At 61.7% G+C, this 112,740-nt stretch carries 117 protein-coding genes and 7 tRNA genes (2 of these 124 cut by a window edge); 59 read left to right on the forward strand and 65 right to left on the reverse strand.

Annotated elements, in window-relative coordinates:
- Positions 1-1,513 carry the 3' portion of a patatin-like phospholipase family protein gene (locus VJR90_04860; protein ID HKV96808.1) on the forward strand. It extends 683 nt beyond the left edge of the window, so the window shows 1,513 of its 2,196 coding nt (coding positions 684-2,196); its start codon lies off the left edge, out of view; it ends in the stop codon at positions 1,511-1,513.
- Between the two features lie 11 nt (positions 1,514-1,524).
- Positions 1,525-2,013, forward strand: coding sequence for an asparaginase domain-containing protein (locus VJR90_04865; protein HKV96809.1), 489 nt, complete (start codon positions 1,525-1,527; stop codon positions 2,011-2,013).
- Between the two features lie 23 nt (positions 2,014-2,036).
- On the opposite strand, the gene VJR90_04870 is transcribed toward VJR90_04865, so the two are convergent.
- Both VJR90_04870 and VJR90_04875 read right to left on the reverse strand, forming a co-directional pair.
- Positions 2,037-3,806, reverse strand: a complete 1,770-nt coding sequence (locus VJR90_04870; GenBank protein ID HKV96810.1) for a tetratricopeptide repeat protein — start codon at positions 3,804-3,806, stop codon at positions 2,037-2,039.
- A 111-nt stretch (positions 3,807-3,917) separates the two neighbouring features.
- Positions 3,918-4,751 (reverse strand): undecaprenyl-diphosphate phosphatase, encoded by an 834-nt coding sequence (locus tag VJR90_04875; GenBank protein HKV96811.1) that lies wholly within the window; start codon positions 4,749-4,751, stop codon positions 3,918-3,920.
- Between VJR90_04875 and VJR90_04880 the strand changes: the two genes are divergently transcribed.
- On the forward strand, positions 4,740-4,889 hold the full coding sequence (locus VJR90_04880) for a hypothetical protein (GenBank protein HKV96812.1): 150 nt from the start codon (positions 4,740-4,742) through the stop codon (positions 4,887-4,889). The genes VJR90_04875 and VJR90_04880 overlap by 12 nt on opposite strands.
- Positions 4,890-4,904: 15 nt before the next feature.
- Here VJR90_04880 and VJR90_04885 read toward each other — a convergent pair whose 3' ends face one another.
- Complete coding sequence (locus VJR90_04885) at positions 4,905-6,437, reverse strand: aldehyde dehydrogenase family protein (GenBank protein HKV96813.1); 1,533 nt, start codon at positions 6,435-6,437, stop codon at positions 4,905-4,907.
- A gap of 9 nt (positions 6,438-6,446) precedes the next feature.
- Positions 6,447-7,604: a saccharopine dehydrogenase NADP-binding domain-containing protein gene (locus VJR90_04890; GenBank protein ID HKV96814.1), complete on the reverse strand. Its 1,158-nt coding sequence runs from the start codon at positions 7,602-7,604 to the stop codon at positions 6,447-6,449.
- A gap of 207 nt (positions 7,605-7,811) precedes the next feature.
- On the opposite strand from VJR90_04890, the gene VJR90_04895 reads away from it, so the two are divergent.
- The 8 genes from VJR90_04895 (at position 7,812) to VJR90_04930 (ending at position 14,162) form a co-directional block, all read left to right on the forward strand.
- Positions 7,812-9,149: a 3-deoxy-7-phosphoheptulonate synthase class II gene (locus VJR90_04895; protein HKV96815.1), complete on the forward strand. Its 1,338-nt coding sequence runs from the start codon at positions 7,812-7,814 to the stop codon at positions 9,147-9,149.
- Positions 9,150-9,217: 68 nt separating this feature from the next.
- Positions 9,218-10,549, forward strand: coding sequence for an NADP-dependent isocitrate dehydrogenase (icd, locus tag VJR90_04900; GenBank protein HKV96816.1), 1,332 nt, complete (start codon positions 9,218-9,220; stop codon positions 10,547-10,549).
- A gap of 78 nt (positions 10,550-10,627) precedes the next feature.
- Entirely contained in the window at positions 10,628-11,290 is a 663-nt protein-coding gene (gene uvrY, locus VJR90_04905; protein ID HKV96817.1) for a UvrY/SirA/GacA family response regulator transcription factor, read from the forward strand.
- Positions 11,291-11,343: 53 nt separating this feature from the next.
- Positions 11,344-13,170 carry an excinuclease ABC subunit UvrC gene (gene uvrC / locus VJR90_04910; protein HKV96818.1) on the forward strand — a complete coding sequence of 609 codons (1,827 nt, stop codon included), beginning with the start codon at positions 11,344-11,346 and terminating at the stop codon, positions 13,168-13,170.
- A gap of 9 nt (positions 13,171-13,179) precedes the next feature.
- Complete coding sequence (gene pgsA, locus VJR90_04915; GenBank protein ID HKV96819.1) at positions 13,180-13,749, forward strand: CDP-diacylglycerol--glycerol-3-phosphate 3-phosphatidyltransferase; 570 nt, start codon at positions 13,180-13,182, stop codon at positions 13,747-13,749.
- 37 nt (positions 13,750-13,786) lie between these two features.
- Positions 13,787-13,862 (forward strand) — tRNA-Gly (locus VJR90_04920).
- Positions 13,863-13,980: 118 nt separating this feature from the next.
- A tRNA-Cys gene (locus tag VJR90_04925) sits at positions 13,981-14,051 on the forward strand.
- 22 nt (positions 14,052-14,073) lie between these two features.
- Positions 14,074-14,162: transfer RNA gene (locus VJR90_04930), tRNA-Leu, on the forward strand.
- A 372-nt stretch (positions 14,163-14,534) separates the two neighbouring features.
- Here the strand turns inward: VJR90_04930 and VJR90_04935 are convergent.
- Positions 14,535-16,559 carry a multicopper oxidase domain-containing protein gene (locus tag VJR90_04935; GenBank protein ID HKV96820.1) on the reverse strand — a complete coding sequence of 675 codons (2,025 nt, stop codon included), beginning with the start codon at positions 16,557-16,559 and terminating at the stop codon, positions 14,535-14,537.
- Between the two features lie 469 nt (positions 16,560-17,028).
- Here VJR90_04935 and VJR90_04940 point away from each other — a divergent pair, with 469 nt between their 5' ends.
- Positions 17,029-17,493, forward strand: coding sequence for a hypothetical protein (locus tag VJR90_04940; protein ID HKV96821.1), 465 nt, complete (start codon positions 17,029-17,031; stop codon positions 17,491-17,493).
- A gap of 5 nt (positions 17,494-17,498) precedes the next feature.
- The gene (locus VJR90_04945) at positions 17,499-17,993 is read left to right on the forward strand and encodes a hemerythrin domain-containing protein (GenBank protein HKV96822.1); all 495 of its coding nucleotides are present in this window, start codon (positions 17,499-17,501) and stop codon (positions 17,991-17,993) included.
- Here VJR90_04945 and VJR90_04950 read toward each other — a convergent pair.
- Positions 17,990-18,757, reverse strand: a complete 768-nt coding sequence (locus VJR90_04950) for a Crp/Fnr family transcriptional regulator (GenBank protein ID HKV96823.1) — start codon at positions 18,755-18,757, stop codon at positions 17,990-17,992. The two genes, VJR90_04945 and VJR90_04950, sit on opposite strands and share 4 nt — an antisense overlap.
- Before the next feature lie 40 nt (positions 18,758-18,797).
- Between VJR90_04950 and fdxA the strand changes: the two genes are divergently transcribed.
- From fdxA to VJR90_04985, 7 genes are all read left to right on the forward strand, one after another.
- On the forward strand, positions 18,798-19,121 hold the full coding sequence (fdxA, locus tag VJR90_04955; GenBank protein ID HKV96824.1) for a ferredoxin FdxA: 324 nt from the start codon (positions 18,798-18,800) through the stop codon (positions 19,119-19,121).
- 15 nt (positions 19,122-19,136) lie between these two features.
- Positions 19,137-19,415, forward strand: coding sequence for a hypothetical protein (locus VJR90_04960; GenBank protein ID HKV96825.1), 279 nt, complete (start codon positions 19,137-19,139; stop codon positions 19,413-19,415).
- Between the two features lie 171 nt (positions 19,416-19,586).
- Positions 19,587-20,030: a pseudoazurin gene (locus VJR90_04965; protein ID HKV96826.1), complete on the forward strand. Its 444-nt coding sequence runs from the start codon at positions 19,587-19,589 to the stop codon at positions 20,028-20,030.
- Positions 20,031-20,065: 35 nt separating this feature from the next.
- Positions 20,066-21,475, forward strand: coding sequence for a cbb3-type cytochrome c oxidase subunit I (locus VJR90_04970; protein ID HKV96827.1), 1,410 nt, complete (start codon positions 20,066-20,068; stop codon positions 21,473-21,475).
- Positions 21,472-22,422, forward strand: a complete 951-nt coding sequence (locus tag VJR90_04975) for a cbb3-type cytochrome c oxidase subunit II (protein ID HKV96828.1) — start codon at positions 21,472-21,474, stop codon at positions 22,420-22,422. The genes VJR90_04970 and VJR90_04975 overlap by 4 nt, the downstream gene beginning before the upstream one ends.
- Positions 22,423-22,431: 9 nt before the next feature.
- Positions 22,432-22,593 (forward strand): hypothetical protein, encoded by a 162-nt coding sequence (locus VJR90_04980; protein HKV96829.1) that lies wholly within the window; start codon positions 22,432-22,434, stop codon positions 22,591-22,593.
- The gene (locus VJR90_04985; protein HKV96830.1) at positions 22,586-23,077 is read left to right on the forward strand and encodes a cytochrome C; all 492 of its coding nucleotides are present in this window, start codon (positions 22,586-22,588) and stop codon (positions 23,075-23,077) included. The genes VJR90_04980 and VJR90_04985 overlap by 8 nt, the downstream gene beginning before the upstream one ends.
- A 49-nt stretch (positions 23,078-23,126) precedes the next feature.
- Here the strand turns inward: VJR90_04985 and VJR90_04990 are convergent, their stop codons facing one another.
- From VJR90_04990 to pncB, 3 genes are all read right to left on the reverse strand, one after another.
- Entirely contained in the window at positions 23,127-23,798 is a 672-nt protein-coding gene (locus VJR90_04990; protein HKV96831.1) for a hypothetical protein, read from the reverse strand.
- Between the two features lie 97 nt (positions 23,799-23,895).
- Positions 23,896-25,056 (reverse strand): NnrS family protein, encoded by a 1,161-nt coding sequence (locus VJR90_04995; protein ID HKV96832.1) that lies wholly within the window; start codon positions 25,054-25,056, stop codon positions 23,896-23,898.
- Positions 25,053-26,213 (reverse strand): nicotinate phosphoribosyltransferase, encoded by a 1,161-nt coding sequence (pncB, locus tag VJR90_05000; GenBank protein HKV96833.1) that lies wholly within the window; start codon positions 26,211-26,213, stop codon positions 25,053-25,055. The genes VJR90_04995 and pncB overlap by 4 nt, the downstream gene beginning before the upstream one ends.
- 119 nt (positions 26,214-26,332) lie before the next feature.
- Between pncB and VJR90_05005 the strand changes: the two genes are divergently transcribed.
- The 6 genes from VJR90_05005 to VJR90_05030 all read left to right on the forward strand — a co-directional run bounded on the left by VJR90_05005 (position 26,333) and on the right by VJR90_05030 (position 30,312).
- Entirely contained in the window at positions 26,333-26,941 is a 609-nt protein-coding gene (locus VJR90_05005; GenBank protein HKV96834.1) for a hypothetical protein, read from the forward strand.
- Between the two features lie 282 nt (positions 26,942-27,223).
- Positions 27,224-27,541, forward strand: a complete 318-nt coding sequence (locus VJR90_05010) for a non-heme iron oxygenase ferredoxin subunit (protein ID HKV96835.1) — start codon at positions 27,224-27,226, stop codon at positions 27,539-27,541.
- Positions 27,542-27,562: 21 nt separating this feature from the next.
- Complete coding sequence (locus VJR90_05015; GenBank protein HKV96836.1) at positions 27,563-28,993, forward strand: hypothetical protein; 1,431 nt, start codon at positions 27,563-27,565, stop codon at positions 28,991-28,993.
- Positions 28,980-29,501, forward strand: coding sequence for a DUF2249 domain-containing protein (locus VJR90_05020; GenBank protein ID HKV96837.1), 522 nt, complete (start codon positions 28,980-28,982; stop codon positions 29,499-29,501). Before VJR90_05015 ends, VJR90_05020 begins: the two co-directional genes overlap by 14 nt.
- 3 nt (positions 29,502-29,504) lie before the next feature.
- On the forward strand, positions 29,505-29,843 hold the full coding sequence (locus tag VJR90_05025) for a metal-sulfur cluster assembly factor (protein HKV96838.1): 339 nt from the start codon (positions 29,505-29,507) through the stop codon (positions 29,841-29,843).
- Entirely contained in the window at positions 29,836-30,312 is a 477-nt protein-coding gene (locus tag VJR90_05030; protein ID HKV96839.1) for a DUF2249 domain-containing protein, read from the forward strand. The genes VJR90_05025 and VJR90_05030 overlap by 8 nt, the downstream gene beginning before the upstream one ends.
- Positions 30,313-30,326: 14 nt before the next feature.
- Here the strand turns inward: VJR90_05030 and VJR90_05035 are convergent, their stop codons facing one another.
- The 5 genes from VJR90_05035 to VJR90_05055 are packed head-to-tail and all read right to left on the reverse strand — an operon-like array spanning position 30,327 to position 33,254.
- Positions 30,327-30,668: a carboxymuconolactone decarboxylase family protein gene (locus tag VJR90_05035; protein ID HKV96840.1), complete on the reverse strand. Its 342-nt coding sequence runs from the start codon at positions 30,666-30,668 to the stop codon at positions 30,327-30,329.
- A gap of 29 nt (positions 30,669-30,697) precedes the next feature.
- A complete protein-coding gene (locus tag VJR90_05040) occupies positions 30,698-31,051 on the reverse strand; it encodes a DUF488 family protein (GenBank protein HKV96841.1) in 354 nt (117 codons plus the stop codon).
- A gap of 42 nt (positions 31,052-31,093) precedes the next feature.
- A complete protein-coding gene (locus VJR90_05045; GenBank protein ID HKV96842.1) occupies positions 31,094-31,858 on the reverse strand; it encodes a succinate dehydrogenase iron-sulfur subunit in 765 nt (254 codons plus the stop codon).
- 48 nt (positions 31,859-31,906) lie between these two features.
- On the reverse strand, positions 31,907-32,857 hold the full coding sequence (locus VJR90_05050; GenBank protein HKV96843.1) for a cysteine synthase family protein: 951 nt from the start codon (positions 32,855-32,857) through the stop codon (positions 31,907-31,909).
- A 10-nt stretch (positions 32,858-32,867) separates the two neighbouring features.
- The gene (locus VJR90_05055; protein ID HKV96844.1) at positions 32,868-33,254 is read right to left on the reverse strand and encodes a hypothetical protein; all 387 of its coding nucleotides are present in this window, start codon (positions 33,252-33,254) and stop codon (positions 32,868-32,870) included.
- A gap of 509 nt (positions 33,255-33,763) precedes the next feature.
- On the opposite strand from VJR90_05055, the gene ccmA reads away from it, so the two are divergent.
- From ccmA to ccmI, 9 genes are read left to right on the forward strand one after another with little or no spacing between them, the layout of a single operon-like run.
- Entirely contained in the window at positions 33,764-34,411 is a 648-nt protein-coding gene (ccmA, locus tag VJR90_05060; GenBank protein HKV96845.1) for a cytochrome c biogenesis heme-transporting ATPase CcmA, read from the forward strand.
- Complete coding sequence (gene ccmB, locus VJR90_05065; protein HKV96846.1) at positions 34,408-35,073, forward strand: heme exporter protein CcmB; 666 nt, start codon at positions 34,408-34,410, stop codon at positions 35,071-35,073. The genes ccmA and ccmB overlap by 4 nt, the downstream gene beginning before the upstream one ends.
- 13 nt (positions 35,074-35,086) lie before the next feature.
- Positions 35,087-35,824, forward strand: a complete 738-nt coding sequence (locus VJR90_05070) for a heme ABC transporter permease (protein ID HKV96847.1) — start codon at positions 35,087-35,089, stop codon at positions 35,822-35,824.
- Positions 35,821-35,994, forward strand: coding sequence for a heme exporter protein CcmD (gene ccmD, locus VJR90_05075; GenBank protein HKV96848.1), 174 nt, complete (start codon positions 35,821-35,823; stop codon positions 35,992-35,994). The genes VJR90_05070 and ccmD overlap by 4 nt, the downstream gene beginning before the upstream one ends.
- Positions 35,991-36,458: a cytochrome c maturation protein CcmE gene (gene ccmE / locus VJR90_05080; GenBank protein ID HKV96849.1), complete on the forward strand. Its 468-nt coding sequence runs from the start codon at positions 35,991-35,993 to the stop codon at positions 36,456-36,458. Before ccmD ends, ccmE begins: the two co-directional genes overlap by 4 nt.
- The gene (locus VJR90_05085) at positions 36,455-38,470 is read left to right on the forward strand and encodes a heme lyase CcmF/NrfE family subunit (GenBank protein ID HKV96850.1); all 2,016 of its coding nucleotides are present in this window, start codon (positions 36,455-36,457) and stop codon (positions 38,468-38,470) included. The genes ccmE and VJR90_05085 overlap by 4 nt, the downstream gene beginning before the upstream one ends.
- The gene (locus VJR90_05090) at positions 38,467-39,009 is read left to right on the forward strand and encodes a DsbE family thiol:disulfide interchange protein (protein ID HKV96851.1); all 543 of its coding nucleotides are present in this window, start codon (positions 38,467-38,469) and stop codon (positions 39,007-39,009) included. Before VJR90_05085 ends, VJR90_05090 begins: the two co-directional genes overlap by 4 nt.
- A complete protein-coding gene (locus VJR90_05095) occupies positions 39,006-39,440 on the forward strand; it encodes a cytochrome c-type biogenesis protein (protein HKV96852.1) in 435 nt (144 codons plus the stop codon). The genes VJR90_05090 and VJR90_05095 overlap by 4 nt, the downstream gene beginning before the upstream one ends.
- On the forward strand, positions 39,437-40,642 hold the full coding sequence (gene ccmI / locus VJR90_05100) for a c-type cytochrome biogenesis protein CcmI (GenBank protein HKV96853.1): 1,206 nt from the start codon (positions 39,437-39,439) through the stop codon (positions 40,640-40,642). Before VJR90_05095 ends, ccmI begins: the two co-directional genes overlap by 4 nt.
- Before the next feature lie 44 nt (positions 40,643-40,686).
- Here the strand turns inward: ccmI and VJR90_05105 are convergent, their stop codons facing one another.
- From VJR90_05105 to VJR90_05130, 6 genes are all read right to left on the reverse strand, one after another.
- Complete coding sequence (locus VJR90_05105; protein ID HKV96854.1) at positions 40,687-41,061, reverse strand: PilZ domain-containing protein; 375 nt, start codon at positions 41,059-41,061, stop codon at positions 40,687-40,689.
- Positions 41,062-41,392: 331 nt separating this feature from the next.
- Positions 41,393-42,280 carry an aldo/keto reductase gene (locus VJR90_05110; protein ID HKV96855.1) on the reverse strand — a complete coding sequence of 296 codons (888 nt, stop codon included), beginning with the start codon at positions 42,278-42,280 and terminating at the stop codon, positions 41,393-41,395.
- 145 nt (positions 42,281-42,425) lie between these two features.
- Positions 42,426-42,818 (reverse strand): acyl-CoA thioesterase, encoded by a 393-nt coding sequence (locus tag VJR90_05115; GenBank protein HKV96856.1) that lies wholly within the window; start codon positions 42,816-42,818, stop codon positions 42,426-42,428.
- Positions 42,815-44,860 carry a 3-hydroxyacyl-CoA dehydrogenase NAD-binding domain-containing protein gene (locus tag VJR90_05120; GenBank protein HKV96857.1) on the reverse strand — a complete coding sequence of 682 codons (2,046 nt, stop codon included), beginning with the start codon at positions 44,858-44,860 and terminating at the stop codon, positions 42,815-42,817. Before VJR90_05120 ends, VJR90_05115 begins: the two co-directional genes overlap by 4 nt.
- A 99-nt stretch (positions 44,861-44,959) precedes the next feature.
- Positions 44,960-45,565 (reverse strand): hypothetical protein, encoded by a 606-nt coding sequence (locus tag VJR90_05125; protein HKV96858.1) that lies wholly within the window; start codon positions 45,563-45,565, stop codon positions 44,960-44,962.
- Positions 45,565-46,311, reverse strand: coding sequence for an endonuclease/exonuclease/phosphatase family protein (locus VJR90_05130; GenBank protein ID HKV96859.1), 747 nt, complete (start codon positions 46,309-46,311; stop codon positions 45,565-45,567). Before VJR90_05130 ends, VJR90_05125 begins: the two co-directional genes overlap by 1 nt.
- An 86-nt stretch (positions 46,312-46,397) precedes the next feature.
- Between VJR90_05130 and VJR90_05135 the strand changes: the two genes are divergently transcribed.
- The 4 genes from VJR90_05135 to VJR90_05150 all read left to right on the forward strand — a co-directional run bounded on the left by VJR90_05135 (position 46,398) and on the right by VJR90_05150 (position 52,878).
- Positions 46,398-47,504, forward strand: coding sequence for a phospholipase D-like domain-containing protein (locus VJR90_05135; protein ID HKV96860.1), 1,107 nt, complete (start codon positions 46,398-46,400; stop codon positions 47,502-47,504).
- Positions 47,505-47,815: 311 nt separating this feature from the next.
- Positions 47,816-49,351, forward strand: a complete 1,536-nt coding sequence (locus tag VJR90_05140) for an FAD-dependent oxidoreductase (protein ID HKV96861.1) — start codon at positions 47,816-47,818, stop codon at positions 49,349-49,351.
- Between the two features lie 96 nt (positions 49,352-49,447).
- Positions 49,448-51,607: an LpqB family beta-propeller domain-containing protein gene (locus tag VJR90_05145; protein HKV96862.1), complete on the forward strand. Its 2,160-nt coding sequence runs from the start codon at positions 49,448-49,450 to the stop codon at positions 51,605-51,607.
- Positions 51,607-52,878 carry a D-amino acid dehydrogenase gene (locus tag VJR90_05150; GenBank protein ID HKV96863.1) on the forward strand — a complete coding sequence of 424 codons (1,272 nt, stop codon included), beginning with the start codon at positions 51,607-51,609 and terminating at the stop codon, positions 52,876-52,878. Before VJR90_05145 ends, VJR90_05150 begins: the two co-directional genes overlap by 1 nt.
- A 363-nt stretch (positions 52,879-53,241) precedes the next feature.
- Here the strand turns inward: VJR90_05150 and VJR90_05155 are convergent, their stop codons facing one another.
- The gene (locus VJR90_05155) at positions 53,242-53,589 is read right to left on the reverse strand and encodes a DUF3653 domain-containing protein (protein ID HKV96864.1); all 348 of its coding nucleotides are present in this window, start codon (positions 53,587-53,589) and stop codon (positions 53,242-53,244) included.
- Positions 53,590-53,624: 35 nt separating this feature from the next.
- Positions 53,625-54,269 carry a hypothetical protein gene (locus VJR90_05160; GenBank protein HKV96865.1) on the reverse strand — a complete coding sequence of 215 codons (645 nt, stop codon included), beginning with the start codon at positions 54,267-54,269 and terminating at the stop codon, positions 53,625-53,627.
- A 628-nt stretch (positions 54,270-54,897) separates the two neighbouring features.
- On the opposite strand from VJR90_05160, the gene VJR90_05165 reads away from it, so the two are divergent.
- Positions 54,898-55,224, forward strand: a complete 327-nt coding sequence (locus tag VJR90_05165; GenBank protein ID HKV96866.1) for a hypothetical protein — start codon at positions 54,898-54,900, stop codon at positions 55,222-55,224.
- Between the two features lies 1 nt (position 55,225).
- Here the strand turns inward: VJR90_05165 and VJR90_05170 are convergent, their stop codons facing one another.
- The 18 genes from VJR90_05170 to rrtA all read right to left on the reverse strand — a co-directional run bounded on the left by VJR90_05170 (position 55,226) and on the right by rrtA (position 71,075).
- The gene (locus tag VJR90_05170; protein ID HKV96867.1) at positions 55,226-56,356 is read right to left on the reverse strand and encodes a zonular occludens toxin domain-containing protein; all 1,131 of its coding nucleotides are present in this window, start codon (positions 56,354-56,356) and stop codon (positions 55,226-55,228) included.
- Entirely contained in the window at positions 56,356-56,625 is a 270-nt protein-coding gene (locus VJR90_05175; GenBank protein ID HKV96868.1) for a hypothetical protein, read from the reverse strand. The genes VJR90_05170 and VJR90_05175 overlap by 1 nt, the downstream gene beginning before the upstream one ends.
- A gap of 1,987 nt (positions 56,626-58,612) precedes the next feature.
- Positions 58,613-58,690, reverse strand: a tRNA-Thr gene (locus VJR90_05180).
- A 6-nt stretch (positions 58,691-58,696) separates the two neighbouring features.
- Positions 58,697-58,927 carry a hypothetical protein gene (locus VJR90_05185; GenBank protein HKV96869.1) on the reverse strand — a complete coding sequence of 77 codons (231 nt, stop codon included), beginning with the start codon at positions 58,925-58,927 and terminating at the stop codon, positions 58,697-58,699.
- A 105-nt stretch (positions 58,928-59,032) separates the two neighbouring features.
- Complete coding sequence (locus tag VJR90_05190; GenBank protein HKV96870.1) at positions 59,033-59,308, reverse strand: single-stranded DNA-binding protein; 276 nt, start codon at positions 59,306-59,308, stop codon at positions 59,033-59,035.
- 182 nt (positions 59,309-59,490) lie between these two features.
- Positions 59,491-59,763 (reverse strand): hypothetical protein, encoded by a 273-nt coding sequence (locus VJR90_05195; GenBank protein ID HKV96871.1) that lies wholly within the window; start codon positions 59,761-59,763, stop codon positions 59,491-59,493.
- A 636-nt stretch (positions 59,764-60,399) separates the two neighbouring features.
- Entirely contained in the window at positions 60,400-61,743 is a 1,344-nt protein-coding gene (locus tag VJR90_05200; GenBank protein HKV96872.1) for an aspartyl/asparaginyl beta-hydroxylase domain-containing protein, read from the reverse strand.
- A complete protein-coding gene (locus VJR90_05205; protein ID HKV96873.1) occupies positions 61,740-62,087 on the reverse strand; it encodes a PilZ domain-containing protein in 348 nt (115 codons plus the stop codon). Before VJR90_05205 ends, VJR90_05200 begins: the two co-directional genes overlap by 4 nt.
- A gap of 4 nt (positions 62,088-62,091) precedes the next feature.
- Positions 62,092-63,144 carry a DNA polymerase III subunit delta' gene (holB, locus tag VJR90_05210; GenBank protein HKV96874.1) on the reverse strand — a complete coding sequence of 351 codons (1,053 nt, stop codon included), beginning with the start codon at positions 63,142-63,144 and terminating at the stop codon, positions 62,092-62,094.
- Positions 63,135-63,785, reverse strand: a complete 651-nt coding sequence (gene tmk, locus VJR90_05215) for a dTMP kinase (GenBank protein ID HKV96875.1) — start codon at positions 63,783-63,785, stop codon at positions 63,135-63,137. The genes holB and tmk overlap by 10 nt, the downstream gene beginning before the upstream one ends.
- On the reverse strand, positions 63,782-64,783 hold the full coding sequence (gene mltG, locus VJR90_05220; GenBank protein ID HKV96876.1) for an endolytic transglycosylase MltG: 1,002 nt from the start codon (positions 64,781-64,783) through the stop codon (positions 63,782-63,784). Before mltG ends, tmk begins: the two co-directional genes overlap by 4 nt.
- An 8-nt stretch (positions 64,784-64,791) precedes the next feature.
- Positions 64,792-65,628, reverse strand: coding sequence for an aminodeoxychorismate lyase (pabC, locus tag VJR90_05225; GenBank protein HKV96877.1), 837 nt, complete (start codon positions 65,626-65,628; stop codon positions 64,792-64,794).
- The gene (locus VJR90_05230; GenBank protein ID HKV96878.1) at positions 65,625-67,013 is read right to left on the reverse strand and encodes an aminodeoxychorismate synthase component I; all 1,389 of its coding nucleotides are present in this window, start codon (positions 67,011-67,013) and stop codon (positions 65,625-65,627) included. Before VJR90_05230 ends, pabC begins: the two co-directional genes overlap by 4 nt.
- A 23-nt stretch (positions 67,014-67,036) precedes the next feature.
- Positions 67,037-68,281 (reverse strand): beta-ketoacyl-ACP synthase II, encoded by a 1,245-nt coding sequence (fabF, locus tag VJR90_05235; GenBank protein HKV96879.1) that lies wholly within the window; start codon positions 68,279-68,281, stop codon positions 67,037-67,039.
- A gap of 101 nt (positions 68,282-68,382) precedes the next feature.
- On the reverse strand, positions 68,383-68,625 hold the full coding sequence (gene acpP, locus VJR90_05240; protein HKV96880.1) for an acyl carrier protein: 243 nt from the start codon (positions 68,623-68,625) through the stop codon (positions 68,383-68,385).
- 111 nt (positions 68,626-68,736) lie between these two features.
- A complete protein-coding gene (gene fabG / locus VJR90_05245; GenBank protein HKV96881.1) occupies positions 68,737-69,483 on the reverse strand; it encodes a 3-oxoacyl-ACP reductase FabG in 747 nt (248 codons plus the stop codon).
- On the reverse strand, positions 69,480-70,418 hold the full coding sequence (gene fabD, locus VJR90_05250; GenBank protein ID HKV96882.1) for an ACP S-malonyltransferase: 939 nt from the start codon (positions 70,416-70,418) through the stop codon (positions 69,480-69,482). Before fabD ends, fabG begins: the two co-directional genes overlap by 4 nt.
- Positions 70,419-70,445: 27 nt before the next feature.
- Entirely contained in the window at positions 70,446-71,075 is a 630-nt protein-coding gene (gene rrtA / locus VJR90_05255; GenBank protein ID HKV96883.1) for a rhombosortase, read from the reverse strand.
- An 82-nt stretch (positions 71,076-71,157) separates the two neighbouring features.
- On the opposite strand from rrtA, the gene gspG reads away from it, so the two are divergent.
- The 9 genes from gspG to VJR90_05300 all read left to right on the forward strand — a co-directional run bounded on the left by gspG (position 71,158) and on the right by VJR90_05300 (position 80,187).
- Positions 71,158-71,625, forward strand: a complete 468-nt coding sequence (gspG, locus tag VJR90_05260) for a type II secretion system major pseudopilin GspG (protein ID HKV96884.1) — start codon at positions 71,158-71,160, stop codon at positions 71,623-71,625.
- Positions 71,626-71,647: 22 nt separating this feature from the next.
- Complete coding sequence (gspH, locus tag VJR90_05265; protein HKV96885.1) at positions 71,648-72,211, forward strand: type II secretion system minor pseudopilin GspH; 564 nt, start codon at positions 71,648-71,650, stop codon at positions 72,209-72,211.
- Positions 72,198-72,656, forward strand: a complete 459-nt coding sequence (gene gspI / locus VJR90_05270) for a type II secretion system minor pseudopilin GspI (protein ID HKV96886.1) — start codon at positions 72,198-72,200, stop codon at positions 72,654-72,656. Before gspH ends, gspI begins: the two co-directional genes overlap by 14 nt.
- On the forward strand, positions 72,653-73,267 hold the full coding sequence (gene gspJ / locus VJR90_05275; GenBank protein HKV96887.1) for a type II secretion system minor pseudopilin GspJ: 615 nt from the start codon (positions 72,653-72,655) through the stop codon (positions 73,265-73,267). The genes gspI and gspJ overlap by 4 nt, the downstream gene beginning before the upstream one ends.
- Positions 73,264-74,247 carry a type II secretion system minor pseudopilin GspK gene (gspK, locus tag VJR90_05280; GenBank protein ID HKV96888.1) on the forward strand — a complete coding sequence of 328 codons (984 nt, stop codon included), beginning with the start codon at positions 73,264-73,266 and terminating at the stop codon, positions 74,245-74,247. The genes gspJ and gspK overlap by 4 nt, the downstream gene beginning before the upstream one ends.
- Positions 74,244-75,476: a type II secretion system protein GspL gene (gspL, locus tag VJR90_05285; GenBank protein ID HKV96889.1), complete on the forward strand. Its 1,233-nt coding sequence runs from the start codon at positions 74,244-74,246 to the stop codon at positions 75,474-75,476. Before gspK ends, gspL begins: the two co-directional genes overlap by 4 nt.
- Positions 75,473-75,973 (forward strand): type II secretion system protein M, encoded by a 501-nt coding sequence (locus VJR90_05290; protein HKV96890.1) that lies wholly within the window; start codon positions 75,473-75,475, stop codon positions 75,971-75,973. Before gspL ends, VJR90_05290 begins: the two co-directional genes overlap by 4 nt.
- Complete coding sequence (locus VJR90_05295) at positions 75,970-76,716, forward strand: type II secretion system protein N (protein ID HKV96891.1); 747 nt, start codon at positions 75,970-75,972, stop codon at positions 76,714-76,716. The genes VJR90_05290 and VJR90_05295 overlap by 4 nt, the downstream gene beginning before the upstream one ends.
- 150 nt (positions 76,717-76,866) lie before the next feature.
- A complete protein-coding gene (locus tag VJR90_05300; GenBank protein ID HKV96892.1) occupies positions 76,867-80,187 on the forward strand; it encodes an EAL domain-containing protein in 3,321 nt (1,106 codons plus the stop codon).
- Positions 80,188-80,604: 417 nt separating this feature from the next.
- Here VJR90_05300 and VJR90_05305 read toward each other — a convergent pair.
- The 11 genes from VJR90_05305 to uvrB form a co-directional block, all read right to left on the reverse strand.
- A tRNA-Pro gene (locus VJR90_05305) sits at positions 80,605-80,681 on the reverse strand.
- Positions 80,682-80,765: 84 nt separating this feature from the next.
- Positions 80,766-81,122 (reverse strand): MerR family transcriptional regulator, encoded by a 357-nt coding sequence (locus VJR90_05310; GenBank protein ID HKV96893.1) that lies wholly within the window; start codon positions 81,120-81,122, stop codon positions 80,766-80,768.
- Complete coding sequence (gene ihfA / locus VJR90_05315) at positions 81,100-81,402, reverse strand: integration host factor subunit alpha (protein ID HKV96894.1); 303 nt, start codon at positions 81,400-81,402, stop codon at positions 81,100-81,102. Before ihfA ends, VJR90_05310 begins: the two co-directional genes overlap by 23 nt.
- A 2-nt stretch (positions 81,403-81,404) precedes the next feature.
- Positions 81,405-83,774, reverse strand: a complete 2,370-nt coding sequence (gene pheT / locus VJR90_05320) for a phenylalanine--tRNA ligase subunit beta (protein HKV96895.1) — start codon at positions 83,772-83,774, stop codon at positions 81,405-81,407.
- 9 nt (positions 83,775-83,783) lie between these two features.
- Positions 83,784-84,788 (reverse strand): phenylalanine--tRNA ligase subunit alpha, encoded by a 1,005-nt coding sequence (gene pheS, locus VJR90_05325; protein ID HKV96896.1) that lies wholly within the window; start codon positions 84,786-84,788, stop codon positions 83,784-83,786.
- 115 nt (positions 84,789-84,903) lie between these two features.
- On the reverse strand, positions 84,904-85,260 hold the full coding sequence (gene rplT, locus VJR90_05330; protein HKV96897.1) for a 50S ribosomal protein L20: 357 nt from the start codon (positions 85,258-85,260) through the stop codon (positions 84,904-84,906).
- A gap of 15 nt (positions 85,261-85,275) precedes the next feature.
- Positions 85,276-85,473 carry a 50S ribosomal protein L35 gene (rpmI, locus tag VJR90_05335; GenBank protein ID HKV96898.1) on the reverse strand — a complete coding sequence of 66 codons (198 nt, stop codon included), beginning with the start codon at positions 85,471-85,473 and terminating at the stop codon, positions 85,276-85,278.
- Positions 85,474-85,587: 114 nt separating this feature from the next.
- Entirely contained in the window at positions 85,588-86,121 is a 534-nt protein-coding gene (gene infC / locus VJR90_05340; GenBank protein ID HKV96899.1) for a translation initiation factor IF-3, read from the reverse strand.
- A 42-nt stretch (positions 86,122-86,163) separates the two neighbouring features.
- Positions 86,164-88,086, reverse strand: coding sequence for a threonine--tRNA ligase (gene thrS / locus VJR90_05345; protein HKV96900.1), 1,923 nt, complete (start codon positions 88,084-88,086; stop codon positions 86,164-86,166).
- Between the two features lie 76 nt (positions 88,087-88,162).
- A tRNA-Val gene (locus tag VJR90_05350) sits at positions 88,163-88,239 on the reverse strand.
- A 44-nt stretch (positions 88,240-88,283) separates the two neighbouring features.
- Positions 88,284-90,317, reverse strand: coding sequence for an excinuclease ABC subunit UvrB (gene uvrB, locus VJR90_05355; protein ID HKV96901.1), 2,034 nt, complete (start codon positions 90,315-90,317; stop codon positions 88,284-88,286).
- A 50-nt stretch (positions 90,318-90,367) separates the two neighbouring features.
- On the opposite strand from uvrB, the gene VJR90_05360 reads away from it, so the two are divergent.
- The 3 genes from VJR90_05360 to VJR90_05370 all read left to right on the forward strand — a co-directional run bounded on the left by VJR90_05360 (position 90,368) and on the right by VJR90_05370 (position 92,698).
- A complete protein-coding gene (locus VJR90_05360) occupies positions 90,368-91,576 on the forward strand; it encodes a pyridoxal phosphate-dependent aminotransferase (GenBank protein ID HKV96902.1) in 1,209 nt (402 codons plus the stop codon).
- A 61-nt stretch (positions 91,577-91,637) separates the two neighbouring features.
- A tRNA-Asn gene (locus tag VJR90_05365) sits at positions 91,638-91,713 on the forward strand.
- Between the two features lie 64 nt (positions 91,714-91,777).
- Positions 91,778-92,698: a glycosyltransferase family 2 protein gene (locus VJR90_05370; GenBank protein ID HKV96903.1), complete on the forward strand. Its 921-nt coding sequence runs from the start codon at positions 91,778-91,780 to the stop codon at positions 92,696-92,698.
- Between the two features lie 3 nt (positions 92,699-92,701).
- On the opposite strand, the gene sugE is transcribed toward VJR90_05370, so the two are convergent.
- From sugE to gyrA, 11 genes are all read right to left on the reverse strand, one after another.
- On the reverse strand, positions 92,702-93,019 hold the full coding sequence (sugE, locus tag VJR90_05375; protein ID HKV96904.1) for a quaternary ammonium compound efflux SMR transporter SugE: 318 nt from the start codon (positions 93,017-93,019) through the stop codon (positions 92,702-92,704).
- A gap of 38 nt (positions 93,020-93,057) precedes the next feature.
- Positions 93,058-93,957, reverse strand: a complete 900-nt coding sequence (gene galU, locus VJR90_05380; protein ID HKV96905.1) for a UTP--glucose-1-phosphate uridylyltransferase GalU — start codon at positions 93,955-93,957, stop codon at positions 93,058-93,060.
- 49 nt (positions 93,958-94,006) lie between these two features.
- Positions 94,007-95,209 (reverse strand): lipopolysaccharide assembly protein LapB, encoded by a 1,203-nt coding sequence (gene lapB, locus VJR90_05385; protein ID HKV96906.1) that lies wholly within the window; start codon positions 95,207-95,209, stop codon positions 94,007-94,009.
- Positions 95,199-95,492 carry a LapA family protein gene (locus tag VJR90_05390; protein ID HKV96907.1) on the reverse strand — a complete coding sequence of 98 codons (294 nt, stop codon included), beginning with the start codon at positions 95,490-95,492 and terminating at the stop codon, positions 95,199-95,201. Before VJR90_05390 ends, lapB begins: the two co-directional genes overlap by 11 nt.
- A gap of 50 nt (positions 95,493-95,542) precedes the next feature.
- The gene (locus tag VJR90_05395; protein HKV96908.1) at positions 95,543-95,833 is read right to left on the reverse strand and encodes an integration host factor subunit beta; all 291 of its coding nucleotides are present in this window, start codon (positions 95,831-95,833) and stop codon (positions 95,543-95,545) included.
- A 116-nt stretch (positions 95,834-95,949) separates the two neighbouring features.
- The gene (rpsA, locus tag VJR90_05400) at positions 95,950-97,629 is read right to left on the reverse strand and encodes a 30S ribosomal protein S1 (GenBank protein HKV96909.1); all 1,680 of its coding nucleotides are present in this window, start codon (positions 97,627-97,629) and stop codon (positions 95,950-95,952) included.
- A gap of 99 nt (positions 97,630-97,728) precedes the next feature.
- A complete protein-coding gene (cmk, locus tag VJR90_05405; protein ID HKV96910.1) occupies positions 97,729-98,442 on the reverse strand; it encodes a (d)CMP kinase in 714 nt (237 codons plus the stop codon).
- Complete coding sequence (gene aroA, locus VJR90_05410; protein HKV96911.1) at positions 98,439-99,782, reverse strand: 3-phosphoshikimate 1-carboxyvinyltransferase; 1,344 nt, start codon at positions 99,780-99,782, stop codon at positions 98,439-98,441. The genes cmk and aroA overlap by 4 nt, the downstream gene beginning before the upstream one ends.
- Entirely contained in the window at positions 99,779-100,912 is a 1,134-nt protein-coding gene (gene hisC, locus VJR90_05415; GenBank protein ID HKV96912.1) for a histidinol-phosphate transaminase, read from the reverse strand. The genes aroA and hisC overlap by 4 nt, the downstream gene beginning before the upstream one ends.
- A gap of 15 nt (positions 100,913-100,927) precedes the next feature.
- Complete coding sequence (gene serC / locus VJR90_05420; GenBank protein ID HKV96913.1) at positions 100,928-102,031, reverse strand: 3-phosphoserine/phosphohydroxythreonine transaminase; 1,104 nt, start codon at positions 102,029-102,031, stop codon at positions 100,928-100,930.
- Positions 102,021-104,564, reverse strand: a complete 2,544-nt coding sequence (gene gyrA / locus VJR90_05425; GenBank protein HKV96914.1) for a DNA gyrase subunit A — start codon at positions 104,562-104,564, stop codon at positions 102,021-102,023. The genes serC and gyrA overlap by 11 nt, the downstream gene beginning before the upstream one ends.
- A gap of 375 nt (positions 104,565-104,939) precedes the next feature.
- On the opposite strand from gyrA, the gene VJR90_05430 reads away from it, so the two are divergent.
- From VJR90_05430 to VJR90_05460, 7 genes are all read left to right on the forward strand, one after another.
- On the forward strand, positions 104,940-106,268 hold the full coding sequence (locus tag VJR90_05430; protein ID HKV96915.1) for a TRZ/ATZ family hydrolase: 1,329 nt from the start codon (positions 104,940-104,942) through the stop codon (positions 106,266-106,268).
- The gene (gene ubiG, locus VJR90_05435; protein ID HKV96916.1) at positions 106,265-106,975 is read left to right on the forward strand and encodes a bifunctional 2-polyprenyl-6-hydroxyphenol methylase/3-demethylubiquinol 3-O-methyltransferase UbiG; all 711 of its coding nucleotides are present in this window, start codon (positions 106,265-106,267) and stop codon (positions 106,973-106,975) included. Before VJR90_05430 ends, ubiG begins: the two co-directional genes overlap by 4 nt.
- A 2-nt stretch (positions 106,976-106,977) precedes the next feature.
- A complete protein-coding gene (locus VJR90_05440; protein HKV96917.1) occupies positions 106,978-107,670 on the forward strand; it encodes an HAD-IA family hydrolase in 693 nt (230 codons plus the stop codon).
- Positions 107,664-108,875, forward strand: coding sequence for a DNA recombination protein RmuC (locus VJR90_05445; GenBank protein HKV96918.1), 1,212 nt, complete (start codon positions 107,664-107,666; stop codon positions 108,873-108,875). Before VJR90_05440 ends, VJR90_05445 begins: the two co-directional genes overlap by 7 nt.
- A complete protein-coding gene (locus tag VJR90_05450) occupies positions 108,872-109,705 on the forward strand; it encodes a squalene/phytoene synthase family protein (protein ID HKV96919.1) in 834 nt (277 codons plus the stop codon). The genes VJR90_05445 and VJR90_05450 overlap by 4 nt, the downstream gene beginning before the upstream one ends.
- Before the next feature lie 21 nt (positions 109,706-109,726).
- Entirely contained in the window at positions 109,727-110,485 is a 759-nt protein-coding gene (locus VJR90_05455) for a YciK family oxidoreductase (protein HKV96920.1), read from the forward strand.
- Between the two features lie 107 nt (positions 110,486-110,592).
- Positions 110,593-111,141 carry a DUF996 domain-containing protein gene (locus VJR90_05460; protein ID HKV96921.1) on the forward strand — a complete coding sequence of 183 codons (549 nt, stop codon included), beginning with the start codon at positions 110,593-110,595 and terminating at the stop codon, positions 111,139-111,141.
- 160 nt (positions 111,142-111,301) lie between these two features.
- On the opposite strand, the gene VJR90_05465 is transcribed toward VJR90_05460, so the two are convergent.
- The 3 genes in view from VJR90_05465 to scpB are tightly spaced (at most 6 nt apart) and all read right to left on the reverse strand, a layout consistent with a single transcriptional unit that may run on beyond the window.
- The gene (locus tag VJR90_05465) at positions 111,302-111,775 is read right to left on the reverse strand and encodes a cupin domain-containing protein (GenBank protein HKV96922.1); all 474 of its coding nucleotides are present in this window, start codon (positions 111,773-111,775) and stop codon (positions 111,302-111,304) included.
- On the reverse strand, positions 111,756-112,619 hold the full coding sequence (gene rluB, locus VJR90_05470) for a 23S rRNA pseudouridine(2605) synthase RluB (GenBank protein ID HKV96923.1): 864 nt from the start codon (positions 112,617-112,619) through the stop codon (positions 111,756-111,758). Before rluB ends, VJR90_05465 begins: the two co-directional genes overlap by 20 nt.
- Positions 112,620-112,625: 6 nt before the next feature.
- Positions 112,626-112,740, reverse strand: the final stretch of a protein-coding gene (scpB, locus tag VJR90_05475) for an SMC-Scp complex subunit ScpB (protein ID HKV96924.1). Its footprint extends 521 nt past the window's final position; 115 of the gene's 636 nt are visible here — the last part of the coding sequence; the start codon falls outside the window, past its right edge; the stop codon is at positions 112,626-112,628.

Genomic DNA, 112,740 nt, shown 5'->3' on the forward strand with positions numbered 1-112,740 from the left:
GGTCAACGTGAGCACGCCGCTCGCCAAGCCCGACAGCTTGAACAACGTCGTCGGGGTTTCCCTGCAGGTCATCATTCTGATGGGGAACCAAAACGTCACCCGTTCGATCGCCAGTCTGAAAGAAGGAGATGTCCTGATTCAGCCGGACCTGGGTGACATCAGCGCGGTGGATTTCAAGCGTGCCGCCGATGCCATCCGCATCGGGCGCGAAGCCGCGCTCAAGGCGCTTGCACCGCTGCACGACCTGCAGCTGTCTCCCCAGGCCTATGCGCAGTATCAGACGCAGCACCACCATGTACCGGAGGCGCTCGGCAACGTGGATTTTATCGAGATCCGCGGCAATCATTACATACCCACAGACATGATCCGCGCACGCATGGTGACGCAGGTGGGTGAACGCTGGGACTTCAAGCGCATTAACCGTGATCTGGAGCACGTATATCGCCTGAATTATTTCACCAAGGTGACGGCTTCCATCGGTCACCAGGGCGGCCGCACCGGTCTGGTCATCACGGTGGAAGAGAAGCCGTGGCAGCCAAACTACCTGTATTTCGGCCTGCGGATCGCGGATGATTTTGAAGGCGGTAGCGAGTACGGGTTGTTGTTTGGCTGGACGCGCACCGAGCTCAACGAGTTTGGCGGCGAATGGCGCAACCAGTTCCAGATTGGCACCGCGCGGCGCGTGTACACCGAACTTTACCAGCCGCTGGATTATTCGGGCGAGGTATTCGCCGCCCCACATGCCGAGTATCTGAATACGCTTTCTTACCTATACAGCGGTGAGGACTTGGTGGCGCAATACGGTACGCGTGTGATTCGCGGCGGATTCGATTTTGGCGGTGAATTCGGCAATCTTGCGGAACTGCGGTTCGGGCCATCCTATGGCCACGTGATATCCCAACCGCACGTGGGTGCATCCACGCTGCCGAATTACCACGACACCCTGGGAGGGCTGCGGCTGCGCTTCGGTTTGGACAGCCTGCAAGGCGACACCGGATTTCCGATGTCGGGTTCTTACCTGACGCTCAACGGGTTTTGGGCACGCGATTGGCTGGGAAGCGATGTCAACTACGACAAGCTGGAATTGACCGGCGTCCAGGCCTTCGGCGATGGCACCCACAGCCTGGTGCTGACCACCGACATCGGCACCTCCATGCATACCCAGATGCCGTTCTACGATGAATTCACTTTGGGCGGATTCCTGTCGCTCTCGGGTTTGCGCAACCAGCAACTGCGTGGCCAGCAGGTTTTTTCCATGCACATGATTTATCTGCAGCGCGTCGGCAACCTGCCGAGCGTGCTGGGCAACGGCTGGTATGTGGGCGTGAGCCTCGAAGGCGGCAACGTCTGGGACAGTACCCAGAACATCAGTGCCCACGGCCTGCAATACGGTTCCGCACTGTTCGTGGGCGCCGATACCGCGCTCGGCCCGGTGTATCTGGGCACCGGCTTTTCGCAATCCGGTCATCAGACCTTTTACCTGTACATCGGCTTGCCGTTCAACCTGAATTGAGGACCGTGAGCATGCAGGCGTTGCGCATCTTTACCACCGGGGGAACCATAGACAAGATTTACTTCGATGCCCAAAGCGAATACGAAGTGGGTGAGCCGCAGATCGGCGAAATCCTGCGCGAGATGAATGTGCTGTTGCGCTTCGAGATCACGCCGCTGATGCGCAAGGACAGCCTGGATATGAACGACGCGGATCGCGCGCGCATACGCAGTGCGGTGGCGACTGCCGGCGAGCAGCGCATCGTCATTACCCACGGCACCGACACCATGACCCAAACTGCCGCAGCGCTGGCCGGCATTCCCGACAAGACCATCGTACTGACCGGCGCGCTCAATCCGGCGCGCTTCCGCAGCAGCGACGCGATGTTCAACATCGGCGGTGCGCTCGCGGCGGCGCAAATTGCGCCGCCCGGCGTGTACATCTACATGAACGGGCGGGTGTTTGACGCGCGCAAGGTCAGGAAGAACCGTGACCGGAATCGGTTTGAAGACACGGCTTGATGCTGATCAACGAGGATCCGCGGCTAGCGGTGCTTGAGGCCGTAGCGGGACACCAGTGCCTGAAATTGCAGATCGGCGTGCAGTGTCGTGTAGTGATTGTCCACCGCGATGTCGTTGCAGGAATCGGGAGTGCTGCTGCAAAACTGTGCGATCTGCTCGATGGCGAGCTGGTTTTCCCCTAACACAATGTATGCGGTGGCTACATAATAGTGAAAGAACGCACTGTTCTTTTCACTGCCAAGCTTCTTCAACGTGGTGAGCGCCTGTTTCCTCAAGGCGGGATCCTGCAAAGTTTCGTAGGCCAGCAGTGACGCATCCACGATGCGCGCGTCACCTTTGTTACTTGGCTTTACCGCGCGCAGTGTATTCACCGCATCGGCATGTTTGGCTTGGGTGTGATACAGGAAGGCGATTTCCAAGGGCGATTCGATATTATCGGGCGATAGACTCTGGGCGGCCTGGAAGGCCTGTAAGGCTTGTTGGGGTTTACCGAGTTCTGCGTAGGTTGTGCCCAGATTCTGCTGGGCCGCCCAACTATCCGGATCCAGCAGCGCGGCCTGCTGATACTGATAGAGCGCCTCGGACAGCGGCAGCATGACTCCATAGCTGTAGTGGGCGGAGGCATTGTTGGGGTCCAGTGCCAAGGTTCGTAACAATTCCGCTTTGGCTTGGTCCAGTTTCTGCTCCGACGTGTAAATGTTGGCCAATACCGCATGCGCGGCCGCCAGGTTCGGGTTGATGGCCAGCGCTTGCTTCACGGCCTGCATGGCCTTGTCATTGGCTTCTTGCAGCGGAATGTAAGTCACCTCGGGCAGCGTGTTGTACACACCTGCGAGCTGTGCGTAAGCTTCGGCAAATTGCGGATCCAGTTTGATGGCACGCTGAAATTGTTTGATGGCTTCGCGCAGACCTGCGGCCGTGCGTAGTCCGAAAGCGGCTTTACCTCTCAAATACGCGTCGTGTGCCCTGGGATTTTGAGTGGCGGGGGCGACCAGTTGACTGCTGCCCGCGATTTTCAGTTGCATGACGCTAGCGATGGCCTTGGAGATGCTGTCCTGCATGGCAAACACGTCTTTGAAGTCCTGGTCATAACGCGACGACCACACCTGGTTTCCGCTGGTGGTGCTGGCGAGCGCAGCAGACGCGCGTAGCTGGTCACCATTGCGCATCACGCTGCCGCTAAGGATGTAGGCGACGTTGAGGCGCTTGCCGATTTCCTCCACCGACAAATTGCTGTCGCGGTAGCCGTTCATGGTCTGCCAGGCAATGACCTGCATGCCGGGGAACTGGCTGAAGTCGTCGGTAAGCTCCTGCGTCAGCCCGTCGCTCACATACTGCTGCTTGGGATCACTACTCAGGTTGCGGAACGGGAGAATCGCGATGGTGTTCGGCGGCGGTGAAAATGTCGGTACGGAAGCAATCGTCGGGGCTTGCGCGGCTTGAAATGCATTCTGCGAAGTGACCTGCCAGATGTATGCGCCGGAGACGCCGACAAACGCAACGACGATTGCTGTCAACAGCAGACCGAGTCGCCAGCGGCGTTTCTGCCAACGCATCAGTTTCTCGGGATCCACCGGCTTGATCAGCAGCCAGGCGAACATCAACACTACCGGGAGACCGAGCAGCAGCACCACGATCACCAGGCGCACACTGGTGCGCGGTACTCCAAAGTCGGGGAACACGCTATTAGCGAGCTGGATGATGATCCAGGCAGCGACCGCGTAAATCGTCGCCACCCGGTAGATGTGATGCCGTTTGAAGCGCGCCAGCAGACTCAGGGACTCTTCAGCCATTGCCACACCGTGAGGGTGAAATCCCTCCTGGATTTGGCCTCATCATACTGGCGTTATACGCCATGGCAACGACAGTTGAAGGTGCCGAGCCCGGGCGGCCTGGGAGCGTAGTCAGGCAAAGTGCAGGAGCAAAGCCACCGCGCCGGCCGCAAGACAATAAATGCCGAAGGGCCGCAAGGCCGTGACTTCGGTTTTGCCGAGGTATTTCATCAGTACCCAGGTGCTGAGCCAAGCGAACACGCCGGCCAGGATGCCGCCCGCGACGATAGTCAGCATCAGGCCTTCCGGCAGCCGCGCGCGGTGCATCACCAGTCTTGGTACTTCCAGCAGCCCGGCTGCACCGATGACGGGCGTGGCGAGGAGAAACGAAAAGCGCGCGGACGAGGCGTAATCCAGTCCCGACCACGCGCCGGCGACCAGGGTGACGCCGGAGCGTGAAATGCCGGGAATCAGGGCCAGCGCCTGTGCGATGCCGATGCCGAACGCACGCGCCCAGCCCATGGTGGTGAGTTCATGGCGCGCGGCGCGCTTTTTGAGTGCGTCGCCGATGAACAGGATCACGCCGTTGACCATGAGAAACACCGCGGCGACGGTGAATTCGCTAAACAGCAGGCGGATCTTGTGTTCCAGCGCCAAACCGATGAAGCCGGCGGGAATCGTGCCCACGACCAGCAGCCAGAATAGCCGGGCATTCGGATCACTCGGCCGGCCGCGGGCCTTCCATGCGCCGCCCAGCAGCGCAAACCAGTCGCGCCAGAAATAGATGAACAGCGCCGCCGCCGTTCCCAGATGCAGCACCACTATATAAGGTAGAAACCAGGGCGCCTGCCGGTCGATGGGCCAGTGCAACACCGCCGGCACCAGGATGCTGTGACCCAGGCTGCTGATCGGGAACAGCTCGGTGACGCCCTGGATAATGGCGAGGATCAGTAGATGCAGCGCCAGCACGAATTGCTCCTTTGTCCCGTCACTGCCGTGCGCGCGGGGCGCCAGGAATTAACGTACCCGGATGCCCGCATGCACGGAAACGACGATGCAACAAAATACAACGCCGCGCTGGACGCGGCGGCGTATTTGTACTGATTACCTGCAAATTTCTCAACCCAGGTCGAACTTGATGCCCTGGGCCAGCGGCAACTGATCCGACCAGTTGACGGTGTTGGTCTGGCGCCGCATGTAAGTTTTCCAGGCGTCGGAACCGGCTTCGCGCCCGCCGCCGGTTTCCTTTTCGCCGCCGAAGGCACCGCCGATTTCCGCACCCGAGGTACCGATGTTGACGTTTGCGATGCCGCAGTCGCTGCCCAGGTGCGAGACGAAGTACTCGGCGTTCTTGAGGCTGGTTGTGAAGATCGCGGATGCCAGGCCCTGCGGCACGTCGTTGTGCAGGCGCACGGCCTCATCCAGCGTCTGGTAGCTGATCAGGTACAGAATCGGCGCAAAGGTTTCGGACTTGACGATGGGCCAGTCGTTGTGGGCGCGCACGATGGTAGGCTCTACGAAAAATCCCGCGCGCTCCAATACCTTGCCACCGCACAGGATCTTGCCGCCGGCCTTCTGCACTTCGGTCAGCGCGGACTTGTAACCTTTGACCGCGTCGGCGCTGCACAGCGGTCCCATCAGCGTGCCGGGGGCGAGCGGGTCGCCAATCCTGACTTGCGCGTAGGCATTGACGAGCCGCTTGCTGAGCTCTTCAGCGATGCTCTCGTGCACTATCAGGCGGCGGGTGGTGGTGCAGCGCTGACCGGCCGTGCCCACCGAGCCGAACACGATGGCCGGCACCGCGAGTTTCAGGTCGGCGGTTTTGTCCACGATGATGGCATTGTTGCCGCCCAGTTCCAGCAGCGACTTGCCGAGGCGTGCGGCAACCGCTTCACCCACTTTGCGACCCACAACTGTTGAGCCGGTAAAGGAAACCAGCGCGACGCGTTCATCCCGAACGAAGCGTTCCGCCAATGCGTGGCCAGTGTCCACGAACATGGAAAAGATCGCCGGATAGCTGTGCTCGGTGAGCACGCGGTTAAGTATGCGCTGCACGGCAATGGCGCACAGCGGCGTGCGCGGCGAAGGCTTCCACACCGTGATGTTGCCGCACACCGCCGAGATGAACGCGTTCCACGACCACACCGCGACCGGAAAATTGAAGGCGGAAATCACGCCCACGATTCCGAGCGGATGCCATTGTTCGTACATGCGGTGCTGCGGGCGCTCGGATTGCATGCTGCGGCCGTAGAGCATGCGCGCCTGGCCGACCGCAAAGTCGGCGACGTCGATCATTTCCTGTACTTCACCATCGCCTTCGGCCTTGATCTTGCCCATCTCGAGCGACACCAGACTGCCGAGTGCATCTTTGTGTGCGCGCAGCGCCATGCCGATCAGACGTACGGCCTCGCCACGTTTCGGCGCCGGCACGTCGCGCCACTGTTTGAAGGCCGCTTGGGCGTCGCTGATGACCTGCTCGTAATCGGCGGGTGTGGCGCAGCGTACTTTGGCCAGAACCTTGCCGGTGGCTGGATTGATGGATTCCAGCACTGGAGCCGCGTCACTCTTGCGCCAACCGCCGGTCGGCGTCCACACGCCGGCATTGTCCGGTTCCAGTCCCAGCGCTTTCAGAATCTGGTTCAAGTCCGCCATGAATGTGTCTCAGGCCACGAATTGTTTGCCGGCGGCGCCAGTGCGTACCCAGCGGGCCGAGAGTTCCGCGCTGTCCGCCTGCGCATAGGCCTTGCCGAAGCGGTTGGCGAGTATGTCGGCAAGCCGGAATTGTTCCTGCTTGATCAGGCCGTGGTAAGCGCCGGGGGTTTTCAGCACCAGGTCCACCACCGCGCACACGCCCGAGGCTGTGGTCACCTGAATCGCGGCCCACAGCTTGTCGGCGATTTCCTGCGGATACACAGCGTTCACGTAGTTTTCTTCCATGAACTTGCCGTGCTGCAAGCCGGTGACCGACACGTACACCAGCACCACGTCCTGCACAGTGCGCGGCACGGCGCGTTCCAAAATGAGTTTGAGTTCGTCGCGGTGCTCGTTCATGCGCAGGTCGGTCATGAGCACGCGCATGATTTCGCAGTGGCCCGGATAGCGTATGGTCTTGTAGGTGAGATTACGCACTTTGCCGGCCCAGGTTTCGGCGAGCGTGCCGAGTCCGCCCGAGGTGTTGAACGCCTCGTATAACCGGCCTTCGAGCTGGATGGTCTCCAAACCTTCGAGCGGCATCAAAGCCGCGGGCTTGCCGTTGGCGATGCCGTAACAGAGGTTGCCGTACTCGTTGATCACACCGTCCGAGGACCAGGTGAGCGCATACTTGCTCATGTTACCGGGGTTCTGCGGCAGCGCGCCGACCCGCAGTTTGACGTCGTGCAGCTCGTCAAAATGACGCATGATTTCATGCGCGGCGATGCTGATGAATCCCGGCGCCAGTCCGCACTGCGGCGCGAATGCCGTGCTGGCTTCTGCAGCGGTTTTGGTCACTGCGCGTGTGACTTCCACGTCCTCTGTAAGGTCGAAATAGTGCAACTTGAGTTTGCGCGCCAGCTCCGCAACCGGCGGGTTGCAGAAGTAGGGCAGACTGGAGATCACGGCAGCCGCGGGCTGCGCCTTGCAGTGCGCTTCGAGCGCCCGCGCATCGCGCGCATCCACCTGGTAAGCCTTGATTCCCGGCAGCCCGTGGGCGCTGACCACGGATTGTGCGGCGTGACCGTTTACGTCCGCGAGGTCCACCTGGTAATCGCCGGAGGCTACCAGTAGTCCGGAGAGCAGCGAGCCGATCTTGCCGGCGCCCAGTACCAGAACACGATGCATGTAGGTAGCTCCTGTCAGTGGTCGCGCTCGCGCCCGGGGATGCGCGCATGCGCTGGTCAGCGAGACGAGAATGGTATGCGGGCGGGAAAGAAACTGGCCGCAGCCGCGGAGGCGTTATTTTAGCGTTGTGCCGCGTTTCGTGCCAGGCGAGCTTTTCCGGAACTCGCTGCACGTGTAGCATGGCGCGCGCTTATGGACCGTCAACTCATGAAAAAATGGCAGCCGGACAGCTGGCAGTCGCATGCGGCTGGTCAGCAGCCACTGTACGCGGACCCGGCGGCGGTTACGCGCGTACTGGATGCTATCCGCCGGCTGCCGCCGCTGGTCACCTGCGGCGAGGTGGACAAGCTGCGCCGCCAACTGGCCGAAGCCGGGCGCGGCGAACGCTTTGTATTGCAGGGCGGTGATTGCGCGGAAAGTTTCGACGCCTGCACCGCCGAACCAATTGCCAACAAGCTCAAGATCCTGCTGCAGATGAGCCTGGTGCTGGTGCACGGCTTGAAGAAGCGCGTGGTGCGCGTCGGCCGCATCGCCGGCCAGTACGCCAAGCCGCGCTCGGCCGACCTGGAAACCCGCAATGGCATTACCCTGCCGAGTTACCGCGGCGACATCATCAATCACGCGGGATTCTCCGCGGCGGAACGCCGGGCGGATCCGGCGCTGCTGTTGCGCGGTTACGAGTACGCCGCGCTCACCTTGAACTACGTGCGCGCCCTGGTGGACGGCGGCTTTGCCGATCTGCACCATGCGGAGCTGTGGGACCTGGAATTCGTGCGCCACTCGCCTCTGGAAGCGGAGTACCGGCGCATCGTGCAATCCATAACCGATGCCATGAGTTTCATGGAAACGATTTCCGGTCAGTCGCTGTCGGACAGCTCCAGCGTGGATTTCTTCACCAGCCACGAAGGGCTGCATCTGCTGTATGAGCAGGCCCAGACCCAATTGGTCACCGAGGCCGGGCGCTGGTACAACCTGGCGACACATTTTCCCTGGATCGGCATGCGCACCGCCGATGTGGACGGCGCGCATGTGGAATACTTTCGCGGTATCGCCAATCCGATCGCGGTCAAAGTCGGTCCGGACATGACGCCGGAACACCTGCTGGCGCTGTGCGCCGCGCTCAATCCTGACAACGAGCTGGGACGGCTGACGCTGATCCACCGTTTTGGCGCCGCGCGCATCGAGGAAAAACTGCCGCCACTCGTGGAGGCGGTGCGCAAGGGCCGTAAACAGGTGCTGTGGATCTGCGACCCGATGCACGGCAATACCGAGCTCACCGCCAGCGGACTCAAGACGCGGCGCTTCGAGAATATTCTGGGAGAACTGGAATCGGCGTTCGCGCTGCACGCACGACTGGGCAGCATTCTCGCCGGCGTGCATTTCGAGCTCACCGGCGATGACGTGACCGAATGCACCGGCGGAGCGCGTGGCCTCACGGAAGGCGATCTGGAGCGTGCGTATAAATCCCAGGTGGATCCGCGGCTCAATTACGAGCAGGCGCTGGAAATGGCGATGCGCATCGTGGCGCGCAAAGCCGGAAAATGAAATTTGATCTTCCGCCCGGATGAGCGGGTGACGGGCGCAGCCGTGCAACTTTAACCAGACTGTAAATCATGAATTTCGCCAAGATCGCGCCACCCAAAGATGGCGAGCGCATCGCAATCAACAGCGACACCACGCTCAGCGTGCCCGCACGACCGGTGATTCCGTTCATCGAGGGCGATGGCATCGGCGTGGATGTGACGCCGGTGATGCGCAAGGTGGTGGATGCGGCGGTGCACAAAGCCTACCGCGGCCAACGCCGGATCGCATGGCTGGAAACCTATGCCGGCGAGAAAGCGGTACGGAAATACGGCCGCGATCAATATCTGCCCGAAGAGACCCTGCGTGTGTTGCGTGAATGCGTGGTATCCATCAAGGGACCGCTGGGTACGCCCGTAGGCGGCGGCATCCGCTCACTCAACGTTGCCATGCGCCAGGCACTGGATTTGTATGCCTGCGTGCGGCCAATCCGTTTTTTCCCCGGCGTGTCCACGCCCATGAAGGAATCGGAACTCACCGACATGGTGGTGTTCCGCGAGAATACCGAAGACATCTACGCCGGCATCGAATGGGCGGCCGGCACGCCGCAGGTGCACCAGGTCATCTCCTTCCTGCAGGAAAAAATGGGCGTCACCGGTATCCGCTTTCCGGGCAGTTCCGCCATCGGCATCAAGCCGGTGTCCAAAGAGGGCTCGCAGCGCCTGGTGCGCAAGGCGATCCGCTATTGCGTGGATCACGATCGCGTATCCGTGACCCTGGTGCACAAGGGCAACATCATGAAGTACACGGAAGGCGCGTTCCGCGACTGGGGTTACCAGGTGGCTAAGGAGGAATTCAGCGCCATGGACATGGACGGCGGGCCGTGGTGCAAGTTCAGGAATCCCAAAACTGGGCATGACATCGTGATCAAGGACGTGATTGCCGACAATTTCCTGCAGCAGATTCTCATGCGACCCGAGGACTTCGACGTCATCGCCACCCTGAATCTCAACGGCGATTACATTTCCGATGCGCTGGCCGCGCAGGTCGGCGGCATCGGCATCGCACCGGGCGGCAACATCGGCGACGGTTACGCGGTGTTCGAGGCCACGCACGGCACGGCGCCGGGATTTGCCGGCAAGGATCGCGTCAACCCCGGCTCCATCATCCTGTCGGCGGAGATGATGCTGCGCTATCTCGGCTGGGTGGAAGCGGCGGACCTGATCCTGCACGGCGTGGCGCGCACCATCGCAGCCCGGATCATGACCTACGATCTCGCACGTCTGCGCCAGGCCATCCGCGTGTCCAAGCGCGAGATCGCCGGACGGCGCAACGTGGAGGAGAAGATGCAGAGTTTGATTCCCGGCGCCACGCTCGTGGGTTGTTCGGGTTTTGGCGAGGCCGTGATCGCGCACATGGGCTGAACCCCGGAGTGCACTGGGCAATCGCGGGGATTTGCCGTAATCTTTCCGTATCGCTCGAGCAAGGGGTACGGTGGTCACATGATCCGGGTACTGCTGGTAGATGACCACAAGCTGGTGCGCACCGGCATACGCCTGATCCTCGAAGACACGCCGGACATACGCGTGGCGGGCGAGGGCGAATCCGGTGAAGCCGCCCTCGAGCTCAGCCGTTCCCTGGCTATCGATCTGGTGCTGATGGATGTCAGCATGCCCGGGGTCGGCGGCCTCGAAGCCACGCGCCGGTTGCTGGCGCGCAATCCCGCGCTCAAGGTGATCGTGGTGTCGGTGCATGCCACCGAGCCGTATCCGTTGCAGCTCATGGAAGCCGGAGCGCACGGCTATCTCACCAAGGATTGCGCTGCCGAGGAAATCGTGGCCGCTATCCGCCAGGTGCATGCCGGTAAGCGCTACATCACGGCTAGCATTGCGCAACAACTGGCGCTCGCCAAAGTGGATGCCAACCCCGGCTCGCCCTTCGCGCAGTTGTCGCAACGCGAAATGCAGGTGATGCTGATGATCACCGGCGGCCAGCCGTCACAGGCCATCGCCGGCAGGTTGCATTTGAGCCCCAAGACGGTCAGCACTTACCGCGCACGTCTGTTCGCCAAACTCGGCGTCACCAATGCCGTCGAATTGACGCGGCTCGCACTGCGTTACGGCGTAATCGAGGAGAAGCCGCAGCACTCAGGCATGCACGAGTGACGCTCGCAACACCCGATTGACATGTGCACTTTTCGGCCTGACATCCCGCATCCATGACGGACAAGCGCGTTTTTGACAGCCAACGCTTTCTCGCCCATGTCACTCAGTCACCGGGCGTATATCACATGCTCGATGCGCGCGGGGAGATTCTGTATGTGGGCAAGGCGGGAAATCTCAAGAAGCGCCTGAGCAGTTACTTCCGCAAGACCGGCCAATCGCCGAAGACCCGGGCGATGCTGGCACATCTGGCTGCCATCGAGGTGAGCGTCACACACACCGAAACCGAAGCGCTGCTGCTCGAGAACAATCTCATCAAGGCACAGCGCCCGCGCTACAACGTTGTGTTGCGCGACGACAAGAGCTATCCCTACATCCGCATCGAGACCGGCATGCCATTCCCGCGCATGAGCGTGTATCGCGGGCCGCAACGCCCTGGCAGCCGTTATTTCGGCCCGTACCCGAGCGCGCACGCGGCGCGTGAAACCGTGGTGTTGCTGCAGAAGCTCTTCAGGTTGCGGCAGTGCAACGACGTATTCTTCCGCAACCGTACCCGACCCTGTCTGCAATATCAGATCCAGCGCTGCACCGCGCCGTGTGTGAAGCTCGTCAGTGCGGATGATTATGCCGAAGACGTGCAACACGCCATCATGTTTCTGGAAGGCCGTACGCGTGAAGTCATGGATACCATGGTCAGGCGCATGGAAGCGGCGTCCGCCGCGCAGAACTACGAGCTGGCGGCGCGCTATCGCGACCAGATTGCGAGTTTGCGCCGCACCGCGGAGCGCCAGCATATCGATTCCGCGCGCGGCGATTGCGACGTGATCGCCGCCAGCTCGCGCGCGGGCCTGCATTGCGTGGCCGTGATGCTGGTGCGCGGCGGTCACAGCCTCGGCAGCCGGGCGTTCTATCCCAAGACCGTGGGTGAGACTTCCGCGCAGGAAGTGTTGGCCGCGTTTTTGCCCCAGTATTATCTCGGGCGCGACATCCCGCGCGCGATCCTGGTATCGGAAAAATTCTCCGATGCGGCGTTGCTCGCTGAAGCCCTGGCATCGCAATCCGGGCACCGGGTCGCCATCCGCCGTCCGCAGCGTGGCGAGGGCGTGAAGCTCCTGAAGCTGGCGCGTGCCAATGCCCTGGAGTCGCTGAATCTGCGCCTGGCCATGGACGCGGGTTTGCGCGAGCGTTACGAAGCGTTGCGCGAAACCCTCAATTTGGACCAGTTACCCGCGCGCCTCGAGTGCTTCGACATCAGTCACACCATGGGCGAAGGGACAGTGGCTTCCTGCGTGGTGTTCAATGCCGAGGGCCCGGCGAAGGCGCAATACCGGCGCTTCAATATAGAAGGAGTGGCGCCGGGCGATGACTACGGCGCCATGCATCAGGCGCTCATGCGGCGCTATACGCGCCTCAAGCAGGGTGAGGGCGAGATACCCGACGTGTTGTTGATTGACGGCGGCAAGGGCCAGTTGCATGAGGCCGAGAAGGTGCTGGAAGAGCTGCAGGTCGAAGGCGTCACGCTCGTGGCGGTCGCCAAGGGGCCCGCGCGCCGGCCGGGGCTGGAGCAGCTTTTCTTGTCGGCCCGGGGAGCGCCACTTATACTGCCGCCCGATTCGCCGGCGCTGCATCTGATACAGCAGATCCGCGACGAAGCGCACCGCTTTGCCATTGCCGGGCATCGTTTGCGGCGGGCCCGGGCGCGCAGGACTTCCATCCTGGAAAGCGTCGCGGGCCTGGGGCCCAAGCGGCGGCAACTGCTGCTCAAGCAATTCGGCGGGCTGCAGGGCATCACGCGCGCCGGGGTTGAGGATTTGACCAGTGTGCGGGGCATAGGCCGGGAGCTGGCGGCTGAGATTTATGCCCTGTTCCACGACAACCAATGAGCACCACGCTTGAAGTTCAACTCGCCAAATGTCCTGACGCTGCTGCGCATCGCGTTGATCCCGGTGTTCGTGGTGGTGTTTTACCTGACGTTCACCTGGGCCCCGCCGGCGAGCGCACTGGTATTTGCGCTGGCGGCCGTGACCGACTGGTTCGACGGCTGGCTGGCACGCCGCTGGAACGAGACTTCGGCCTTCGGCGCGTTCATGGATCCGGTAGCCGACAAGCTCATGGTGGTGGCGGCACTGGTGCTGATTCTGCAGGCCGATCCGCGCGTGGCCATGGCCATCCCGGTCATGATCATCATCGGACGCGAACTCACGATCTCGGCCTTGCGCGAATGGATGGCCGAACTCGGTTCGCGCAAGCGCGTGCCGGTGAGCTGGCTGGGCAAGATCAAGACCGCAGCGCAGATGGTAGCCATCGTGCTGCTGCTGTACCGCTTTCCAATTGGACGCGTGCCGATCTACGACATCGGTGTGGGTCTGCTGGTGATCGCCGCGGCGTTGACGCTGTGGTCCATGTCCCTGTATCTGCTCGCCGCCTGGCCGGAGTTGAAGAGGGACCGGAGCGCGCCTTGACAGGCCCGGGGGCGAGCCTGCAATATCGCGCCCCTGCGCGGGAATAGCTCAGTTGGTAGAGCGCAACCTTGCCAAGGTTGAGGTCGCGAGTTCGAGCCTCGTTTCCCGCTCCAGATTCAAACCTCGGTCGTTCCGGGGTTTTTTGTTGCTTTACCCGCATACCGGTCGCGCCTGCGCTGAAAGTGCAGGGCCGTGTATGGTAAATTTCTTCGGCTTTTCCGTTTCAGGAATGGCTAGGTGGCAGAGTGGTCATGCAGCGGCCTGCAAAGCCGTGTACGCCGGTTCAATTCCGACCCTAGCCTCGTTTTGATGTTTGACCTGCCCGCCCGGGTGGCGGAACTGGTAGACGCAAGGGACTTAAAATCCCTTGGCTGGCAACGGCCGTGCCGGTTCGAATCCGGCCCCGGGCACCAACTCGATCACGCGTCATATGGTGTGAAACCATCCCTGGTGCGAAGTCCAGCCCCGACATTCATGTCGGGGCGTTCGGGCCGATGCGAGCTGGGCTCGCATGCAAGCACGGCCCTCACCCGGCCCCGGGCACCAATTTGGCGATGCACGTCACGCGCAAAGAGCCATGCATGGCATGAAGTCCAGCCTCGACTGCAGTGCTGCGCAATCCTGCTTCGCGCGCGGTCCAGGGCGCACATCCCTGTGCGCCCGCTCGAAGCTTCGCTTCTCGCCCTATTGGCGCGTTCGGGCCGATGCGAACGATGCTCGCATGCAAGCGCGGCCTCCGTGCCCGGACCACCGCTACGACGGCCGCATTGCAGGCGTTGCACAGGTCAGTGCAAGGTTCCGCCTCCGGAGCTGTGGGAGCGTACGGCTTTCACGTCGTTGGCGGTGACCGGCTTGCCGTGATTACCCCACGACGTGCGTTCGTGATTGATGATGTCGGCGATTTGCGTGTCATTGAGCACGCTGGCGAAGGGTGGCATTGGAGTTGGATAAGTCCGACCGCCGATGTTACGACCGTGTGCACCACGCAGAATCGTTTTGATCTGCTCCTCCGGATCCGGGTTCAGCACGACGGGGTCGTCCTTGAGTGGCGGGAACGCCCCCGGCAAACCCATGCCGGTGGCTTGATGGCAGGCGGCACAGTTGGCTGAGTAGAGTGAAGCACCTTGGGTCGCATCGTATTTGTAGGGACCGGCAGGTTCGAGAGCGGCCGCGGGCGCGCTGGCGACGGTTTGTGGGGTAACGGGCGAGGCTACGCTCACCGGGGCTGGCAGCGGGGCGGCGCCGGGTGCATGCACTTCAAAAACACCTATTGCGCCAATCATGGCGTGCGCCATATCGTGGTCCACGAAGGCATACTTGCCCGGTTCCGGGATCACCAGATCGAAAACGGCGCCCGCGCCCGGCCCTACGCTGTAGGTGGACACGCCGCTCAAGGCGTGCGCGGCATCACCGTCTGGATAGATCTTGTCGAACATCGCGCCGATCACGTGGAATGAGCTCCACAAGTCTGGGCCGGCGTCCACGAAATAGATGCGCACGCGCTCACCCGCTGTGACTGGCAGCGGATGATCTTTATATTGAAACGCCGCGCCGTTGAACACCACTTCGTCGGGGCGTTCCTGCAGCATCTTCTCGTAATCCGGACCCATAAGGTGGCCGGAAACCTGCTGGGTGTACCACTCGCTCTGTACGATCACGTAACTTTCGGCAGCCGGTGGCAACGGCGTGGCCGGATCCACGACGATGGCGCCGTACATGCCACTGCCGATGTGCAACAACACGGGCGGTGTGCCGCAGTGGTACAGGAACACACCGGGGGTGTTCGCCACGAACGAGAACTTGATGCTTTTGCCCGGATCCACGTCCACGTAGTGCAGGCTGGGCGGCGTGATCGCGGCGTGAAAATCTATGGAGTGCGGCATCGTGCCATGGTTGGTGAAAGTCACGTCGACCGTCTGGCCCTGGCGCACGTGGATGACGGGGCCGGGAACAGTACCACCGTAAGTCCATGCCATATAGGCAACGCCGCTGGCAATGGCAACCTTGTCGTCGGTCGTCACCAAATCAACATTGACGCTGTCGCCGGTAGCGTAGAGCGATGGCAGGCGGGCATCGCGCGTGGTGGCAATCGGCGTGCTCGATGCGAGCGCCAGCGGTGAAACCGCCGCCGCAGCCGCCGCAGGCGAGGGCGACTTGACGTTGAACGCGCTATGCAATCCGAGAAGCAGGAGTACAAGCAGCACTACAATCCCGGCCATAGCCGGGACCTGCACACGCCACGGGAGTGCCATGCGCGCACGTGGGCGGGTCGTGTCACGGCTCCACTCGGTAACCAGTTGCCACTTTGGCCAGCGACGTTCGATAAGGTAATCGAGGCTATAGGGAATAAACCCCGCTCGGTAGTCGAGGCCAATTAAAGCCACGAAGATCAGTACGTAGCTGATCGCCGTACCCATGTTGGCCGCGCCTACTATGTAAGGGCCGCCAAATCCTTCGGCCGTGCTCCACACCGCCAAACTGAACAGCGCCCCCAGCACGTAAAGGGTTCGGCGCCCAAAACCGACCAGCAGCGCGAACGCCAGCAAAGTCTCGATGATGCGTGTGGCCCAAATAAACAAGCCTGCATTGGGCGTGACCACGGCAATCCACAGGTGGAACCAGCCGGCCGACCAGCCCGGCTGTCCCTGGGCTGCGTTGTGCAAGTAACCGACGTAGTGAAGTGCGAAGTCGGGCGACCAGGTGAGCGCTGCGCCCAATGCCCAAATGATGCCAAAGGCGACGCGCAGCGCCGTAGTGGCTATGGCCGGCCAGGTTGCGATGAAGCGGTCGTGAGGATCTGTATCCGACATGAAAAATCTCCGATTTGAAGCTGCGTAGTTTATCCGCGGTGACCGTGGTAAGGCATCTCCAGAGCCAAGCACCTACCGAGGCCGACTGGCGCCAGCGATACGGCATGCCCACCGCGGGTGCCAGTAAACAGCCGTGGGCCGAGTCGCGCTCGCGTGCGGAACCCCGCGCCTCCGCCGCGCGCATTGTTGACGGCATGGAGAATATCGTGATTCATGCGGCTGATGTTCCGGTTTTTGAAACCCCGGCGCGCTGATTTGGATCAATAAAAACGTCGGCTGATCCCCGGACCGGCGATGTCGTCCGTGCGCGCAGGAGCAAAGGCAGCGGTGGGCGGTGTTGGATCAGGTATCCGGACGTCGGCATGGTACGAAACCTCGGCGGCACCCGCAGCGGTTGGCATGAGCTTGATATAGATCAATGCGGTTCCCCGGCGCGACGCGGCAGACTCCCGATGCAAGGAGCGTTGAGATGGCCGATGTTGCGGTTGCCCTGGTTGTGCACGTGCTGTCCGTGGTGTGGTGGATTGGGAGCCTGGCGTTCATCACGGCGGTGTTTCTGCCTTTGCTGCACAAGGCCCAGCTTGGGGATGCACAGACGGCTTTTCACGTGGTCGAAGGCCGCTTCGAACCGCAGGCGCGCATTGCCGTGGTGTTGGTGGGCCTGTCCGGCATTTACCTGTTGTTCCGCCTGAATCTCTGGTCCATGTTCCTGCAGGCCCGATTCTGGTGGCTGGACGCCATGGCCCTGTACTGGCTGCTGTTCATGCTGCTGTTGTTCGTGCTTGGACCCACAGGCTTGCTGCGACACATCATGCGCCGTGGCGGCGATGACGTGGCGCGCTGGCGCCGCATGCAGCGCGTGCATCTGGGGTTGCTGGTGATCGCGCTGGTAATCATCGCCGGCGCGGTGTCCGGCAGTCACGGCTTCGGATGAGAGACATGCTGGATTTCGATCCCTTCAGCGCGTTGGTCGACGAGCACGAGATGCTCACCCAGCTGTTCGCGCGCCACCAGGTCGCGCTCATTGCGCGCGCGTGGGCACGCGCAGCACGCCTGCTGGATTCGCACCAGAAACGGCTGGCGCAGCATATCGAACTGGAAGAACGATACCTCTTGCCCTATTGCCCGCAGGACAAACTGCCGAATCAGTGGCCGGCACGGGTTTATTCCGTGGAACATCAGCGCATTCAGGAGCTGGCGAGCAAGCTGAATGCGCGCTTTGCCAAACTGCGCCGCCGCGGCGTCACCAGCGCAGCGCTGATTGCGCTGCTCGATGAGGAAAAGACTCTGAAACATATCCTCGAACATCATCACGCACGCGAGGAGATGGCATTGTTCGCGACCTTGCCTCAGATGCTGTCCGAGCCGCAGCGCGACGCGCTGGCGCATGCGCCCAGACAATTCCCCGGCTTGCAGGCCAACGGCGCCCGCTAGTGCACGTGCCGGCGTAATGCCTCGGTGTCCGGGATCGTGACACGATCCTCGGCAATTTCGATCAAGCCTTCGTCGTTGAGCGCACGCAGCGTGCGTGACAGGGTTTCCGGCGTGACCGCCACGTGCGCGGCGATCAGCATCTTGCGCGCCGGCAAGGTCACGCTGACGCGGCCGTGCTCGCCGCGCGGCACGAGGCCCAGCAGGTAATGCACCACGCGATACCGGCTGTTTTCGAGCGTCAAAGCCTCGATCTCGTCCCAATGCGCCTGGATACGCTGGGTCATCTGCGCCATCACCGCCCGGCAGGTGGCGAACGATTCCTGCAGGATGTCAAGAAAGGCAGCGCATTCGAACGCCACAAGTTCGCCGGCTTCGACGCCGGCGCCGTGCACCGGATAGCGCGGCGTGTCCATGAACATCACACTCTCGGCGAAAGTCTGCGGCGGGCGGATGAAACGCATGATTTTTTCGTGGCCGCCCGGTGACAGCCGGTAGAGCTTGACGCTGCCCTGGCGCAGCAAGAAGAAGCTCGCCGCTTCGTCGCCGTGGCTGAACAGCTGCTCGCCGGCCGCAAACGGACGCAGTGCGGCATGCGCAAGCACACGCGCACGCTGCACGTCGCTCAGCGCCGAGAACAGATAATGGTGGCGAAGTTCGCGCGCCAGTGTGTCATCGGATTGCATGCGATTCCCGCAGTAATTTCGTGTGCCGCCATGCCAGCCTTGATTTGCATCAAGGCGCACGTCCACCGCCAAGCGCAGCATTATCCGCGCTCCGGCGGAAACGGGGCAAGGAGGCAAGTCCATGACGCATGTAGTGACCGAACAGTGCATCAAGTGCAAGTACACCGATTGCGTGGAAGTCTGCCCGGTGGACTGCTTCCATGCCGGCCCCAACATGCTGGTCATCGATCCGGAAGAGTGCATTGACTGCACGCTGTGCGTGGCGGAATGCCCCGTCGAGGCAATCTTCGCGGACAGTGACGTACCCAATGGCCAGGAGCATTTCCTGGCGCTGAATGCCGAGTTGTCGCCGCAATGGCCGGTGCTGGATCACAAAGTGGATGCTCCGTCCGACGCCAAGCAGTGGGATGGCGTGCCGAACAAGCTTCCATTGCTTACGCGCTGAGCGCAAGATAACGCCATGGCGGCGCCGCAAATTCCCAATGCGCAAAAGATTTACCACGTGAGCTGGCAAGACCTGCCGTTGTCCTGCCCCATGCCCGCCATGAGCTTGTGGAATTCGCATCAGCGGGTGTATCTGGACATTCAGGAAGGCGGCGTGGCGCAGTGTCCCTACTGTGGTGCCGTGTACATCCTCGAGGAGCAGGCTGCGCCGAACGAAGAACTTGCGCAGCCGAATATCGAGATTGAAGGACTGCAACACCGGGCTCGTGAACATACGCGCCGGCACGCGAAGTGACCCCGCGGTATTTGAGCGGTGTATGGTTCAATCTTGCTTTGGCTGCGGATCCGGTGCCGCCTGCACCGCCATGCCGAATCGAGTCTTGTCAACATGCGCATGAAACCTCGTGTGCGCAGCTTGCAGTTAGCGAAAATCATTCCGTAAAACCTTGAACAGTCGGAGCCTGTCATGAACAGCAAAATTGCTTTGGGCATATTGCTGGCTACATCCCTGATCGCGGTCAACGCCCATGCCAAGGACTATACGGTGAAGGAATTGAACAACGGCGCGGACGGGACCTTCGTTTTTGAACCGGACTTCCTGCACCTCCAGCCGGGAGATTCCGTGCATTTCGTGGCCGCGGATGCCGGTCACGACAGCCAGTCCTACCTGGTGCCCAAGGGTGCTGCGGGCTGGAAGAGCGAGGTCAGCCAGGACATCAGCGTGAAATTCACGCATCCGGGTGTGTACCTTTACGAGTGTAACCCCCACCATTTGTTCGGCATGCTGGGCGTGATAGAGGTAGGCAAGGCGACCAACAAAGAGGCAGCCGAGAAGGTCGCCGCGGCCATGGAGGCGCAGCAACTGATGAACAAGGGCCGGCTTGAGAAGCTGATGAAAGACGTGAGATAAATTCGCGCATCCAACGGCACACCCGGGGAGCTGATATGCAAGCGATGGTCACGTCTTCGTCGTCGGGGCTGACGGCGGCGGATGAAGGGGCGCTGCGTACCGTTTTCAACGTGTACACCTTGTGCGCGGCGCTGTGGCTGGTGTTTGCCACTTTCATCGGCATCGTGCTGGCGTTCAAGTTCGTGTATCCGGAGTTCTGGGCGCACGCGGGCTGGCTTACCTTCGGGCGGCTGCGGCCGATTCACACCAATGACACGTTTTATGCCTGGGCGAGCATCGGGCTCGTGGGCCTGGCCTATTACATTGCGGCGCGCAGCTCGAGGGCGCGCCTGTACAGCGCCAAGCTCGCCTGGGTGGGACTCGCGCTGTTCAACATTGCCGCCATTGCCGGTACGGTGACGCTGGATCTGGGCATCAACGACGGCACGCTCGAATACCGCGAGTGGGTGTGGCCGATCCGCCTGGTGTTCCTGGCGGCGCTGGTGGTGACCGCGTGGAATCTCATCGCGACCGTGGCGCGACGCAATACCAAGGACATTTATCTTTCCAACTGGTACACCATCGGCGGGGTGCTGTGGACCTGCATCATTGCCATCGTGGTCATCATTCCCTGGTACCAGTACGGGCTCGGGCAGGTAGCGGTCTCCGGCTTTTTCATGCACAACGCCGTGGGCTTGTGGTTCACGCCCATGGCGCTCGGGGTTTTGTATTACGCCATTCCCAAGCTCTTCAGCCGCCCGATTTATTCCTACGCACTTGGAGTGTTCGCGTTCTGGACCAATCTGATTTTCTATCCGATCATCGGCTCGCATCATTTCCTGTTCAGCCCGCTGCCGTGGTGGTTGCAGACCATCGCCATCGTGTTCTCGGTGGCGATGCTGGTGCCGGTGTGGGCGGGCAGCGCGAATTACCTGCTCACCATGCGCGGGCGCCCGCAACGCCTGTACCGCTCGCCCGCGATGTTCGTGCTGGTGGGCGTGCTCGGCTATTTCATCGGCTCGAGTCAGGGCACGGCCGAGGCCTTCCGCTCGCTGCAGGAAGTCTGGCATCTCACCAACTTCACCGTCGGTCATTCGCACCTCACGATGTACGGGTTCATCACCTTCGTCATCTGGGGCGGGGTGTACGGGCTTCTGCCGCGCATCACCGGCAAGCAGGCCAACAACCTGCTCATGGGCATCCATTTCTGGTGGGCCACGATCGGCATGATCATCTATGTGCTGGCGCTCTCGATCGGAGGCACGATTCAGGGACTCGATTGGATACACGGCCTGCCGTTCATTGATTCGGTGGTGAACATGGGGCCGTACTGGATGTGGCGCGCCATCGGCGGCAGCATGATGTTTGCGAGCCATTTGCTGTTCCTGTGGAACGTCTGGGTCATGACCTATGGGAAGCGACAACCCAAGGCGTTCGCCGTGGCGACTACCGAGGCGGCTGCATGAAAGCGCTCATCCTGATCGCCGGCGGCTCGACGCTGGTGTACGCGATACTCGCGGTACTGATGGGCGTGCTGCCGGGCATCGAGCTGTCGAAGACTCCGCCTGGCCCGGGCGTGGAACCCCTGACCGCGCTCGAAGCCGAAGGCCGCGATGTGTATGTCGCCAACGGTTGCAGCTACTGTCACACGCAGCAGGTGCGGCCGCTGGCCGAGGACCGGGTGTTCGGCCGGCCGATCTCGGCCGGCGATTTGGCCTATCAGACGCCGGAGTTGCTCGGTTCGGAACGCAACGGTCCGGATCTTTCCAACATCGGCAACCGCCAGCCGAGCAAGGTCTGGCAGTACATGCATCTGTACGATCCGCGCTCGGTGCAGCCGCTGTCCATCATGCCGGATTTCAGTTTTCTGTTTCGCGTGGTGTCCGAGGCGCCATCCGGCGTCACCACGATCCCGGTGCCCAAGCCCTATGCTCCGGCGCAGGGCCTCGTGATTCCCACGCACAAGGCGGTCGCGCTGGTGGCCTATCTCCTGTCGCTCAAGCAGCCGCCGATTCCCGGTTATGTACCGCCGGCCGCACCGGCCGCGGGCGGTGCGCCGGCAGCCGCGCCAGCGTTTGATGCAACCGAAGGCGCGCAACTGTTCTCGCAAAACTGCGCGGTCTGCCATCAGGCGAACGGCGAGGGCATTGCCGGTGTGTTCCCGCCCCTCAAGGGTAACGCGGTGGTGCTGGCGGCCGATCCCACGCAGCAGATTCACGTGATTCTGGAAGGCCTGCAAGGCGCCAATGTGGGTGGCACCGTGTATCCGGGCCAGATGCCGTCCTTCAAATCAGTACTGAGTGACAGCCAGATCGCCAACATCATTGACCACGAACGTACTTCGTGGGGGAATAACGCACCGCTCGCCACGCCGACCGAAGTCGCGGCGCAGCGTGCCAAACTGAAACACTAGGAGCCGCGCATGGAACATCATCTGATGGGACCGCTGATCGGCAATATAATTATTCTGGCCGGGGGCGGGTTGATTACCCTGGGTTGTTACGTGTATGCCATCTGGCTCCTGATCCGCCCGGGCGAACGTGACAGTCATCACCCCAAGTACGGAGTACTCGACGATGACTGATGAACCATTACGCGAGCGCCGGCGCGCACAGGTCCAGATTTACGTGGACGACAATCCGGTGCCGATTGCCGAGCAGCCCTTGCCGACACGCGTGCGGCTCAACACCTATACACTGGTGGACGGCAATCATCGCATCACGGTCCGGGTCAGCGATGTCACCGGCAAAGTATCGGTGCGCGAGATTCCGTTCAAGGTGGACAACGGTCCGGGCCTTGCGGTGACCGGGCTGGCACCAAACAGCATCCATCACGGCATCATCGAACTCGGCGTGAATGCCTTCAGCGCCGACGAGCCCTTCGAGCCGGAGCGCGCCGAGACCCATTCCTCCATTCCCGTGTGGGTGTGGGTGATGCTGCTCATCATCGTGGGCTGGGCCGGGTGGTACGGTCAGCTCATGTGGCACCCGCCGGCGCAATTTGCCCAAAGCCCCACCTACCACGTTTACAGCGCAGCATCGGCCAGCAGCGGCCAGGCAGGCAATTGACCCCCTTGGGTCCGATGGCGGTCAGCCGTCGTCGCGCCATGTTCCCCAATCAGCCTGAAGCGCGTTTGAGCTTGCCGCAGTCAATCGGCAGGGTCACGTGTGCCGGAACGGCTCCGAGCGACGCCACCGTAGACGGTAGCCGGGTGTCGGCCGGCACGCCGTGCACGTACACCACTAGGCGATCGAGGTCCAGGCTGGCACCGTTGAATGACTTGGCAAACGCGGCCTGCAGGGCTTTCAGCGACAGCGTCTCCTTGTAGGTATAGGTGCCATGGGCCGACGCCTGCGGATATGTGTTGGCCGCGATGTCCATGGTCACTGGTTTGGCGTTGAGCGGCACCAGGGTGGTGCCTGAACCGGGCATGGTCTCGATGAGATCTATGATGCCGTCATGGTTGGTATCCACGTTTGCGAGCCCGGCCGGGCCTATCGGACAGCTCGCGGCACGACTGTCCGTGAACCCGTGCAAGTGTTGCCAGTGTTCGATGCGGGACGGCACACCCTGCAACACGATACGGATGGTGAGCTTGTCACCGCGGACCCTGAAATGTGCGATGCCGGTTGCGGCCGTACCGGCGATTTCACTGTTGAGTGTACGCAGTTGGGCGGCGTAAATCGTTTCCGACGGAGCTTCAGGCTCAGCGGCCGGTGCGCCGATGGGCATGATTGCCAGGCACGCGAGTGCGCCCGATGTGGCGATTACAAGCGCTGTGGTTTTCATGCTGACTCTCCATGTCATGCTCAGGTGGCAATCAGATAATAGGCTTCTCGCTGCAGCTTATCCACCGCGCAGGGACGGCGCGAAGGTCGCGGAGCGCCTAGTTCAGCCGCGGTGCGAACATCACCGGCAGAAAACGCAGGAAATAAATCGCAAAGGCCAATGCCCAGAGCACGCCCGCGATGGGTAACAGCCCGGGCGTGTTGATCAGGCGCAGTATCGCCGCCACGCTCACCAGCGCGAACGCCGTAGCCATGAACGGGCCGGCGGCCATTGCATGTCCGGTGTGGCCGAGCGCCACGCGCGTCATCATGCCGATGGAGAGCGAGCCGAGCGCGCCTACGGTGATGGCGTGCAACGCGGTGATTTCGGGAAGTGCGGAGGAGAGCAGTGCGACGCCGCGCAACGCAAGTCCCGCCGCCAGCCATAAATAACCCAGGTGAAGTACCCACAGCATCGGCTCGCGCCAGGTTTTCCACGGTTGCCACAGCCACCCGCGCAGCAATACCAGCAGTGCCATTGCCACCGATACTGCACCCAGCGTCATGGAAGCTGGCAGCAAAATATCGAGCAATACCAGTACCGCCGCGCCGGCATTCACGCTCCAGTCCAGCCAGCGGTAACGCCGCACCGTAGTGTTGCTCAAGCGCCGTGACGTGAAGAACGGAATCACGCGTCCACCGATGCTGAGCATCAATACCGTGAACAGGTCGATCACCCAGTACAGCACGCTGCGTTCCGCCACGTGGATCATGTCGGCGACGCTGAGATGAAACGTCACGTCCGCGAGCGTGAACGCCGACAGCAGCCCGATCACGAAATAATTGCGGCGGTTGCGGCTCTTGAGGATCGGTCGCGCCACCATGAGCAGCAGCAGGCCGAAGAACGCGCAGTCCAGGAATGCCGTGAGCGCGTAAGGTACGCGTGCGGGCAGCAGGAACAGCACGCGTGCCGCGATCCATACCGCTACCAGCAACAGCAGTGACTTGGGCGTGAACGTCGGCAGTTTGGTCCATTCGGCCACGGCCGTGAGCAGGAACCCCGCCACCAGCGCACCCGCGAAACCGAACAGCAATTCGTGACCGTGCCACGCGAGCGGCGGCAGGGAACTGGCCGGCAACCATCCGAGGTGCAGGAACAGCGCCCAGGTGAAAATGCCGAGCGAAGCCGCGAGCGCGGCACACAGGAACAGCGGCCGGAACGGTTGCTGCAGGATGGGCTTTGCGCTCACGCTGCGCGCGGCAGGGGCGGGGATACTCACGCGGCGAAAACCTTCCTGAGATAGGCAAGATAACCGGGGTCGGTGCACAGGGTCTTGGCGGGATCGTCGCTGATCTTGGCCACGGCCTGCCCGTTGCAGCGCGTCATTTTAATGATCATGTCGGGCGGCGCAAAGCCCATGTCATTGCTGAGGTGCGTGCCGATCCCGAAGCCCAGGCGCACGCGGGCGTGAAAACGTTCGAAGATGCGCAGTGCCTTGGCGAAGTCCAGCGCATCGGTGAATACCAACATCCTGGTCAACGGGTCAACGCGCATTGCGTGGTAATGCTCCAGCATCTTTTCACCCCACGCAAATGGGTCGCCGGAATCGTGACGCACACCGTCGAACAGCTCGCAGAAGTACAGGTCGAAGTCCCGCAGGAAAGCCGCCAGTCCGATGACGTCGCTGAGCGCGATGCCGAGATCTCCGCGGTACTCCTGCTCCCAGCTTTCGAGCGCGAAGCGCTTGCTGTCAACGAGCCGCGGTCCCAGCGCCTGGCAGGCCTGCAGGAACTCGTGGCCCATGGTACCAATGGGAGTCAGGCCCAGCTCTTTGGCCAGCAGCACGTTGCTGGTACCGGCGAGATTTACGGGCAGCGCGGCGGCCAGGCGCTGCACCACGCTGCGCTGCCAGTCGCGCGCGTAGCGCCGGCGGGTGCCGAACTCGCTGAAGCGGAATGCCGCATGCCCGGGATGAGCGCGCAGCAGCGCGATCTTCGCCTCCAGGCGGGCGCGGCCTTCCTCCAGGGTGTGCGCGTCACGCCGGGACTCGGCGTACACCTCGCTCAGGATCGCGAGCACCGGCACTTCGAACAGGATGGTGTGCAGCCACGGACCGCGGATCACGATTTCCAGAGCACCGTTCTCGATGCTCACGCTGACGTGGTCCTGCTGCAGCTGGAAGATGCGCAGGATGTCGACGAAATCCTTTTTCATGTAGCGCAGGTTGCGCAGGTAGGCGAGCTCCTGCGGCGTGAACCGCAGGCGACAGAGCGCGACGATCTCGTCACGGATGCGCGCCGCGTGTGCGGCGAGCTTGCCGGGTGCGTTGCGGCAGCGGAAGCGGTATTCGACTTCGGCGGCCGGAAAGCGGTGCAACACCGCCTGCATCATCGTGAGCTTGTAGAGATCGGTGTCGAGCAGCGATTCGATGATCATGCGTGCATAGTGCGGGGGAGAGCGGCTTGATGCAAATCAATGCGCACGGCGCTGCTGTGGCCTACAAGGAGCTTCCCACAGTTTGATGTGCCCCGGTGCGGGCAGGAGTCGGGCCGATGATGCGCTATCCCGAATTTTTCGATGCTGCGCCGGTAATCACGATGCGCGATCCGCTGGCCAAGTTCCTCGGCGCCATGCAGGGCGGTCTCATGGAATATCGTTACGCAAACGTGGTCGCGCTGGCCGGACATTCCTGCCCGACGGTCGCGGCGGCGTTCCTCATGACGCGCGCTGCGCTTAACGCACTCTATGCGGACGAGGTGCCGATGCGCGGTGACATCCGGGTTGCGGTCAGCGGCGCGCAGTACCAGGGCACGGTCGGCGTCACGGCCAACGTGGCCAGCCTGATTACCGGCGCGGCCGGAGATGGAGGATTCAAGGGCATCGGCGGCCGGTTCAAGCGCTGCGAGCTTCTGGCCTTCGATGCGGAACCGAACGCGGAAATGAGTTTCACGCGTGCCGACGGCGGTGCGTGCGTGGAGGTGTCCGCGGACCTGTCGCCGGTGCCCATGGATGCGCGCGTGCGGGAATTGCTGCCGCTGTGTCTGGGTGGAAGCGCTGATCCGTCGGAGATCGGCGAATTCCGCCGCCTGTGGCAGGAGCGCGTGCGTCGTCTGATGCTGGATCACAAGGATGATCCGGCGGTGATCCGCGTGCGCCTGCATTGAGACCGGCAACACCTTGTTGCAGCACGCGCGCGCTGGTGCATGCGCCGACGTGGCAAGCAGGCCGTGGCTGACCGCCGGCGTATCCCGCGCGGTGATCAGCTTTGTACGGCCGCAGGTCGGTTCATTCACGCCATCGTCCAGCATGGCGCTGGCCTCCTCGTGCAAACGTGCAACGCGCGCCAGCCTAGGCGCAGTGCGGGTTGTGAGCCTTGATGCACATCAAGGCAGGCGCGTGCAGCGGCGCTTAAAGTGCCTGGCAACCGCAGCACAGGAGGGGTTGGCATGTCACAGTGGATCGCGGCCGCGCAGCTCGGCGAAATTCCCGACCACAAATCCAAAGTCATCACGCTCAACGGTTCCGATGTCGCGGTGTTCAACCTGAGCGGCGAGTACTTTGCCATCGAAGACATCTGCACGCATGACGGCGGCGACATTTCGGGCGGCTGGGTGGAAGGCGAGCGTGCGGTGTGCCCGCGGCATCTCGCGGAATTCTCCATCCGTACCGGCGCGGCGCTCAAGGCGCCGGCCCACGAGGGCGTGCACAGCTTTCCGGTGCGCGTGCGCGGCGAAGTCATTGAAGTCTGCGATGACCGCGAGTGAGGCGTGCGGGGACGGCGAGTAATGATAAGCAACCGTCTGTCACGCTGGACACTGGTGTTCTTTGCCTGTGCATTGGTGAATTTCCTGGCCGCGCAGGGCGTGATTCTTTCCGGTGCAAGCTGGCCTATGCAGCCGGTATCCGCGCCCGGCACGCTGGTGGCGGTGCACTTGCTCACCATCGGCTGGCTGCTGCTGCTGATGTTGGGTGCGTTGTTCCAGTTCATCCCGGTAATTACATCGAATGTGTTGCCGAGCCAGCACCTGGAGCTGGCGACGCTGGGCGCCATCGAAGCCGGTTTGTTGCTCATGATCTGCGGATTCATCGGCATGGGTTTGGGTGCGGCGCCGATCGTCCGTTGCCTGCCGGTCGGCGGCGCTCTGGTCATCGCCGGCGTGCTGCTGGCCTGTTACGACCTCGGCGTGCCGCTCCTCAAGGCGCGACCGCTGACCTTGCCGGGCCGCATGGTACTCACCGGCCTGGTGTTTCTGCTTGCCACGATCACACTCGGGCTGCTGTTTGCGCTCGCCATCAGCGTTCCGGCGTTGTCGGGGCGCTTGGGCGTGCTGCTGGCTAATGGCGTCAGCTTGCATGCGCTCGCGGGCCTGGGTGGCTGGTTCACGCTCACGGCCATGGGGGTGACCTACAAGCTCGTGCCGATGTTCACGCTCGCACCCGAGGAGCGCGGCTTGGCCGGCGAACTGGTGCATGACCTCGCGGCCGTGGGGTTTGCCTTGGCGCTGATTTTCGGCCTGCTGCACATCTGGTTGCCATCGCGCGTACTGCAGGGCGTGGAATACGCCGGATACCTGCTGGTTGCAGCGGGCATCGGCATTTATCTCTGGGACATGGCGCGTATTTATCGCACGCGCCGGCGCACGGTGCTCGAGCTGCACAACAAGGCAGCAGTGGGCGCGTTCGCACTGCTCGGAGCCTGCGTGGTGATGGCGCTGGTGCTGGCCGGATTGGGGAGGTTGGCCAGCGATGCGGCGGTCTTCGTGTTCCTGGCGGTATTCGGCTGGCTGAGCGGACTGGGGCTCACGCAGCTTTACAAGATTGTGCCGTTTCTGGCCTGGCTTGGCCGCTTCGGCCAGAAGCTCGGGCGCGGGCCGGTGCCGCGCGTGCAGGATCTCGTGAACGAAGGCCGCGGCTATCCGTGGTTCATCATTTATTTCATCGGCATATCGCTGGCCGTACTCGCGGCCTTCAGCGGCGAGTTCTATGTTTTCCGCGCCGGTATCGGGCTGGGCGTGATCGCCACGCTCGGGCTGATGCTCGAGTACTGGCGCGCCTGGCGCGGCTATTACGCGGCGCGCAAGCCGCAGGTTGCGCCGAAGCTGCCGCCTTTCATGACCGGAATACCGGCGGTCGCCAATCCGCACGCGGCCAAAGGACCGGCCATGATCTCCCCCATTACAGACAAATATGGAGCCTCACACGATGAGCATCCTTGAACCTTTGTTGCTGGACGTACGCGACGAATTGTGCTGCGGCGGCGAGCCGCTGCCGCACATTCTCGAGGCCGTGGACAAGCTCAGCCCGGGACAGGCCTTGCGTCTGCTTGCGACCTTTGAGCCGTTGCCGCTGTACGCAGTGCTCGCGCGCAAAGGCTTCGGGCACAGCGCCAAGCGCCTGAGCGCGGGAGATTGGGAAATGCTGTTTACCCCGGGTGCCGCCAAACCCAAAACCAAGACGAATAAACCCAAATCCACCACCGCCGTCACCAGCACCGAAGGTTGGCCGGCACCGTGCACGCATCTCGACAACCGCGGTCTGCAACCGCCGGAGCCGCTGGTGCGCATACTCGACGCGCTCGAGCATCTGGCTCCGGGCGCCGTGTTGGAAGCCATCAACGAACGCGACCCGGTATTCCTGTATCCGGAACTTGAGGCGCGCGGCGCGCTGATCCACACGGACAAGCAGGCGGATTTTGTGCGCCTGCTGATCCGGCGTGCGGGTTGAAATGTGACCGACGAGCAAACGCCCGCAGGCCCGAGCCGCGAAAGCGTGCTCGATGCCATGCACGATGTCATTGACCCGGAACTCGGCTACAACATCGTGGACATCGGCCTGATTTACGGCCTGGAAGTGGTGGATCACAGCGTTCAGGTCACCATGACCATGACCACGCCGGGTTGTCCGGCACAGGATTACATCATGGCGGGCGTCAAAGACCGCGGTCAGCGCATTCCCGGCGTCGAGAACGTGGACATCACGCTCGTCTGGGAGCCGCCGTGGTCGCCGAAGAAAATGACGCCGGTCGCCAAGGCGTATTTCGAGATCGCGGACGACGGCGATGACTGATCCGGAGCCGGGCGATCATGCCGCGCTGCAGGCGCTCAATCGCCAGTTGCTGCGCGCGCTGCTGGCACTCGGCGAATGCGGCGTGCCGCAGCGCAACACGGCCTGCAATATTGCGGCGGCCGCGTGGTCAGTCCTGCGCCATACGCATGCGCGTGAAGCCGAACGCCTGAACGGCGTGTTGCACGCACTTACCCAATCCACTCACCCCAAAGTCAACGAGGAGACCACGATGTCCGAAGCCAAGATTCTCGATGTGCGCAGCCTGATTCCGATGGAGCGTCACCGCAAGATTTTCGAAACCTACGACCATCTCGGCACCGGCGACCGGTTCGTGCTGGTGAACGATCACGATCCCAAGCCCCTGTACTACCAGTTCGAAGCCGAACACACCGGCAAGTTCTCCTGGAAATACCTGGAGCAGGGCCCGACGGCCTGGCGCGTGGAAATCGGGCGTACCGCGGCCGAATAAGCCGCGCCCGTACTTCAGGCGTGAGCCGCCGCGTGGGCCATTTCGTCTATCGCCAGTGCCGAGTGTGCGTAGGCGGCTCCGGCGCGCATTTCGGATGCCACCCAGATGGCTTCCATGATCTCTTCTTGCGTGGCGCCCGTGCGCAGAGCGGCGCGCGTGTGTCCGTGGATGCAATAGGGGCACTGCGTGGTGTGGGCTACGGCCACGGCGATGAGCTGCTTGGTTTTCTCCGGCAACGCGCCGGCGGCAAACACCGCCTTGCTGAATGCGTGGAAAGCTTCCAACTGCTTTGGCGCGAGTGCCTTGCGTTTGGCAGCGATGTCGGGAGTGGATTCTGGGTACAGAGATTGGGACATAAGATTCTCCTTGCAATGAATTAACGGGCTCAACGCCCGAGGCGGCGCTTCAGGTAAATGGCCAGCACCACCGCCTGGTTGCATGCCTCGTCGTGCGCGCCGAACAGGATCGTGAAATTGGGATGCGCCTTGATCGCGTCCACGAGTTTTTGCGTGGCTTCACGGTTGGCGCCGATTTCTTTCAGGTAGCGGCGCTTGAATTCCGGCCATCTTTCGCGGTCGTGGCCGAACCACTTGCGCAGCGCGTCACTGGGCGCCACGTCGCGCAGCCATTCGTCCACCCTGGCTTTGGTCTTGGTGACGCCGCGTGGCCAGACGCGATCCACGAGAATGCGATAACCGTCGGTGCGCGCGGCCGGCAGGTACACGCGCTTGAGTTTGATATCTGGCATGGTCGGCCTCCTCCGGGCGGAGCCCGTGTTGCGTCAGTGCTCGCGTTCCACCATCAGCTTCTTGAGCTCCGCGATCGCGTGCCCTGGGTTCAAGCCCTTGGGGCAGGTGCGCGTGCAGTTCAGGATCGTGTGGCAACGGTAAAGCTTGAAAGGGTCCTGCAAATAATCGAGGCGTTCCCCGCTGGCTTCGTCGCGGCTGTCCACGAATGCACGGTAGGCCTGCAGCAGCACCGCCGGACCCATGAAGCGGTCGCCGTTCCACCACCAGCTCGGACAGCCGCCGGTGCAGCAGAAACACAGGATGCACTCGTAGTAGCCGTCGAGCCGCGCGCGCTCCTCGGGTGACTGCAGGCGTTCGCGATCCGGTGGCGGCGTGCTGGTCTTGAGCCAGGGTTCGATGGATTCGTACTGCGCGAAGGCGTGCGTCTGATCCGGCACCAGGTCCTTGATCACCGGCATGCTGTTCAGCGGGTAGATCTCCACCGCGTCCGGGATATCGCGGATCGCGCGCGTGCAGGCCAGCCAGTTGGTGCCGTGCATGTTCATGGCGCAGCTGCCGCACACGCCTTCGCGGCAGGAACGGCGGAAGGTGAGCGTGCTGTCGATTTCATTCTTGATCTTGATGAGCGCGTCGAGCACCATCGGCCCGCACTTGTCCAGGTCCACGAAATAGGTGTCGAGGCGCGGCGGTTCGCCGTTGTCCGGATCGTAGCGGTAGATGTGGAATTCCTTGACGTGCGTCGCGCCTTCGGGCCGGGGCCACACTTTCCCCGGGTGCACGCGCGAATTCGGATTCATGCCGAGGTTGCGCGGAATGACGTCGTTGATGTTCAAGTGTGGGCTCCTTCAGGTGAAATGCGCGGGCGTGACGGGCTTGGCGTCCGGCTGCATGAAATATTCGTTCAGGTATTTTTCGCCCTTGTCACAGAACAGCGTGACGACGGTCTTGAGTTCGGGGTATTGCTTGCGTACGCGTTTGGCGGCGAGCAGGTGCGCCCCCGAACTCGGTCCGCAGAACAGGCCGTGCTCGCAGGCCAGCTTGCGCATCGCGTCCACCGCCTCGCTGCTGGAAATGCTCAGCACTTCGTTCACGAGTTCGCGATGGCGCGCGAAGATGCCCGGCACGAAGCCGTCGGAAATGCCCTCGATCTGGTGTGCGCCGATCTCGCCGCACAGCAGGGTGCGCGATTCGGTCGGTTCCATGGCGAACAGCCGTACCTTGGGATTGACCGCGCGCAACGCCTGGCCGACGCCCACCAGCGTGCCGCCGGTGCCTACGCCCATGACCAGCGCATCCGGCACGGTGCCCTGGGGCAATTGGGCGAGAATCTCCGGACCCAGAAGCACGCGGTTTTCCTCCACGTTCCATTCCGATTCGAACTGGTGCGGGCAGAAATAGCCCGGCTGCTTCCCGAGTTCGCCAGCGCGTTTCAGGGCATCGTTCACGTGGAAATGGCCGCTGAACAGGATTTCGGCGCCATAGGCGCGCGAAATCGCCACGCGTTCGCTCGACATGCCTTCCGGCATGACCACGAGCATGCGATAGCCCTTGACCGCCGCCACCAGCGACAGGGCATTGCCGGTGTTGCCGCTGGTGGCCTCGACGATGGTGTCGCCCGGGTGCAGCAGACCGTCGCGCTCGGCTTTCTCGATCATGTACTTGGCGATGCGCGCCTTGATCGAGCCCGAGGGGTTCAGGAATTCAATCTTGCAGTAGATGCCGTCAATTTTGAGCAGCGGCGTGTCGCCAATCGCGTCGAGAATGTTGTCGGAGACCGAGGGAAAACGTGCGGACATGCTTGGTGTCTCAATGTGGCCGGTGGGTGCTGGCGACCGAGCCGCCGAGTGTCCAGGAGGGGGGATCGCTGGCGGGAAACGAGCCGGCCAGCTGCTCGTCAATCATGCGCTCGCATTCCTCGATGCTGGGTTTGCGCGTGGGCGGGATCGCCGGGGAGGAAGGCCGTGCCTTGGGTGTTCCGCCGCCGCGGCCCGGCAGCGCGGGACTGCGCAGATAATGCTTGTAGAACAGGTATGACACGATGAATGCCCTCCGGTACTGCGGGGTCGAGGCAAAGTGCCTCGGGTTCAGGACCGCACGGCGGTAAATCCTCAGCGTCTGCTGCGCATATTGGTGTGCGGCTTCCGGTCCGCGCCGCTCGATGAGCCCGCGGATGATGTCTTCATCCGTACTCATATTCTTCGTTGCACTTATTGTACGCCGTCAGTGCAGCGCCGGGAAATCGCAACGCCATGGTGGTATGACGCGCCCTTACGGATTGACCGTCGGACGGCAATCTGTTCCGGCCCGGTGCCCGAAGCCTTGATCTACATCAAGCCGAATTTTGGTAGCGGCGACGTGCCTGTGTGCCTGTTGCCCGTGACTGCATCAGACTAGCGAACCCGTCGTACGCCGGATTGGCAAGCAAGTCCGGCAGTCGCCGGGGTACAATTTCGACATCGGAAATAAAGCCCTGCCACCCGCATCCAATGTGGTTGTTCTCCAACAATGGCTTCCCAGAATGACGCGGGCAGCTCACGGGCTGCATTGGGTTACCGAAGGCGCGGGTGGACGCAACCTCCTGGCACAAATTGGCGGATTGGGACTGGCAAATTGAGCCATAATGAGCCCGCTCTCATTGACCCAAGTTGCTAATTCGCATGCAAATTGTTGACACGCTGGCGCCCGGGCGCCACTGAGTTCCCATGTCCGGACCGACGACCACACCGCTCACACTGTCGGCATGCGGCGTCGCCGTCTGGCGCGGCGATCGCTGTCTGTGCCGCGACCTGAGTTTCGAATTGCATGCCGGCGAGGCGCTGCACGTGCAGGGATCGAACGGTGCGGGCAAGACCAGTCTGATTCGCGTGCTCGCCGGTCTCGGCCGCTGTGACGCCGGCGAGGTGTTGTGGCAAGGCGAGCCCCTGCGTCGCAGCGGGGCGACCTACCGCGCGGCCATCGGCTATCTTGGGCACAGCAACGGCGTGAAACTGGGGCTGAGTCCACGCGAGAATCTGGCTGCGGCGTGCGCGCTGCGGCATGCACCGCCGAGTGCCGACATAGACAGCACGCTGGCGCAAGTGAATTTGCACGCCTGCGCGGACATGCCGTGTGGCGCACTGTCCATGGGGCAGCGGCGGCGCGCGGCGCTGGCGCGTCTGCTTTTGGCGCAAGTGCCTTTGTGGTTTCTGGATGAGCCGCTTGCCAGCCTGGACATCGCCGGCACGGGATTGTTGCATGCGATGCTCGACCGACATCTGTCCATGGGCGGCCTGGCGGTGTTTGCCACGCATCAGCCTCTGCAGCTGGCGCCGAGGCCTGTGCAGACCCTGACCTTGGACGGGTCGGCATGAATGTCGCAGCGCTGGTGCAGCGGGATCTGCGTCTGGCCTATCGGCGCCGCGGCGAACTCGCGACGCCGGCCATCTTCTTTATAATTGTCACCGCGCTGTTTCCGCTGGCAGTGGGATCCGAGCCGGCACTGCTGTGTCGCCTGGCACCCGGAGTGATCTGGGTGGCGGCATTGCTGGCGAGCCTGATTGGCCAGGATAGTTTGTTCAAGAACGATTACGAGGATAGCAGCCTTGAACAAACGCTGCTGAGTCCCGCCCCGCTCGAAGGACTGGTATTACTGCGCGTATTCACCCACTGGCTGGTCACCGGTCTGCCGCTGGTGATTTTGGCCGCGCTGCTGGCGCTCATGCTGGGCTATCCGACCGGCGCCCTGGGAACTCTGGTGCTGGGTTTATTGCTGGGCACACCGGTGCTGAGTTTTCTGGGTGCGATCGGCGCTGCACTCACGGTGGGCTTGCGGCGCAGCGGCATGCTGTTGCCGATTCTGGTGTTGCCGCTCACCGTGCCGGTGTTGATTTTTGGCGCCGCCGCCGGCGAGCGTGCGGCGCTGGGTGAACCGGCTGCCGCACCACTGTATTTTCTCGCCGCCATGCTGGTGCTGGCGGTGACACTGGCACCGTTTGCCATCGCCGGTGGATTGCGCATCAGTCTCGAATCCTGACCGGGAAATTTGCATGTTTGTCTGGTTTCACAAATTGGCGTCACCGCCGTACTTTTACCGTCTCGCCGGGCGCGTGGCGCCCTGGTGCGGCTGGCTGAGCCTGATCGTCATTCTCGCCGGACTCTACGGCGGATTGTGGCTGGCACCGCCGGATTACCAGCAGGGCGACGGCTTCCGCATCATGTACGTGCATGTGCCGAGTGCCTGGATGTCGCTATTCATATATATGGTGATGGCGGTGGCGGCGGCCATCGGTCTTGTCTGGCGCATGAAACTGGCGCACGCAGTGTCGGCAGCGGCTGCGCCGTTGGGCGTCTCATTCACGTTTCTCGCGCTCGTCACCGGCTCGCTGTGGGGCAAGCCCATGTGGGGCACCTACTGGGTGTGGGACGCGCGGCTAACGTCCGAGCTGGTTTTGCTGTTTCTGTATCTCGGCTATCTCGCGCTCAATCACGCTTTCGAGGATCAACGCACCGGCGACCGGGCGAGCGCCATCCTGGCGCTGGTCGGCATCGTCAATGTCCCGATCATTCATTATTCGGTAAAATGGTGGAACACCCTGCATCAAGGGCCCACGGTATTTTTCGGCGCGCGCGCCGACATCCCGCCCAGCATGTACATCCCGCTGTTCATCATGATTGTCGGTTTCATGTTGTACTTTGCCGCGTTCATCCTCAAGCGCCTGCAGGTGGAAGTGCTGCAGCGCGAGCGCCACACCGCATGGGTGCGCGAACTGGTGCAGCGGCCATGAGCTCCTGGCACGAGTTTCTCACCATGGGCGGTTACGCCGCCTACGTCTGGCCGGCATACGCCATCGTGCTGGTGGTGATGGTGATCAATGCGGTTCTGCCCGGCCGGCGGCAACGTGCGCTGCTCAAGCACTTGCGCCACCGCGCATCAAGCGGCGGAGAACCGCAATGACGCCGGCGCGCCGCAGGCGCCTGATTGTGGTCGCTGTGATCGTCGCGGGCGTAGCCATTGCGGTGACCCTGGGCCTGCAGGCCTTCCGCAAGAACCTGCTCTATTACTTCACCCCCGCGCAAGTCGCCGCCAGTAACGTACACGTGGGCCAGAGTTTTCGCATGGGCGGTTTGGTGGCCATGGGCAGCGTGCAACGTGTGCCCGGCAGCATGACCGTGCATTTCACGGTGACCGACATGCAAAAATCAATTCCGGTGGTCTATACCGGCATCCTGCCGGATCTGTTCCGGCAAGGGCAGGGCATTGTGGTATCCGGCACCCTGGGAAAGAACGGTGTATTTATCGCCGATCAGGTGCTCGCCAAGCACGATGCCAAATACATGCCGCCGGAGGTAGAGGCTGCCATCAAGAAAGCGCAGATTCAGCAACGGCAAACTGTGCGACTCGCCAAAGACCCGCCGTGATTCCCGAGATCGGCCATCTGGCGTTGATTATTGCCCTGTGCCTGGCGCTGGCGCAGGCATTTTTCGGTTTGGCCGGCGCACAGCGCGGCAATCGGGTATGGATGACCGCGGTGCGTCCGGCGGCGGTGGCACAATCCCTGTTTGTGGCGCTGGCCTTCGCTGCGCTCGCATACTGTTTCCTCGCCAACGATTTTTCGGTCGCCTACGTCGCGGAGAATTCCAATACGGCGCTGCCGTGGTGGTACCGATTTACAGCGGTGTGGGGCGCGCATGAGGGTTCATTGCTGTTGTGGGTATTCGTCCTCGCCATCTGGACGGTCGCAGTAGCGCGTTTCAGCCGGCACCTGCCGCAGGAATTCAGCAGCCGCGTGCTGGGCGTGTTGGGTGTCATCAGTATCGGCTTCCTGTTGTTCATGCTCTCAACCTCAGATCCGTTCACACGTCTGCTGCCGCCTGCAAGCATGGGGCGCGACCTCAATCCCATCCTGCAGGACCCGATGATGGTGTCGCATCCGCCTTTGCTGTACATGGGCTATGTCGGCATGTCCGTGGCCTTTGCATTTGCTATCGCCGCTCTCCTGGGTGGCAAGATGGACGGGGTGTGGGCGCGATGGTCGCGTCCCTGGACCATAGTCGCCTGGTTGTTTCTGACCATCGGCATCACCATCGGCAGTTATTGGGCCTATTACGAACTGGGCTGGGGCGGATTCTGGTTCTGGGACCCGGTGGAAAACGCCTCATTCATGCCCTGGCTGGTGGGCACCGCATTGATGCATTCGCTGGCGGTCACCGAGAAGCGCGGTGCGTTCAAGAGCTGGACGGCGCTGCTCGCGATTGCCGCGTTCTCGCTCAGCCTGCTCGGCACATTCCTGGTACGTTCCGGCGTATTGATCTCGGTGCACGCCTTCGCGGTTGATCCTAAGCGCGGCGTGTTCATTCTCGGCATGATTGGCATCTTCGTCGGCGCCGCGCTCGCCCTGTACGCCTGGCGCTCCCCGACTTTGTCCAGCGGCGGCGGCTTCAAGCCTTTTTCGCGGGAGTCTTTTTTGCTCATCAACAACATCTTCTTGGCCGTGGCTGCTGCCGCGGTATTGCTCGGCACGCTCTATCCGCTGTTCATGGACGCGTTGCATCTGGAACGCATCTCGGTCGGTCCGCCGTATTTCGATACGGTGTTTATCCCGCTCATGATTCCGTTCTTTATCGCCATCGGCATCGGGCCGTATGTGCGCTGGAAACGCGGTGAACTGGCCGACACCGGGCACAAGCTTTGGTGGTTGGCATTGCTGGCCATCGTGGCCGGCGTGGTAATCATTCTGGCACTGCACGCTCAGACCACGATGATCGCGGTTGCCGGTGTGTTTCTGGGCGTGTGGACGATAATTGCTACGCTGCGCGAGCCCGCCTATCGTTTATGGCAACGTTCCAGGGGTGCGCATCTGAGCTTGTCGCGCTCGGTACTCGGCATGACGGTAGCGCATGTGGGCGCAGGCCTGTTGATTATCGGCGTTACCGTCAACAGCACCCTGGGTGTCGTGAAGGACCGCGTGGTGCGGCCCGGATCCAGCGTGACGATTAACGGTTATCAATTCAATTATCAGGGTACGTCCGACGTTTCGGGGCCGAATTATCAAGGTACGCAGGCCACGTTTCTGGTCATGCACGATGGCAAGCCGTTCACCGTCATGCGGCCCGAAAAGCGGCAGTACACCGGCACGGTCACGACTGAGGCTGCCATCAACCCCGGTCTGTTCAGGGATCTGTACGTGGGCCTGGGCAATCCGTTGGGAAACAATACCTGGAGCGTGCGTTTCCAGTACAAGCCTTTGGTGCGCTTTATCTGGTTGGGCGGTCTGGTGATGATGCTGGGTGGAATGCTGGCGGTATCGGACCGCCGTTACCGCCGGCCGTTGCGTGTGGACTCCACGGTTGCCACTGCGCCACCGCCCACACCGTCGCCGTCGGCGCCGGTACCTGTGGCGCAGGAGGCCAAGGTGGAGGCGGGCGGATGAAACGTTCGCTGCTGTATCTGCTGCCGATCGTGGTGTTGGCGGGACTGATTGCGTTTTTCTGGCGCGGCCTGTATCTCAATCCACGCATTCTGCCATCCCCGCTGATCGGCAAATCCGTGCCGGTGTTCAGCCTGCCGAAACTACATCATCCCGAGGATCCCATCACCCAGCAGAGCCTGATGGGCCATGTTTCGCTGGTGAACGTATGGGGTACATGGTGCTATGCCTGCCGCGAGGAGCAGCAGACGCTCATGGCCTTCGCGCGACAGAACGTGGTGCCTATCTATGGCTGGGACTACAAGGACGATCGCCAGGCAGCGCTCGCCTGGCTGGCACAACGCGGGGATCCCTATGCTGCCATCGCGTTTGATGCCAGCGGCGATGCGGCCATCAATTGGGGCGTGTATGGTGCACCGGAAACCTTCCTCATAGATGCGCACGGCATCATTCGCTACAAGTACATCGGACCGCTCACCCCCGAAGTAATCCAGAAGGATCTGCTCCCGCGGATTCAGGCGCTGCGCCGCGAAGGCACATGAAGCGCTGGCTGATTTTTCCGCTGGCAGCGATACTGCTGTCCTGTCTGTGGCTGCCGCCGGCACATGCGGTGGACAGCGAGCCGCCGTTCAGCAATCTGCAATTGCAGCAGCGCTATGAGAACCTGATCCACGAATTCCGCTGCCTGGTGTGCTTCGACGAGAGCATCGCCAATTCCGATGCGGATTTGGCTGCGGATTTCCGCCGACAGGTGCACCAAATGGTGGCCCAAGGCAAAAGTGATCAGGAGATCAAGAATTTCATGGCCGATCGCTACGGGGATTTCGTGCTCTACCAGCCACCGGTCCAGCCCAACACCTGGTTATTGTGGGGCGGGCCGTTTCTGCTGCTGCTGATCGCGCTGGTGGTGTTCGCGTTTATCCTGCGGCGGCGTGCCCACATGGACGCAGTGGACGGGGAGGAGGGACCGTGATTTTCATTGCCGTGGCTGTGGTCATGATTCTGATCGCGGCGGCTTGCGTCGCCATACCGCTCTGGCGCACGCGGGCGCGCATGTCGCTCGCCACAGATGCCGCCAACCGCGCGGTGCATGCGGCGCGCGTCGAGGAACTGGAGCGTGATGTGGCGACCGGACGTTTGGCTTCCGAAGACTTTGGGGCTGCGCGCCGTGATCTGGACCGCGAGCTCGAGACCAGTTTGCGTGAAGCACAGCAGGTGCGGGCGCAGGCATCAACACCATCGGGTCATCGAGTCACCGCCATAGGCGTGGCCGCACTGTTGATCATCGCTTCGGGCATGCTCTACTGGCAGCTCGGGAACTGGCGTGCTGGCATCGAGGGCGTGCAACAGGCAAGTGTGGTGTCCGTGGAGCAGATGGTGGTGCAGCTCGCGCAGCGTTTGGCGACCACGGACAAGGATGACCTGCAGGGCTGGGAAGTTCTGGGTCACGCCTATCTGCTCATGGGCCGATACACCGACGCCGAAAATGCCTATAAGCAGGCGCGGCGGCTGTCCGGCGACGAGAACGCCGAAGTGCTTGCGGGCTACGGTGAAGCAGCGGCGCTTGCCGATCCGGATGAATTCATGAGCACGGCGATGCCGGCGTTCGAGAAAGCCCTGCAACTGGATCCACGCAATCCGCAGGCGCTGTGGTACGGCGGCTTGGGCGCACTGCAACAAGGCAATAAGGTTCTCGCAGTGAGCCGGTGGAACGCGCTGCTGACGCAAAATCCACCGGCGGAATACCGCGCCATAATTGAAAAGGCCATTGCCGCAGCCGGTGGTGCGGTTGCGCCGGCTGCGAACAGCGGGGCCGTGGCTCCGTCCGGCCGCAATATCCACGTACGCGTGACATTGGATGCGCGCCTGCGCAATCAGGTTTCGCCGGATGAAACCTTGTTCGTGTTCGCCGAGCCGGTGGGTGCGCGCGGAGGCCCGCCGCTGGCCGTGCGCCGTTTCCGGGTGAGCGATTTGCCGATTGAAGTGACCTTGGGCAATTCCGATGCCGTGATCGCCGGCCATGATCTGGCGAGCGTGGCGCGGGCCACCATCGTCGCGCGCATTGCAAGCCGGGGAACCGCGACACCGCAACCGGGCGATCTCGAAGGTCAGGCCGGATGGCAGTCCGACCATAGCGGGTCGGTCAATATACTGATTGATAAAGTCCTGCACTGAGCCCCTGGGGACTCAGGTCATCCGTCCGAGTCTGGTCTCACGGCCTAAAGATGGCTGTCTATGTAGTTTTCCAGGGTGCTGTAGGTGCCGGGCTCGAAGTCGGTGAACTGGATCCCCAGCCGGTATTCGTCGTCACCGTGCTGCCTTACGCCCACTACACGTCCATAGAGACCCAGTCGACTGTTACCTTTGCCAAAATCCGCCAAGGTCACCTGCACGTGGATGCGTATGCCATGTCCGGCATTGGTCTGCACCCCGTGCGGGGTGATGCGTGACATGGTAGGCCCGTCGCAAAGCACCTGCATCCCGGTCAGGGACACGTCCACGGCAATGGCGGAGAAGGTCGTGCCATCCGGTTCGAGAATGCGGATGGAATGATCTGCGGCAATGCGTCGGAAAGTGCGCTTTTCAATTTCCATATATGTTCTTGTACCCCGGGCGCGGATTGTACTCAAACCAGGCCTTGTTCACTGGATGCAGGGCCTAATCCTGGCAGAAGTATAGCAAATATAACCTTTTAATCCAGTCAGTTACACGCAAAACGTCGAGACTGTATCAAAAGCGGGACAGGGGGGCAGGCGTGGATACACTACGGAACCATTGTTGCGCGTAAGGCCGGACATGGGTCCGGTTGGAGAGCCGGGACTGTTTTTGCCAAAGGGAGGTTGAAAGGTTTTTGGCGTATAGGCTTCCATATGACGCGAGCACCGACGCCGTGCCTCGCCCATCCGGGCCCAGACTTGCGACGCATCAGGTCACCGGCGGTTGTCCCGCGTGCGGCGCGGAACGGGCGAGCGCGGCAAATTCTTCGTCCGTGAGCACCAGATCGGCGGCCGCCACGTTTTCGTCGAGATGCGCGACCCGGGAGGTGCCGGGTATGGGCAGCATGGCCGGACTGCGCTTGAGCAGCCAGGCAATGGCCACCTGACTTGGGGTCGCGCCATGGCGGCGCGCAAGCTGCTCAAACGGCGAGCCGGGATTCGCAAGACGACCCGCGGCCAGCGGCGCCCACGGAATAAAGCCGATGTGATGCGCCGTGCAGTATTCCAGTACCGGTTCGTAACGGCGGCTGTGCGCGTGATAGCGGTTCTGCACCGTGGCCACCGGAAAGATTTTCCGAGCCGCTTCGATTTCCTCGACGTTGACTTCGCTCAGCCCGGCATGGCGAATCAGCCCCTGGTCGAGGAATTCGCGAATCGTTCCGAACTGTTCAGCGCGTGGCACCTTGGGATCAATGCGGTGCAGTTGCCAGAGCGTGATCTGCTCGAGCCCGAGCCGGCGCAAACTCAGCTTGACCTGCTGCATCAGATATTCGGGGCGACCGAGCGGCACCCAGAGGTTCGGTCCGGGGCGCACCTGGCCACCTTTGGTTGCAATCACCAGTCCCTCGGGATATGGATGCAGCGCTTCCCGGATCATAGGCTCGGACACATCCGGGCCATAGGAATCCGCGGTATCGATGAAATTCACGCCGAGCTCCGGTACCCGGCGCAGCGTGCGCAATGCTTCCGCCCGATCGCGTGGCTCGCCCCATACGTCGGGCCCGGTGATGCGCATTGCGCCGAATCCGAGACGATGCACCGGCAATTTGCCGCCCAGCCGGAACTCGCCGGCGTGTGCAGCGTTGGCTTCAGCCATGCTGAGGATTCCCGCCAATTGCTACAGGGATTGCTGCATGCATTCCAAGTCTTGTCCGTGTGCTGCGTTTGCGCCACATCGTAGCTGTCGCGATTCAGGCCGGAGGCCGCGCAGAGCGATCTGCGATCCGGCCAGGTATGGCGCGTTATTTGGCGACTGGCACCGGCCGGCGGTTGGCGCCGACGCGCACGTAAGTCATCTGTGCGGTTGCCACCTTCACACAGGTTTCGCGTTCGCCGTCGCTGCGCTGCGAGAATACCGTGACGTCAATGGCTATCGAGGTGTGGCCGACGCGTGCCACGTCGGTGTAGAAGCTCACCACGTCGCCCACGTACACCGGGCCCACGAACACGAACTCGCTGACCGCGACAGTGACCACGCGTCCGCCCGCGCGGCGGAAGGCGAGAATTGCGCCGGCCATGTCGGCGTGCGACATGATCCAGCCGCCGAAGATATCGCCCAGGCCGTTGGTGTCCTTGGGCATGGCGAGTGTGCGCACCGCGGCGTCGCGATCCTTGGGCATGCTGTCGAATTTCATGCTTTGGGTTCCCTGAGCGTAGATGCGGTCCAGCCGGCATCGGGTTGGAAACGCTCGCCGTACTGGGCCGCGAGTTTACCCAGTCGGGCCTTGAGACTTTCCACACCCGCGGCGCGAATGTAATTGATCGGGCCGCCGCGAAACGGCGCGAAGCCGGTGCCGAAGATCACGCCGGCATCGAGCAGATCGGCGTCATCCACGATGCCGGCGCGCAACGCGGCGACGGATTCGTTGAGCATCGGCAGGATCAGCCGGTCTTGCAGGTCGGCGGGTTGCGGCTGCGCCCGGCGTCTGTCTTTCAGGGGTTTTCCGTCCTGATAGCGGTAAAAACCCTCACCGGTCTTGCGGCCGAATTTTTTCTCATCCACGAGTTTGGTGAGGCTCTGCGGGATGGGTTTGCGGAATACGCGAGCGAACTCTCGCGCCACGGACAGCGACACATCCAGGCCGACGGTGTCAGTGAGCTCGATCGGCCCCATGGGCATGCCGAAATCGAGCGCCGCCTGATCGATGGCCTCATAGGCAATGCCCTGGTCGGCGGCCAGCATGGCTTCCATGAGATAGGGCATGAGAATACGGTTAACGAGAAAGCCGGGGGAGCTTTTTACCGGTACCGCAAGCTTGTCTATCTGGCGGGTGAAGGACAGCGCTTTCTTGATTTCGTCCGGCGCGGTATCGGCCGCATGCACGACTTCGACCAGCGGCATCTGGGCAACCGGATTGAAAAAGTGCAGGCCCACCAGCCGTTGCGGGTTCTTGAGCACGGTGCGCAGCGTTTCCAGCGGAATGCTGGAAGTGTTGGTGGCCAGAATCGCGCCGGGTTTCATCCGGGCATCGAGCGTCTTGTAGAGCGTCTGCTTGGCTTCGACGTTTTCAAAAATCGCCTCAATGACGACATCGGCATCCGCTGCGCCCGCGCCCGACACGTCCATCTTGAGGCGATTAGTCGCATTTTGAACGTCAATGCCTTTAAGCCGCTTCGCGAATAGCTTGCGGCCGCGCAGCAGTGCGGGTTGCACGTATTTCTCCTCGCGGTCCTGTAGCGTCACTTCAAAACCGCGCAGCGCGCACCATGCCGCGATGTCGCCGCCCATGGTGCCGGCGCCCACCACGTGCACGTGCTTGAGCGCGAGGTCGGATTTTTTGCCCAGGGACTTCAACCGGTCTTGCAGCAAAAATACGCGCACCAGATTGCGTGCGGTGTCGTTGACCATGAGCCGCGCGATGGAGTGCGCCTCCTGCACGTACATTTCATCCGTGCCGGCATATTTCTTCCACAGATCGATGATGGCGTAGGGCGCGGGGTAATGGTCGCGGCGTACCTTGGCCGCGACTTTCTTCACCAGCATGTTGGCGACCAGCGGCCGGAGCGGCGCAAACGCCAGCAATTTCTGGATTAAAGGCGGGCTGCTGTGCGTCGGCGCGCGCTGCACCATTTCACGCGCCGCTTGCCGGGCTGCGTCCGGTTTCACGAGGCGATCCAGCAATCCGATGTGCATGGCTTCGCCGCCGTGCACGTTGCGCCCGTTGAGCATGAAGCTCATCGCCGGCAACACGCCCACCAGACGCGTGGAGCGTACCGTGCCGCCGAAGCCCGGATGGATGCCGAGTTTCACCTCCGGCAGGCCGAGACTCAGGCGTCCATCGTCGATGCCGACCCGATAGCGGCAGGCGAGCGCGAGTTCCAGCCCGCCGCCGAGTGCGAAGCCGTTGATCAGCGCCACGGTGGGGCAGGGCAGTTTCTCCAGTTGTTCGAGCACCAGTTGGCCGCGACGGATCATTTGAAAGGCGTCGTCCGGTGTCTTGAGTGCGGTGAATTCCTTGATGTCGGCGCCGGCGATGAAACCGCTGGTCTTCGCGGAATGAATCACCACGCCTCTGGGTGGCTTGGCGGCGAGTGTCTTGAGGTGTTCGCCGAGTTCCACCAGCACCTGACCGGACAGCACATTGGTGCCGCTGCCCGCCTTGTCGAAACACAGCCAGGCAATATCGTCGTGGTCAAGCTCGATGCGCCAATTGGGCGCCGGGGAGGGCGTGGGCATGATGGACTCCGAGTTATCCGGCTGCAGAGTGCAGTCGTGGACCTGCATGGTCCTGATTGGATGCTCCATGATAGAAAGGCGCGCGTCGCATCGCAACGTTCAGGCGGTTAAACCGCCGGCTTTTCCGAATCCGGGGAAGTGCGTGCCCGCGGGCACTTGCAACAGACGTGCCCGGATTTCGCTGTCCTTGAGCGTCATGGCCTGAAACCGCGCGTCATCGCCGGCATTGCGCGTGCCACCCAGGACGCGCTCGATGTAATTGCGCGTATTGCGCTGCCGCAGGTGCGCGGCCCGGGTATACACGTCGAACCAGTCGCCGTCCGCGCGATCGCCGAAACGCCGGTGCGCATACTCGCGCAACACTTCCATGCGCAGGGCGTTGGCCGCCAAGTAAGCTCGAGCCTCCGCATCATTCTGCAGCACGCTATCCTGCTGCTGGCGCAGGCGCGCGCGCAACTCCTCCGGCAGGTTGAGGATCTCGCTGTTCAGCACCTGGCGGTCGAGACTGTCCATGAGTTCGCAGCGCAAGGCTTGCAAGGGCTGCGCACCGGCGTGCAAGCGGCCTTCAATCTCGATGAGATTGGCATGTACCGCCTGCAGCGCAGTCGCATCCAGCTTGCTCGCGGCAGCCAGCGGGTCCCAGACCGACTGCAGTGTCACCTTGCGGCGCCGGTCGCGGCGCAGACCGAGCCAGTCGCGCCACATCAAGCCGCTGTCTCCAGCTCGAAATCAAACACTAACGGCAGGTGATCGGAGAGTTGCACGTTGGGGATGTCGAAGGCCAGCTTGCGTACTCCCTGACTGTAGAGAATGAAGTCCAGTTGCCGGTACGGGTGCGAACTCGGCCAGGACGACTGGTTGCGCACGTTGGCGCTGTGCAATCCGGCGGCCGCGGCAAACAAGTCGATCTCCTCGCTGCCGGACAAGGTGTTGAAGTCACCGGCCACGATTACCGGTTTGCGCGAGCTGCGCACCAGGGAGACCAGATGGTGCATCTGATGCTGGCGATGCCGGTATCTGAGTGACAGATGCACCAGGAACAGACACAGCCCGGTCATTTCCAGCTCGATGATCAACCGCTTGATGCCGAGATCGAAGTAGTGAAAGCGCTGGATGGCGTCGGTCTGGCGCGTAAGGAAAGCATTGCCCTGCTTGCGCACGATCGGAAGATACTGGTTGATCGAGCCGCGTGCGTATTTGTTGTGATACGCGGGCACCAGGCCGGTGGCATTGGCAATGACCTCGGCCTGATTGTGGGTGGCGGCGCGCACCGAGCCCATGTCCACTTCGATCAATCCGGCGATGTCCGGGTGCGTGGACTCGATGAATTCGACGATGCGTCCGAGATTACGGCCGGTAGCGCGCACGTAGCCGCCGATTCCGGGCAGCGGAAAATTGAACGCCGGACCATGACCGGCGCCGTAGCGGAGGTTATACAGCAGCAGACGCACGCAAGTGTCAGACTTGAACCGTGACCGGTCGGCGACCGGACTGGCATACTTGCAACACTATAACAGCCTGATGATGCGGCGGGGAAATGCAGAAGCACACTCTGGAACGGCCGCTGGCGCCCGGCGTCGCAGTTCCACCGTTGCGCCTGTTCATTGAAGGCGACGAGCTCTACGCGGCGATGCTCGCAGCCATCGGGCGTGCGCGCCATTCCATCAAGCTGGAAAGTTACATCTTTGCGGACGACGAAATCGGCCGGCAATTTGCCGCCGCACTTGGTGCGCGCGCCCGCGCGGGCTTGCAGGTGCTGCTGCACATAGACGCCGCCGGCTCGCTGTTCTGGGGCTCGCACCGGCTGGCCAAAGCGTTGCGTCGCGACGGAGTGCACGTGCGCTGGTTTCATCGCTGGAGCTGGCGCCACCCATCCCGCTACAATCGCCGCAATCACCGCAAGCTTCTAGTGGTGGACGGGCGCAGCGGTTTTCTCGGCGGATTCAATATCCATCGCGAGAATTCGCGCACGCTGTACGGCGAGCGCCGCTGGCGCGACACGCACGTGGAAGTGCAGGGTGCCGCGGCGCATAACCTGCAAATCATGTTCGACGCGTTCTGGCGCGGCCAGCGATTGCGCTCGCCCGTGCTGCGTGCGCCGCAGGCGACGCTCATCACCAACCGTGCGCACCATGGCCGACGGGTGCTGCGCGCGCTGTACGCCCTGCGCGCCGACCTTGCGCTGCGGCGCGTGTGGCTCAGCACTCCCTACTTCGTGCCCGATCGGCGTACCCAGCGTGCGTTGTGCAATGCCGCGCACCGTGGCGTGGATGTATGCGTGCTGGTGCCGCGCAAGAGCGATGTACGCATAGCACAATGGGCCGCGCGTGCCGCGTATGCGGGACTGCTGAATGCAGGTGTGAAAATCTACAAATATCAGCCGCGCATGCTGCATGCCAAGACCGTGGTCGTGGACGGCCAGTGGGGGAGTGTGGGCACCGCCAACATCGATTACCGCAGTTTCTTTCTGAACTATGAATTAGTCCTGACCGCGCGCCAGCCGCCGTTTGTGGCGGAGCTTGAGGCTCAATTTCTGGACGATTTGGCGCAGGCGGAAGCGGTGTATCCGGGGCGCTGGGCCCAACGCGGCTGGCTCGGGCGGGTGCTGGAATTGATTGGCTGGCTTGCCCGCCGGTGGCTGTGAAACCGCGCGCGTGTCCTGTGTGCGTGTCACATGAACGTGTGTGCTGTGTCCCACGGTTAGCGATTCTCTACGAGCAGTCGCATGTCCAATTGCGGCCGTCGACACACCGCTAAGGAATTAATCTGATGCTTTATGAGCCAATTGCAAGACATTGATATAGCGCATGCTTTACAGCACAGAAATTCTGTATCTGATTGGATGTGAGGTTCAGGCTCTGCGGCGACCGGTGTGGCGCGTGGTACAGTGAACATCGACTCGCAATTTGTCTTTCCGCTGTTCCAAACACAGGCACAGCACTCGCAGGAATAATTATGTCGAATACTACCGATTCCGGGCCGGACTTTACGGCGGGCGTGTCCATTGCCGAAATTCCAGAAGGCCGATCGCTCCTGGGTCATGTCGGCAAAGATGCCGTGATTTTGACGCGCCAAGGCAGCGAGATTTTCGCGACTGGCGCTGTGTGCACGCATTATCACGGACCCCTGGCCAAGGGGCTGGTGGTGGGCGATACGGTGCACTGCCCCTGGCATCACGCGTGTTTCAGCCTGCGGAACGGCGAAGTCCTGTCACCGCCCGGACTCAACCCCATCCCGTGCTGGCGCGTCGAACAGAGCGACGGCAAGGTGTTCGTGCGCGACAAGCAGCCGCTGGCGCAACGCACACGCCGGCCGAAGCCGGGTAAGCCCGTAAATCCCGATTCCGTGGTGATTGTCGGCGGCGGGGCCGCAGGTGAAGCCGCGGCCACCACGCTGCGGTTCTGCGGTTACGACCGGCCGATTACCATCCTGAGTGCCGAGGACGGCCTGCCGCCGGACCGGCCGAATCTGTCCAAGGATTACCTCGCGGGCACGGCGCCGGAAGCCTGGGTGCCGGTGCGCGGGGAAAACCATTACCGCGACCACGACATCCGTCTGCTCAACCAGACCCAGGTCACGGCGCTCGATCCCAAGCGTAAAACCCTGCGCACGCAGGATGGTCGTGAGTTCAACTATGGCGCACTGCTGCTCGCTACCGGCGCCGAGCCTATCCGCCTGAAAATTCCCGGCGCCGACTCGCCACGGCTGCACTATGTACGCAGCGTGGCCGACAGCCGCGGCATCATTCGTGCGGTGGAGCAGGGCGCGCGGCGTGCGCTGGTGATCGGCGCGAGCTTCATCGGCCTGGAAGTTGCAGCATCGCTGCGCGCCCGCAAGCTCGAGGTGCACGTGGTGGCGCCGGAGCTGCACCTCATGGAGCGCGTATTCGGCACCGCGCTGGGCGATTTCATTCTGGGTCTGCACGAATCCAAGGGCGTGGTGTTCCATCTAGGCCGCACGGTCTCCGCCATCGGTGAGCACGGGGTAACACTCAGCACTGGCGAAATTCTGGAAACCGATCTGATCGTGGCCGGCATCGGCGTACGGCCGGTGACTGCGTTGGCGGAACAGGCCGGTCTCAAGATTGAACGCGGCGTGGTGGTGGATGAATACCTGCGCACCCATGCGCCCGAGGTGTTCGCCGCGGGCGACATCGCGCGCTGGCCAGATCCGCACAGTCAGCAGAGCATCCGCGTGGAGCATTGGGCGGTAGCCCAGCACCAGGGGCAGGTGGCGGCGCGCAACATGCTCGGTTATGCAGAACGCTACACGGCCGTACCGTTTTTCTGGAGCCAGCACTACGACGTGAGCTTCAACTACGTGGGGCACGCAGAGAGCTGGGATCGCATCGAGCTGGAGGGCAATCTGGCCAAATTCGATTGCGCCGTGACCTACTTTCAGGGCACGCGCACGCTGGCACTCGCCACCTTGTGGCGCGACCGCCAGAGTCTCGAGTGGGAAGCCCGCATGCAAGCGGGCGTTGCCAGCTGATATCCATGCGGGTAGCGGGTACACGCGTGACGCGCTAACATTTGACGCGCAAAAATATCCGTGAATTTCCGCTGCCATCCCCGTTTGGAGAAACCCATGCTTCGTTCACTGCCAAAGATGCTCGGAGTGCCATGCGTCGCCGCGCTGCTCGCGTTTGTCTGTGTCGGCACATACGCCCAGCCGGCGGCACAGAACTTCAGCATGGAACAGGTGCTGGGCTATCCGTATCCCGGCAACCTGGTGTCTTCTCCCAACGGCAACGTGATTGCCTGGGTGCTGGACCAGCGGGGGGTGCGCAACATCTGGGCCGCGTTTGGTCCGAACTACCAGCCGAAGCTGGTGACGCACTACGAAAACGATGACGGCCAGGAACTCAGCAACTTGAGCATTTCCACTGACGGCCAATACCTGGTGTATGTGCGCGGCGGAGATCACGACGCCAACTGGCCGGAATTTCCGCCACCCGATCCAGCCTCGAGCCCGGTGGAGCCGAAGATGCAGGTGTGGTCCGTGTCCCTGACCACCGGGGAGCCACGAGTGCTGGCCGAGGGCGATGCGCCGGCGATTTCGCCCGACGGCAAACGCGTGGCCTTCATCCACCAGCCGGACAACAGCGTGTGGTGGGTACCGATTGACGCCAGCCAGAAGGCCCAGCCGCTGTTCTTCGATCGCGGCAAGGATTCCGATCTGCAATGGTCACCCGACGGTAGCGCGTTGGCATTTGTCTCCGATCGCGGCGATCACGGTTTCATCGGCGTGTACCGCAACGACGACACGCCCATCGAATATCTGGCACCTGCGACGGCCAACGATCTGGAACCGCGTTGGTCGCCGGATGGCACGCGTGTCGCGTTTCTGCGTACGCCCGGCACTGGCGGTGCGCCGCAGTCCATTCTCGAATGGCATCCCGTGCCATGGTCCATCTGGGTGGCCAGCGTGCAGAGCGGGCAGGGGCGCGCCGTGTGGGACAGCCCGGATACGCTGCGCGCATCATTTCCGCAGGAAGGCGGTGATCCGGATCTGCACTGGGTGGCCGGCAACCAACTGGCGTTCCTCTGCGAAGCCGACAACTGGCCGCATCTTTACGTGGTGTCGGCTAACGGCGGCAATGCGCGCCTGCTCACCGCCGGCAAATTCATGATCGAGGATCTGGCGGTGGCGCCCGACGGCAAATTTCTGGTGTATTCCGCCAACAGCGGCAGCACGCCGGGCGATAACGACCGCCGGCACCTGTTTCGCATCGCGGTGAGCGGCGGCGTTCCGCAAGCCGTAACCACCGGCACTCACAGTCAATGGAGCCCGGTGCTGACGAATGCCGGCAAGTCGCTCGCATTTGTGGACGCCGGCGCGCGCCAGCCGCCGCTGGTCATGGCGGGTGCGGTTGACGCGCATCGCTGGCTTACGCTGGATCGCAACCAGATACCCGATGATTTTCCCGCCGACCAGTTGATCGCGCCCCAACCGGTGAGCTTCCGGTCGGCCGACGGTTGGCAGGTGCAGGGCCAGTTGTTTGAAAAACCGGGTGGTGCGGCCAGGAAACCGGCGATCATTTTCGTGCACGGCGGGCCACCGCGGCAGATGCTGCTCACCTGGCACAACATGGACTATTACAGCAACAGCTATGCCGTGAACCAATACCTGGCCAACCACGGCTTCATCGTGCTGTCGGTGAATTACCGTCTGAGCATCGGCTACGGTCATGATTTCCATTACCCGGCGCATTGGGGACCCACCGGCGCGTCCGAGTACCAGGACGTGCTGGCGGGCGCACGCTTTCTGCAGCGCGATGCACGCGTGGACGCGCGGCGCATCGGCATCTGGGGCGGATCCTACGGCGGTTATCTCACCGCGCTCGCCCTGGCGCGCAACTCCGACATCTTCAAGGCCGGCGTGGACTTTCACGGCGTGCATGATTGGTCGATGTTTGCCGACGACTGGTTCGGCAAACCCATGCAGCGCTACCAGATGCCGGACATGAAAGCGCTGATGAAAACCTTCTGGGAATCTTCACCGGATGCCGAAATTGCCAAATGGAAATCACCGGTGCTGCTGATCCAGGGCGACGACGACCGCAACGTGCACTTCCACCAGATGGTGGATCTGGTGCGCCGCCTGCAATTGCAGCGTGTGCCGTATCAGGAAATCGTGATCCCCAATGAAATTCATGGCTTTCTGCGCTATCACTCCTGGCTCGAAGCTGACCAAGCCACGGCGGATTTTTTCGCACAGCAGTTTGCCGGCACCCACGGTAGCTGATGAAGCGCTCGGCCGTCGTCATCGGCGCCGGGCTGCTCGGCACCACGACCGCGTGGTTTCTCGCGCAACGGGACTTCGACGTCACCGTGATCGAGCGCCGTGCCGGCCCGGGGCTGGAAACCAGTTTTGCCAATGGCGGCTTGCTGACGCCCAGTGAGGCCGATCCCTGGAATGCGCCCGGCACCTTCGGTCGCATGCTGCGCTGGTTGGGGCGCGAGAATTCACCCTTGCTGTTGCGACCGCGCGCCCTGCCCGGGATGCTGCGCTGGGGTTGGCGTTTTCTGCGCGCGTCCCGGCCGCAGCCGCATCTGCGCTCCACCGAGGCGACATTGCGGCTGGCGCTGTACAGCCTGGCCACGCTTGACGCACTCGACCAGCAGCTCGCGCTCGATTATCAGCACCTCCACCGCGGCACCCTGAAGGTTTTCCGTGAGCGCCGCGGTCTGCTGGAAACCCAGCGACTGGCCGAACGGCTGCGGCCGCTGGGCCTGGACTCACGCGTGCTGGATCGGGACGCGGCCGTTGCACTGGAGCCCTTGCTTGCAGATGCTGCACAGGATCTGGTCGGCGCCATTCATTATCCGCACGACGGCAGTGGCGATGCTTACCTGTTCACCGCGGCCATGCAACGGCACGCGGCCACGGCGGGCGTGCGCTTCCAGTTCGACACCGAGATTTCCAGCGTACAGGCTGGCGCCCGGTCCATTCGGGTCCTGCATAGCAACCGCGGCGACATCCAGGCTGATGTGTATGTGCTGGCGGCCGGCAGCTACAGCCCGCAGCTCACGCGCCCGCTACACCTGTCGTTGCCCATCTATCCGGTCAAAGGCTACTCACTGACACTGCAGGCCGCGTCCGGGCGGCAACTGCAGGTTCCGGTGGTGGACTTCGAGCAGAAAATCGTGATCGCGCCGCTAGGCGAGCGGATCCGCATCGCGGGTACGGCCGAATTCAACGGCTACGACACCGCAGTCAACTTGGCGCGCAGCAGCGCGTGCCTGCAGCAGGCGCTCGCACTGCTCCCGAAGCTTGCCGAGGATGCCGCAGGGGAGGGCAAGGTGACGCACTGGACCGGGCTGCGCCCCATGACCTGTGATGGCCCGCCGATCCTGGGCGCCACACCTTACGAAAATCTTTACTTGAATACCGGCCATGGCCCGCTGGGCTGGACGCTGTGCGCAGGCTCGGCGCAGCTGGTGGCGGACCTCGTAGCGGGCCGGCCGCCCGAGCTTGATTCGCGGGATTACAGCCTCGAGCGATTCAAGCGCTGACGCGCAGTAGTCCGAGCCGGGTGATTGGCATTAGATGAAATGTGTGCGTGTAAAGAGCGGGTTTGCGGAGGTGCTTTAAGTCGTAAGTGGACCTGAAGAATGCGCATAATGTATAGCGCGACGCACACCGAAGCGCTGCAGGCACGGTGATACTCACACAAGAGGTCTGCAGGGGGGTGGCGAGCAGCAGACACGCGAACGGCACCCACACCGCCCACAGCTTCGTTGCACGGTGTTGCGAGAGCTGCGATCGTCCCTGACCCAAGAACGGCGTACGTCCCTGTACGCCTTCGCTCACGTGCGGGCGCGGAGGAGTGTACCGCGTGACGGGATACGGGCTGCGGACGGTGTGAGTGACGTAACTCATGCGGCCCCCTGCAATTGCGCGAGGACCCTGTGAACGGACTCCGGTGCGTGACTGCTGGCGAGCTGCCAAATCAGCACGTAGGCTTCCAGTTGCGCGCGGGTGAACGGCTCACCGGCCGGATTAAATAACCTTTCCCCCACGATTTGCCAACCCGACCACGTCGGGCCCAGCACCTGATGGTGGGCGTTCAACTGGAACAACTTGAGAATGCGCGGGGTGGGGCGCGCACGACCGGACTTCAGCCGGTGAGCATGACGAAGGGAAACGAGGCACCACTCGGCGATGAGTACGGCGGGGTAGCCGCTGAACACGCCGGCGAATTGCAGAACGGTACTAGTCCACACCTCCCCCTGCGTTAAAACGGGACTGCAGGTACGCTTCAGCATACCGCACCCCGAAGCTCGATGTCATCCGGTTGCCAACCGACCCACTGCAGCACGGGCCCACATCGGTCAAATCCGGTCACCCACCACGGCGAGCGATACCACCAGCCGGTCGTCATGTTCCACCATCCCCCGTCACAACGACGGATGGCACAGACTCTTCCGGGGGGTGCGAACCGTTTGAGCCAGTCGGGCGCGTAATACCAGCAACGTCGAAGCCGCTGGCTGGCCGTGAGTCCCCCGGATCCCCAAATGCGGGCACCCTTGGGGTAGCTCTGGCCAGACAGACCCTTGCTCAGGTACTTGACCATGTAGCCGATGGGCGAGCGGACCCACTTCGCCTGTGACATCCCGTGCTTCCACCAGCCCTGCTTATCGGGCAGCGGCGGCGTGTACCCGACCGGGAGCCACAGGACGATGTGGTAATGCGGGACCCCGGCCTGCGTGAGTTCCATCACCCAGACGTACAGCAACCGGAACCCGCGACGACGGGCCCACTCGGCGTAACAAGCGAGGGTCTGGGTGACGTGTTCCGGAGCCCACGCGACACCGGGGCGGTAAGTGAGGGTGATGAACGCCTTACGGACCTGCATCCCGACTTCGGCGATGTTTTCCTCAATGGCCCGGGCGGTAAACAGCACCCCACGACGCATGCGCCGATAGCGGATTTCCTCGGGAGAAACGGGTAGCGAGGTGTTTCGTGTGGGGGTTGTATCTAAGTAAGACAAGCCCAGTGCTTCGGACGACGATGAGGACGCCGGGGCCGAACTCGCTACGCTCGCGGCAACCGGCTGTACGACGACCGGCAGGGGTGACAACGGAGACGGGGCGCTCATGGGCGAGCCCCGATTGCCGGGCCTAGCCTCGGCTCAATTGCGCATAATGTATATTATGAAAAGAAAGTCAAGAACTAAATACATTGACAAATCAAAGAGTTGCGGCATGCTGCGGATCCACGGAGATTCAGCATGCGAAAAAAGACACTAAATCGCTTCGATGGCTACAGTAGTGAGCTACTCTCAGAGTGGCTAGGGATCACGTCGAAGTACGCAAAAAGGCTGAAAACAGGCCACGGAAAGCCCTCGAGGCACCTCCAAGCACTATTTGAAATCCAGAGGAAACAGCAAAAGCTAGGCAAAGAATGGGAAGGCTGGCGGTTCGTGGGTAAGAGCCTGTGGACGCCAGAGGACAAAGAAATCACTCAGGGTGATATCCGAGCGCTGCCCTACCTTAAAGCACTACAGGCAAGCCTCACAAGAGGTCTACGGGGTGAACATCATGAAAGCAACAATACTCGCGGCGTCGTTCTTAATTTTAGGCTTGCTCATCGGCTGGCAACTAAAGAACCAGAGCACCCGTACATCCCTGTACCAAGAAAACCAAACGAACAGCAGTGAAAAACAGCGCTCGGCGAACACGAACGTAGTGCCCGGCTCCGCTACGCTGCGCCGGGCTCAAACGACGGAAAGGAACTTCGATGGAAAAGAAGAAAAGTGCATACAGAACGCAGACCAACAAAAAAAGAACACAGGAAATTGTTTGATCGACGGCCAATGGCTGAGAACAAGAAACATACCGAAACCGCCAAAGCATTGAATCAGTGATGCACAATAGCAGGCGGAGTAGCAACAGGTACAGCAGTAGGTTCAATTAAAGTCGGAACAGGAACAACAGTATCAACAGCACGAGCAACACCAGTCCAATCAGTGACCATCTTCCCGTCAACTTCACACATCCACGAGAGTTCAGACTTAATCGGATGACAGAAAGAAAGAGAAATAAAACGTTCGGTTCCATCTGTGTACGTCACAATTGCCTCACCAGAGCCGTCAGCGCGAACCAGAACACCACCAAGACGCCAGAGGTTGCTGTACTCGATTAACGGCGAAGACTGAACAGCGTTAGATGAATGCACAGCAACAACAGGAAGCGCCGCAGTAGAAGTACGAGCACCCACAGTAGCAGCAACGACGTGCTTAGACCTCACCAAGGAAGCTTTCCCAGAAAACAATCCATATATTTTCCAACCACCGAAAGCAAAAGTACCAATCACAAACAAAACACCAAACAAGAAAAAAGGTGACTTCCAAATAACACCGTGACGATCCACTTTAGTTTCGTCACCGGCAAGACCCGCTTCCGACAAAGTGTGTGACCTATAGTACCGATAGATTTTCTTTGAACAAGAAAAATAAGAACTGGTAATCAGACGAGCTTTCGGACCCAAAGAACCTGTGACAGCGCCAGAATACGTATCAATCCGGGACTTAATCTTAGAACCAAGAGCAGAAAGCTTCGTAACGATGCACGTTTGCTCAACAAGCGCACGGACAAAAGATGGCATCTGAGAAAGGTCTTGAGTCAATAGTACAATTTCGAGTGCCTTGCCCTTCTTGTCAACACGGTGCCGATGTTTCGAGAGGAACTCTTTCTGCTCGAGCGGAGCATCACTCATCCTCAACCCTGAGCCCCACATAGACCATGCTTCATCACATACAAAAAGACAGCCAGAAGGAACAGAGGGAAAAAAAGCGGGATCAGCGAGAGCTTCAGGAACAGAAAAGGAACGAACATCAGCATTCGGGTAATCATGTTTCACCACATCAATATAGAGCGGTAGATTCGTTACAACAGTGCGGCCGGCTTTCAACGCCGGCAAAATGACACGTGCGACCGCGATATAAGATTTCCCGGCTCCCGGTAGACCAACGAAGGCAGTGATAGACATTAAAAGACGATAGAGAAGCGACGAATTACGAAACGCGTAACGTAGGCCGACGCAATGACGGACAAGCCGAATTGAAGGTCAGAAATATTCGCAAAGAAAAGAATAGCAGGACTGACACCACCGAACAGATTACTAGACGTCGCCAAGAAAGCAGGCACCGCGAGATATTGAAGAAAGAAATAAATCGCAACAGCTGCAATAGCAGCAAAAAGAACCTGAACCAGAAAGGTCGCAAAACCAACAAGAAGGGCTACAAGAAAAGCAACCATGCTAGGCACTCAGAATAATCAGCGCACCGAAAACCACCCACATGGCTGCGAAAACAGCCATGAGGGTACCAGAGTAGTTATTCGCCAGCGTGCACACGCCGGCAGGACCGTTCGAAAAATCAAAGCTAGTGTGAAACAGCGTGCTATTCCAAATCCAACTTGGACAGGAGCCTGCAGGAACGCTTTGCGCAATCGCACCAGAAGCAGCAACAACGAGAGGAGAATTCTGTATGGCGTTAGCAGCTCCGGCAATCGAAGCATTGGGCGAAGTACCGGCGGGAAAAGCAGGACTCGGCCACGTAGCAGTTGAAGCTGAGGCAGAAGTGGTGGCAGAAGTCGTACAGGTTTGCGTACCGTTGGTAGTAGTACAAGTTGTCGAAGTTGATTTGCCAGTAGAGCTCGAACCTGCACCGGGACCGTAATTAGTGCTCAATGCAACTGTACCGGGACCATACAAATTATATGAAGGACCGGGAGCAACATTCGTTGCAGAAGAAGGTGCAGCAGTGGTGATCGTAACATCCGGGGTAGCAGGAGACGGGGGCGAAGCGCCGTTGTTCGGTTGGACAGCGCCAACAGCACAGAAATACGCACCAGAAGCAGTAGTCACACAAGAATTGTCGGGAATCGAACCGGGAATTTGTACGTTGGAATTTCCGACTGTAAGTTGAGATGAAGGCGCTCCGGGTACAGGCGCATTACCAGAGTTCGGAGGTCCAGATTGGCAAACCTGCGTGGCACCCGACGAAGCGCATGCAGTACCGCCTGAACTCTCAGAACCTGCTGGTTCCACAGAACCAGCATAAAGGTCACCAGTTACCCAACCAAACCACCAAGCGTTGCCGGCTTTGTCAAATGCCATCGGCTGTCCGGTAGCCTCAAGAGAGCAGTAAGACACGCCATCGGACCCGTGTACATCGCTTGGCTGAATTGCATTGCTGTTTGCCGTACCGGAACCTGCAGGTGTGTAAATCATCGTAGGCCCGTGCTGATTCTCAGAGAGCATCGACAAGCAGTTAGGGTCTGGAGCTCCATTAGACGGTGGCGGTGGCGGCTGGCCATTGACAATACACCAGCCCGGATACGTAGTACCAAGACTTCCGCCATTGCTGCAAGTAAATGAAAGCTTCGTCGTGTTGCTGCTGGTGTTAGAAGTCGGCCACGTAAAAGTAAAATTCCACCAAGCTTGTGCTGCACTCGGATACGACCATGAACCCGAGGACACTGTGTAGGTGTCGCCATTGGTATAGGAAACCCCAACTCCGCAATTCGCCAAGATCGGTGCCTTGGCCGCACTGAAACTAGTCCAATTCGCACCAGTGATACAAGCACGGTTCGAAATCGCACCAGCTTGACTCACAAACACGGAAGCCTGATAGCTTACCGAAGATGATGCCCACGCAGAATTAACACCCAGGCCAACAACCACGGCGATAAGAAACCCAACCAAAAACCAAAGTGCACGACGAACCATAAAGTCACCAGTCCTTGAAAACGAGATAGCCGATCAGCACACCCGTCACGAAAAGAGCCAAGTACCAAAGCTGAGCCATACAAAAACCTCCTCAAAAAAGTGAGGGCCGGCGACAGCCACCGGCCCAACACATCAGCGACCGCGCAGGAAGCTCAGAATGATCCGAGCACCTTTGATGGCCACATACACCGCTGCGAGCAACGCAGCAACGGCAACGACATCGGTCGTTACGTTGCTGAAATTGACCGCACTGATCAGGCTAGCAAAAGGATCCGTCAATCACCTCATTAAGCCAAGACTGCACACGGCCGGGGCAGCCTTCCGGATAAACAACTAATCATCGTAATACGTAAGAAGAAAATGCAAAATCAATCTCGACCCGCGAGCTGCTATAAATGCACCAGCAAGTGCACTCGCGACAACAATCAAATCCTGAATCAAGTCATGGAAATCAACAGACGAAAGCAATGGAGCGAATATATCCGTCAATCACCTCATTGAACAATCAAAAAATGGTTGCGGGTCCGAGGATTCGAACCCCGGTGCATCCTACAGACGAAGTAGGTCTCGCTCCAAGCTGAGTCACCCGCACAGAAATCAACCATGTCGCACCATATCCAGTAGAACCTTGCATGCTTTGCCAATAGCCCAGAACATACCAACGAGAACAAATCCTGCAGCAAGCGCTTGAGCAACCAACACCGGATCGAGTTGCGACACATCGAAAGAAGTGACGTCTGTCCAGCTCATCCAAACCTGATTAGCAGCTGGACAGACGCCGTTGGTAGGCTGAACGTTGCAGACCATTAGATAGAGCGTGCTCGTCAAGTTCTCCTACCGAAATAGTCCGAGTGAGAATAGTTCCGTTACGTCCCTGTAACGCAACACCCTGAGCAAGCACCCACTCGGTAGCTCAGCGTTTCAAAACCATCGTTACTTCTGCCCCGCTACCACTGGCGTCAACACCAGATTTGCCTTGAGAGTCAGTGCACCGTAGTTGTCAACACGGATGCTCTTTTCAGCATCGAGTGCATAGGTGCCCGGCTTGATGCAATCGTCGGCGCGGGAATGAGAAAGTCTCACATTACGAACCTCATCACCAAGGTAAGCAGTAGCCTTCTGTTCAAAGAACGTATAGGTCTGACCATTGCGTCGGCCAATAACTTCACGCTTCTGCGGTGTCTCATTGTGAACAATCAAACGGATCATGTTTAAGCTCCTAAGCTAAATTACAGGTATAACTATCCCGTCAAGCAACGCAACCTGCGCTGCTGATTCGGCGTCCGATGGTGCGGCTAACGCCGGCCACCGATGTACCGAATACGAACTGCTGGTGTGCACAGCAACTTCCAGCCGGTGTTCACAGGTCCCCGCCCTGCCCTCGTACTTAATCAGGTTGCGTAAAACCTTCCGAGGGAACCGCCGAGTTCGATCTCACCGCCTTTGACAACATACTTGCTGACATAGGCAGAAACCGCACAGCGGTTGTTGGCACGGAAAATGCGAGCAATCCCGGGGCCTTTGGCTGATGAAAAACCAGCCTCCCCGTTGTCGCCATTTCCTGCGCAGCCACTTTTACCGAGTCCAAACCACAAATCCATAAACTTGAGACGATTCGCTGCGTTGTTGAGATCACGCAGAGGATGGCCGATGAGCGCGTGCATGTGCAGTGCACCAGATCGGTGTCTTTCAAACGCAAGACACCAATAAACGGACTTACGTTGTTTCCACCAGTGAACACCGAAGACACTGCGATTAAGGCATGACAGCCAAACACCGTAATACTTACGTGCGGCTTCAGGATGCGTTGGCGTCCGGAAGGTGAACGTGCAAAACCAATCCCATGTGTATCGAGAAAGAAAGGAGGCGTATGCTTCGCGGACAGAAGAAAAAACTGGCTCAGGAGAGTCAGACGCGATTCTAAATCGCTGTTGTTCAAGCACGCGTTAGCAACAGTAACCATAGAGAATCCTGCAACTCAGGCAACAGCCATCACGCCACGCCTCTAGTTCTATATCGTCCAGAGGCGGATAACCGCAAAGGCGGCAAGTCACATAGGGGAAAAAATCCGGGAAAAGAAAAAAATCACCTTCCTTCGAGGAAGGGTGATCCACACATGGGTATGAAATATTTTGCAACACAACCCATCGAGAATTAGAAACGGGCAAGGCCCAATGGGTTGCAAGTTTTGTATATTATGGTTAATACTAGCTGTAGCTTTGCAGCTGGTACGGCTCCAATGAATTAGCCCCTCTTCTGATATGCGGATTCGGCGCGCGATGGTTGTCTGTCCACAGGATCTAGTCTTCGCGATCTTGCCTACCGGAGACGCGGCCCAGACGGCCGAGTTCTTCCACCACGATGCGCATGGCCTCGCGTTCCAGCTCGGTGAGATACGGGTTCCAGATATCGAAAATCAGCACCACGCGCGTACGCGCGCTCTTGTTCCAGGCTTCGTGCTCGAAGGTATCGTCGAATACGATGCACTCGCCTTCCTTCCAGCCGCGGGTCTCGGTGCCGACGCGGATGCCGCAATCCGGAGGGATGATCAGCGCCAGATGCGCGACCAGGCGGATGTTGATCACGCCGGTATGCGGCGGGATGTGCGCGCCCGGTTTGAGCACTGAAAACAGCGTTTCCGGAGAATGATCGGCCACCCGGTTCAGCGGCAGCGTATCCAGCAGTCCCGCGGTGACCGGGCAGCGCGTGCAATTGGCATCATAGCGGTGGCCGTCGCGGTAGAAGAAAAACGCGTTCCAGTTGGGCGAGTAATTGAGCGCGTCCCAGTACTTCGCGCCCGGCTGATTGCGGCGCATCTCGATGAACGGCCGGAAGCCCTCATCGGCGCGCAAGACTTCGAGCAGCTCGGAGCGGATCTCATCGGTATGTTTTTCAATTTTCGCAAACCAGGGAAATTGTTCACGTTGGAACCATGCCTGCGACGGCACGCCGGGGAACGTCATGAAGGTGCAGCGCTGCAGCGGATTGCCAGCCGGGAGCGCTTCCTGTCCTAAATAAGCACGCAAACATTGGTCGACGCGCACGAAGTCCGCTGCCGGATGACCGGCGCGCAGGGGCGCGAGCGCCTGCGCGAGTCTCACTTCACGTGCCTGCTGCACCACGTCCATGGCGTGCTGCAGGGCCTGGCGCAACCCCGCCGGCAGGCGCTCGGGTTGCACCATCAAGCCGAGATCGCCGGCTTGCATGAGTCCGGCAAGAAAACTGTTCAACGCGTCATCACTGCGCCCCAGCTGTTCCAGCACCGCACCTTTATGTAGGTGGGCTACGGGAAATTCCGGCTGCAGGCGCAAGGCCGTGTCCAGCGCCGCGACGGCTTCGGGCAGCGCCCCGCGCGCACGCTGCACCAGTCCGAGGTTCTTGAAGAGCGCGGCATCTCCGGGGTAGGCCGTAACCGCACGCTCAAAAAATGCCAGACTCTGGCCAAGGTTTCCGGCCGCCAGTGCCTGCATGCCCAAAAAGCTCAGCGCTTCGGGATGCGCGGGATCGCGCTGCAGCAACTGTTTATATAAATCGATCGCGGCGGGTAGCTGATTGGATGCGGCGCTACGGCGTGCAGCCTCGGCCAGGCTGGCCGTCTCGCGTGCATCGGCGGCTGCGGTGTTCGACAGATCGGCGGATGTCACATGGTATGCGTGGCCCGATCGGCACGCAGCGCCGTGCCCAGCAGGTCTTCGATTTTGCGTTGGGTGTTGCCGCCATCCTGCAGACTGAATTGCACGCCGATGCCGGTGGCACGTGTGCGGTTGATGCTGCGCGGGGTGATCCACACCACTTTGGCGGCCACCGGCAGGCGCTCGGTAGATTCCATGAGCTGCAACAGCACGAACACTTCATCACCCAGTTGATAGGGCTTGTCCGTGGGGATGAAAATGCCGCCGTTTTTCACGAACGGCATGTAGGCGCTGTACAAGGCACTCTTGTCCTTGATCGCCACGGTATGAATCGCCTGTTGGCGTGGTTCACTCATGAATTCAGCCTCCGGCAGCCGCGAGCGCCGCGGTGTTCAAGCTTCCCAGCCCTTCGGACCATTGCAGCAGCAGATCCTCCAGCAGCAACTGGGCGTTCACCGTAGTCGCCGCGAGAGCCGCGGCCTGGTTGAGCCGTCCCAAATATGCGTGCAGTGCGCGCAAGTTTAATCCCACGAGGGCGCTTTGCAACAGCACACGGGCATCGGCATTGATCAGCTCGGGCGGGGCCGTAAAGGCCGCGCTCCCGAGGCGTACGAGATCCATGGTCCAGGTCTGCAGCAAGCGCAGCACCAGTGGCAACGGTTCACGGGAAAGCGCGCCCGCACACTGCAAGGGATTGAGCTTGTTGGAACGCAGATCCACCAGCATCTGGAACATTCCCAGACGTTCGCGCATCAGGGGTACCCCCGCCAGCTGCATAGCAAGCAACGGTCCCCCGCCAGCGATGCCGATGAGTGCCGGCCAATCGGAGCGGGACTCGGTGCCGTCAAGCCAGTCGAGTGCGGCCTGCGTGGCGGGCGCGGCCATGCTGAGCAACTGACATCTACTGCGAACGGTGGCCGGCAGCCGCGCGGGCTGCGCCGTCACCAGAATCAGCAGCGTGCCGGGCGCCGGTTCTTCCAGGGTCTTGAGCAGACTGTTGGCGGCGCTGCCGTTCATGGCATCGGCGGGCCACAGCACCGCGAGCTTGCGTCCGCCGTGCAGACTCGTGAGCGCCAGCGTTGCGCACAATTCCCGGATCTGATCCACGAGGATTGCGTTCTTCTCCTCGGCGAGTGTGACGCAGTGATAATCAGGGTGAGCACCCGCGGCAAATTGCCGACAGGAATGGCAATGGCCGCAGGCGCGGCCGTTCTCCGGCTGCCGACACAAGGCCAGGGCTGCAAACGCGCTGGCAAACAATTGCTTACCGCTCCCCTCCACGCCCGTAAGCATCAGTGCGTGCGGCAGCCGATCACTCTGCAGCCAGGCGCCGGCGCGTTGCCAAAGCGACACTTGCCATGGCAGCGGAACCGCCTGCCACTCCGGAAATGCATGCGTAGCGTTCACAGCCATGTTGTCACGCGCTGTTCAAGTACGCGCAGGACATGCCGGCGCACGGTTGGCAGACCGGCATCCGCGCGGATGATGCGGATGCGTTGCGCTTCCAGTTTTGCGCGTTGCAGGTACGCGCGCCGCACGCGCTCGAAGAACGCATATTGTTCCAGTTCGAAGCGATCGCGCCGGCCGCGCCGGCGTACGCGCAGCATGCCGACGCGCACTGAAGCGACCAGCAGCAAGGTCAAGTCGGGTTTGAGTCCGCGCGTGACCATGCGCTCCAGCGCGGCAATCTCGCGCATTGGTATGCGCCGCCCGCCTCCCTGATAGGCATAGCTCGCGTCCGTGAACCGGTCGCACAGCACCCAGCAACCGGAGTTCAGCGCCGGCCGGATGACCTGCTCCACGTGGCTGGCGCGTGCCGCGAACATGAGCAGCAGCTCCGTCATCGGCGTTAGCCGTTGTGCGCGTGGCGTGAGCAGCAGCTTGCGGATCTTGTCGGCCAGCACCGTGCCTCCGGGCTCACGTGTGATCAGCAGCTTGATGCCGCGCGCGCGCAACCAGCGGGCAACGAATTTCAACTGCGTGGACTTGCCGACGCCTTCAATGCCTTCGAAGGTGATAAAGCGTGCGCGCGGCGTTTTGCCGGATCGCGTCATGGCCGGTGGCGCCTGATCTGGTATTTCTGCACCGCCGCGTTCTGCTCGGCCAGAGTCGCCGAAAACTGGTGGGTGCCGTCGCCGCGCGCCACGAAATACAGCGCGTCACCGGGGGCGGGATGCAAGGCCGCTTCAATCGACGCCAGACTGGGTAGACAAATCGGCGTGGGTGGCAACCCGTTGCGTGTATAGGTGTTGTACGGCGTGTTCGTGCGCAAGTCTTTGTAGGTGATTTTTCCGTTGTAGGCATTACCCAGGCCATAGATCACCGTGGGGTCGGATTGCAGGCGCATGTCTTTCGCCAGGCGGCGCACGAACACACCGGCAATTTCGCCGCGCTCGGTCGGCTGGGCGGTTTCCTTCTCGACAACGGACGCCAGGATGAGCGCGTCGTAGGACGTCTGGTACGGCAAGCCGGGTGCGCGCTGCTGCCAGGCGCTTTCCAGGTGTGACTGCATGTCGCGGTACGCGCGCTGCAGGAAAGCCACGTCGCTGGTGCCCTTGGGGAACTGGTAGGTGTCCGGATAGAACCGGCCTTCGGGTGCTTCACCGGGATGGCCGAGCGCCGCCATGATGGCGTTGGAATTCATGCCGGCCAGCGTGTGCCTGAGAGCGGGATTGCTGTCCACGGCCTGCATCACCTGCTTGAAGGTCCAGCCGTCCACCAGCGTGAGCGCATGCAGCACCACCTTGCCGCTTTTGAGCAGATCGAGCAGGCCGGCGACGCTGGTGCCGGGCGGCACCAGATATTCACCGGCGCGCAGCGAGTGCGTGTCGCCGCGCAGGCGCGCCAGCCACACGAGATCGAGCGGCTGCGGCAACACGCCCTGGGCGTGCAGTTCGGCCGCCACCTGGCGCAGCGGCGCGCCCGGTGTCACTTCCACATCCACGGCGCGCGTGCCGGTGACCACCGGCGCCAGAAATCCGCGCCAGTACGCAGTGCCGGCCAGCACCAGCAACACCACCAGTGCCAGCAGTGCGAAGAGTTTGCGCACCATGCCCGGTCTCAATTTGTTCCAATCCCGGTTTCCCGCGCCCAAAGTTGCATGCGGCGCGTCCACGCGCCTGGCGCGTAATCCCTATCATCAAGCCGGCGTACCGGCCAAATGCCAATCAATGAGTTGCACACCAACACTTCACTTGACTCCTGCAATTCCCGCAGCGATAGATTGACTTCATGCACCGGGTCGCCTGCCCGGACTGCGCGCTCCAGCAGGTGGCGGCGCATCACGCCCGCCACGCCGCAGCGGCTCAATTCGGGCGTGACTTGGCGGTCGTCCGCCAAACGTGCAAACACATTGGTCATTGTACCTTCGATGACAGCGCCCTCCTCGTCCAGCATCAGTCCCTCCTGCCATGGATCGCGTTCCGACCACTCTGCACGCGCCAGCACCTGCTCGAGACGGTTGAGATGCTTGAGACCCGCGAGCCGGGAATTGTGGCCAAGTCGCGTACTGCAAACACGCAGTTGTATGCCGACTTCACTCCATGCGGGTGGATGATCCGGCCAGGGATGGCGCATGAGAATGCGCGTGCTTTCCGCACCCGGCGGCAGCCGATAACCGCGGCCGCCCCCGCCGCGCGTAATGAGCAGTTTGAGCACGGCACGTTGTTCGCCGCGTGCTGCATTCAGCAATTCGGCTTGCAGTTTGTCACGCGCGGGCGCGGTAATCGCCAATCGCTCACAGCCTGCGTACAACCTGTCCAGGTGATAGGTGAGCAGAGAGATCTGTCCGTGTACGGTCGGCAATGTCTCGAACAGTCCGTCGCCATATTGCAGGCCGCGGTCGGACACCGACACCTGATCCTGCAATTTGCCGTTCACCCAACAGCCACCGGTCATGCATCTGCTCCCAGAGCACGCGCCAGACCACGGGCTTTGGCGCGCGTTTCCTCCAGTTCGCGTTCCGGCACCGAATCGGCCACGATGCCGGCACCGGCGCGAAACTGTAATTGCGGGCCGTTTTTCACCAGTGTGCGGATCAGAATATTCAGGTCCAGGTCGCCGTCGCGGTTGAGATAGCCCAGAGAACCGGTGTAGGCGCCGCGTGCGGCCGCTTCCAGTTCGGCAATGATCTGCATGCAGCGCACTTTCGGGCAGCCAGTGATGGTACCGCCGGGAAATATCGCACGCAGCACCTGTCCCGGCGTCACGTCCGCGCGCAGCTCGCCGCTCACGTTGGAAACAATATGATGCACGTGCGCGTAGGATTCGATTGCCATCAACTCGTCCACGCGCACGCTGCCGGTGCGACACACACGCCCCAGATCGTTGCGCTCCAGATCCAGCAGCATTACGTGCTCGGCGCGTTCCTTGGGATTGGCCAGCAGCTCGTGAATCAGCGCCGCATCGAGTTCCGGGTCGGAGTCACGCGGTCGGGTGCCGGCAATGGGACGGGTTTCCGCGCGCCCGCCGTGCACGCGCACCAGTCGCTCCGGCGAGGAGCTGATGATTGCGCTGTCGCCGTGCAATGCCAGTGCTGCAAACGGCGCCGGATTGGCGCGGCACAGCCTGCGGTATATTTCCGCGGCCGAAGCCTCGGGGCGCAGCGGCGCCTGCCACTGGCGTGAGAGATTCGCCTGAAAGATGTCACCGTCACGGATATAGCTCCGCGCGCGCGCCACGGCGTGCAGGTAGCGCCGCGGGTCCTCCTCCGTCAGCGGCGCTGCCAACAGCGGCCGTGCGTCGGCGGGGGGCGGTGCCAGTGCACGCAAATCGGTGTGCATTTGTTCCATCTGCTCCGCGTGCCCCGATTCGGCCAGCAATGTCGTGGTGCCTCGCGCATGGTCACAGATGACGGCGGCGGGAATGCGCGTGGCCCAGGCGAGCGGCAGGATTTGGTCCGGTTGCAGATGCAGCACCGGCTCGATCTCGACGGCCAGTTCGTAGGCCAAAAACAAAAACCAGCCGCCGCGAAACGGTACGTGCCGCAGCGTGCTATTCGGCGGTGGAACGCACTTGCGCTGCCACCATCCATCCAGCGCATCCAGGAAGCCGTTCCCTACAACCGCTCCAGGCGCCACGCCGCTAAGACGGCCGTCCGCGTGCAGGGTGAGCGCGGCGCCGGGAAAGGCCATGAGTATGTCGTAACGACCGGGTGCCGCGCCGCGTGCGACAGTTTGCAATAAATAAGGATAGCGCTCGGACTGGTGACGTTGCAGCTCCGGCAAATTCACTACGCCGCGCAGCACGCGGGTCGTGGAATCCGCTGCAGCCGCTTTCGGCATGCGATGTGCGGCGCGCGCGGAACTCAGTGGAGACGGCAGAACACGAGGGTGCCGTTGGTGCCGCCAAAACCGAAGGAATTGGAGAGCACGGCATCCATCTGCATCTTGCGCGCGGTGTGTGGCACGTAATCCAGATTGCAGCCCTCATCGGGATGGTCGAGATTGATGGTGGGCGGGGCTACCTGGTCGCGCAGCGCCAGAATGCTGAAGATGGCTTCCACACCGCCGGCGGCGCCCAGCAAGTGACCAGTCATGGACTTGGTGGAGCTGACTGCGACAGTCTTGGCATGCGCACCGAAGGTGCGCTCGATAGCGGCGCTTTCACCCTTGTCGCCCACCTGGGTCGAAGTACCATGCGCGTTGATGTACTGTACCTGCGCGGGTTGTAAGCCGGCATCGTGCAGCGCATTGACCATACACAGGCGTGCACCCTCCCCGTCTTCCGGTGGCGCGGTCATGTGGTAGGCATCGCCACTCATCCCGAATCCGACAAGCTCGGCATAAATCCTGGCACCACGCTTTTTGGCATGTTCGTACTCCTCCAGGACGATGATGCCGGCACCTTCACCCAGCACGAAGCCGTCGCGGTCCCGATCCCAGGGACGGCTGGCTTTTTCCGGAGCATCGTTGCGTGTGGACAGCGCGCGTGCCGCACAGAAGCCACCGATGCCCAGCGGGGTGACGGTCATCTCGGCACCGCCGGCAATCATGACATCCGCGTCGCCATACTGGATGCAACGCATGGCGATGCCGATATTGTGGTTGGCGGTGGTACAGGCGGTCACGACTGCCAGGTTCGGACCCTTGAAACCGTAGATGATGGACAGATGGCCGGCGATCATGTTGATGATGCTGGAGGGCACGAAGAACGGCGACACGCGCTTTGGGCCGTTGTTCTCCAAAATCGACGCGTGCGCCTTCTCGATGTTGGTGAGCCCGCCGATGCCGGCACCGATCGCCGCACCCACGCGTGCACAGTTGGCGGCATCCACTTTCAATCCTGAATCCTTGAAGGCCTGCATCCCCGCCGCCACACCGTAGTGCACGAACGGATCCATTTTCTTGATGTCCTTGGGCTCGATGTACTGCGCCGGGTCGAAGCCTTTCACCTCCGCTGCAATGCGCGTCGGATAATTGGCGACATCGAAATGCGTGATGGGCCCCACGCCGCTTTGGCCGGCGACGATGGCCTGCCAGGCCTGCTCCACGCTGTTGCCGACCGGGGAAATGATACCCAGACCGGTTACCACCACACGCCGCTTGGACACCGCCTTAATCCTCTTGTACGCCGGTTTGGAGAGTATAAGAAAAGACAAGGCCGCTGCCACCTTCCGGCAACAACGGCGCGTTTGTCGGGGAACGGGGCAGTTCAGGCGTTGGGCAGGTGCGCCTTGATGTAGTCAACCGCCTGGCCCACGGTGGTGATTTTTTCGGCTTCCTCGTCAGGGATTTCGCACTCGAATTCCTCTTCCAGAGCCATAACCAGTTCCACGGTGTCCAGGGAGTCAGCACCCAGATCGTCCACGAACGAGGCCTGCGGAGTCACTTGTTCCTCTTTGACACCCAGCTGTTCCACGACGATCTTCTTGACGCGTTCTTCGATGCTACTCATGACTTTTGGAACCTCCCGAAGTGACAACAACAGCGTTGGCCGGGGTGGCCGGCCAAACTGGGGGCGGTATTGTAGTGAAATCCGCCCCCCCATGCCAGCGCGGCCGCATCGCTAGGCCATATACATGCCGCCATTCACGTGCAGAGTTTCGCCGGTGATATAAGCGGCTGCAGGCGAGGCCAGGAACAGTACGGCTTGTGCAACATCTTCCGGCAAGCCAAGCCGCCCCAGTGGAATTTGATTCAACAAGGTCGCGCGCTGCGCTGCGCTGAGCGCGCGGGTCATGTCGGTATCAATGAAACCTGGTGCCACAGTGTTGACGGTGACATTGCGTGAAGCGATTTCGCGCGCCAGCGATTTGGTGAAGCCGAGCATGCCGGCCTTGGCGGCTGAGTAGTTGGCTTGCCCGGGATTGCCCGTGGCACCCACGACCGAGGAGATATTGATGATGCGGCCGCGGCGTGCTTTGAGCATGCCGCGCATGCAGGCTTTCGACAGGCGGAACACGGAACCGAGATCCGTATTGATCACCGTTTGCCAGTCCTCTTCCTGCATGCGCATCAGCAGCGTATCGCGGGTGATGCCGGCGTTGTTCACCAAGATGGTGGGACTGCCGAATTCCTTGGTGATGGCTTGCACCACCTGTTCCACGGCCTCGGGACTGGCGACGTCCAGTACCGCGCCCCGACCGGCAAGATGCTCCGCGGCCAGGTAGCCGCTGATGGTGGCTGCGCCCTCGGCCGTAGTCGCCGTACCGATAACCGTCGCGCCGGCTTTCGCGAGCGTGAGCGCAATCGTCCGCCCGATGCCGCGGGTGGCGCCGGTTACCAGCACAATCTCCTCATGCAGCAGGCTCATGGCTTGCCCACGGCGGCCAGAGCGGCCTGCAGGGTTTGTGGATCGTAAACGGGATAGGCTTCCACGGATTTATTGATACGCTTGGTCAACCCGCTGAGTACCCGGCCTGGTCCGAATTCCACGAGCTTGGTGATGCCCCGGCTGGCCAGTAATTGGACGGTTTCTGCCCAACGCACTGGACTATACAGCTGCTCCTTGAGGGCCTGCCGGATAGCTGCGACGTCGGCATGAGCCGCTACATCCACGTTGTGGATGACCGGAATCTGCGGCGGCTTCAACAGCAGGTCGGCAAGTCTGGCAGCCAGTTTGTCTGCGGCAGGCCGCATCAGGGCGCAATGCGAGGGTACGCTGACCGGCAGGAGCACGGCGCGCTTGGCGCCCTTGGCACTGCAGGATGCCATGGCACGCTCCACGGCAGGCTTTTCCCCGGCAATTACGACCTGGCCCGGGGAGTTGAAGTTCACGGCCTCGACCACCTGGCCTTGGGCTGCTTCAGTACAGGCGAGGCGCACGGCATCGTCATCCAGGCCCAGAATAGCCGCCATGGCCCCTACCCCCGGTGGCGCGGCCTGCTGCATGACTTGGCCTCGGAACGCGACCAGTTTGACGGCAGCCTTGAAATCCATGGCTCCCGAGCAAACTAGTGCGGTGTATTCGCCCAGGCTGTGTCCCGCCATGCAGGCAGGCTTGGGTCCGTTACTGACTTGCCACAGCCTCCACAGAGCGACTCCGGCTGCCAGCAGTGCGGGCTGGGTACGCTCCGTTGCATTCAAACGCTCATCGGGTCCGGTCTGAATCAACTCCCAAAGGTCATAATCTAAAACATCGGAGGCTTCTGTAAATACCTGTTTAATCTCATGATAGTCGGGCAGAAAGCTCGCCAGCATGCCAATTGATTGTGAGCCCTGGCCGGGAAAAACGGCGGCAAAACTCATGTGCAGGTCCTTTTGGGGAGGCCCGGATTATACCTGCCTGTCCGCTCTGTCTCGTGTATTACGCCAGCGCGACCAAAGGAGAACCGCTGCTCCCAGTACCGCACCGCTCAAGGCTCCCCAGAGGTGGGCATCTACGACGACGGGTCCACCCGTCGTGGCTGCGGACCACGGAAGCGGACCCAGCAGCTGCTCGTAGACGAGCTTCAATACCAGGAACAGCGCGAGCACCCAGCCCAGCCAGTCGCGTCGCGCCATGAGCAACATGGCGCCTGCAATCCAGAGTGTGTTCAACGCGCCTGAGATGCCCACATACCATCGCAAAGCGGGGTCGCCGAGCAGCAGGCCGAAACCCACGCCCAGCGATCCCAGGACCACCAGTATGGGGCAGCGCCACCCAGGCATTTCCCGCTCGAACAATAGCCACAGCAGCACATACCCGGCCATATCCTCACCGAGATGCCCCCACCCCAGATGAACCCAGTTGCCGGTGAAAATGCGCCAGATCTGCCCATCCAATATGGCAACCCGGTCAAATTGCAGGAAGCTGCGTGCGGCATTGCCGGCAAGCGCCAGCAGCACACACGGCACCACGATGACCAGCATGGGCCACAGGCGCTTGACGCTCAGCGGGGAATCAGGAATTGCGCGTGCGGTCATCGTCAACTGAGCCAAGCCGTTGCGGTATGATGGTTTTCGGACTTCAGCCGCACTTTAACCCGCTCGCCCCAGCAAAACCGCCATGCGCACCCGCCAGCAGTCATCCGGATTCACTCTCATCGAAGTCATGGTGGTGGTGGTCATTCTCGGGATTTTAGCCTCGATTATCGTGCCCAAGATCATGAACAAGCCGGACGAGGCCCGCGTCGTCAAGGCCAAGCAGGATATTCGTGCCATCCAGTCCGCACTTGAAATGTACAAGCTGGACAATTTCGTCTACCCGACCACCGATCAGGGCCTGCAGGCGCTGGTGACCAAGCCCACGACCGACCCGGTGCCGCCGCATTGGAAGCAGTACCTGGATCGTCTGCCGATAGACCCGTGGGATTACCCCTATCAGTATCTGAACCCGGGTGTCCATGGCCCGATCGACATCTGGTCCTACGGGCCCAAGGGCCCTTCCTCGGGCACCACCGATGCCGGCGTGATCGGCAACTGGAACCTGGAAGGCAGTAACGCGGGCAACGGCGCCGGCATCAGCGGTCACTGAGGCCGCGTGCTGCGAGTGCGGCATGCCGACAAAACCCATCCGTGGTTTCACCCTGGTCGAGCTGTTGGTGGTGCTGGTCATCATCAGCATCGTGACCGCCGTCGGAATACTGTCGCTGGCATCTCTCGGGGCCAATCCGGCTGCAGAAAATGCCGCGCAGAAACTCGCCGCGATTACCGATCTGGTTGCCCAGCAGGCGGTAATGCGTGGACAGCAATACGGCCTGCGCGTTTCACCGCATGCCTACGAGTTCCTGGCCTATGACGGAAGCAAATGGTCTCCGGTCAGCGATGACGAGTTGCTGCGTCGCCGGCAGTTGGACAGCGGCCTGGTGCTGTCATTGCAACTGCAGGGAACCCCCATTCAATTGCCTGCCAGTAAACCCATGAGTGACGATGGGCTGACGGACAACAAGGCCGCTGATCAAACTGAAATCAAGCCGCAGATACTGCTGCTTTCCAGCGGCGAACTTACGCCGTTCACTATCACCGTGCGTGGCGCCGATGACAACGACGGCTACCGCGTGACTGGCGACCTGCAGCACGGTATCCGCTATGTCCCCTCGGACAAGAATGATGCTGGCTGACGCACGCGCAGCGGCAAATCAGCGCGCCCACGGGTTCACGTTGATCGAAGTGCTGATTGCGTTGGCGTTTCTGGCGCTCGCCATGAGTGCCATCATCGCCACGGTGGGAGTCAGCATTCGTAACGCAGCCGGGTTGCAGGACAAGACCTTCGCACACTGGGTGGCGATGAACGAATTGACCACGCTGCGCTTGGCCCCTGCGTGGCCGGACATCGGCACGCAGAAAGGCGATGCCGAAATGGCTGGTCAGAAGTGGAATTGGCAGGCCGTGGTGAGCGCCACCCAGGATCCGGACCTGTTGCGCGTGGAGGTTGACGTCAGCAACGCGCTGTCGCCCGCCACGGTGAGCGCCAGCCTCGTGGGCTTCATTGGTCGGCCATTGCCGCAGGTGTCTGGCAGCAATCCGGCGCTACGCGCTGCTCAGGGCGGAACGCCGGCACCATGAAACAGCGCGCGTACGGTTTCACACTGATTGAAATCCTGGTGGCCATGGTCATCGTGGCCGTGATTGGGGTGCTTGCCTATGGCGGCCTGCACGGGCTGATTCGCGAACGCGAGCAGACCGCAACCAGCATGCAGCGCCTGCGCCTGGTGCAGCAGGCACTGGTCATCATGACGCGCGATTTCAGCCAGCTCGTGGCGCGCCCGGTACGCGACCCGCTGGGTGGCACGCGTCTGGCCGCTTTCCTGAGCACGCCGCAGAACCAGCCGCCACTGATATTTACACGTGGCGGATGGAGTAATCCGCTCGCCGATGTGCGTAGCACCGAGGAGCGCGTGGCGTACCAGATGGATAACGACCAGTTGCTGCGCTTGTCATGGCCGGAACTGGATGTGCCTGCGCAAACCGAACCTGCGCGACAGGTGTTGCTCACCGGCGTCACGCAGTTTGATCTGCGTTTCTTGGACAGCAGCGGCACGTGGCAGACTCAATGGCCGCCGCTGAATGTGAACAGTGAGGCTTACCTCGCACAGTTGCCGCGGGCGGTGGAAATCGACGTTACGCTCAAGAATCTGGGCCGCATCACGCGTATTGTCGAGGTGGCCGCACCGTGAGCAATCGGGCGCAGGCATCGGCAAAACAGCGCGGGGTGGCGCTGCTCATTGCCCTGGTGGTGGTGGCGATTGCCGCGACGCTGTCTACCGGCATGATCTGGACCCGTGAGCTGGACATCCGTCGCACCGCCAACATCACCCAAGGCGATCAGGCGATGGAATACGCACTCGGCGCCGAAGCCTGGGCGGAGCAGATTCTGCGTCGCGATTACCAGTCCAGCCCCAACAATACCAATCTTACCCAGGACTGGGCCTTGCAACTTCCTCCGCTGCCGGTTCAGGGCGGATCGGTCAGCGGACATCTGCAGGATCTGCAAGGCCTGTTCAACGTCAACAATCTGGCCAGCAGCAATGCTGCTCAGGCCGCGGCGGCAACTGCACAGTTCCAGCGCCTGCTCGTGGCCCTCAATCTGGATCCGGAAATCGCCGATGCGCTATTCAACTGGGTGAACGGCGGCAGTCAGCCGCATTTTCCCGGCGGCGCCAAGGATAATTACTACTCGCGCCTCAGCCCCCCCTACCTGACCGCGGAACAACCGATGACCAGCATCAGCGAATTGCTGCTGGTCAAAGGTGTCACGCCGCAGGTTTACGCAGCATTGCTGCCCTACGTTTGTGCCCTGCCCCTGCAGGCTCCGGGCACCCTGTCGGGAACGCCGTTGACGCCGGTCGCCATTAACATCAACACCGCGCCCGCACCGGTGTTGATGACGCTGACCGCCGGCATCAGCAGTGATCTTGCAGCTGGCGCGGTACAGGCACGCGCTCAGCAGCCGTTCCAGAGTGCGACGCAACTCACGCAATTGTTAGGGAACATTGCAATACCGGCAGGTGTGCCCGCACCCCAGACGTTCAGCAACTGGTTCCGGCTGTCCACGCGGGTGACCATTGGCAGTGCACAGTTGACCATGTACAGTTTGCTGTACCGCACCGGAACCGGCGCGACCATTGCCGTGCGGCGCAGCTTCGGAACTTTATGAGCGAAACCCTGGTATTGCGGATGCCGGAAGCCGGACGCTCCGCCACGTGGCTGGTAATGGATGCGTTTGGCAACCGCATGGGTCAGCCAGGCAGCGGTTCCCTGGCCGAGGCCGCGGAGATCGCCGACGGCAGGCGAGTGCGCGTATGTGTGCCCGGAGCACAGACGCTGTTTTTGCACGCCGACCTGCCCACGCGCAACAGCCACAAGATCCAGCAAGGCCTGCCGTTCGCGCTGGAAGACCGGCTCGCCGAGGATATTGAAAGCCTGCACTTCGCCGTAGGTGCGCGCGACGCGCGCGGCTACCCGACCATCGTGGTCACTCGAGCGCACATGCAAGCGTGGCTCGACGAACTCACAGCGGCCGGCCTGACGCCTGCCGAGATGGTCGTGGATGTGCTCGCCTTGCCGGTGCGCGAGCACAGCCTGGTCACGGTGCCTGACGGCGAACAGGTGCTGGTGCGTTTCCCGGACGGCAGCGGCATCGTTGCGGACCGGACGCTCGCCCCGCTGTTGATTCAGCGGCAGCTTGCCAAGCTGCCGGAAGCACAGCAGTGCACGCATGCCCTGGTGTATGCGGCCGACGAGTCCGCGCAACAGGAAACCACAGCTTTGCTTGCGGGTCTGAACCTCGAGATTGCCTACAGCCACCTGGGTTCAGGGGCGATTGGGCTGATGGGCGGAGGTTCACGTGCGCCGCAGGTCATCAATCTGTTGCAGGCCACGTTCGCGCGTCGCGACGGCGCGGCGGGATATTGGCCACGCTGGCGCGTCGCGGTCGTGTTGCTCGCGGCGCTGGTCGCGATCCTGATTGTGCAGCAGGGTGTGAGTGAATTCAGATTACGGCGCCAGTCCGCGGCGCAGCAGGAGCAGATCGCGGCGCTCTTTCATCGTGCGCTACCCGATGTCACGCGCATGGTGGAGCCGCGCGTGCAGATGGAGCGGCGCTTGAGTCAGCTTACCGGAGGCAGCGGCTCCGCAACCGGCCTGCTGCCGATGCTGGCGAATGTCGGCGCGGCAATGCAAGCGCAATCCGGCCTGCAATTGCAGGGAATCAGTTATCACGGAAATGTCCTGCAACTGCAAGTCCAGGCTGGCAGCATGGATGCGTTGCATGGCCTGCAATCGGCATTGGCAAGCAACGCTGCACTCGAGGTGCAGATGGATTCAGTCAGTAGTGCGGCCGGCCAGACTACGGCACGTTTGACACTGCACGGGCGCAGCCCATGAATGCCCTGCAGCAGTTGCGCCAATGGTTCATGTCGCTGGAAAAGCGCGAACGCGGGGTATTGGGAAGCGGCGTGGTAATTCTGGCGGTGTTTATTCTGTACGCGGCACTGGTTTCTCCCTATATCCGCCACCGGCGTGCATTGACCGCGGAAGTACAGGCCCAGAGTGTGTTGCTTGCCTGGATGCGGCCCGTGGCCAGTCGCATTGAAGCGTCGCAGGGCAGGCAGCCGGCAGCGCTTCCCGGGGGCTCCTTGCTCGGCGCAGTCAATGCAAGTATCGCAAGTGCCGGCGTGGCCGGAGCCTTGCAGCAGGCGCAGCAGTCCGACGATGGTTCGGTGAGGGCACAATTCAAGAGCGTGGATTTTGACAGCCTGGTGAACTGGCTGGCGGGATTGCAGCGCACCTACGGTGTGGTCGCCAGCGATGTTACCGTAACTCGCGCATCCGGGCCGGGCCAGGTGGATGCCAGCATCAGGCTTCAGGGCTCGGCACCGTGAGCTGGCGCGTCGGGCGCTGGTGGCTGGCAGGCATCGTTGCGTATCTTGTATTTCTACTGGCCACCTTGCCTGCAAGCTATGCTGCCGGGTGGGCGCAAAAACGTGTGCCGGATCTGCAGCTTACGGGCGTACATGGCAGCATGTGGGCGGGATCCGCGCAGGATATCGCGTGGCAAGGTGAATCCTGGGGCCAGTTACACTGGCGCTTTGACTGGGCCGCATTGTTTAGCGGCCGTTTGGGCTGTTATATCTTTCTCGGCGCTCCCGACTTGGCTTTGCAGGCCCGGTTGGCGGGCAACGGCAGCAGAGTGGTGCTCGAGGATGTAACGGGTCACTTCCCCGTCAGCCGGTTGGCGCACTGGTTGCCGCTACCTGCGGGCAGCGTTGCAGGCCAAATCTCCATAACCATGCAGCGAATCGTTCTGGACAACGCCCGACCCACAGCGGCAAGCGGCAGCGTCAACTTCACCGGTGTCAGTTTGACCTGGCCGCAGTCTGCAAACCTGGGGGATTATCAGCTGAAGGTGCAAACCCAGGCGGACGGCATCCACGGAAGCCTGCTGGATACCTCCGGGCCCCTGATGCTGCAGGGTAGCCTGCGTGTAACACCGAACGGCCGCTATGACGTTTCGGGTGTAGTGGCATTGCGTGATCCGGCTGATGCTGCACTTGGCAATCTGCTGCGGTATCTACCCAGCAACCAGGACGGAAAACAGGCCTTCAATTTCAGCGGAAAATGGTAGAGACGGACACGCAATTCGTATAAGTATCAGCATCTTATAGATATATACGAGATAAAAGCTGATATTATTGGAATGCCATAAGGTGGAGCCGTTGGACGGTATGGTCCGGTTCGCGCTGGGAGCCCCCGATCCATGAGACCCGAAAATGCCATGCACCCGCTCCCCGCCAGCGCAGTTCACGCGCTGACCGAGCAATTGGCGGGCCTCACGGGCGAGGATTTCATTCGCGACGTCACCCGGCGTTTGGCATATGCACTGGATGTCGAATATGCCTTCGTGAGCGTGCGCCAGACCCCAGACAATCCCAAATTGCGGATCATCTCCGCCTGGCATGTGAATCGCGCGGTGTCGGGCAGCGAGTTGGCCATCGAGGGGACGCCGGCTGCACGCACGCTGGCCGAATCCGAGGTATGGCACGCAGATGAGGTTGTCAGCCTCTATCCCAAAGACCGGTGGCTGCGCAAACACGGTGTGCGCGCCTTTTGTGCTGTGGCCATTCGTGATGTGGACGGCCGCGCGATCGGGCACCTCGGCGTCATGTCGCGCCAGCCGCTGCAGGCCGACGCGCAGTTGCTCTCGACATTGCGCGCCCTGGCAACGCGCGCTGCCGCTGAATTGCGCCGGCAGCGCCTGGACGAAATTCAACGCCTGACGACCGCAAAACTCGCCAACCTATTCCGCATGACGTCGGACATTATTGGTGCAGCCACATTCGAGAATTTGCAGATTACCGACATCAGCCCCTCCGTCGAGCAACTTCTCGGACTCAGCCCCGCTACATTGATAGGCCAGAGCCTGTCAAACTCGGAGCTGTTCGAAAGTTCGCAACTGGGAACCGAGTTCATGCAGGAGTTAAAGGCGGGTGGCCACATCGTAAATCGCAAAGTTGCCCTGCGTGCCAGCAACGGCATGGTGCGGCACGCACGGTTGTCGGCAGAAGCCCGCGAATATGGCGGTTCGCGCCACATCCTTTTCAGCCTTGTGGACGTTACGGATTCTCAGGCGGCCTTGGGCCACGTACAGAACCTCAATGCTACCGTCGATGCATTGTTCAGTACGGCGCAGGATGCCATCTTTATCTGTGCCTGTCCGTCGTCAAACCCTGCCGACTGGACATTTTCACAAGTCAACGATATTGCCTGCGAGTGGCTGGGCTACGCACGCAACGAGCTGCAACAGTCGGCCTGCACCAAGGTGCTGGATGCCGGTGATCTGACCAAACTCCAAACGGAATCAGCGCACCAGCGGTCTGATTCCTGGCCGATGCATTTCCGCAGCAAAGGCGGAAACGCACTTCCCTGCGAAGTGCAGACCAAACTTATTGGTGAAGGCAGTCAACGCGTACTGCTGCTGCGCTGCCAGCACAGATTGCAGGACGCCCAATCCGTCGGCGCACAGCGGGACCGCGAACACAAGTACCAGGACTATTTTGACAACGCCAGCGATGGTATCTATCGAGCTACGCCTGATGGTCTGATTGTCAGCGCCAATCCGGCACTGGCGCGGATACTAGGCTACGAGAATCCCAAGGAAATCGTCGCGGACAAATTGAACATTGCCTCGCGCATCTATGTGCGCAGCGAACAGCGCGCGGAACTGTTGCGCCGTCTCGAGGAGCACGGGCAATATTCCGCTCAGGAATTTCAGATCTTCCGGAAAGATGGCACCACGATTTGGGTGTGTGACAATTCGCGCGCAGTCAAGGACGCGCGTGGGCACATTCTGTATTTCGAGGGTACGCTGCAGGATATCACCGGCCGCAAGCGCGCCGAAGAGGCACTGCTGCGTTCAGAGGAAAAATACCGCTTGCTGGTGGACATGAGCCAGGACGGCGTATTTCTCAGTCAGGCCGGGAAACTGATCTACGTGAATCGTGCCTTTGCGCAGATGCTTGGGCATCGCTCCGAAGACATGCACGGTATGCCGCTCAGCGAGGTGATAGTCTCAGCCAACGATGGATTGGCGGAAAAAATTGCCGCGGATGCGGTTGATGAGCACTATCTGGATCCGCATGAAATGCACTTGCGGGGCAAGCCCGGCATGCCGCGCATCACCGCATCTGTTGCCGTGAGCCGGATTTTCTGGCGCGGCCGCCCCGCCGTCATGGGCACCGCACGCGACGTCACCGAGCGCAAGAAAGTCGAGCAGGATTTGGTGCACAGTGCCTATCACGATGCGCTTACCGGCCTGCCAAACCGCAGCTTTTTCATGGATCGGCTGCGTCAGGCCGTGGCCTCGAATAATTCTGCTGGTACGGCTCCATTTGCCCTTTTGTTTCTCGATCTCGATCGCTTCAAGCTGATCAACGACAGCTTAGGCCACAGCTTCGGAGATCGGCTGTTGACGGCTATTACCAAACGCCTGCACACCTGTCTGCGCCCTGCGGATCTCATGGCGCGCTACGGCGGTGACGAATTCACCATCCTTCTGGAGCATATACAGGCTCTGGACGAAGCCACTGCCGTGGCGGAACGCATTCATGAGGAGCTGGCACGTGCCTTTACTGTCGGCGGCCGCGACGTATTTTCCACCGCCAGCATCGGCATCGTCACCAGTGCGCCTCACTATCAGCATCCGGATGAATTGCTACGGGATGCGGACACTGCCATGTATCGCGCCAAAGCTGCCGGCAAGGCGGGTTACGTGGTTTTTGATGACGCCATGCACCAGCATGTCAAAGCCAACCTGAAACTGGAGACTGAGCTGCGCCACGCGCTGCAGCGCAACGAGTTCCGCGTCTATTTTCAACCGATTCTCGATCTCGCCAGCGGGCGCCTCACCGGTTTCGAGGCCTTGGTGCGTTGGGCACATCCTGAACGCGGTTTGGTAACGCCCGATCAATTCCTGGCGGTTGCCGAAGAAACCGGACTGATTATTCCGCTGGGCTGGTGGGTGATTGAAACCGCGTGCGCGCATTTGTCCCAGTGGCGCAAGCGTCACAAGCACCTGGGTGACAAAATCACGGTGAGCGTAAACATAGCGAATCGCCAGTTTGCCCACTGGTTGCTGCCGCAGCGCGTTGCCCGGGTGCTGGACATGACCGACATCCCCGCCGGCAGCCTGTGCCTGGAAATCACCGAGACGGTGTTCATGGATAATCCGGAGTTGGCGGCCGAGACCATCAGTCGCTTGCGCGCCATCGGAGTGAATCTGCAAATGGACGATTTCGGCACCGGCTATTCTTCGCTCAGTGCTTTGCGCACATTCAAGCTGGATACGTTAAAGATCGACCGTTCATTTATCGCCGGCATAGAAAAAAACCGCAGTGACCGGTCAATTGTCCGCACCATCACGGTCCTGGCGGCGGACTTGGGGATGGACGTGGTTGCCGAGGGTATCGAAACCGCCCGCCAACTTGAACTCCTGCGTGCGCTGGGTTGCCGCCGTGGGCAAGGCTATTATTTTTCGAAGCCGTTGGCCGTGAATGAAGTGGACCGTTACCTGGCGGCATTGAAACCACTCGACGCTTGAGCGGCGCGCAATCCCTGCGCACACGCCTTGATTGTGAGTTGATCGGGTGGAGCCGACTTTCTTGTAATCGTGATGTTTACAAAACAGCCGCTATGGCCAGCAGCCATTTAGGCCAATGTACTCCGGCGATGCCCATTGCGATAAGCACTATTACTATCACCAATGCAAGGCTGAATAATACCTGCGTAATACGCAGGGAGTTGATTCTGGTGTTTGGGTGGGGGGCGGATTTCACATGATGCAAGGACGTGCCGGACAGGGCAACACGATCCGTTGAGCTGGGTGGACGAATATTCCGTGTTCCATGATAGACCCATTTCGCGAGATTGGCCCTGGAGACGTGCTGAGACGGCACCTTCAACGGCCAGGACGGTGGCAGTTCAATCCGGCGGTGCGCCCCCAGCGTAATTCGGAATTTGGTCGGGGCGAGAGGATTTGAACCTCCGACCACTTGCACCCCATGCAAGTGCGCTACCAGACTGCGCTACGCCCCGTTCGATTGAACAACATCAAGAATTGCGCGACCGCGTCATGATAACCGATACGCACGGCAAGCGCCTGGCAGGTTTATTGACGATTCAGCGTTTGAGCAACTGCAGCAGCTCTTCCAGCTCGGTGCGCAACTGATGGACAATCTGCTGGCTTTGCGACACGTCTTGACGTGCTGTGTCGCTGGAAAGCTGTTGGCGGGCGCCGCCGATGGTAAAGCCTTGATCGTATAGCAGGCTGCGTATCTGGCGGATGACCAACACGTCGTGGCGTTGGTAGTAACGCCGGTTGCCGCGGCGCTTGACCGGTTTGAGCTGCGGAAATTCCTGCTCCCAATAGCGCAATACGTGCGGCTTCACGCCGCAAAGATCGCTGACTTCACCGATGGTGAAGTAACGCTTGCCGGGGATGGCCGGCAGTTCGTTATTGTTCCCGGCTTCCAGCATAGGTTTCGACTCGCGCCTTGAGTTTCTGTCCGGGCCTGAAAGTCACCACGCGGCGTGCGCTGATGGGGATCTCCTCACCGGTCTTGGGGTTCCGACCGGGACGCTGGTTTTTGCTGCGCAGGTCGAAATTGCCGAAGCCCGACAGCTTTACCTGTCTTCCCCGCGCCAAGGCCTGGCGGACTTCCTCGAAAAACAGGTCCACCAGCTCCTTCGCCTCCCGCTTGTTGAGCCCCAGCTCTTCAAACAAGGCCTCGGCCATCTCCGCCTTGGTCAGCGCCATGCTTAGTCTCTTATTGTTGCACCCAGTTTATCTTGCAGCTGCCGGACTACTTGCTTGACAGTCGCATCCGCAGCCTCGTCCGTTAGAGTGCGCGAAGAGTCTTGTAAAATCAAGCTCAAAGCCACACTTTTTCGTCCAGAATCTATGCCTGGTCCATGATATATGTCAAATATGTTAACTTCAATAGGTTGGGGCGCGACGGCCTCCCGCACCAGCCCCAAAATCGTGGCGGCGGGCACCCTTTCATCCACCACCACCGCCAAGTCCCGCGACAACGAAGGAAATGGGGATATGGGCGCGAGCTTCGGCAGACGCCCACTCAGCAATGGCCCTAGGCGCAGCTCAAACAGGAATACCGGCTGATCCAGCGTCAGTTCACGGAGCAGGATGGGATGTAACGCGCCCATCCAGCCCAGATCAACTCCGTTCAAGTGGAGCTTTGCCGACTGGCCGGGATGCAACGCCGGATGCAGTGCTGCACTGGCCCCCAGCCGCTCCGCGGCTTCGCTCGCCGCCAGCAGGGTCTCCACATCGCCCCGGAGGTCGGAAAGGTCGGCCGCGCGCTGCGGTAGTCCCCATTGGGCTGGATATTGGGAACCAGTTATCAATCCAGATAAGACATTTTCCTGTGTTATTTCATTATGTTGTTCGATAAATCTCATTCCACACTCGAAAACACGCACGCGCTCTTGTTGACGATTCAGGTTGTAACGCAGCGTCTGAACCAAGCCCGGCCACAGGCTGCAACGCATCTCAGTCATATCGGTGGTGATGGGATTGGCCAGTGCAATTCCCGGGCCGCCCGTAAGCCGTTGCTGCAGCAGTCCATCTACGAAGCTGTAGGTGATGACCTCCTGGTATCCGCGTCCGGTCAGTATGCCCCGCAGCCGGGCCAACGGCAGTTGCTCCTCCGGCAAGGGCAGCATGCGCTGGGTGGACGGGTAGGCAATGGCAGGTATGTGCTCATACCCGAACACCCGCCCCACCTCTTCCACCAAGTCTTCTTCCCTTTCAAGGTCGAAGCGGTGACTGGGCGCCCTCACCTCCCAAGTGCGCGCGCGCTTGCGTGTCCGGAATCCCAGGCGGCTCAGAATACGGCCCACTTCGCGATCGGGAACCTTGATACCCAGCAACTGCCTCAATTTCAGTTGCCGCAAAACCAGTTTGGCCGCCGCATTTGGCCTCCCCGTAACCCTGTTCACGGGGCCCGGCTCTCCACTCGCAATGTTCAAAAGCAGTCGCGTCGCACGCTCCAGCGCACGCGTCTGGCCCGTCGGATCCACACCGCGCGCAAAACGGTAGGCCGCATCGGTTTGCACACCCAGTTTGCGTTCACGACTGCTGATGATCTGGGGCGCGAAAAACGCGGCTTCCAGATAAATATCTCTGGTATCCGCCTGTACGCTCGACGCCGCGCCTCCCATGATCCCGCCCACGCCCAACGGGCGCGTGCTGTCGGCGACGACCAACATATCCGGCTCCAGAGTGTGCGTGTTCCCATCCAGAAGCTGCAGTGACTCGCCGGTCCTGGCCATGCGCACAACTATGCTTCCGGACACACGCTTCAAATCGTAGACATGCATGGGCTGACCCAGTTCCAGCATGACGTACTGGGTGACGTCCACCACGGGGTGCACACAGCGTAATCCGGCGCGGCGCAGTCGCTCGCGCATCCACAACGGGGTCACGGCATCGGTACGCAAACCACGAATGATCCGCCCGGAAAATACCGGACAAGCTTCCGGTGCTGCGAGGGTCACTGGCAGCGTGTCCTTGATCGTCGGCTTGACCGGCGCGCACTGCGGTAGATGCAAGTCCAGATCGAAGAGTGCGCCCAGCTCGCGCGCGATGCCAAGCACGCTCAGGCAGTCACCACGATTCGGCGTGATTTCCACTTCCAGAACTTTGTCGGCACCGCCCAGCACCTGGATCAACGGCTTCCCGACCGTCGAATCCACGGGTAATTCCACAAGGCCTGAATGATCATCCCCAATGCCCAGCTCGCGTGCGGAACACAGCATGCCCTGGGATTCCATTCCCCTCAGCCGGCTCACGTGAATCTCGGTGCCGTCCGGCAAGCGGGCACCGGGCAGAGCCACGGCGGCTTTCATGCCTGCGTGAACATTAGGCGCGCCGCAAACGATTTGCAGTTGTTTCCTGGCGCTGATGCGGACATCGCAAATGCTGAGTTTGTCCGCCTGAGGATGACGCGCGACCTTCAGCACCTCACCGACCACCACCTTGTCAATCGGCGGCAGCGCATCGGTGACGGACGAGATTTCAATTCCGGCCAACGTCAGACGCTCGGCAATCTCACCTGCCGTGGCCCGCGGGTTCACGAATTCACGCAGCCATTGTTCGCTGAGTTTCATGGCTGCGCCTCAGCGGAACTGGCGCAGGAAGCGCAGATCGTTTTCATAGTTCATGCGGATATCATTGATGCCGTAGCGCAGCATGCCCAGCCGTTCAATGCCCACGCCGAAGGCCCAACCGCTGTAGCGCCGGGTGTCGACGCGACAGGTTTCCAGCACGTTGGGGTGCACCAGCCCGCAGCCCAGCACCTCCAGCCAGCCGGTTTGCTTGCAGACGCGGCAGCCGGTGCCGTCGCAGAAAATACAGCTTATGTCGACTTCGGCTCCCGGCTCCACGAAAGGAAAATACGAGGGACGGAACCGCAACTTGAGATCATCCATTTCAAAGAAGCGTTGCAGGAAATCGGTGAGCGTGCCGCGCAGGTGCGCCATGCTCACGCCCTCGTCCACCAGCAGACCTTCGACCTGGTGGAACATGGGCGTATGCGTCACGTCGTAGTCGTGGCGGAACGTACGCCCGGGCGCGATCACGCGTAGCGGCGCGCCGTATTTGAGCAGCGCGCGGACCTGCACGGGTGAGGTGTGCGTGCGCAGCAGCAAAGGCCGGTCGCGCAGATAGAAGGTGTCCATCTCGGCGCGTGCCGGGTGCGCCGGCTTGAAATTCAACGCGTCGAAATTGTGGAATTCGTCCTCGATTTCCGGCCCTTCTTCCACGCGGAAGCCGAGGCTGGTAAAAAGCGCCTGCACGCGCTCCAGGATGCGGGTCACGGGATGCAGACCGCCGGGTGCCTGACCGCGCCCGGGCAGCGTCACATCCACGGCATGCGTGGTCAGTTCTGCCTCCAGGGCGCTTGCTTGCAGATCACCGCGGCGCGTCTCCAGAAGCTCGGCAATTGCCTGCTTGACCCGATTGACATGCTGACCCGCAGCCGGACGTTCCCCGGGCGGCAGGCGCCCCAGGGCTTTTAGCTGCTCGGTGATGACGCCCTTTTTTCCGAGGTAGTGCACGCGCACTTCGTCCAGCGCCGCAAGCGACCCGCTCGCGGCGGCGCGTGCGTGTGCTTCCTGGATCAGCTGATCGAGTTCAAGCACGGTTCTCGGTTCCCTGGTTCACAAACAACAGAGGGGAAAAACCTCGCGGCCTTTCCCCTCGCTGGTTCACCGGCGGCCGCTGCAGGCGGCGAACATGTCAGGCCAGACTTGCTTTGGCCTTTTCCACAAGCTTCGCAAAGCCCGCCTGATCACTGACGGCAATGTCCGCCAGCAATTTGCGATCGAGGCTGACCTGCGCACGCTTCAGTCCATGCATGAAGCGGCTGTAGGACAGGCCGTGGAGCCGTGCGGCGGCATTTATGCGCGCCACCCACAAAGCGCGAAATTCCCGTTTGCGCACGCGCCGGTCTCGGAAGGCGTATTGGCCCGCCTTCATGACCGCCTGTTTGGCGGCCCTGACAGTTTTGCGGCGTGCGTTGTAATAGCCCTTGGCGCGGCCCAGGGTTTTCTTGTGCTTGGCGCGGCTGGTGACCGAACGTTTTACGCGAGCCATGGCGATATTCCTCCTTTATGACCAGGGCAACATTTGCCGCACACGCCCGTGGTCCTGCGGCACCACGGCTGTACCGCCGCGCAACTGACGTTTGCGCTTCGGGCTCTTCTTGGTGAGGATGTGTCGCTTGTGCGAGTGTCCGCGCTTGTATTGGCCGCTGGCATTGGCGCGGAAGCGCTTGGCCGCGGCACGAACGGTCTTCAACTTTGGCATTGTCTGAACTCCTGAGTTTCACTTTATTAAGGTCTGGCCCCGCTGGCGCGGCGTTTGTGTTGCCAGACGGCGAGGCCACAATGGCCCCGCTTTTGCTTCAGTCTCTGACGAGACTTATTTCTTCTTGGGCGACAGCACCATAACCAGTTGCCGTCCCTCGAGTCTTGGATGTTGCTCTACCTGCGCGGCCTCGGTGAGATCACCGCGGATGCGCTCGATCAGGCCGGTGCCCAGCTCCTGGTGCAGCATTTCGCGGCCGCGGAACCGGATCGTGACCTTGGCCTTGTCGCCCTCCGCCAGGAAGCGCGTCAGATTTCGCAATTTGATCCGGTAATCGCCCTCGTCCGTCGTCGGCCGGAATTTAACTTCCTTGACCTGAATCTGCTTCTGCTTCTTGCGCGCGGTTTGCTGCTTCTTGTTGAGCTCAAAGAGGTATTTGCCAAAGTCCATCACCCGGCACACCGGGGGCTCAACCGCGGGCGACACCTCCACGAGATCCAATCCGGCCTGCTCCGCGTACTGTACGGCCTCGCGAGTGAGCATGATGCCGATCTGCTGGTTATCCGGGCCGATGACCCGGACCTTGGGTGCCGTGATCTCCCCGTTGCGCCGGGCGCGTTTTTCCGAACTGATTAGCCGACCCTCCAAAAATAAACCTGAACCCGCCTCATGTTGCTCCTGGGGCGGCGTTCAGGCCGACACTCCGCGGCTGGTGACCTCGCCGGCAAGCCGCCGGGCAAATTCCTCGATTTTGAGGCTGCCCAAGTCGTTGCCGGCGCGGGTGCGTACCGCCACGGAACCTGATTCCTGCTCCCGGTCGCCCGCCACCAGAAGGTAGGGGACGCGCTGGAGCGTGTGTTCGCGAATTTTAAGGCCGATCTTCTCGTTTCTCAAGTCGGCATCCACCCGAAGCCCCTGATTTTTCAGGATTTCGACGACGCGATGGACATATTCGTCCTGCCGGCTGGTGATGGTCAGTGCCACCGCCTGGACGGGGGCCAGCCAGGCCGGAAAACGCCCGGCATGATGCTCGATGAGAATGCCCAGGAAACGCTCCATGGAACCCACGATGGCGCGGTGCAGCATCACCGGCACGTGTCGGGCGCCGTCCTCGCCCACGTACTCGGCCCCGAGCCGTCCCGGCATGGAGAAGTCCACCTGCATGGTGCCCACCTGCCAGGAGCGGCCGATGGAATCCTTCATGTGATACTCGATTTTCGGTCCGTAGAAGGCCCCTTCGCCCGGCAATTCCTGCCACTCTACCTTGCAGACGTGCAGCGCCTGCCGGAGTGCCGCCTCGGCCTTGTCCCAGACCGCATCGGAACCGATGCGCTGGTTGGCGCCGGGACGCAGGGCGAGTTTCACCCCGATAGCGGCAAAACCGAAGTCGCCGTAAACGCGCATCGCCTGGCGGTGGAACGCCACCACTTCGCTCTCAATCTGGTCCTCGGCACAGAAGATGTGGCCATCGTCCTGCACGAAGCCGCGCACCCGCATCAATCCATGCAGCGCGCCGGAGGGCTCATTGCGGATGCAGGAGCCGAACTCGCCGTAGCGAATCGGCAATTCGCGGTAGCTGTGCAGCCCGTGTTTGTACACCAGCACGTGACCGGGACAATTCATCGGCTTGAGGGCGTAGTCGCGGTTTTCCGACGCGGTCACGAACATGCTCTCGCGGTAATTCTGCCAGTGGCCGGTCTTCTCCCACAGGTTCTTGTCGAGAATCTGCGGGCAACGGATTTCCTGGTAACCGCTGTCGCGGTACACAACGCGCAGATACTGCTCTACCACCTGCCAAATCGCCCAACCCTTGGCGTGCCAGAACACCATGCCGGGCGCTTCTTCCTGAGTGTGGAACAGATCCAGTTCGCGGCCGAGCCGCCGATGATCGCGTTTCTCGGCTTCCTCCAGCCGCGTGAGGTATTCCTGCAGCGATTTCTTGTCAGCCCAGGCGGTGCCATAAATACGTTGCAGCATTTCGTTCTTCGAATCGCCGCGCCAATAGGCGCCCGCGACTTTGGTCAGATGAAACGCCTTGAGGTGTCCGGTGGACGGCACATGCGGACCACGGCACAGGTCAATGAAATCACCCTGCCGATACAACGAAATTTCCTCGTTGACCGGAATGCTCGCGATAATTTCCGCCTTGTATTTTTCTCCCAGGCCGCGGAAGAATTTGACGGCCTCATCGCGTGGCATGGTACTGCGCTTTACCGGCTGATCCTGCGTGACCAGTTCCTGCATGCGTTTCTCGATGGCGGAGAGATCTTCTTCGGTGAATGGTCGCTCATAGGCGAAGTCGTAATAAAAACCGTCCTCGATCACCGGCCCGATGGTGACCTGGGCTTGCGGAAACAGCTGCTTCACCGCTTGCGCCAACAGATGTGCCGTGGAATGGCGGATGACTTCGAGCCCTTCCGGGTCGCGGTCGGTCACGATATTGAGCTTGGCGTCACGGCTGATGAGGTACGAGGTATCCACCAGCCTGCCGTCGACTTTGCCGGCGAGCGCCGCCTTGGCCAGACCTGGGCCGATGCTCGCGGCCACTTCAGCCACGCTCGCCGGATGATCGAACTTCTTTTGGGAACCGTCGGGGAGAGTAATAGCGGGCATTGTCGTCTTCCTTACAGTGGCGGCCGGTACCAAAGGCCGCGTGTTTCGGGTTGTATAAACTTTACAGTCTGGTATCTGGTAGGCGCGATTGGACTCGAACCAACGACCCCCACCATGTCAAGGTGGTGCTCTAACCAGCTGAGCTACGCGCCTGCAGGGCGCAAACGATACCGGAATGAGCTTGAACCGGCAAGATTTCAGCCGGTTTTGACCTCGGGCAGGCCCATGTCAATTTCCTGGATTTTGCGGATTTCATCCCGCAGGCGCGCCGCCTCCTCGAATTCCAGGTCGCGCGCGTGCTTGTGCATCTCCTGTTCAAGCTGTTTGATGAGCTTCAGGCGCTTCTCGGGCGTCATGACTTCATACTTGGCGCGATCTTCGGCAACCTTGAGGTAGGTCACCTTGCCGCCACGCGGTGCGGTGCTGCGTGCGCCTTCCATGATGTCCGCCACCGCCTTGCGGATTCCCTGGGGCGTGATGCCGTGCTGCTGGTTGTAGGCCATCTGCCTGTCGCGACGCCGGTTGGTTTCATCCATGGCGCGCTGCATGGAACCGGTGACCCGATCGGCATACAGGATCGCCTTGCCGTGCACGTTGCGCGCGGCGCGTCCGATGGTCTGGATCAGCGAACCTTCGGAACGCAGGAAGCCTTCCTTGTCCGCATCCAGAATCGCCACCAGCGACACTTCCGGGAGGTCCAGACCTTCGCGCAGCAGGTTGATTCCGACCAGCACGTCGAATACGCCAAGTCTCAAGTCGCGGATGATCTCGGTGCGCTCCACGGTTTCGATGTCCGAATGCAGATAGCGCACGCGCACTGCGTGTTCGGCAAAGTACTCGGTCAAATCTTCCGCCATGCGCTTGGTGAGGGTGGTCACGAGCACGCGCTCGTTCTGTGTGGCGCGCGCGCACACCTCGGAGAGCAGGTCATCTACCTGGGTGCGCGCGGCGCGCACTTCCACTTCCGGGTCCACCAATCCGGTGGGACGTACCACCTGCTCTACCGTTTGGTCGGAATGCTGCTTTTCGTAGGGACCGGGCGTGGCGGAGACAAAAATAATCTGCGGCGCGCGCGTTTCCCATTCCTCGAAGCGCAGCGGCCGGTTGTCGAGCGCCGAAGGCAGGCGGAATCCGTATTCCACCAGGGTTTCCTTGCGCGAACGATCGCCGCGATACATGCCGCCCAGCTGCGGGATGGTCACGTGGCTCTCGTCCACCACCAGCAGCGCGTCGGGCGGCAGGTAATCGAACAGCGTGGGTGGCGGTTCGCCGGGCTGCCGGCCCGAGAGATGCCGTGAATAGTTCTCGATGCCGCTGCAGTAACCCACCTCGGCCATCATCTCCAGATCGAAACGCGTGCGCTGTTCGAGCCGCTGCGCCTCGACCAGTTTGTTGAGCTGCCGCAGTTCAGCCAGCCGGATAGCCAATTCTTTCTTGATGTTCTCCACCGCATCCAGCACCTTGTTGCGCGGCGTGACATAGTGGCTCGAAGGATAGACCGTGTAACGCGGCAGGCTGTGGCTCAGGGCGCCGGTCAGCGGATCGAACATCCGCAGTGACTCGACTTCGTCGTCCAGCAGCTCGACGCGCAGCGCCTCACGCTCGGATTCCGCCGGGAAGATGTCAATGACTTCACCGCGCACGCGGTAGGTTCCGGGATTCAGCTCCAGCTCGTTGCGCGTGTATTGCATTTCCGCCAGTCGGCGCAGCATCTGGCGCTGCCCAATGCGCTCGCCGCGCGACAGGTGCAGCACCATGCTGAGATAGGATTCCGGATCACCCAGGCCGTAAATCGCCGAGACCGTGGCCACGATCACCGTATCGTGGCGCTCGAGCAGGGCCTTGGTGGCCGACAGGCGCATCTGCTCGATGTGCTCGTTGATGGAGGCGTCCTTCTCTATATAAGTGTCGCTGGACGGCACGTAGGCCTCCGGCTGGTAATAGTCGTAATACGAAACGAAGTACTCCACCGCGTTGTGCGGGAAGAACGACTTGAACTCACCGTAGAGCTGGGCGGCCAGCGTCTTGTTGGGCGCCAGCACCAGCGTCGGCCGCTGTGTGTTCTGAATCACGCTGGCGACCGAGAAGGTCTTGCCCGAACCGGTCACGCCGAGCAGGGTCTGGCGTGCCAGACCGTCGCGCAACCCGCCCGTCAACCTGGCAATGGCCTCGCCCTGGTCACCGGCCGGCGAAAACTCGGCCGTCAGCTGGAATTTCATATCGTCGTGCATTGGCAATTTCCCGGATGCTTATTTAAGATGATAGCGCCGTGCCGGATTCCATGGAGATTCCCGTGACTACTGCCTTGCTTGCGGAGCGTGTGCAGCGCCTGCAGCCTTCGCCCACGCTGGCCGTAACCGCGCGCGCCGCCGAACTCAGGGCTCAAGGCCGCGACATCATCGGCCTGGGTGCGGGCGAACCGGATTTCGACACGCCCGAGCATATAAAGGAAGCTGCGATCCGCGCCATCCGCGCGGGCCAGACCAAGTACACGGCGGTCGGAGGCACGCCCGCTCTGAAGCGCGCGGTCATCGAAAAGTTCCGCCGCGAAAACGGTCTCGACTACAAGCCGGATCAGATCCTGGTGTCCTGCGGCGGAAAGCAGAGTTTCTTCAATCTTTGCCAGGCACTGCTGAATCCCGGCGATGAAGCGGTCATTCCGGCGCCCTACTGGGTCAGCTACCCGGAAATGGTGGCGCTCGCCGCCGCCATCCCGATCATGCCCTATGCGGGTGCGGAACAGCACTACAAGCTCAAACCGGAACAGCTGGAACGCGCCATCACAAAACGTACCCGCCTGCTGGTGATCAACAGCCCGTCGAATCCCACCGGCATGGCCTATAGCCGCACGGAACTCGAAGCCTTCGGCGCGGTGCTGCGCCGCCACCCGCAGGTGTTCATCGCCACCGATGATATGTACGAGCACTGCCAATGGCGTGGTGGACCATTCTGCAACATTGTCATGGCCTGCCCCGATCTTTACATGCGCACGCTGGTGCTCAACGGAGTATCCAAGAGCTACGCCATGACCGGCTGGCGCATCGGCTACGCCGGCGGCCCCGCATGGCTCATCAATGCCATGACCGACGTGCAGTCCCAGAGCACTTCGAATCCCGCGTCCATCTCACAGGCCGCCGCGGAAGCCGCGCTCAGCGGCGACCAGTCTTGCGTGAGCCGCATGTGCCGCGCCTATGAGGAACGGCATGCCTTCGTATACGGGAAACTGCATTCCCTGCCGGGCGTGCGCGTGTTGCCGGCGGACGGCACCTTCTATGCTTTCCCGGATTTGTCCGCAGTGATTTCCAGGCTCAAGCTCGCCGACGACAATGCACTGGCCGAGCGCCTGCTGAACGACGCCGGCATAGCATTGGTCGCCGGCAGTGCCTTTGGCGCTCCCGGTCACTTGCGCCTGTCGTTCGCCACCAGCATGCAGAATCTTGAAGCGGCTTTGGAGCGATTCCAGGATTTCCTGCATCAAACGGGTGTGTGACGCGCCTCGGCGTTGACCCTCCGGAAGCGCTTCATTACCATATGCGCCCTTCCGCCACTGTTCCCCGGTAGCTCAGTTGGTAGAGCGACGGACTGTTAATCCGTTGGTCGCTGGTTCGAGTCCGGCCCGGGGAGCCAATTTCTGCACCCTCCCGCATTTCGCGATTTCACGCACTGGCCGCAACCTGGCGTCCAAATTCCCATGACAGCGCACACCAAAATCGCGGTAGTCGTGCTGAATTACAATTCCGCCGCCCATACCCTGCGCTGCATCGAATCCCTGCGTCGGCATACGGCCGCAACTGCAGACGTGACTGTCGTCGTCGTCGACAACAATTCCGCTCCTGCCGACCGCGAGCAATTGGCAGCCATCCCGCGAGGCACAGTTACCTGCGTGTGGTCCGAATGCAATCTCGGTTTCGCGGGCGGCATGATGCTGGGGGCGCGTTCGGTGCCGGCCGACTATTACTTGTTCCTGAACAACGATTGCGAATTCCTGAATGACGTGCTTTCCATCCTCACGGCGTTCATGGAAACGCATGCGGATGCCGCGCTCTGCGGCGCCAGCATGTTCGATGCCGATGACCAGCCGCGCTCCAGCTTTGGGTATTTTCCATCGCTGGCGCTGGCCTTTTTCGGTGCCAGCGTGCTGCGCCGGTTTCAGCCGCGGCGCTATCCCAGCCGCCGCCAGCCGTATCGCACACCGCTGCCGGTCCCCGTGGTCACCGGTGCCGCCATGTTCGTGCGCGCAACAGTACTTTGGCAGCTGGGCGGTCTGGATGCCGGCTATTTCCTGTATTGCGAGGAAGAGGACTTCGCCTGGCGCATCCATCAGGCCGGCCGCAAGGTGTACCACATGCCGCAGGCCAGGATACGCCACATTGGCGGCGCGAGTTCCAAACAGCCGGAGCTGCAGCTTGCGTTGCAGCGGGAGTATTACATCAGCCTGTTTCGATATCTGCGTACACTTCACGGCGCAGCGTATGCGTTTGTTTTTCGCCTGCTGGTGGCCGCCAAGATCCTGAGGCGTGTGCTTGCCGGCCGGGCGCCGTTCGGCTTGCTGGGTTTCGTGTTACGCGGTGCAGCGGAGAGCCGCAGCCTGCGCTACCGTCAAAATCAATAGCAACTATTCCCCGACCAGCTTCAACCCGATGATCCCGACGAGTATGAGCGCGACGCAGACCAGTCGCAGCGCGCTGTGCGAATCTCCGAACAGCAGGATGCCCAGCAACACGGCGCCCACGGTGCCGATTCCGGTCCACACCGCGTAGGCGGTGCCGATCGGCAGGCTGCGCGCGGCCAGACCGAGCAGGCCCATGCTGGCAATCATGGCGACGGCGGTAAGCATGGAAGGCGTCCAGCGCGTAAAGCCGGCGCTGTACTTGAGCCCGATGGCCCAGGCCACTTCGAACAGGCCCGCCATGATCAGCAATACCCAAGCCACAGGCCTGCTCAATTCCATGGCTGCGTTCTCCGGTGCATTCAGGACTGGTTGCGGTCCAGCTTGCCGCTGAGCGTGCGCAGATAATCCCGGAACGTTTCCCCGAGATCGGCGTGCTTCAGTCCATATTCGACCGTAGCGCGCAGATATCCGAGCTTGTTGCCGCAATCGTAACGCACGCCTTCGAACTCGCAGGCGTACGCGGATTCTTTGGCCAGCAGTGCCTGAATGGCATCCGTCAACTGGAGCTCACCGCCCGTACCCTTGCCGATGTGCTTCAGGCACTCGAAGATTCCCGGCGTCAGCAAATAGCGGCCCACCACTCCCAGCGTGGAGGGTGCCTGTGCGGGCACCGGCTTTTCCACGATGCCGCGGATTTCATGCAGCCGCGGCTCCATGGTCCGGGGCGTGATGATGCCGTAACGGTTGGTTTCGCTGCGCGCCACCTGCTCCACACCCACGACACTGCCCGGGTGACGCATATATACATCGCGCATCTGCTGCAAGGCGGAACGGCGCGCGCCGTCAATCAGGTCGTCGGCCAGCACCACGAAGAAGGGTTCATTGCCGATCACGGGTTCGGCGCACAGCACCGCGTGGCCCAGGCCCAGGGCTTCGGCCTGCCGGATGTACACGCAGGTCACGCTCGCTGGCACAATGTTTTGCACCAGTTTCAGTTGTGCCTGCTTGCCGCGCTGCGCCATTTCGGTTTCCAGTTCATAGGCACGATCGAAATGATCGGAAATCGCGCGTTTGGTGCGGCTGGTGACGAATACCAGCACTTCGGCGCCGGCCGCGACGGCTTCTTCCACCGCGTACTGGATCAGCGGCTTGTCCACGATCGGCAGCATTTCCTTGGGACTGGCTTTGGTGGCCGGCAGGAAGCGCGTGCCCAGACCGGCCACGGGGAATACGGCTTTGCGGATGGTGGTGGGTTTCATGCTGGAACGTTCCTTATGATGCGTGCGGCGCGGCCAAGGCCAGCGTTGCTCAGGTAAGACCCGCGGCGCCTGCGGCGCTAAACGTAATTTCGTGGAACGGCATGGTGCGGTTCCAGGTTTTGCAGCCCGGGCATTGCCAATACAGGGTTTTGCTGCGGAATCCGCATTCCTCGCAGCGGTAACGCGGACCGTTGATCAGCAGCTTGCGCACGGCGAGCTGCAGGGGTTCGAGATCGCGCACCGGATTCACGCCCTGCTGCTGGCCAAACGCGGTAAACATGTCATACAGCCCGCGCAGGCTGGGTTCGCTGCGCAGGTAATCCGCCACGCAACCGCGTGACACCGGATCGTCCAGTTCCGGATCCATGATGGCGGCAATCGCAAGATAACCCGGTGCTTTGGGATTGTCGCGCCGCAGCTTTTCGGTCACGGCCTGCACCGACGCCTGATCATCGAGCTGGCGAGTGACGCGCGCCAGCGCCGGCAATACCTCGGTGGCATAACGAATCTCGTGCTCCAGTACCTGACCGTAGTGCTGGCGACTGCGTTCCCATTGCTGCTCGGTTTCGGCGATCTGCGCCAGCAGCAGGTGCGCACGCACGCAGTCTGGATCATGTGACTGTGCGCGCTTCAGCAGGCGCCGCGCCAGCGACAAGTCTTTCGCGGACAGCGCGGTTTGTGCCATTTCGCAGTAGTACTGGGCGATGGTCTCCTCCTGCGCAGCGCCGCTCAGCGTCTGCAGGCGCCGGCGCATGGCGATGGCCTGCTCCCAATCCTTTTGCTGTTCGTAAAGCGAGATCAGGCTGCGCAGTGCGGATTCCGTATAGCCCGGGACGTCGAGAAGCTCCAGCAACAGGCTTTCCGCGCGATCCAGCAGGCCGGCACGCAGATAGTCCTGCGCCAGCTCGAACAAGGCCTGCGCGCGATGTTCCCGATTGAGGTTGGGCCGCGCAATCAGGTTCTGGTGGATGCGGATGGCGCGGTCCACTTCGCCGCGTCTGCGGAACAGGCTGCCGAGCGCAAAATGCGTCTCCACGGTATCGGAGTCCACCTCGGCCACGCGAATGAAGACTTCCAGCGCCTTGTCCGGCTGCTCATTCAACAGGTAATTCAGTCCCCTGAAGTATTCGGCGCTCACGAACTTGAAGTGTGACGCGCGCTTGCCGCCGCGCCCCCAATGCGCCAGCAGCCAGCCGAGCACGGCTGCTGCAATCAGCAGCAGCACGCTGACCACCACCGAGTCAGTGATCATGTTTGAGTGGCAGGTTGCGCAGGTTGCGGATTTCCGCCTCCGCATCGCGCACCGAGCGCTTCAGCCGCCAGGCTTCCCGTTTGAGACGGAAAATGACCAGCAAGCTGCTCAGGATTCCCAGCAGCCAGCCGATGATCGCCGCCGCGAGCAGCGCCGAGGACAAGTGCACATGCAGGCGACCGGCGAGGTAATCCAGGGTCACGGTCGAGCCGTTGGCGTAGGCCAGCAGCAAGGCGAGCGCAAACACACACAGCAAGATGATGACGGCGATCCAACGCAGCATGACGGCCAGCTCCGATTACCTCTGGCGACGATGGTCCCCGCGCATGCGTATCAGCCCGCGAGGCTTTCGTTCACCCGGTCGCGCAGATCCTTGCCGGGTTTGAAGTGCGGGACATGCTTGCCGGGCAGGGCCACGGAATCACCGGTCTTGGGGTTGCGGCCCATGCGCGGTGGGCGGAAATGCAGGGAGAAACTGCCAAATCCGCGGATCTCGATACGCCGGCCGGTGGACAGTGCCGCACTCATATGCTCGAGAATGGTCTTGACCGCGAGCTCGATGTCCTTGCTCGCAAGGTGGCTCTGCTTGCGGGCGATGATCTCGATGAGTTCCGATTTGGTCATGGCTCAATCATCCGCGCTGGCACGACTCGCTTCATGTACTGCCCCACCCCAATATTGCAGGATTCACCGGTGCTGCGGCGCCCGCTCCCGGTTACCGCATGCGCACTTGCCTGCGCTTACTCAGCCTTGTCTCCGCCAATATGCTCCTTGAGCAGATCACCGAGGGTCGTGGTGCTGGAGGCGGAATTGCGCGCGTAATCCTCCAGCGCCTGAGCTTCTTCCTCGATCTCCCGGGCTTTCACCGACAGGCTGATGCTGCGGTTCTTGCGATCCACACCCACGAAGCGCGTTTCCACTTCATCGCCCTCTTTGAGCACGGTGCGTGCGTCTTCCACCCGGTCGCGTGACAGCTCGGATGCGCGCAAATAGCCCTCGATGCCGTTGCCCAGATCCACCACCGCACCCTTGGCGTCCACGCTCGTGACCTTGCCCTTGACCATGCTGCCCTTGGGATGATCTGCGAGAAAGTTCGAGAACGGATCCTTCTGCAGTTGCTTGACGCCGAGCGAAATGCGTTCGCGTTGCGCGTCCACGGCCAGTACCACGGCTTCCACCTCGTCACCCTTCTTGTAATTGCGCACCGCTTCTTCGCCGGGCGTGTCCCAAGCGATGTCCGAGAGGTGCACCAGGCCGTCGATGCCGCCTTCCAGGCCCACAAAGATGCCGAAGTCGGTAATGGATTTGATCTTGCCGCGGATACGATCGCCCTTGTTGTGATTGGTGGCGAATTCCTCCCAGGGATTCGGCTTGCACTGCTTCATGCCGAGCGAGATGCGGCGGCGCTCCTCGTCGATCTCAAGCACCATGACCTCGACTTCGTCACCCACCTGCACGACCTTGGCCGGATTCACATTCTTGTTGGTCCAGTCCATTTCCGATACGTGCACCAGGCCTTCCACGCCCGGCTCGACCTCCACGAAACAGCCGTAATCGGCGAGGTTGGTGACCTTGCCGAACAGCCGCGTGCTGGTCGGATAGCGGCGCGTGATGTCCACCCATGGATCGTCGCCCAGCTGCTTGAGGCCGAGTGACACGCGATTGCGCTCGCGGTCGAACTTGAGCACCTTGACCTCGAGTTCCTGACCCACGCTGACCACTTCGGAAGGATGCTTGACCCGCTTCCAAGCCATGTCCGTGATGTGCAGCAGGCCGTCAATTCCGCCCAAGTCCACGAAGGCGCCGTACTCGGTCAGGTTCTTGACGATGCCCTTGACCACCGCGCCTTCCTGCAGGTTATCGAGCAGCTGATCGCGCTCCGCGCTGTATTCCTGCTCGACCACGGCGCGGCGCGACACCACCACGTTGTTGCGGCGCTGGTCCAGCTTGATGACCTTGAATTCCAGTTCCTTGCCTTCGAGATACACCGGATCACGCACCGGGCGCACATCCACGAGCGAGCCCGGCAGGAACGCCCGTACCGAGTCCACCTCGACGGTGAATCCGCCCTTGACCTTGCCGCTGATGAACCCCTTGACGATTGCGCCCGAGGTAAAGGCTTCTTCGAGCCGCGACCAGGAGCGTGCGCGTTTGGCCTTTTCGCGCGACAGCCGGGTTTCGCCGTAGCCGTCTTCGACGGCGTCCAGCGCGACCTCCACGTCGTCGCCGACGGCGATTTCGAGTTCGCCGCTCTCGTTCCTGAATTGTTCGGCCGGGATAACGCCTTCGGATTTGAGGCCGGCGTTGACGATGACGACATCGGGCCGGATTTCCATGACGCGGGCCTTGAGTATGGCCCCGTTGCGCATCTGTTGCTGTTTGATGCTTTGTTCGAAAAGTTCCGCGAAAGACTCGGTCATTGTAGGTTGAATCCTGTACATCCCCGTTACCGGGGGCCTGGGTTGCCGCAGTTCCGTCCCGGAATCATGCGGGTTGAATGGACAAGGGAGCGGTGCGTCCTACCCGCCCTGCCGTCTACCCGCCGCCGCCTCGCCGTACCGCCGCCGGGCCCGATCCAGAACCTGATTCACCACCGCCTCCACCGGCATGCCGGTGGTATCCAGTACCACGGCGTCGGGTGCAGGCCGTAGCGGGGAAACGGACCGGTTGCGGTCACGTTCATCCCGGGCGATCAGGTCCCTGAAAAGGGCCGGTAAGGTAGCATCTAATCCTTTTTGTTTCAACTGGTTATAGCGTCTTTGGGCGCGTTCCTCGATGCTCGCGGTGAGGAAGATTTTGAGACCGGCGTCCGGAAAAATGGCCGTACCCATGTCGCGGCCGTCAGCCACCAGCCCGGGTGCGCGGCGAAAGCCGCGTTGCACGCTCACCAGCCCGTGGCGCACCTGCGGGATGACCGCGAGCTCGGACGCTCGCTTGCCGCTCTCCTCGCTGCGCACCACCGCGGTCACGTCGCGGCCATCCAGCAGGATTTGCTCGTCACCTGCCGGCGTGCGCGTGAACGTCACGTGCAACTCGCGCGCCAGCTCTTCAAGGCGCGCGGGTGCGTCGGACGAAACACCCGCCTGCTGTGCCACGTGCGCCAGAATCCGGTAGAGCGCGCCGCTGTCCAGCAGATTCCAGCCAAGTGCTTCCGCGGCCAGGCTTGCGACCGTTCCCTTGCCCGAGCCGCTCGGCCCGTCAATGGCGATGACCGGCGGCAGAACGGTGCTCATCCGGTTCCTGCAACGCGCAACTGCATTCCCGCTCCGCGCGCCGTGTCCGCAAACCCGGGGAACGAAGTATCCACGTTGCGGCAATCGCGTATGCGCACGGGTTGGGTTGCGCGCAGCGCCGCCATCGCAAAGGCCATGGCGATGCGGTGGTCGCCAAAACTGTCAATCTCACCGCCGCGGAACTGATCGACGCCGGTGATCTGCATGCCGTCGGGGAAAATTTCAACCGGTACTCCCAGAGTGCGCAGGCCAGCGGCCATCGCCGCCAGCCGGTCGCTTTCCTTGACGCGCAGTTCCGCCGCGCCCTGCAAGCGGGTCTGGCCGTGCGCCACTGCCGCCGCCACCAGCAGTACCGGTAACTCATCAATCGCCAATGGCACGTCAGCTGCTGCGATTTCAATGCCGTGCAGCTCGCCACCCTGCACTTCTATGTCGGCCGCCGGTTCGGCGCCCGATAGCGGCAGTGTGCGCACGTGGATATCGGCGCCCATGCGTTGCAGCAATCTCAGCACGCCAGCGCGTGTCGGGTTGATGCCCACCCCTTCGACGGCAAGATGCGCACCCGGACTGATCGCCGCGCCCACGAGGAAAAACGCCGCCGACGACAGGTCACCGGGCACGCTGATGTCCGCTGCGTGCAGCACGCTGCCACCCGCCACACCCAGCCAGTCGCCGTCGCGCAGTACCCGGCACCCCAGGGCTTGCAACATGCGTTCGGTGTGATCGCGGCTCTCGGCCGGTTCCTGCACCCAGGTTTCGCCTGTGGCCTGCAAGCCTGCGAGCAATATCGCCGACTTTACCTGTGCGCTTGCCACCGGCAGTTTGTAGCGCAGGGATTTGAGCGGCCGGCAACCGTGCACGGTCAGCGGTGCGTGACCCCCGGTGTTTTCAAAGCGTGCGCCCATGAGCGTGAGCGGCTCGATGACGCGCTGCATCGGCCGGCGGCGCAGCGACTCATCTCCGTCGAGCGTCGCGGCGAACGGCTGGCCGGCGAGCACGCCGCTCAGCAAGCGCATGCTGGTAGCGGAATTGCCGCAGTCCAGGGTGCGCGCAGGCATCCGCAGGCCCTCCACGCCCACGCCTTGTATCCGGACGTGGCCGGTGCGCGCATGGTCAATCGGTACGCCAAGCGTACGCAGCGCCTTCAGCGTGGCCAGACAATCCTGGCTTTCCAGAAAATTCGAAATCCGGGTCTCATCCTGCGCGAGCGCGCCGAGCAGCAGTGCGCGGTGGGATATGGATTTGTCGCCCGGAACCCGGATGCGACCCCGCACGGAGCCGCCCGGCTGCAGCAGAAAATCGCAGCGCCCTGCGGATGGCAGGACCGTCGCGGAGCTCACGCGGCAAGCACCTGCTCAAGCGCCAGCAACAGGCGGTCGTTTTGTTCCGGCAAACCGATGGTAATGCGCAGATGATGCGGCAGTCCGTAGTTGCCCAGCGGTCGCACGATGATGCCCTTGTGCAGCAAGGCGTCGTAAATGGGCCGCACCGGCCGGCCGAAATCCACGCTCAGGAAATTGCCGATCGATGGAATCCACTTCAACCCCAGTTCGCGCAGCCCCACCTGCAGCTGCTCGTGGCCGGCATGGTTCAGTTCCGCGCTGCGCCGCACATGCGCCTCGTCGCCGAGCGCCGCCAACGCGCCCCGTTGGGCCAGATTGCTGGCATTGAACACCAGGCGCATGCGATTCAACAGCTCGGCCACGCGCGCATGCGCCAGCGCGTATCCGCAGCGCAGCCCGGCCAGGCCGTAAATTTTCGAGAACGTGCGGGTAACGATCAGATTGGGAAATTCGGATAGCCACAGGGTGCAGTCTGGATAGTCGCCTTGCGCGACGTATTCGGCGTACGCCTCGTCCACCACTACCAGCACGCGCGCCGGTACGCGTGTCAGGAAGGCGTGCAGCGCGCGCCGCTCGAGCCAGGTCCCGGTCGGATTATTGGGATTGGCGATGAATACCACGCGCGTGTCGGCGTTGACCTGCGCCTGCAGCTTGTCGAGATCGTGGCCGTAGGGCGCGGTGGGATGCTCAGGCGCATTGGCTTCCGCGATGCGGCCCGCGGCCCCGACTGCCTGGGTGACGATGGGATATACGGCAAACGCATAGCGGGAAAACACCGCGTTCGTGCCGGGCTGCAGGAAGACGCGCGCGATGAGTTCCAGCACCTGTTCGGAGCCGTTGCCGACGGTGATACAGGCCGGCTCGACATGAAACTTTGTGGCCAGTGCCCGGCGCAGTTCATACGCCTGGGCATCGGGGTAAATTGCCATTCCGCCGAGCGTGGCACGCACCGCGGCCAATGCCTTGGGACTCGGTCCGAGCGGATTTTCATTCGACGCGAGCTTGATGACATCGCGCACCCCGAATTCGCGCTGCAGCTCGCTCACGGGCTTGCCGGGCTCATAGGGCTTGAGCGCCTTGACGCCGGGCGCGCAGATGTCCATGAGATCAAAACTGAAATCAGTCATGGGCTCATCCCCGGCTCACCCGTGGCGTTGCGCGAACACGCGCATGAATTCCGCGAGCGTCGCGACCCCGGATTCCGGCATGGCATTGTAGATGCTGGCGCGGATGCCGCCGCGGCTGCGATGACCGGCAAGATTATTCAGGCCCGCCGCCGCGGCGTCCTGCAGGAATAGCGCCTCCAGCTTCTGGTCGCGCAGCTGGAACGGCACGTTCATCCATGAGCGCGCGGCTTTGTCTACCGGGCTCAGGTAAAAATCCGATGCGTCCAACACCGCATACAGCAGTTGCGCCTTGCGCTGGTTGCGCACGGCCATTGCGCCGACCCCGCCCTGCGATTTGGTCCACTTGAGCATCCGGCCGAGCACGTACCAGGCGAACACCGGCGGCGTGTTGGCCAGGGACCCGGCGTCCAGGCTCGTCCGATAATCCATCAGCGACGGCGTGCCGCGCGGCGGGGTGCGCAAGGCCGCGGGATTGAGGATCACCACGGTAATGCCGGCAATCCCCAGGTTTTTCTGCGCCGAGGCGTAAATCAGTGCGTGCCCGGATACCTTGACCGGCCGCGACAGCACCATCGAAGTCATGTCGGCCACCAGCGGCACAGCGTCGGATGCAGGCGCGGAATGGAACTCCACGCCGGCGATGGTCTCGTTGACGGTGTAATGCACGTAGCCGGCGTCGCGCGGCAGCTGCCATTCATCGCGCGCCGGCACGCGCGTGTAGCCGTCGGCTGTACCGTCCCACACGACCTGTCCGTGCGCAACGCGCTCGGCTTCGTGCCAGGCCTTGGCCGACCACTGCCCGGTCACCAGATACGCGCCGTGCCCGCCGAGATTCAGCGCTGCCAAGGCGAACTGCAGCGTGGCGCCGCCGTGCATGAACAGCACGGCGTACTCCGGGGGAATCGTCATGAGTTCGCGCAGATCGCTCTCGGTCTCGCGCATCAACGCGCGGAACTCCGTGCTGCGATGTCCGAGCTCCAGGATGGAGACGCCGCTGGCGTCGAACTGCGGCAACTCCGCGCGGATTTCGGCGATCACTTCCGGGGGCAACATCGCCGGGCCGGCGCCGAAATGATAACTGCGCGCTGCTGTCGCACGCGTCGCGGCTTCAGTCCCCATTACCGTTGCCGTCCTCGGCTTCGACGCGTTCCACGCCCACCAGCTGTTCACCTGCATCCAGGCGTATGAGGCGCACTCCCTGGGTGTTGCGACCGATAACCGACACGTCGGCCGCAGGTGTGCGCACCAGGGTGCCGTGACTGCTGATGAGCATGATCTCGGCGTCCGCGCCCACCTGGATGGCGCCCACGACGCGCCCGTTGCGTTCGGTGGTCTGGATGGAAATCACGCCTTGGCCGCCGCGGCCCTGCAGCGGATAGTCCGCCACCGGCGTGCGCTTGCCGTAGCCGTTTTCGGTGGCGGTGAGGATGTCGCCGTCGCCGACCATCACCAGATCAATCACGTGCTCGCCCTTGGCGAGGTGGATGCCGCGCACGCCCGCGGCATTGCGCCGCATGGGACGCACGTCGGCCTCGCGGAAACGGATGGATTTGCCATTGCTGGCGAACAGCAGCACGTCACGCCGGCCGTCGGTGATAGCCACTCCCACGAGCTCGTCGTTCGCCTGCAACTCGATGGCCAGAATGCCGCTCGCGCGCGGACGCGAAAAATTGTCGAGCGGGGTCTTCTTCACCGTGCCGCGGCGCGTGGCCATGAATACGAACTTATCGGCGGCGTATGCGCGCACCGGCATGAGCGCCGTGATGCGCTCGCCTTCGGAGAGCGGCAGCAGATTCACGACGGGTTTACCGCGCGCGCCGCGCGCGGCATGCGGGAACTGATACACCTTGAGCCAATAGACCTTGCCGATGCTGGAAAAACACAGCACGGTATCGTGACTGCTGGCGACGAACAGGTTATCAATAAAATCCTCGTCCTTGACCGCGGTGGCGCTCTTGCCGCGACCGCCGCGGCGCTGCGCGCGGTAGGTCGAAGCCGGCTGCGACTTCGCATAGCCGGCATGCGACAGCGTGACCACCACGTCCTCTTCCTCGATCAGGTCCTCGATGGTCAGATCTTCATGGTCGGAAACAATCTCGGTGCGCCGCGCATCGCCGTATTGGGTGCGCAGCGCGCTCAATTCACTGCGGATTACCTTGAGGAGTTTTTCGGGGCTGGCGAGGATGGCACGCAGGTCGACGATCAGGGTCAGCAGCTCCTGATATTCACCGACGATCTTGTCCTGTTCCAGTGCCGTCAGCCGCTGCAGTTTGAGATCCAGAATCGCCTGCGCCTGGATTTCCGACAGGCGATACTTGCCATTGCGCAGTCCCAACTCCGCCGCCAGATCTTCGGGGCGCGCAGCGTCGAGTCCGCGCCGCTGCAACATGTCGGTCACCACGCCGGGCTGCCAGTCGCGTCCCATCAACGCGGTCTTGGCCTCCGCCGGGCCCGGCGAGCGCTTGATGAGCGCGATCATGTCGTCAATGTTGGCCAGCGCCACGGCCAGGCCTTCGAGTACATGCGCGCGCTCCAGCGCCTTGCGCAGCTCGAACAGCGTGCGCCGCGTTACCACCTCACGGCGGTGGCGCACGAACGCCTCCAGCACCTGCTTGAGATTCAGCAGCCGCGGCTGGTTGTCCACCAGCGCCACCATGTTGATGCCGAATACGCTCTGCATGGCGGTGTGCTGATACAGGTTGTTCAAGACAACCTTGACGTTCTCGCCGCGGCGCAGTTCGATTACCATGCGCATGCCGTCCTTGTCCGATTCGTCGCGCAGTTCAGTGATGCCCTCGAGTTTCTTGTCCTTGACCAGTTCGGCAATGCGCTCCAGCAGCTTGGCCTTGTTCACCATGTAGGGCAGTTCGGTCACGATGATGGATTGCTTGGCGCCCTCCGCACCTTCCACTTGATTCTTGGCGCGCACGAACACCCGGCCGCGGCCGGTGAAGTACGCTTCATGAATGCCGCGCGTACCGCTGATCAGGCCCCCGGTGGGGAAATCCGGCCCCGGCAGGTGCTTGATCAATTCCTGGATGCTGATGGCGGGATTGTCAATCAGCGCGAGGCAGGCGGCGATCACTTCGCCAAGATTGTGCGGCGGAATATTCGTGGCCATGCCCACGGCAATGCCGGACGAGCCGTTGACCAGCAGGTTCGGGACGCGCGTCGGCAGCACCGTGGGTTCCTGCTCGGATTCGTCGTAGTTGGGGACGAAGTCCACCGTCTCCTTGTCGATGTCGGCGAGGATCTCGTGCGCGATCCTGGCCATGCGCACCTCGGTGTACCGCATGGCTGCAGGCGCATCGCCGTCCACCGAACCGAAGTTGCCCTGCCCGTCCACCAGCACGTAGCGCATCGAGAACGGCTGCGCCATGCGCACGATGGTGTCGTATACCGCCACGTCGCCGTGCGGGTGGTATTTGCCGATCACGTCACCGACAATGCGTGCGGATTTCTTGTAGGGCTTGTTGTAGTCGTTGCCCAGTTCCCGCATTGCGTGGAGCACGCGCCGGTGCACGGGTTTGAGTCCATCGCGTACGTCCGGCAGCGCCCGCCCCACGATTACGCTCATGGCGTAATCCAGGTAGGATTGCTTCATCTCCTCTTCGAGGCTGACGACGGTCAGTTCGCGGGCAATTTCGGCCATGCGGTAAGCGCTTTTTCTAGGGGTTCTGGGCCGCCGGATGCGGGAGATTCAAAGCGGAAATTTTACCATAGGCATCATGCTTATCCCTCGCTTACACAGCGCCGGAATGTGCGCGCCGGTGCGAAATCCGGCTGCATCAAGTCTGTTATAGTGGATTCGCGTCACCAGCGTGCGCGCTTACTGTCAGTGAATGACCACATCGGCAAACTGCAATCCCGGGATGTCAGTGCGTGGCGAAATCGTTTTGGTGATGCCCGCCATGGGCGCAGGTCGCGCCCCGCTGCCGGTCGCCCGTCTGACGGCGGTCGCCTACTCAGCGGTCCCCAAGGAGGCAGGTGCCTGTTGAGTGAGCGCTTGCCGGATTAATCTATCCTAATGACGACCCCTGCTGATCTTGCCATTCACGCGCGCTGGGTGATTCCCGTCGAGCCCGAGGGCGAGATCCTGGAACAGCACGCTATCGTGGTGCGTGACGGGCGCATTCTGGCGCTGCTGCCGAGTACCGAGGCCCGGCGCCAATTCCATGCCCACACCAGCGTCGAACTGCCCGACCACGTGCTCATTCCCGGTTTCGTGAACGCCCATACACACACCCCCATGTCGCTGCTACGGGGTGCGGCCGAGGATATGTCGCCCACGCTGCCACTGCCAGAGCTTGCATGGACAACGGAAAGCCGCTGGATGAGCGCCGAATTCGTGCGTGACGGCAGCGAATTGGCCATGGTCCGCATGCTGCGCAGCGGCACCACCTGTTTCAATGACATGTACTTCTTTCCCGAGGTTACCGCCGAGGCCGCGCAGCGTTGTGGGCTGCGTGCCTGTCTGGGCATGATCGTTACCGACGTTCCTTCTGCCTGGGCCGGTGGAGCGCACGAATATCTTGCCAAAGGCACGGCGCTGCGTGACCAACACAAGGATGAACCGCTGCTGAGCTTCGCATTCGCACCCATCGCTCCCTGCGCCATGGCCACGTCGCGGTTGAAGGAAATCCGCACGCTGGCCGATGAATTGGATGTGCCGGTGCATGCAGAACTTAATGCCACGGCCGCAGAAATCCAACTTTGCCTGCAACAACATGCTGCGCGTCCGCTGGCGTACCTTGACGGGCTTGGATGGCTGACATCAAATCTCATCGCGGCGTACATGACGCTGCCGACCGATTCCGAAATCGCCGGGCTGGCGCGCGCCGGCGTGCAGGTGGTGCACTGTCCGGAATCCAGTCTGGGACTCGCGCGCGGATTTTGCCCGGTAGCGAGGCTCCTGGCCGCGGGTGTAAACGTCGCGCTCGGCACCGGAGGCAGTGCGGTCGACATGCTCGCCGAGATGCGCTGTGCCGCATTGTTAGCCAAAGCCGTGGCGGGAGATGCGCAGGCGCTACCGCCCGCGAGCGTGCTGCGCATGGCCACGCTCAACGGTGCACGTGCGCTCGGACTCGATCACGCCACGGGTTCACTGCTGCCGGGGAAATGGGCGGACTTGGTGGCCGTGGACATGAATGTTCCCGAGTGCCGGCCGCTGTACGATCCGCTGTCGCAGCTGGTGTACAGCGCCAGCCGCAGCCAGGTAAGCGACGTCTGGGTGGCCGGCCGGCAGCTGTTGCGCGCAGGCGAACTCACTACGCTGGATCAGGATGCAATCCTCGCGCGCGCCACGCGCTGGCAGGAATCTGGCCACGATGCCACGCCCGAGGCCGCCAGCGCATGAGTTCCACGCATAGCAACCTGGACCGGCGCGAGATTTCCAAATTCGATGCGCTCGCGTCGCGCTGGTGGGACCCGCAGGGCGAATTCCGCACACTGCACCACATCAATCCGCTGCGGCTGGCCTACATTGAACAGCGCGCCGCGCTGAAAAACCGGCGTGTGCTCGACCTGGGCTGCGGCGGCGGTCTGCTCGCGGAAGCCATGGCAGAGCGAGGCGCCGAGGTCACCGGCATCGACATGGGCGATGAGGCGTTGGCCGTGGCGCGGTTGCATCTGCACGAGTCCGGCCTGCAGGTGCACTACCGCAAGATCAGCGCCGAAGCGCTGGCGGCGGAAGCGCCGGCGCAGTTCGACGTGGTGACCTGCATGGAAATGCTGGAGCATGTGCCGCAGCCGGAATCCGTGGTGCACGCCTGCGCGACCCTGCTCAAACCCGGCGGCCAGGTGTTTTTCTCCACGCTCAATCGCAACCTGAAATCCTTCCTGCTGGCCATCGTCGGCGCCGAGTACGCGCTGCGGTTGCTGCCGCGCGGCACGCACGAATACGCCAAATTCATCCGCCCGTCCGAACTGGACGCCTGGGCGCGTGGCGCCGGACTGGAACTGCGCGGCAGCACCGGCCTGCACTACAACCCGGTAACCCGCGACTACCGTCTGGGCGGCCGCCTGGACGTGAATTACTTCCTGCACTACAGGCGACCGGATTGAGCATGCAACTCATTTTGTTCGATCTCGACGGCACCTTGTTGGACACGGCGCCCGACCTGGGCGCGGCGCTCAACACCTTGCGCGCGGGACACAACCTGCCGCCGCTGCCCGCCGCGCGCATCCGCCCGCTGGTGTCCCACGGGTCCCCGGCCCTGCTCAAGCTGGGCTTTGGCATCGAGCCGCAGGATTCACGCTATGCCGGCATGCGTGCGCAATTGCTGGATATTTACCGCAACTGCCTCAACCGCGAGACCCGATTTTTCCCAGGTATCGAAAGTCTGCTGGATGCACTTGAGCAACGCGCCCTGCGCTGGGGCATCGTCACCAACAAACCCGCGGCGCTCACCCAGCCGCTGGTTGAGGCTTTTCATCTGCACACGCGTGCGGTTTGCGTGGTGAGCGGCGACAGCACGCCGCGGCGCAAGCCGCATCCCGATCAGTTGCTGCACGCCTGTGCGCTGGCCGGAGTCGAACCGCAAGCCGCCGCCTACGTCGGCGACGCCGAGCGCGATGTCGAGGCCGCGCACTCTGCGGGCATGCGTGCAGTGGTGGCCCTGTATGGCTACATCGGCGAGGACGAGCAGCCGCAAAACTGGCGGGCCGATGGATTGCTGGTCGCGCCCGCCGACCTGCTCGGCTGGCTCGACCATCCAGCGATGGCAATCTCCAATATGCAGGAGGCTGACGGATGCTGATCGGGTTCGTCGTCATTGCGCTCATCGCCGGGCTCGTCGTTGGCTACACGGTGGCGGCACTGCTGGAACATAAAAAAACCGGCGAGCTGCGTGTTGAGCTGGCTTCACTCCAGGCCAAGGCCGAGGTGCTCAACAGCACCCGCGAACAGATGGAAAACACTTTCAAGGCACTGGCCGGCGATGCATTGCGCGCCACCAGCCAGTCGCTGCTGGAACTTGCGGGCCAGAACCTTGGCAAGTTCCAGGCTGAGGCCAAAGGTGATCTGGAGAAACGTCAGCAGGCTTTCGCAGAGCTGGTCAAGCCGATCGGCGAAACCCTGAGAAAAACCGAAGAACAAATCGGAGAAATCAAGAAGGATCACGGCAACATCAGTCGCTACCTCACCAGCATGCAGGAGGCCCAGACACAGTTGCAGTCGGAAACCCGCAATCTGGTGAATGCGCTGCGCCGTCCCGAAGTACGCGGCCGCTGGGGCGAGATGACGCTGCGGCGCCTGGCGGAGCTCGCCGGCATGGTGGAACGCTGTGACTTCGAGGAACAGGTACATACCGCGAGCGAAGACGGCGTGCTGCGCCCGGACATGGTGGTGCACTTGGCGGAGAACCGCACGCTGGTTGTGGATGCCAAAACTCCTTTGGACAGCTACATTGCGGCCCTCGAAGCGCGTACGCCTGAAGAACGCGAAACGCATCTTGTGCAGCATGCGCGCAAGGTACGTGAGCGCATCAAGGAATTGGCCAGCAAGCGTTACTGGGATCAGTTCAAAAGCAGCCCGGACTTTGTAATTCTGTTCATTCCTGGTGACCAGTTCCTGGCAGCGGCTTTGGACAAGGAACACGAGCTGCAGGAAGACGCGCTGCGTCAAAAAGTGTTGTTGGCCACGCCTACCAGCCTCATGGCATTGCTCAAGGTCGTGGCCTACGGCTGGCGGCAGATAGCGCTGGCGGAAAACGCGGAACAAATACGCGAGCTAGCCGAAACTCTGCACCAACGGTTGGCCACGTTTGCCGAACATGTGGACAGCATGGGTCGCGCTTTGGATCAGAGCGTGAAAAATTACAACAAAGCGGTCGGCTCACTGGAGCGTCAGGTGCTGCCGGCCGCGCGCCGCTTCACCGAGCTGGGGGTGCAGGCCAAAAAAGAGCTGCCGATGCTCGATCCCGTGGAAACCGCACCGCGCCTCGGCAACGACGCCAAGGAATGAACCCCGCCGAAGAAGTGCGGTGCAAACTTGCCGCCGCGCCCGCCGATCTGCGCTTTGCGGCGTTGTTCGCCCCGCGTGCACAACGCAGCGTGCTGACCGCGTTGTTCGCGCTGTATCTCGAAATTCGCGAGATCTTGCGCGAATGCTCCGATGCCGAAGTGGCACGCGCCAAACTGGAATGGTGGCGGGAGGAGATTGCGCGGCTTGCCGTGCATCGCCCGCGCCATCCGCTGAGCATCCGGCTCGACCAGCAAACCCGCGACGCGGCCCTGCCAATGGAACCGCTGTACGCAATCATCGAGAGTGTCGCTAGAGATATCACCGCCACAGCGTTCCACGATTTCGACGCCGTGGAGACATACTGCCGCCAACGCGGGGGCGCGCTCACGGAGCTGGCCGCTGCGCTTGCTGGAGCCCGCACCCCGGGCACTCTGGCAGCTGCACGCCTGCTCGGCCGGAGCTGGCAACTCGCGGACATTATTTTGAACGGACTGGCGTATGCCGAACACGGGCGCATTTACTTCGCGTCCGACGATTTACGCAAACACGGCATCGATCGTCACGTTTCCGGCGCAGCGCATTCCATTGCCGGTGTGCGGGCCTTGCTGGAGGATTACGCCGCGCGCGCACGCGCACTGCATTCCACGGCGCTGGCGCAGACTGAAGTCACTTGGTCAGACCTGAGTGTGGGTCTCGTTCTGGGTGGATTGGCGCAGGCACGCCTGAAGAAATTTGCGCGCACCGGTTACCCCGAGGCAGCCGCGCCGGTAGAATTGCAGCCCTTTGCGCAACTGTGGACGGCGTGGCGCAGCGCCCGCCGTGCCCGCTGACAACCCACGGCAACCTCATCCATGACGACCTCCAGCATTCCCGTCGCTTATGCCCCGCCGAACGATCTGCTCAAGGATCGCGTGATTCTCGTTACCGGCGCGGGCGACGGCATTGGCCGCGCCGTAAGTCGCGGGCTTGCGGTCCACGGCGCCACCGTGGTGCTGCTGGGCAAGACCATCAAGAAACTGGAATCGGTGTACGACGAGATCATGCAGGCCGGCGGGCCGATGCCGGGCATTTATCCCATGGACCTGCGCGGTGCCACGTACAAGGACCATGAGGACCTGGCCACGGTGCTGAACAAGGAATACGGCCGGCTGGACGGTTTGCTGCACAACGCCGGCATGCTGGGCGAGCGCGCGCCCATCGAGCACCACGAGGTGGCAATCTGGCAACAGGTGATGCAGGTGAATCTCACCGCGCCCTTCATGCTCACCAAGGCCTGTCTGCCGTTGTTGTACAAATCGCCCGACGCTTGCGTGGTATTCACCGCCAGCAGCGTGGGCCGCAAACCGCGCGCCTACTGGGCGGCCTACGCCGTTTCCAAGGCCGGGCTCGAAGCGCTGTCCGCCATGCTCGCGGATGAAACCGAATTCCGCGGCACGCTGCGCATCAACAGCCTCAATCCCGGCGCGGTGCGTACCGAGATGCGCCGCTTCGCGTTTCCAGCGGAAGACCGCAGCCAGTTGCGCACCCCGGAACAATTGCTGCCTGCCTACCTTTTCCTGCTTGGGCCCGATAGCCGCGGTCACACCGGGCAGCAATTCGACATCGCGTAGCCCAGCGGGCCAATGCGCAACGCACGCGCTCGCCGCGGGGCTAGCCGGACTGCGTCCGCTTGTGTACAGTCTAGCGCTCCAACCACACAGTCATCGGGAGACAGGACATGGAAAGGACCACCAAGCTCCTGGGGGGATGGGGTTACATTCTGCTTATTGCCGGCAGCGTTCTCGGCTCGCTCACTTTCGTGTTTCACCTTGTAGCGCTCGCGGGCTGCATCTGTCTGCTGATTGCGTTTTATCGGGCGAGCAACGAATTGGGCCAGAGAAAAATCTGGCGCAACATACTCGTTGCTATCGTGCTGTATATCGTTGCGTCGCTGTTGCTGATCTTCGTGGTCGGCTCCGCGCTCATGGCTGCATTCCACGGCAGTGCCATGGGTACTTCCGCGTTCACCAGCGGAGTCATCGCCGGCGGACTCATTGCCTGGGTGCTGTGGATGATCGGCGCGTGGTTCTGGTACCAGGCTTCGATTCCTTTAGCTGAAAGCACCGGCACAAGCCTCTACAAGACCGGCGGCCTGCTGATTTTCATCGGTGCCATCACGCTGATTGTGTTTGGCCTGGGAGCCATCGTGGTGCTCATCGGTGAAATCATGCAGACCGTGGCGTTCTTCACCACCAGCGAGAAAATGCCGGCCAGTTCACCGGCCTGACAATCTGTTTGACATACGCAAACCGCCGCCGCCCTTCAGGGCGCGGCGGTTTTTTCCTGTCGGGTTTTGTTGCAGATAGCTTGCAGAGTCCTGAGTCGCGGGCTCCGAGGTATCGGGCCAGCCTGCGCGATGCGCAGGTTAATTTACACAACCCACAACTTCACGTACGAGCCTGCGCCGGGTACGGCCGACCATCTTTGTGCACGAATCCGGGCGAGCCCGCGCGGATGGCAAGATCAATATCCGGGTAATCCACGCCATCGCCTTTGGGATTGCGCGTGCCGATTTCGAGAATCACGGCTTCCCGGCTGCCGCGATTCTGCAGATGATGGCCGTCCGGGTCGCCCGCCTTGAACCCGGCGCAGTCGCCGGCGCGCAGGATTTCCTCGCCGCTGTTCGTGACCAGCACTACCTCGCCCTCCAGCACCCAGACAAACTCGTCCTCGGTTTCATGCCAATGACGCTGACTCGACCAGGCGCCGGGCGGCAGGCGCAACAGGTTGACACCGAACTGCGTGAGGCCGGCGGCATTGCCCAGTCGCCAGCGCGTGCGGTTGCGACAAGGTTGGTCGTAGGGTTCGGGATAACCGCTGCCATGCCGGACCGGCGCGCTTTCAATCTTGATCTTTTTCATGACTCCTCCTCCGGACTCGAGTGCGGCCTTGGTGATTGCGTGCAGTGGACGCCGATGCGTGAGATGCCGCTGCCGGTGGATTGGTTCCCGCCAGTGCTCGCAAAGCCTGCAATTCGTCGTCCGTCGCTTCACGCCAGGCACCGCGCGGCAGTTGGCGCGGCAGGGCAACCGCACCGTAGCGCACGCGGATCAAGCGGCTCACGGTCACGCCTACCGCTTCCCACAGACGCCGCACTTCGCGCTTACGGCCTTCGCGCAGCAGCACGTGATACCAATGATTGGCGCCGTCGCCGCCCGCATCGCGCAGCGCATCAAATTTCGCTATGCCGTCGTCGAGGCGCACGCCGCTGGTCAGGGCGCTTAGCTGCAGCTCCGTGATTTTGCCCAGCACGCGCACCGCATACTCACGTTCGATTTCCTGCGCTGGGTGCATCAGGCGGTTGGCGAGTTCGCCGTCATTGGTGAACAGCAACAGCCCGGAGGTGTTGAAATCCAGTCGGCCGATGCTGACCCAGCGGCTGCGGCGCAGGCGCGGCAACGCCTCGAACACCGTCGGCCGCCCCTCGGGATCCTTGCGCGTGGTGAGTTCGCCTTCCGGCTTGTGATACAGAATCACGCGCTGGCGCTCGGTTGCGGCGCGCTCCAGCCGCAGCGGCCGCCTGTCCAGTGCCACGCGATCGGCCGTGCTGATGCGCTCGCCGAGCCGGGCCACGCGGCCATTGACGCTAAGGCGACCGGCGGAAATCCAGCCTTCGATTTCACGCCGTGAACCGAAACCGGCGGCCGCCAACACTTTCTGGATGCGTTCCGCCCCGGCGGCAACCTTGTCAGCGCTGGGTTTGATGTCGGCTCACTCCGCTTCTGCTTCCCTGGCCGGAGTCTCGGGCGGCGCGTCCGCGTGCGCGATCTGCACAGGTGCTGCGCCATCGAAGTCGAGTTCCGCTTCCAGGCTGGTGATGTCGCGA

The sequence above is a fragment of the Gammaproteobacteria bacterium genome, assembly GCA_035279405.1.
Classification (GTDB): Bacteria; Pseudomonadota; Gammaproteobacteria; order Natronospirales; family REEB76; genus REEB76.

Bases quoted from the DNA above. Each gene is read 5' to 3' on its own strand.
- VJR90_04865 (HKV96809.1), top strand. From the start codon at position 1,525: ATGCAGGCGTTGCGCATCTTTACCACCGGGGGAACCATAGACAAGATT.
- VJR90_04870 (HKV96810.1), bottom strand. From the start codon at position 3,806: ATGGCTGAAGAGTCCCTGAGTCTGCTGGCGCGCTTCAAACGGCATCAC.
- VJR90_04880 (HKV96812.1), top strand. From the start codon at position 4,740: ATGCAGCGCCAGCACGAATTGCTCCTTTGTCCCGTCACTGCCGTGCGC.
- VJR90_04885 (HKV96813.1), bottom strand. From the start codon at position 6,437: ATGGCGGACTTGAACCAGATTCTGAAAGCGCTGGGACTGGAACCGGAC.
- VJR90_04890 (HKV96814.1), bottom strand. From the start codon at position 7,604: ATGCATCGTGTTCTGGTACTGGGCGCCGGCAAGATCGGCTCGCTGCTC.
- VJR90_04895 (HKV96815.1), top strand. From the start codon at position 7,812: ATGAAAAAATGGCAGCCGGACAGCTGGCAGTCGCATGCGGCTGGTCAG.
- icd (HKV96816.1), top strand. From the start codon at position 9,218: ATGAATTTCGCCAAGATCGCGCCACCCAAAGATGGCGAGCGCATCGCA.
- uvrY (HKV96817.1), top strand. From the start codon at position 10,628: ATGATCCGGGTACTGCTGGTAGATGACCACAAGCTGGTGCGCACCGGC.
- uvrC (HKV96818.1), top strand. From the start codon at position 11,344: ATGACGGACAAGCGCGTTTTTGACAGCCAACGCTTTCTCGCCCATGTC.
- VJR90_04935 (HKV96820.1), bottom strand. From the start codon at position 16,559: ATGTCGGATACAGATCCTCACGACCGCTTCATCGCAACCTGGCCGGCC.
- VJR90_04940 (HKV96821.1), top strand. From the start codon at position 17,029: ATGGCCGATGTTGCGGTTGCCCTGGTTGTGCACGTGCTGTCCGTGGTG.
- VJR90_04945 (HKV96822.1), top strand. From the start codon at position 17,499: ATGCTGGATTTCGATCCCTTCAGCGCGTTGGTCGACGAGCACGAGATG.
- VJR90_04950 (HKV96823.1), bottom strand. From the start codon at position 18,757: ATGCTGCGCTTGGCGGTGGACGTGCGCCTTGATGCAAATCAAGGCTGG.
- fdxA (HKV96824.1), top strand. From the start codon at position 18,798: ATGACGCATGTAGTGACCGAACAGTGCATCAAGTGCAAGTACACCGAT.
- VJR90_04960 (HKV96825.1), top strand. From the start codon at position 19,137: ATGGCGGCGCCGCAAATTCCCAATGCGCAAAAGATTTACCACGTGAGC.
- VJR90_04965 (HKV96826.1), top strand. From the start codon at position 19,587: ATGAACAGCAAAATTGCTTTGGGCATATTGCTGGCTACATCCCTGATC.
- VJR90_04970 (HKV96827.1), top strand. From the start codon at position 20,066: ATGCAAGCGATGGTCACGTCTTCGTCGTCGGGGCTGACGGCGGCGGAT.
- VJR90_04975 (HKV96828.1), top strand. From the start codon at position 21,472: ATGAAAGCGCTCATCCTGATCGCCGGCGGCTCGACGCTGGTGTACGCG.
- VJR90_04980 (HKV96829.1), top strand. From the start codon at position 22,432: ATGGAACATCATCTGATGGGACCGCTGATCGGCAATATAATTATTCTG.
- VJR90_04985 (HKV96830.1), top strand. From the start codon at position 22,586: ATGACTGATGAACCATTACGCGAGCGCCGGCGCGCACAGGTCCAGATT.
- VJR90_04990 (HKV96831.1), bottom strand. From the start codon at position 23,798: ATGAAAACCACAGCGCTTGTAATCGCCACATCGGGCGCACTCGCGTGC.
- pncB (HKV96833.1), bottom strand. From the start codon at position 26,213: ATGATCATCGAATCGCTGCTCGACACCGATCTCTACAAGCTCACGATG.
- VJR90_05005 (HKV96834.1), top strand. From the start codon at position 26,333: ATGCGCTATCCCGAATTTTTCGATGCTGCGCCGGTAATCACGATGCGC.
- VJR90_05010 (HKV96835.1), top strand. From the start codon at position 27,224: ATGTCACAGTGGATCGCGGCCGCGCAGCTCGGCGAAATTCCCGACCAC.
- VJR90_05015 (HKV96836.1), top strand. From the start codon at position 27,563: ATGATAAGCAACCGTCTGTCACGCTGGACACTGGTGTTCTTTGCCTGT.
- VJR90_05020 (HKV96837.1), top strand. From the start codon at position 28,980: ATGAGCATCCTTGAACCTTTGTTGCTGGACGTACGCGACGAATTGTGC.
- VJR90_05030 (HKV96839.1), top strand. From the start codon at position 29,836: ATGACTGATCCGGAGCCGGGCGATCATGCCGCGCTGCAGGCGCTCAAT.
- VJR90_05035 (HKV96840.1), bottom strand. From the start codon at position 30,668: ATGTCCCAATCTCTGTACCCAGAATCCACTCCCGACATCGCTGCCAAA.
- VJR90_05045 (HKV96842.1), bottom strand. From the start codon at position 31,858: ATGAATCCGAATTCGCGCGTGCACCCGGGGAAAGTGTGGCCCCGGCCC.
- VJR90_05050 (HKV96843.1), bottom strand. From the start codon at position 32,857: ATGTCCGCACGTTTTCCCTCGGTCTCCGACAACATTCTCGACGCGATT.
- VJR90_05055 (HKV96844.1), bottom strand. From the start codon at position 33,254: ATGAGTACGGATGAAGACATCATCCGCGGGCTCATCGAGCGGCGCGGA.
- ccmA (HKV96845.1), top strand. From the start codon at position 33,764: ATGTCCGGACCGACGACCACACCGCTCACACTGTCGGCATGCGGCGTC.
- ccmB (HKV96846.1), top strand. From the start codon at position 34,408: ATGAATGTCGCAGCGCTGGTGCAGCGGGATCTGCGTCTGGCCTATCGG.
- VJR90_05070 (HKV96847.1), top strand. From the start codon at position 35,087: ATGTTTGTCTGGTTTCACAAATTGGCGTCACCGCCGTACTTTTACCGT.
- ccmD (HKV96848.1), top strand. From the start codon at position 35,821: ATGAGCTCCTGGCACGAGTTTCTCACCATGGGCGGTTACGCCGCCTAC.
- ccmE (HKV96849.1), top strand. From the start codon at position 35,991: ATGACGCCGGCGCGCCGCAGGCGCCTGATTGTGGTCGCTGTGATCGTC.
- VJR90_05090 (HKV96851.1), top strand. From the start codon at position 38,467: ATGAAACGTTCGCTGCTGTATCTGCTGCCGATCGTGGTGTTGGCGGGA.
- VJR90_05095 (HKV96852.1), top strand. From the start codon at position 39,006: ATGAAGCGCTGGCTGATTTTTCCGCTGGCAGCGATACTGCTGTCCTGT.
- VJR90_05105 (HKV96854.1), bottom strand. From the start codon at position 41,061: ATGGAAATTGAAAAGCGCACTTTCCGACGCATTGCCGCAGATCATTCC.
- VJR90_05110 (HKV96855.1), bottom strand. From the start codon at position 42,280: ATGGCTGAAGCCAACGCTGCACACGCCGGCGAGTTCCGGCTGGGCGGC.
- VJR90_05115 (HKV96856.1), bottom strand. From the start codon at position 42,818: ATGAAATTCGACAGCATGCCCAAGGATCGCGACGCCGCGGTGCGCACA.
- VJR90_05120 (HKV96857.1), bottom strand. From the start codon at position 44,860: ATGCCCACGCCCTCCCCGGCGCCCAATTGGCGCATCGAGCTTGACCAC.
- VJR90_05125 (HKV96858.1), bottom strand. From the start codon at position 45,565: ATGTGGCGCGACTGGCTCGGTCTGCGCCGCGACCGGCGCCGCAAGGTG.
- VJR90_05135 (HKV96860.1), top strand. From the start codon at position 46,398: ATGCAGAAGCACACTCTGGAACGGCCGCTGGCGCCCGGCGTCGCAGTT.
- VJR90_05140 (HKV96861.1), top strand. From the start codon at position 47,816: ATGTCGAATACTACCGATTCCGGGCCGGACTTTACGGCGGGCGTGTCC.
- VJR90_05145 (HKV96862.1), top strand. From the start codon at position 49,448: ATGCTTCGTTCACTGCCAAAGATGCTCGGAGTGCCATGCGTCGCCGCG.
- VJR90_05150 (HKV96863.1), top strand. From the start codon at position 51,607: ATGAAGCGCTCGGCCGTCGTCATCGGCGCCGGGCTGCTCGGCACCACG.
- VJR90_05170 (HKV96867.1), bottom strand. From the start codon at position 56,356: ATGTCTATCACTGCCTTCGTTGGTCTACCGGGAGCCGGGAAATCTTAT.
- VJR90_05175 (HKV96868.1), bottom strand. From the start codon at position 56,625: ATGGTTGCTTTTCTTGTAGCCCTTCTTGTTGGTTTTGCGACCTTTCTG.
- VJR90_05190 (HKV96870.1), bottom strand. From the start codon at position 59,308: ATGATCCGTTTGATTGTTCACAATGAGACACCGCAGAAGCGTGAAGTT.
- VJR90_05195 (HKV96871.1), bottom strand. From the start codon at position 59,763: ATGCACGCGCTCATCGGCCATCCTCTGCGTGATCTCAACAACGCAGCG.
- VJR90_05205 (HKV96873.1), bottom strand. From the start codon at position 62,087: ATGAGTGAACCACGCCAACAGGCGATTCATACCGTGGCGATCAAGGAC.
- holB (HKV96874.1), bottom strand. From the start codon at position 63,144: ATGGCTGTGAACGCTACGCATGCATTTCCGGAGTGGCAGGCGGTTCCG.
- tmk (HKV96875.1), bottom strand. From the start codon at position 63,785: ATGACGCGATCCGGCAAAACGCCGCGCGCACGCTTTATCACCTTCGAA.
- mltG (HKV96876.1), bottom strand. From the start codon at position 64,783: ATGGTGCGCAAACTCTTCGCACTGCTGGCACTGGTGGTGTTGCTGGTG.
- pabC (HKV96877.1), bottom strand. From the start codon at position 65,628: ATGACCGGTGGCTGTTGGGTGAACGGCAAATTGCAGGATCAGGTGTCG.
- VJR90_05230 (HKV96878.1), bottom strand. From the start codon at position 67,013: ATGCCGAAAGCGGCTGCAGCGGATTCCACGACCCGCGTGCTGCGCGGC.
- acpP (HKV96880.1), bottom strand. From the start codon at position 68,625: ATGAGTAGCATCGAAGAACGCGTCAAGAAGATCGTCGTGGAACAGCTG.
- fabG (HKV96881.1), bottom strand. From the start codon at position 69,483: ATGAGCCTGCTGCATGAGGAGATTGTGCTGGTAACCGGCGCCACCCGC.
- fabD (HKV96882.1), bottom strand. From the start codon at position 70,418: ATGAGTTTTGCCGCCGTTTTTCCCGGCCAGGGCTCACAATCAATTGGC.
- rrtA (HKV96883.1), bottom strand. From the start codon at position 71,075: ATGACCGCACGCGCAATTCCTGATTCCCCGCTGAGCGTCAAGCGCCTG.
- gspG (HKV96884.1), top strand. From the start codon at position 71,158: ATGCGCACCCGCCAGCAGTCATCCGGATTCACTCTCATCGAAGTCATG.
- gspH (HKV96885.1), top strand. From the start codon at position 71,648: ATGCCGACAAAACCCATCCGTGGTTTCACCCTGGTCGAGCTGTTGGTG.
- gspI (HKV96886.1), top strand. From the start codon at position 72,198: ATGATGCTGGCTGACGCACGCGCAGCGGCAAATCAGCGCGCCCACGGG.
- gspJ (HKV96887.1), top strand. From the start codon at position 72,653: ATGAAACAGCGCGCGTACGGTTTCACACTGATTGAAATCCTGGTGGCC.
- gspL (HKV96889.1), top strand. From the start codon at position 74,244: ATGAGCGAAACCCTGGTATTGCGGATGCCGGAAGCCGGACGCTCCGCC.
- VJR90_05290 (HKV96890.1), top strand. From the start codon at position 75,473: ATGAATGCCCTGCAGCAGTTGCGCCAATGGTTCATGTCGCTGGAAAAG.
- VJR90_05300 (HKV96892.1), top strand. From the start codon at position 76,867: ATGCACCCGCTCCCCGCCAGCGCAGTTCACGCGCTGACCGAGCAATTG.
- VJR90_05310 (HKV96893.1), bottom strand. From the start codon at position 81,122: ATGCTGGAAGCCGGGAACAATAACGAACTGCCGGCCATCCCCGGCAAG.
- ihfA (HKV96894.1), bottom strand. From the start codon at position 81,402: ATGGCGCTGACCAAGGCGGAGATGGCCGAGGCCTTGTTTGAAGAGCTG.
- pheT (HKV96895.1), bottom strand. From the start codon at position 83,774: ATGAAACTCAGCGAACAATGGCTGCGTGAATTCGTGAACCCGCGGGCC.
- rplT (HKV96897.1), bottom strand. From the start codon at position 85,260: ATGGCTCGCGTAAAACGTTCGGTCACCAGCCGCGCCAAGCACAAGAAA.
- rpmI (HKV96898.1), bottom strand. From the start codon at position 85,473: ATGCCAAAGTTGAAGACCGTTCGTGCCGCGGCCAAGCGCTTCCGCGCC.
- thrS (HKV96900.1), bottom strand. From the start codon at position 88,086: ATGCCCGCTATTACTCTCCCCGACGGTTCCCAAAAGAAGTTCGATCAT.
- uvrB (HKV96901.1), bottom strand. From the start codon at position 90,317: ATGCACGACGATATGAAATTCCAGCTGACGGCCGAGTTTTCGCCGGCC.
- VJR90_05360 (HKV96902.1), top strand. From the start codon at position 90,368: ATGGAGATTCCCGTGACTACTGCCTTGCTTGCGGAGCGTGTGCAGCGC.
- VJR90_05370 (HKV96903.1), top strand. From the start codon at position 91,778: ATGACAGCGCACACCAAAATCGCGGTAGTCGTGCTGAATTACAATTCC.
- galU (HKV96905.1), bottom strand. From the start codon at position 93,957: ATGAAACCCACCACCATCCGCAAAGCCGTATTCCCCGTGGCCGGTCTG.
- lapB (HKV96906.1), bottom strand. From the start codon at position 95,209: ATGATCACTGACTCGGTGGTGGTCAGCGTGCTGCTGCTGATTGCAGCA.
- VJR90_05390 (HKV96907.1), bottom strand. From the start codon at position 95,492: ATGCTGCGTTGGATCGCCGTCATCATCTTGCTGTGTGTGTTTGCGCTC.
- VJR90_05395 (HKV96908.1), bottom strand. From the start codon at position 95,833: ATGACCAAATCGGAACTCATCGAGATCATCGCCCGCAAGCAGAGCCAC.
- rpsA (HKV96909.1), bottom strand. From the start codon at position 97,629: ATGACCGAGTCTTTCGCGGAACTTTTCGAACAAAGCATCAAACAGCAA.
- cmk (HKV96910.1), bottom strand. From the start codon at position 98,442: ATGAGCACCGTTCTGCCGCCGGTCATCGCCATTGACGGGCCGAGCGGC.
- hisC (HKV96912.1), bottom strand. From the start codon at position 100,912: ATGACTGATTTCAGTTTTGATCTCATGGACATCTGCGCGCCCGGCGTC.
- serC (HKV96913.1), bottom strand. From the start codon at position 102,031: ATGGGGACTGAAGCCGCGACGCGTGCGACAGCAGCGCGCAGTTATCAT.
- gyrA (HKV96914.1), bottom strand. From the start codon at position 104,564: ATGGCCGAAATTGCCCGCGAACTGACCGTCGTCAGCCTCGAAGAGGAG.
- VJR90_05430 (HKV96915.1), top strand. From the start codon at position 104,940: ATGACGACCCCTGCTGATCTTGCCATTCACGCGCGCTGGGTGATTCCC.
- ubiG (HKV96916.1), top strand. From the start codon at position 106,265: ATGAGTTCCACGCATAGCAACCTGGACCGGCGCGAGATTTCCAAATTC.
- VJR90_05440 (HKV96917.1), top strand. From the start codon at position 106,978: ATGCAACTCATTTTGTTCGATCTCGACGGCACCTTGTTGGACACGGCG.
- VJR90_05445 (HKV96918.1), top strand. From the start codon at position 107,664: ATGCTGATCGGGTTCGTCGTCATTGCGCTCATCGCCGGGCTCGTCGTT.
- VJR90_05450 (HKV96919.1), top strand. From the start codon at position 108,872: ATGAACCCCGCCGAAGAAGTGCGGTGCAAACTTGCCGCCGCGCCCGCC.
- VJR90_05455 (HKV96920.1), top strand. From the start codon at position 109,727: ATGACGACCTCCAGCATTCCCGTCGCTTATGCCCCGCCGAACGATCTG.
- VJR90_05460 (HKV96921.1), top strand. From the start codon at position 110,593: ATGGAAAGGACCACCAAGCTCCTGGGGGGATGGGGTTACATTCTGCTT.
- VJR90_05465 (HKV96922.1), bottom strand. From the start codon at position 111,775: ATGAAAAAGATCAAGATTGAAAGCGCGCCGGTCCGGCATGGCAGCGGT.